Raw genomic sequence first — 115,343 nt, forward strand, 5'->3', positions numbered from 1 at the left:
CCAGAAGCAGTCATTCATTAAGAGGTCAACTCCACCAGGAAACATGCGCAATGGAAAAGTTCGGCGAACCCTCTGTTTTTGGGATTGAATGCGTTCATGAGCCCATGCCCAACCCTAGAGGATATGTTTTCGGTCGCATGTGTCTTTGGTTCGAGAGCGATGTACTTGGCGACCTTCATGAACCCGCTTGTATGCTTGACGTGACAGCCGTGCACCTAAAGGATCTCTTGGACCGAATCAATGCGCTTGAAGTACCAGAACTTATTGCCCTGACAGACAGCGCACTGTGGGAGCGGCTGGACACAGCACTGTACCGAGACGATAACCGGACTAATGTTGAAGTGGCTGCTGACGCGCGGCGATATTCGAATTTTAATTTCTTGACTAACGGCGGCGAATCATTCGATGGGTCAAAATCGTTCATAGTCGCGAGCGATACTTGCGTTCGTATCCTGTTTAAGAACGGCGGCGCGGACTGTTCGCTAGTGGGTAAGAGGGTGAACCGCTACGTTTTTGTCGAGGCACTGCAGTCGTTTCTTACGTGGCTTCAGGAAGAAGCTACACGTATGAAAAGCTGAGACGCGACGTTTGCTTTGGGTCGGTTGCTGCCCTTCGTGACAGTTTGCGATCTTCTGGCCATCGCGAGATGTCATGTTAAGCCGAACAACGGCCTTCGACCAGAAGCGCTCGTTTTGCTGCTGAGCCATACGAACAAATAACCAATTTTTTGAAGCCTGCTGCGCCCGGCGAGTGGTAGCGTTTTTCGCCTGCTATTGGTTCAGCAAAACCGTCGCACACACGGTTTCAGCCGCGCGCCACCCCGGCAGGCGCTTGCCTATAATCGGTCGCCGCGGGGCTGCCATCATCGGAAATCCAGCCCTGCACGCGATGCTCACGGGCCGGTACGCTCCATGCCGGCAAGGTTCCCACCTTCTGTTTGATCGGCACCATGCGTCCCCCCAATGCGCGTACCGATGTGGACCGTCTTGCGTCTTCCAGCGAGGGCAGCGCGCCGCGCCGCCTGCTCGGCCTGCGCCAGGCCATCGCACTCATCGTCGGCGTCGTCATCGGCGCCGGCATCTTCAAGTCGCCCTCCATCGTTGCCGGCCTGAGCGGCAGCGCGGACTGGATGTTCGCCATGTGGGTGTTGGGCGGCATCATTTCCCTCGTCGGCGCCCTGTGCTACGCCGAGCTCACGACCGCCTATCCCCACCCCGGCGGCGACTACCATTTCCTGCACCGCGCCTACGGACGCGGCACCGCCTTTCTCTTCGGCTGGGCGCGCTTCGCCGTGATCACCACCGGCTCGATCGCCCTGCTGGCCTTCGTGTTCGGCGACTACATGCAGCAGGCCGCGCCGCTCACCATGCTGCCCCCTGGCTGGGGCGCGACCGCCTATGCGGCGGCGATCATCGTGATCCTGTCCCTGCTCAACCTGCGCGGGCTGCGCACCGGGGCCGGCGCCCAGATGTGGCTGACCCTGGCCGAGATCGGCGGACTGGTATTGCTGGCGGTGGCGGCAGCCTTCTTCACCGAGCCGGCCGCCGCGCCGGCGCCAAGCGCGGCCGTCGCTCCGGTCTCCTTCGGCATGGCCATGGTCTTCGTGCTCCTGACCTATGGCGGCTGGAACGAGGCGGCCTACATCAGCGCCGAGCTGCGCGGCGGCGCGCCGAATATGGTGCGAGCGCTGACGCTGTCCATCCTGATCATCACCCTGCTCTACCTGATGGTCACCTGGGCCTGCCTGCAGACCCTCGGCATGCAGGGCATGGCGAGTTCCGAGGCGCTGGCGGCGGACGTGATGGGCCTGGCCTTCGGCGCCTCGGGCGAACGCGTGATCTCGGTGCTGGTCGCGATCTCGGCCCTGACCTCGATCAACGCCACCATGATCGTGGGCGCGCGCACCGGCTATGCGATGGGGTGCGACTGGGGACGCCTGGGCCGCCTCGGCCAGTGGGACGGCGAGCGCGGCACGCCGGCGGTGGCGATGGGCATCCAGTGCGGCGCGGCGCTGCTGCTGGTCGGGGTCGGCACGGCCTTCGGGAGCGGCTTCAAGGCGATGGTCGAGTTCACGGCGCCGGTGTTCTGGCTGTTCTTCCTGCTCAGCGGCGTCTCGCTCTTCGTGCTGCGCCGGCGCGAACCTCAGCTGCCGCGGCCTTTCCGCGTGCCCCTGTATCCGCTACTTCCCCTGCTGTTCTGCTGCAGCTGCGCCTGGATGCTGTGGTCCAGCCTGTCCTACGTCACCAGCCAGTCGCTCGGCGGACTGAACGCCGCCTGGATCGGCGTCGCCGTCCTGGCCAGCGGCTCGCTGCTGCTGCTGTTCCTGCGCCGCGAGGCCGAGGCCTGAAGCCGCGCCGATGTCTGCCATCTACCATCGAAACCACCTGAAGGAGAACGAGCATGCAAGCCGATCCACGCCGCCGTACCCTCTTGCTGTCCGCCGCCGCCACTGCCGGGCTGTCCGTGCTGCCGGTGCGGCTGCTCCAGGCCCAGGAACTGGTCGAGCCCTCGCGCCTGGACGTGCCCTATGTGCCGACGCCCCAGGAAGTCGTCGACCGGATGCTGGCGATGGGCAAGGTCGGCAAGAACGACGTGATCTACGACCTCGGCTGCGGCGACGGCCGCATCGTCGTCACCGCAGCCAAGGTGCACGGCGCGCGCGGCACCGGCATCGACCTGAATCCGGTGCGCATCGCCGAGGCGAAGGAGAACGCGAAGAAGGCCGGCGTGACGGACCGCACCACCTTCAAGGTCGGCGACCTGTTCGAGGCCGACATCTCGCAGGCCACCGTAGTAACGCTGTACCTGCTGCCGACCATCAACGTCAAGCTGCGCCCGCGGCTGTGGCAGCAACTGAAGGTGGGCACCCGGGTGGTGTCCCACGCCTTCGACATGGGGCCGGAATGGCCGCCCGAGAAGAAGGACGAGGTCGAGGGACGCACGATCTACCAGTGGACCATCACGCAGGCCAACAAGCGCGCGGTCAAGGCGTGATGTTCGCCCGGCTCAGGGCGCTGCGCCCACTTGGGCCGGCTGGGCTCCCGAGCGCCAGGTCTCGCCGATCTTGAGGACGAAGAAGTCGTCGTCCGCCACGCCCTGAGCCTGGCGGGCCAGCGCCAGGTCGCGCGGCGCCTGGTCGATGCGCTCCTGGCCCATCGGGAAGGTGCCCCAATGCATGCCGACGCTGCGGCGCACGCGCAGCTCGCGGTGGATGCGCACGGCCTCATCCGGGCTGACGTGGGAATTGCGGTACCAGACGGGCTGGTAGGCGCCGATGCCGATCGCGGCCAGGTCGAATCCTTTATCGAAACGCGCGGCGATATCCTGGATGTCCTTCGAATAGCCGAGGTCCCCGGAGAAAAAGAAATTGAAGCCTGGACGGGTCACGGCCCAGGCGCCCCACAGGGTCGCGTTGCGGTCCCAGGGCGTACGCGCCGACCAGTGGTGGACGGGCAGCAAGTGCAGCTCGAGGCCGCGCAGGCTCGCTTTCTCCCACCAGTCGAGCCGCACGATGTGTTCGCGCTTGCCGCCCGTGACGTTTTCCATCAGCCACAAGTCGATACCGAGCGGCACGTAGAAGGTCGGCGGGCCGCCCGCCTGCCGGTAGAGCGCGCGCAGGGAGTCGGCCGAGAGGTGGTCGTAGTGCGAGTGGCTGATCAGGACGGCGTCGATGCGCGGCAGCTCGGCCAGCGCCAAGCCCGGGGGCTGCTGCCGCTTGGGTCCCGCGAAAGACAGCGGCGAAGCGCGGTCCTCGAACACGGGGTCGAACAGGATGTTGACGCCGTTGCCCGCCTGGTAGAGGAAGCTCGCATGGCCGATCCAGGTGAGCGCGGGTTCGGTCTTGTTGGCGTGGATGAACGCCAAGTCCGGCTTCACGGTCGGGATCGGCGCGAGCGGCAGGCGCGCACTGCCGTCGTCGCTCCAGTTGCGGATCCGCGCCGCCCAGCTTGCGAAGAAACCTTGAGGCGGACGGGCATACGCCGGGTTCGAGGGGTAATTGTTCGCGAAACCTTCCTGCCGGTGGTGGGGCCTGGACGCGTCGTAATAAGGATTCACGTGGGAGCAGCCGGCGGCGAGCAAGGCGCAGGTCAGGACGGCGGCACGGATAGGGAGGCGCATGGCAAGCTGGGCAATTGAGGTGCGGGAAGTATAAGGGATGCGGCTCCGGCGGCGCCGGCCGGCCCGTGCAAAGGAAATTTGCATCCCGGCCGCCCCATGCAAAGATTATTTGCCTGCAGTCGCAGACCTCCGTAGGGTGGGCGGCTCCACCCGGTTTCTGGATAAACACGCACCTACCGCGCCGCCCACGCGTTCAACCAGTGCGCGCAGTGTGGAATCGACTGCAGCACCGTGAAGAGCAATCACGCGCGCCGCCAACCGGCAGGACCATGCCCCCACCAGATGGCATAAGCTCATCAATAAATTGTCATTTCCTAATAGTTGCCCAGCATGTAAGCTATGCGGCCCAGCACTGCGATCGCCCGCGCCATACCCCTCCGGGCCATTCCGACCGGCCACAAGCCGGGACGCTCCGTGCGCATCCGCTGTCGTTCTGCTACCGTATGGAACGGCGCGCCCCTCCCGCGCAGGCGACACCGCCGCCCGGGGAAGCGACACCACGGCGCAGCGCACGGCCCGTGCCGGCAGAAAAGCACTTAATTAACTAATTTGGCCAACAGACATGACTTCTTCGACAGACACTGACACCGGTCTCCCCCTCGACATGATCATCTTCGGCGGGATGGGCGACCTGGCGATGCGCAAGCTGCTCCCCGCGCTCTACATGGCTTACCTGCACGGCAACCTGCCCGCCGCCACCCGCATCATCTCGACCGGCCGCCAGGAATTCGACCGCAAGGCCTACCTCGCCCACGTCGAAGAACATTCGCGCTCCTTCATCGCCAGCGCCAACTTCAACGACAAGACCTGGGACGGCTTCCTCGCCCTGCTCGAATACGTGCGCCTGGACGTGCAGGCCGCGCCCGATTTCAGCGCCCTGGCCCAGGCCGCCCACCCGGGCGCCCAGCGCGTGTTCTACCTGTCGACCTCGCCGAGCCTGTTCACCACCATCTGCGCGAAGCTGGCGGATGCCGGCCTGGTCGACGACAATGCGCGCGTGGTGCTGGAAAAGCCGCTCGGCCACGACCTGGCCTCGGCCATCGAGATCAACGAAGCGGTCGGCAAGCACTTCGCCGAGTCGCAGATCTACCGCATCGACCACTACCTGGGCAAGGAAACCGTGCAGAACCTGATGGTGCTGCGCTTCGGGAACTCGATCCTGGAACCGCTGTGGCGCGCCCCGAACATCTCGAGCGTGCAGATCACGGTGGCCGAGGAAGTGGGTGTGGGCAGCCGCGCCGGCTTCTACGACGGCACCGGCGCCATGCGCGACATGGTGCAGAACCACTTGCTGCAGCTCCTGTGCATCGTCGCCATGGAACCGCCGACCTCGCTGTCGCCGGACGCGGTGCGCGACGAAAAGCTGAAGGTAATCCGCTCGCTGCGCCGCTTCGGCCTGGCCGACATCGCACGCGACACCGTGCGCGGCCAGTACGTGCACGGCGCCAGCGGCAACCAGGAAGTGCCCGGCTACCTCGAGGAAAGGAACGTTCCGCAGGATAGCAAGACCGAGACCTTCGTCGCCCTGCGCGCCCACATCGACACCTGGCGCTGGTCCAAGGTGCCCTTCTACCTGCGCACCGGCAAGCGCATGGCGCGCCGCTCCTCGAAGATCGTGATCGAGTTCGCCAACCCGCCCTTCCCGCTGTTCCCGGACCAGCCGGGTGGCGTCGCCAACCGCCTCGTCATCGAGCTGCAGCCGGAAGAAGCGATCAAGCTGCAGATCATGGCCAAGCAGCCGGGCAGCGGCATGCAGATGCAGCAGGTGGAGCTGAATCTCGACCTGCAGTCGGCCTTCCAGCAGCGCCGTGCGGAAGCCTACGAGCGCCTGCTGATCGACGTGGTGCGTGGGCGCCTGACCCACTTCATGCGCCGCGACGAGCTGGAAGCGGCATGGGCCTGGGCCGATCCGATCATCGACGGCTGGAGCACCCTCGGCGAGAAGCCGCATTCCTATTCGGCGGGCTCCTGGGGCCCGGCCGAGTCCTTCGCGCTGCTGGCGCGCGACGGCTTCGCCTGGGTCGAGTAGGCGCCTCGACGGCTCTGTAGGGTGGTCGGCTTTGCCGACCGCGCGTCCAGCTCCGGCCTGCGCCGCCACTGCGCATCCGTGAGTCGAACACCCTACTCATAACGGCGCCCCAGCATCCAGCCATACAGCAGCACATTCACGAGCAGCACGCCGGCCGCCAGGCCGAGCTGCAGCTCGCGCGTCAGTGCGCCCGGATAGACCAGCGCCACCACGTAGTGCTCGACGAAGCCGCCGCTATAGCCCGCGTCGCCGGCCAGCAGGCGCAGCCGGTTCTCCGCATAGGTCAGCGGACACACCGCGCCCAGCACCTCGATCCCGATGCCCCAGGCCACCGCCAGCAGGTGGACCGGCAGGAGCCTGCGCCGGCGCAGCACCAGCAAGGCGCCGAACACCACGAAGAGAATGAAGGCCAGGTGCGCGAGCAGCACGGCGTCGGCCAGCAGGCGGTAGAGCATTGCGTAAAAGGTTCCCTAAGAAATTGATCACGGCTGCGCCTTGAATCCAGCGCAAACGCAGGCCCGAATCCATCCTCGCACGTTTGGCAGCCGCGCGCAGCTGGCGTAGAGTCTCGTTTCCGATCCAGACGAGACTGCCATGAACGCGCCCGATTCCGTCCCCGCCATCGCTTCCGCCGCCAGCCCCTTCGCCGCCTTCGGCGCCACCCTCCTGAAAAACATGGACCGCTCGCGCCAGGCGCGCGGCAAGCTGCTCGAGCGCGCCGGCTTCGGCCCGCAGGAAACGCCTTCGACGGTGCTGCACGCCGAAGCGGGCGTGAGCCTGCGCAGCAACGCGCCCGAGGGCGCCGACGGCCCACCGGTGCTGCTGGTTCCCGCCCCCATCAAGCGCTCCTACATCTGGGACCTGGCGCCCGAGGTCAGCGTGGTGCGGGCCTGGCTGGCGCGCGGCTACCGCGTCTACCTGGCCGAATGGACGCCGGTGCCGGACAGCGAGGACTTCGGCCTCGACGACTATGGCGACCGCCTGCTCGCCGCCTGCCAGCACGCCATCGCCGAGGAGACCGGCCAGGAGCGGCTCATCGTCGCCGGCCACTCGCTGGGCGGCATCCTGGCGGCCATCTACAGCTGCCTGCACCCAGACCAGGTTGCCGCCACCATCCTGCTCGAATCGCCCCTGCATTTCGAAGAAAAAAGCTGCTGCTTCCGTCCGCTGGTGCAGGCCGTGCCCCACGCCAGCCAGCTCGCCGCCACCTTCCGCCAGGTGCCGGGCGTGTTCCTGAACATGATGAGCGCCCTCGCCGAACCCCAGGCCTTCCAGTGGGAACGCATGACCGACCGCTACCTCTCGCTGGGCAATCCGCAGGCGATCGCCACCCATATGCGGGTCGAACGCTGGACCCATGACGAATTCGCCCTGCCTGGCCGGCTCTTTACCGACATCGTCGAATCGCTGTACCGCCGGGACTTGTTTCTGGCCGGACGACTCGACATCCACGGCCGCCAGATCGGGCCGGCCAGCCTGCGCGCGCCCCTGGTGAGCGTGGTCGACCCGCGCAGCCGGGTGATTCCCTGGGATGCGGTGGCGCCCTTCCACGAAGCGGCCGCCAGCTGCCACAAGCTGCTGCTGCGCTATGGCGGCGATATCGGCGTCAACCTGCAGCACGTGGGCGTGCTGGTCGGCAGCAGCGCGCATGCCCGGATCTGGCCGGAAATCTTCGACTGGCTGGAGGCGATCGGCACGAACGCCGCTGGCGACAACCGAGGCAAAGGCCTATACTGACGGGTTTGGTTCGGCCGCGCAGGTCCCGCGCGGCCCATATTCATTCCCGGAGTAACTTTGTTCGCTGTCCTTTCGCTCGACATGGGCGCCGCCATGAAGACGCTCGTGCTGACGCTCGACCTGATCGGCACTTTCGTGTTCGCCCTGAGCGGCGCGGCGGCCGGCGTGCGCCGCCGGCTCGACCTGTTCGGCGTGCTGGTCCTGTCTTTTGTCGCCGCCAACTCGGGCGGCATCGTGCGCGATTTGCTGATCGGCGCCACGCCGCCGGCGGCAATCAGCGACTGGCGCTACCTGGCCGTGTCGCTCGCGGCCGGCCTGACCATCTTCTTCTGGCACCCGACGGTGCAGCGCCTGCGTACCCCGGTGCTGGTATTCGACGCGGCCGGCCTGGCGCTGTTCTGCGTGGCCGGCGCCCAGAAGGCCCTGGTCTTCGGCCTGGAGCCGGAGATGGCGGCCCTGCTCGGCATGCTGACCGGCATCGGCGGCGGCGTCGCGCGCGACGTGCTGCTGTCGGAGGTGCCGGCCGTGATGCGTTCGGACGTGTATGCGGTCGCGGCCCTGGCGGGCGCCGTCGTGGTGGTGCTGGGCGACGCGCTTGCCTTGCCGACCGCGCCCACGGCCTGCGCCGGTGCGGCGCTGTGCTTCATCCTGCGCATGGCGGCGATCCGCTATGACTGGCACTTGCCGGTGGCGCGCGGCCACGGCCCGCTCGAGGAAGAAGAGAGCGACCGGGATCGCGGGCGTTAAGCCGCGGTTGTTGTAGGGTGGAAGGGTCCCCCGTCCGCGCGTTCAAACAGTGCGTGAACAGCTCACGCCACATCCATTCATACGGGAGCTGAACGCGCGGACGGCGAAGCCGTCCACCCTACTGCACCCGGTCACTGCGGCATCCGCTCGCCTTCGCGCAGGGTCAGCACCCTGAAGCCGCTGCGGGTCACGGCCACCGTGTGCTCGAACTGCGCCGACAAGCCACCATCGACGGTCACGACCGTCCACCCATCGTCCTCGGTCCGCACCGCGTGGCGCCCCTGGTTGAGCATCGGCTCGATGGTGAAGACCATGCCTTCGCGCAGCACCAGGCCCGTGTTCGGCCGGCCGACATGCAGCACCTGGGGCGGCTCGTGCATCTCGCGGCCGATCCCGTGCCCGCAGAAATCGCGTACCACGGAATAGCCGTGGCGCCGCGCATGGCGCTCGATCGCGTGGCCGACGTCGCCCAGGCGCGCACCCGGCCGCACGGCCCGGATACCCTGCCACATGGCCTCGTAGGTGACCTGTACCAGGCGCTTCGCCGGCGCGGCCACCTCACCCACGAGATAGGTCTTGCTGGAATCCGCGATATAGCCGTTCTTTTCCAGGGTGATGTCGAAGTTGACGATGTCGCCGCGCTGCAGGATCTCGCCATCGGACGGCACGCCGTGGCAGACCACATTGTTGCGCGAAGAATTGAGCGCATAGGCATAGCCGTACTGGCCCTTGCTCGCCGGCCGGGCAGCCAGCTCATCGACGATGAAGCGCTCGACCAGGTCGTTGACCGCCATGGTCGACATGCCGGCCAGCTCCAGCTGGTCGAGCCGGGCGAAGACGCTTGCCAGCAGCCGCCCCGCCTCGGCCATCAGCGCGATTTCCTGCGGTTGCTTCGTCATGAGGGCGCCCTGACCGCCTGGGGCACGATGCCCGCCGCCCGCAGCTCGCGCGAGACGATCTCGTTGAAGCTCTGGGTCGGGTTCATCTCGCACAGCATGCCGATCTTGATCCAGAACGCCGCCTGCGCGTTGATCGAGCGGCAGGACACGATGCTTGCCTTGCGCAGCTGGTCGTGCACCTCGTCGTCGATGTTCACGATGCCCATTTCACTCTCCATATATGATCCATATACGAATCATATACGCAGTGTGCAGTAACCGCAAGCGATGCGGATCAAGGGAGCAGTTCGATCGTCCGGCGCAGGCGGATGTCGCTCGATGCGCTGCCCACCATCAGCTCGAACTTGCCAGGCTCGGCCGTCCAGGCCAGCTTGCGATCGAAGAAGGACAACGTCTCGCGGTCGATCGTGAACGTGACCTGCCGCTCCTCGCCCGGCTGCAGGCTGAGCAGCTGGAAGCCTTTCAGCTCCTTCACCGGCCGCACGACGGACGCGACCGGATCGCGCAGGTAAAGCTGCACCACTTCCGTGCCCGCCCGCTTGCCGCTATTGGCAAGCAGGAAGGACAGCGTGATCTTGCCGCCCGGCCCCATGCTTGCCTGCGACAGCGTCAGGTCCCGGTACGCGAAGCTCGTATAACTCAGGCCATGGCCGAAGGCGTAGCGCGGCGTGTTCGGCGAATCGATATAGGCCGATTTGTAGACGATGTTCCTGTCGTCGCGCACCGGCCGCCCCGTCTCGTACTGCTGGTAGCTGATGGGGATCTGGCCCATATTGCGCGGAAAGGTCATCGGCAGCCTGGCCGAGGGATTGACGTCGCCGAACAGCACGTCCGCCGTGGCGCGCCCGCCTTCGCTGCCCGGGAACCAGGCGTACAGGATGGCGCCGGCCTGCTCCGCCACGTTCTCGAAAATAAGGGGGCGCCCCGCGTTGATCACCACCACCGGCGTCTTGCCGATCGCGCACAGCGCCTCGAACAATTCGCCCTGGCGGCCCGGCAGCGTGAGGTCGGCGCGCGACTTGGCTTCGCCCGACATGTCCCAGCTCTCGCCCAGCGCCAGCACGACAACGTCGGCATCGCGCGCCGCCTGCAGCGCGGCCGCGAACCCGTCCTTGCCAAGGCAGGCCACGTCGCAGCCCGGCGCGTAGCTCACCTTCGTCGACGGCCCGGCCGCCTCGCGCACGGCGTCGACGAGGCTGGCCATCCTGTCCGCGTTCGACTTCACGATCCAGCCGCCCTCGAGGTCGCGCCGCGCATCGGCCAGCGGTCCCACGACGGCGATCGATCGCAGCCCGCGTTTCAAGGGCAGGACGCCGCCGGCGTTCTTGAGCAGCACGATGGACTTGCCGGCGATCCTGCGCGCCGCCTCGCGATGGCGCGGATCGTTCAAGGCCGCCTGTTCGCGCGCCGGGTCCGAGAAGCGGTAGGGATCGTCGAACAGGCCGAGCTCGAATTTCTTGGTCAGGACCCGGCGCACCGCATCGTCCACCTGGGCCATCGCTACCTTGCCGGCCCGTACCTGCGCCGCCAGCGAGGACGAATAGGCATTGCTTTCCATGTCCATGTCGCTGCCGGCCGCCAGGGCCTTGGCGGCGGCATCCGGCAGGTCGCCCGCATAGCCATGCACTACCATCTCGCGCACCGAGCCCCAGTCGCTGACCACGAAGCCCTTGAAGCCCCATGCGCCTTTCAGGATGTCGCGCTGCAGGCTGGCGTGCCCGGTGGCGGGAATGCCGTTCAGGGTATTGAAGGCGTTCATGAAAGTGGCGGCGCCGGCGTCGAGCGCCGCCTTGAAGGGCGGCAGATAGGTCTCGTGCAGCATCTGCTCGCTCATGTCGACCGCGTTGTAGTCGCGTCCCGCAATGGCCGCGCCATAGGCGGCGAAGTGCTTGGCGGTCGCCATCACCGATTCCACGCCGCCCAGCCGGGCGCCCTGGAAGCCGCGCACCCGGGCCTGGGCGATGCGGGAGCCCAGGTAGCTGTCCTCGCCGGCGCCCTCCATCACCCGGCCCCAGCGTGGGTCGCGTCCGATGTCGACCATGGGCGCGAAAGTCCAGTGGATGCCGGAGGCCGAGGCCTCGCGCGCGGCGATGCGCGCCGATTCCTCGATCGCCTCCAGGTCCCAGGACGCGGACTCGCCCAGCGGCACCGGAAACACGGTCTGGTAGCCATGGATGACGTCCAGGCCGAACAGCAGCGGAATCCTGAGGCGCGATTGCAGGGCCAGCGCCTGCAGCCGGCGGGTATCGGGCACGCCCTTGATGTTGAGCATGGAGCCAACCCCGCCGCTGCGGATCTCGGCCTCCATGCTGCGCACCTTCGCGGTGGCCGGCCCCGTGAATTCCTTGCCCGACAGCTGGTTGAGCTGGCCGACTTTTTCCTCCAGCGTCATCTGCCCGAGCAGCTGCTCGACCCGCTGGGCCACGCCGTCGTCGGCAGCCTGCGCGAGTCGCGCCACTAGAAAGAGCGCAAGCAGGCCCGGCCCGATACGGCCCATTCGATACCGCTTCATCCGATCTCCTCCGATGCCTCGTGGGGCGGGCAAGCCGCCAGTAAAACGTTTTATGTGATTTGACTCTTCTTCAGCGAATATACCTCTGAGTTAAACGTTTTACAAGCGGACCTCGGAGCGACCCGGAGGAAGCGGGTTCGTACATCTTCAGCAGCCGCTCGATTTGACCCGCTCGACCTCAAGACCGAACAGCGGGCGCAGGCGCGTGCCGAAGACGTTGCCGGCGAAGGCGGCCACCAGCCACAGCCAGCCGTGCAGGCTGCCCGACAGAATGCCGCTGAAATAGGCGCCGATATTGCAGCCGTAGGCCAGGCGCGCGCCATAGCCGAGCAGCAGGCCGCCCACCACCGCCGCCGCCAGCGAGCGCAGCGGCAGGCGCCACACCGGCGCGTAGCGGCCGGCCAGCGCCGCGGCCAGCATGGCGCCCAGCACGATGCCGATGTCCATCACCGAGGTGACGTCCTGCCACACCGGCGCCTGCAGGGCGGCGGCATTCGCGCCCTTCGACCAGTAGGTCCAGCTGGCGACGTCCAGGCCCATGAAGGACGCGGTCTTGGCGCCCCACAGGGCAAAGGCCGAAGTCACGCCCCAGGGACGGCCGGCCAGCGCCAGGGTCGCGAAGTTCAGCAGCACCAGCGCGATCGCGCCGGCCAGCAGCGGCCAGGGGCCGTGCAGCCAGCGCGAACCCAGCACGGGTTCGGGCGCCTTGTTGACCAGGCGGCCGTGGCGGCGCTTCTCGACCATTACGGTCATGGCCGCGATCAGCGCGAACACGGCAAGGTTAAGCACGAGCGCGGGCGCCAGGCCCAGCACCTTCACCAGCGAAGTCGGCGCGAGCTGCGGCTGCGCCGTCCAGAATGGCATGTGGGCGGTCGCGATCAGGGAGCCGGCGATGAAGAAGATCAGCGTGACGAGCATGCGCGTGCTGCCGCCGCCGACCGTGTACAGGGTGCCGGAGGCGCAGCCGCCGCCCAGTTGCATGCCGATGCCGAACATGAAGGCGCCGATGACCACCGAGGTGCCGGCGGGCGAGACCAGGCCGCTGACCGGGTTGCCGAACAGGGTGCCGCTGGCGAGCACCGGGAAGAACAGCAGCACCCCGAAGGCCAGCATCAGCATCTGGGCGCGCAGTCCGGCGCCGCGGCCGTCCGCGATGAAGACGCGCCAGGCCGAGGTGAATCCGAAGGCGGCATGGTAGAGGGCGATGCCCAGCAGCGAGCCGACGCCGAACAGGGCCGCGTGCTTGGGACCCACCGCCTGCGCCAGGAAGACGGCCCCCAGCAGGATGAGAAGGAGGGAAACGCCGAGCGGCTTCTGGTTGATGTCGACGCGCCGCAGAGAAGGCAAGGTAGCTGGATCGGACATGAGGAAGAAGGAAAAGTAGGAGGAAAGCCCGCTATTGTCGCGCGTTTGCGCGGTCCATGCAGGCGCTTCCCCTACTTTACTCCAGTGCCCGGTTGCGCGACTCCACGTCCACGAAGCGGATCGCGACCGCTCCCAGGGCCAGGAAGGTCGCCAGCATCGCCAGCGCCAGCGTGAAATGGGTCGCCATCACGGGCGCCACGATGCTGGGCGCGAACAGGCCGCCGAAGCGCGCCACCGCGCCCGCCATGCCCATGCCGCTGGCGCGCAGCTGGGTCGGATAGACCTCGGGCGTGAAGGCATACAGCGCACCCCAGGTGCCCAGCAGCGCGAAACTCATCAGGAGGGTCGAGCCGACCACGAGCGGCGTCGAGCTGCCCAGGCTATAGCACATGCAGCCCGCGGCGCTCAGCAGGAGGAAACCGACCAGGGTCGGCTTCCTGCCCCAGCGTTCCACGCCATAGGCCGAGAGCGCGAAGCCCGGCAGCTGTACCAGGGCCAGCACGATCAGGAATTCCTGGCCGCGCATGAAACCGAAACCCTGTGCGCCCAGCCGCACCGGCAGGTAGACGAAGACGCCGTAGTAGGCGATCGAGATCAGCATCCAGGCCAGGAACAGGCACACGCTCCTGCGCCGCAGGACGCCCTCGAACAGCGCGGCCAGCCGGGGTTTGGCCGCGCTCTCCGGCGCCAGCTCGGGAATCGGTTCAAGGCGTCCGTTGGTGCGCGCCACCCGTTGGAGCACCGCGCGCGCCTGCCCCCCTTTCCGATGCGGTTGAGGAACATCGGCGACTCGGGCACATACAGGCGCAGGACCACGCCGACCAGGGCCGGCAGGCTGGTCGCAAAGAAGATCGCGCGCCAGGCATCCATTCCCCAGCGCACGGCCACCAGGGCCAGCACCGCGAGCACGATGGTGCCCACCGCCCAGAAGGATTCGAGCAGCACCAGCCAGCGGCCGCGCCGGTCGCTCGGCAGGAACTCCGCCATCATGGTGTAGTCGACCGGCAGCGTGCCGCCCACCCCGACGCCGGTAAGGAAACGCAGCACCAGCAACCAGCCGAAGTCGGGCGCGAAGCTCGATGCCACGCCGAAGCAGGCGTCGAGCAGCACCGCCATCATGAGTACCGGCCGCCGCCCGATGCGGTCCGCCAGGCGCCCGAAGGCGAAGGCCCCGACCAGCATGCCGACAAAAAACCAGGTGCCGGTCTGCAGCGCCTCGGGCACGGCGATGCCGAAGGTGGCCGCGATCGAGGGCGCCGTGAAGCCGATCGACAGCACCTGCATGGCGTCGGCCATCCAGACCAGGCCGAAGATGGCGAACAGGCGGTACTGGAAGCGGCCGACGCCGGCCGTCCGGATGCCCTGCTCCACTGTCGCGGTGTTCGATGACATCGCGCCTCCTTGCAAGGTGAATTGCTTCAAGTTTCCCGGCTTTCCCAATGGCGGACGGTGCAGTGGGAAACAGAGGCGCAAAAAAAGGCTGTGTTCGCGTTAACTTTGCTTTCGCAGTTGCCTCTACTTACCTTGTCGTACCGCAGCAGATAACCACTGAGCTGGTGTATGCAACGTTTGCGCGTCCAGTAAGCGCTGCCATCCCGAGTAGTTCGCCAGGTAGCGGCTGGCCACGCCCTTGAAACGCACGAGCCAGTTCTTGAAGCGGCTGTGCCAGCCATGGACGTTCTGGATGTGGATCGCGCCGCGTGCGCGCCGGCCTGCCCTGATATTGACGGACGCATGCGTGATCCCGGCGTCGGCGGCAAAGCGGGCATAGACGGCCGCACCATCGCTGATGAGCAGCACGTCGCCGGGCAGCACCGGCTGCAGGCAGGCGCGTAGCTGCGCCGCAGTCACGGGACCACGGCCGGTATGAAAGTCCAGCGTGGCGCCACTGCGGTCGCGCGCCACCAGCAGGCAATCATGCTCGCGGTTGATGCCGCGCCGCCGGGCGACACCCCCGCGCTGTCGCGGCGGGCGCGTCAAGGTGCGCGATCCCTTCTGCGATTCCAGCCGGTAGGTTTCGTCGGCCTCGACGATCGCCGACAGGGTGGCCGGCCGGTGACGCGCGGCTGCCGGCGCGAACCGGTGGCGCCAGCGAAAGCTGGTGGTGCGATGCACGCCGGTGGCGAGCGCCGCGTCGCGCACGGTGCGCGATTCCAGCAAGCACTGGATAAAAGGCAGCCAGCACGCGCGCTTGCGCAGTCGGGCCAGCGGCGTGCCGGTCAGCGCATTGAAGGAACGGCGGCAGCCCAGGCAACGAAACCGCTGCAGGCCGCTGGCGAAGCCTGACCGGTGCAGGCGCGCGCAGGCGCAATGGGGACATGGCCGGCCTGCCGCGGCCGCTTCGATGAGCGCCAGGCACTCGGCTGGGTCGCGGATGCTGTCGATCCACGCGCGCAGCCGGGCCAGGTCGTTGCTGGACAATGGGGCCGCGGACAAGAATGCGAATAATTCGTCAAAGCTTAGGCCTTGCATCGTCACTCCAGATGAGTTAACTCGACGATGCGTAAGACTTCGACAACACGATTTGGTTCACCAAACAACCGCGAACACAGCCTAAAAAAATGCCCGCCGAGGCGGGCACGAGGCTGGTTCAGGCCGGCATCAAACGCCGACCATCGACACGGCCTTGGTATTCAGGTAGGCCTCCAGCGCCTCCGGGCCGCCTTCCGAACCGTAGCCCGAATCCTTGATGCCGCCGAAAGGCAGCTCGGCGCTCGGGGTGGCCGGCTGGTTGATCCACAGCATGCCGACCTCGACGCGGTTCATCAGCAACTGGGCGTTCTTGATCGAACGGGTGAAGGCATAACCGGCCAGGCCGTAAGGCAGGCGGTTGGCCTCGGCAATGGCTTCTTCCAGGCTGTCGAAGCCGCGGATCGCCGCGATCGGGCCGAAGGGTTCGTCGTTGAAGACGCTCGCCTCCAGCGGCACGTCCGACAGGATGGTCGGGGCGAAGAAGTTGCCGGCGTCGCCCACGCGCGCGCCGCCGGTCGCGACGACCGCGCCCTTGGCCTGGGCATCCTCGACCACCTGCTTCATGGCCGTCAGGCGGCGGGCATTGGCCAGCGGGCCGAGCGTCGTGCCTTCCTGCAGGCCGTCGCCCAGCTTCAGGCCCTCGGCGTGGGCGACCAGGGCGCGGGTGAACGCTTCCTTGATGTCCTTGTGGACCAGGAAGCGGGTCGGCGAGATGCACACCTGTCCGGCATTGCGGAATTTCGCCGCGCCGGCGGCCTTCACGGCCAGGTTGACGTCCGCATCCTCGGCGATGATGACCGGCGCGTGGCCGCCCAGCTCCATGGTGGCGCGCTTCATGTGGGCGCCGGCCAGGGCGGCCAGCTGCTTGCCGACCGGGGTCGAGCCGGTGAAGGTGACCTTGCGGATGACCGGGTGCGGGATCAGGTAGCCGGAGATCTCGGCCGGGTCGCCGAACACCAGGCCCACCACGCCGGCCGGCACGCCGGCGTCGACGAAGCACTGCAGCAGGGCGGCCGGCGACGCCGGGGTCTCTTCCGGGGCCTTGCACAGGAAGGAGCAGCCGGTCGCCAGGGCGGCCGACAGCTTGCGCACGATCTGGTTGATCGGGAAGTTCCACGGCGTAAACGCCGCGACCGGGCCGACTGGCTCCTTCAGGACCAGCTGCTGGGCTGCCGGGTTGCGCGCCGGCACGATACGGCCGTAGACGCGCATGCCTTCGGCGGCGAACCAGTCGATGATCTCGGCGCCGGCCATGGCTTCCATCTTGGCTTCGGCCAGCGGCTTGCCCTGCTCTTGGGTCAGCAGGCGAGCGATGTCGCCGGCGCGTTCGCGCAGCAGGCTGGCGGCGCGGCGCATGGTGGCGGCGCGCTCGGCGGCCGGCACGGCGCGCCAGGTCTCGAAACCTTTCTGGGCAGCGGCCAGGGCACGGTCGAGGTCGGCGATGCTGGCGTGGGCCACATTGCCGATCGCCTGGCCGGTGGCCGGGTTCAGCACGGGAATGGTCTTGCCGCCGGTCGCGTCGACCCATTCGTTGGCGATGAGCAGGCGGGTGTCGGGATAGCTGGAAGTCGTCATGGAGCGTCGTTTCCTGTTGAAAGAATCGAAAGCTCGATGATAACCGGTGTGCGCCCGCCTTGCAGGCGCATGCGCAGCCTCCGGCGCGCCGCCGCGCTGCTACGCGCCGAAAAAGTTCGCGACCGCGCGGGTGCCGAAGGTGACGGCGGCGGCGATCAGCCTGGCGCCGACCGCCGCGACGACGACGAGTAGCGCGAGCTGGACGAGGCGCAGCGCCAGTTCGTGTCCGCGCCAGCGGCGGCCGAAGCGCATGGGACCGTGGAAGCGTTCGGGCAGATGGATGGAAGCCAGCCGTGGTTTCATGATCGTCTCCAGTAGCGATATATATGTATATCTTTTGTGAGTCCAGCATACGCCTCGGCAGCGGGGCGTGCAAACGCGGGCTCATCGGATCGTGCGCGACCCTTGACGCGGTCCCGGACTTGGCCATGTGTTGCGCGCACGACGAAGAAACGTAACAGTGTTTGTTTGTCCTTGCGCAGGCCGGATATCGGCAGGATGATGAATCTGCCGGACGCGATCCACGCTGCCGGCAAAGGAGTCCCATCATGCAAAGCTTCCTCTTCGCGACCGGCATCGAAGGCAGTTATCCGGTCGTTGCGGGGCCCACGGGCGCCGGCCTGCGGGTCGACGAAATGGAGAAAACGGGCCACTACCGGCACTGGAAGCGGGACCTCTCCCTGGTGAGCGAGCTCGGCATCGACGCCCTGCGCTACGGACCGCCCTACTACCGCGTGCACATGGGGCCCGGCCGCTACGACTGGGACTTCAGCGACGAGGTCTTCGAGGAGATCCACCGGCGCGGCATCAAGCCCATCGTCGACCTGTGCCACTTCGGCCTGCCCGACTGGCTCGGCAACTTCCAGAACCCGGAATTCCCGCGCTTCTTCGCCGAGTATGCCGAGGCCTTCGCGCGCCGCTATCCCTGGGTCGACCTGTACACGCCGATCAACGAGATCTACATCACGGCCAAGTTCTCGGCCCACGAAGGCATCTGGAACGAGCGGCTGCGCTCCGAGCGGGCCTTCGTGACCGCGATCCGCAACCTCGCGCGCGCGAACATCCTCGCCACCGAGGCCATCATGAAAGTGCGGCCGGACGCGAAGTTCATCCAGAGCGAATCGTCGGAGTACTTCCACCCCTGCGGCCCGGAAGCGATGGACATCGCCCGCCACATGAACGAGCTGCGTTTCCTGGCCCTGGACCTGGCCTACAGCCACGACGTCAGCGGCCGCATGTACGAATACCTGTTCGACCACGGCATGACGCGCGAGGACTACCACTTCTTCCTCAACCACGACGTCAAGCCGGTCTGCATCATGGGCAACGACTACTACGCGACCAACGAGCACATCATCCATCCGGACGGCCACACCCATCCCTGCGAGCTGTTCGGCTACTACGTCATCACGCGCCAGTACTACGAGCGCTACCGCATCCCCGTGATGCACACGGAGACCAACAACCGCGACACCGGCGCCGGCGAAAAGGACGGGCGCGCGTGGCTGGAGAAGCAGTGGACCAACCTGCTGCGCCTGAAGGCGGACGGGGTGCCCATCCTCGGCTTCACCTGGTACAGCCTGGTCGACCAGGTCGACTGGGACAGCGCCCTGGTCGAGGATGCGGGCAACGTCAACCAGTACGGGCTGTGCGACCTGGAACGGCGGGTGCGGCCGGTCGGCGAGGCCTATCGCGACCTGATCGGGCTATGGCGGCACAGGTTCGGCAACGAGTTTGTCTGGCTGCGCTAGGGAGCCAGCAGCTCCGGCCCGATCTCGCCGACCTTCCGCACGCCGGTAAGGACCATGGTCGTGCGCAGGTCCTTTTCCATGATCGCCAGCAGGCGCTCGACCCCGGCCTGGCCGTGCACGGCCAGCGCATAGATGAAGGCGCGCCCGAGCAGCACGCCGTCCGCGCCGAGGGCCAGCATGCGGAACACGTCGAGTCCCGTGCGCACGCCGCCGTCCGCGAAGATCGTCATCTTTCCCTTCACTTCGGCGGCGATCGCCGGCAGCGCCCGCGCCGTGGAGGGCGCGCCGTCGAGCTGGCGGCCGCCATGGTTCGAGACCACGATGCCGTCGGCGCCGAAGGCCAGCGCATCGCGCGCGTCCTCAGGGTCCAGGATGCCCTTGATGACGAGCCTGCCCTTCCACTCGTCGCGGATCCATTGCAGGTCGCCCCAGCCGATGCCCGGGTCGAAGTTCGCGCCCAGCCAGCCGATGTAGTCGGCCAGGCCGGTGGCGCTGCCGAGGAAGGCCGAGATGTTGCCGAGGTCGTGGGGACGCCCCAGGAGACCGACGTCCCAGGCCCAGCGCGGATGCCGCAGCGCCTGCAGCACGCGCCGCAGCGGGCCGTTCGGACCGCTCATGCCGCTATGCAGGTCGCGGTAGCGCGCGCCGGGCACCGGCATGTCGACCGTGAACACGAGCGTGGTCGCGCCCAGCTCCCAGGCGCGCCGCATCACGTCGCGCATGAAGCCGCGGTCCTTCAGCACGTAGAGCTGGAACCAGATCGGCTTGTCGGCCTGCGCCGCCACCTCGGCCAGCGGGCAGACCGAGACGGTCGACTGGATGAAGGGGATGTTGCGGCGGCAGGCCGCGCGCACCGCCTGCACCTCGCCGCGCCGCGCATACATGCCCGCCAGGCCGACCGGCGCCAGCGCGATCGGCAGGTCGTAGTCCTGGCCGAACCAGCGCACCGACAGGTCCTGCCGTTCCGAGCCGCGCAGGACGCGCTGGCGCAGGCGCACGGTCTGCAGGTCTTCCACATTGCCGCGCAGGGTCTGTTCGGCGCCGGCCCCGCCGTCGAGGTAGTGGAAGAGGAAGGGCGGCAGGCGCCGGCGTGCGGCTTCTCGATAATCAAGGGCGGATGAAATGATCATGGTCGTGCGAGAATACCGCCGGGTTGAAAACACTTCAACATGGATCGATCGCCAATGAATGAAAGCAGGAGACGCACGATGACGCAGCTCGCCGCCGCCCTGGCGCTCGGCGCCGCCGGCCCCTTGTCCGCCAGCGCAGCGCCGGCAGGCCCGCTCGTGCTGCCATTGTGGCCGGAAGGTGTGCCCGACGCCAGGCCCGAACTGGGGCCGAACCGGATCGATGAGGATGGCCGTACCACCAATATCACCGAGCCCCGGCTCACCGTCTACCCGGCGGCGGTCGATCGGGCGACAGGCACCGCCGTCATCATCTGCCCCGGCGGCGGCTACGTGCGCCAGTCGACGCGGCGCGAAGGCGAGCAGTACGCGCACTGGCTCTCCACCCTGGGCATCGCCAGCTTCGTCCTCACCTACCGCCAGGTCGAATTCGGCCACCCCGCCCCCTTGCGCGACGTGCTGCGCGCGGTACGCCTGGTGCGCTCACAGGCGGCGCGCTTCGGCGTGCAGCCGGACCGGATCGGCGTAATGGGCAGTTCGGCGGGCGGCCACCTGGCGGCCAGCGCCGGCACCCTGTTCGACCATTCCCTGGGACGCACCGGGGCGCAGCTGGACGCGATCAGCGCCCGGCCCGACTTCCTGATGCTGATGTACCCGGTGGTCGCGATGGATGGCGCCGCGGCGCATGCGGGTTCGCGCAAGGCCCTGCTGGGCGCGGCGCCTTCGGCGGCCGAGGTGGAGCTGATGTCGGTGGAGCGCCAGGTGACGGCGCGGACGCCGCCGACGCTGCTGGTCCATACCCAGGCCGACGGGTCGGTGCCGGTCGAGAACAGCATCCTGTTCTACCAGGCGCTCACGCGTGCGAAGGTGCCGGCCGAGATGTATCTGTTCGAGCACGGGGCGCATGGCATGGGCATGCGCGACGGACTCGGAACCGCATCGGCCTGGCCACGCCGCGCCGAGGAGTGGTTGCGCGAACGTGGCCTGCTCACGCCCGCCCGGAAATGAAAAAGCCCCTGAAAAGGGGCTTTGTCGTCTGATGCGCGCTGCGGCTTACAGGTAGCGCGCGCCCTGCACCAGGAAGGAGTCGCCGGACAGTTCCATGGCGCGGCGCAGGTGGGCGCCCAGGGTCGACAACAGGTTGGCGAAGACGTTCGGAGCAGCCGGACGGGCAAATGCGATGGTAGCGGTGTTCATGCTGGTTCCTTTGGAATGTTGAAGTGCTTGGGCAATGAACACAGAATAGACCCCGACGAGAAATTAGTCCAATTGCGATTTCCCATTTCAACGATAAGTAATTCAAATATCTGAACACCCATGACCCCTGGTCCGGTATCACCAGAACGAATATCAGGGCGCTGCGAAGCCGTGGTGCGGCACTCCCCCGGGCCGCTCATTGCGTCCTTGCTGCGTTGGTGGGCGGGCGCAGGCCCGGACGCCGCAGAATGCAGCCCCGGCCCCATTCCTGTGCTCGAACAGGCGAATCATGGCCTGCGCCACGCCACTTGACGATTCCCGGTTCATGCCGGTGACCAGGCGTCCGTCGAATTGGATGATGAGGATGATGGCCGCCGGGTGTTCGCGCCGTCGTGCGGCCCTGCGAGTCGATTCAAACTTTCGATAACAAAGAAAAATTGATAAAACGCAAGTTGACGGTCCTGTCGGGCGCTCAACGGCTGGCTGCTATCGCCGCCGCGTTGCCGGCAGCGCGCCAGCGCAGCTGCAGCACGGCGCCCTCCTCGCCCTCCGCTACAAAACCCAGCGCCGCATAGAGCCGGCGTGCGTCGGCATTGTCCCGGCGGACCGCCAGCGTCAGCGCCTGTCCCTCCTGCTGCCCCTGCCGCTGCAGGCGCAGCAGGGTCTCGGTGGCTACGCCGCGCCTGCGCGCCCACGGCATGACGGCAAGGTCGACGACGCGCAGCGCCTCGTCCACGCATGCCGTGACCAGCCTTCCGGCGGGCGTGCCATCCAGCTCCAGGACCTGGTAGAGGGCGTCCGGGTAGCGCTCGCGGTAGCCGGCAAGCTGCGCCTGCCGCTGCGTCGCGACCAGCCCGTCGATGTAGCGTTTGTCGGCGAGCAGCGCGAGCAGGTCGGCGCGGGTCGACCGGTACAGCGCGGCAAAGAAATCGTCGTCGGACGCCTGGGCCGGGCGGATGTGCAGCTCTGGAAGGCGTTCAGGCATGGAGACGCTGCCGGCGCGAGACGTCGCGCAGCACCTCGCGCGCGGCATTGTGCCCGGGCGCCCCGGTGACGCCGCCGCCCGGATGGGTGCCGGCGCCGCAGGTGTACAGGCCGGCGACTGGACCGCGGTAGTCGGCATGGCCCAGCATCGGCCGCGCGGCGAACAGCTGGTCCAGTCCCAATGCGCCGTGGAAGATGTCGCCGCCCACCAGGCCGAAGGTGCGTTCGAGGTCCAGGGGGCTCATGATCTGGCGGCCGAGGACCGAGCGCCTGAAGTTCGGCGCGTAGCGGTCGACGGTCGCGATCATCAGGTCGGCCACCTCGTCGCGGTGGTCGTCCCAGCTGGCGCCATCGGGCAGCTGCGGCGCGACGTGCTGGCAGAACAGGCTGGCCACGTGCCGGCCCGGCGGCGCAAGCGTGGAGTCGAGGGTGGACGGAATCAGCATCTCGACAATCGGCTCGCGCGACCAGCCGTCCCGGCGCGCGTCCATCCAGGCGCGCTCCATGTACTGCAGGCTGGGGGCGATGATGATGCCGCTGCCATGGTGTTCGGCGGCTTCCTTCCCGGGCAGGCAGCTGAAGCTCGGGAGCTCCGACAGCGCCACGTTCATGCGGAAGGTGCCGGAACCGCAGCGCCAGCCCTGCATGCGGCGCAGGAAGTCCGCGGGCAGCGCGCCCGGGTCGACCAGGCGCGTGTAGAGCAGGCGCGGATTCAGGTTCGACACGACCACGCGCGCATCCAGGCGTTCGCCCCGCTCGGTGACGACGCCGCAGGCCCGGCCTTTCTCGAGCACGACCTCCTCGACCGCGCAGCCGGTGCGAATCTCCACACCCTGGGCTTGCGCCGCCTTCGCCATCGCCTGCGTGATGGCGCCCATGCCGCCGATGGCGTGGCCCCAGGCGCCCTTCTTGCCATTGACCTCGCCGAAGACGTGGTGCAGCAGCACGTAGGCCGAACCGGGCGCATAGGGGCTGGCGTAGTTGCCGACCACGCTGTCGAAGCCGTAGGCGGCCTTGATGGGGTCGCTCTCGAACCAGCCGTCCAGGTAATCGCCCGCCGATTTGGTGAACAGGTCCAGCAGCTCGCGCTGCATCGGCAGCGACAGCGACTGCAGGCGCTTTCCCAGCTTGCCGGCCTTGATCAGTTCCGGCAGCGCTGCAAGCCAGCCGCCCTGCACCCGGTTGGGCGGCGTCTGCAGCACCAGCTCGCGCAGCAGCCCGGCCGCGCTGTCCAGGTGGCGGGCGTAGTCCTCGAGGCGGTCGGCATCGCGCTGCGAGAATTTGGCAACCTCCTGCGCCGTCCTGCCGGCGCCGAGCTTCAGGTAGCGGCTGTCGTCCAGGGGGAGGAAGTTGGACAGCGGCCGCTCGACGACGCGCAGGCCATGGGCGGTCAATCCCATGTCCTCGATGACCCTGGGATTGAGCAGGGAGACCGTGTAGGCGGCGACCGAATTACGGAAGCCCGGATGGAATTCCTCGGTGACGGCAGCGCCGCCGACCACCTCGCGCCGCTCCAGCACGGTCACCTTCAGGCCGGCCCGGGCCAGGTAGAACGCGCATACCAGGCCGTTATGGCCGCCTCCGATGACGATCGCATCGCGCATGGATTTCCTCCGTAAGGAATGCATCATTATGACGCGCCGGGCCGCCCGGCGCACCTGCCCCGATCGACGGGGTTTGCGCGAAGTCGCGCGGCCTGCCGTGCTATGCTCTGCTTCCCTTCCTATTGTAGAGCGTGCGATGCTGGCGAAAGCGATCATGATGGTGGCCGGACTGTCGATGGCGTCCCTGGCCCTGGCCCAGGCGGCCCAGAAGGACACCGAAGTGTGGACGCCCGAGCCCGGGCGCGTGAAGCCCGGCGCGGCGCACGGCGCGCCCTCGGACGCGCTGGTGCTGTTCGGCGGGAAGGACCTGGGCGAATGGGTCTCGGCCGGCGCACCTGACAAGCCCGCGCCCTGGACGGTCGCGGACGGCGCATTCACGGTGCGCGGCGGCAGCGGCGACATCCAGACGCGCCGCAGCTTCACCGACTACCAGCTGCACATCGAGTGGCGCGTGCCGTCGACCCTGACGGGCACTGGCCAGGCGCGGGGCAACAGCGGCGTCTTCCTCGCCTCGACCGGCAACGGCAGCGGCTACGAGATCCAGATCCTCGACTGCCACGACAACAAGACCTATGTGAACGGACAGGCGGCCAGCATCTACAAGCAGCACATCCCCCTGGTGAACGCCTGCGCCGCCCCGGGCGAGTGGCAGAGCTACGACATCGTCTGGACCGCGCCGCGCTTTGCGGCGGACGGCGCGCTGGTCTCGCCCGCCTACGTGACCGCCCTGCACAACGGCGTGCTGGTGCAGAACCACGCGGCGCTGCAGGGCGAATCGGTCCATATGGGCAAGCCGGCCTACCGCAGGCATGGTCCGCTGCCGATCCGGCTGCAGGACCATGGGGATGCGGTCAGTTTCCGCAATATCTGGGTGCGGCCGCTCGCGGCCCCGCCTGTGCGCTAACCCCACAACGGAAGGCGCCATGAAATCAACGACGCCGGTCGGCGCCGCCCGCGCCGGCGCCCTGCTCCTGTCCATCCTGCTGGCAGGGGCCGCCAATGCTGGGCCGAAGGATGCGCCCTGGGTCGCCGACCTGGGCAACGGCAAGTACCAGAACCCGATCCTCAACGCCGACTACTCCGACCCGGACGCGATACGCGTCGGCGATACCTATTACATGACCGCGTCGAGCTTCAACAGCGCACCCGGCCTGCCGCTGCTGCAGTCGAAGGACCTGGTCAACTGGACGCTGGTCGGCCACGCCCTGCCGAAGCTGGTGCCGGAGCAGCACTTCGCCGTGCCGCGTACCGGCGCCGGCGTGTGGGCGCCTTCGCTGCGCCACCACGACGGCAAGTTCTGGATCTTCTACCCTGACCCGGACCACGGCGTCTACGTGATCACCGCGACCGATTTCGCCGGTCCCTGGAGCGCGCCGCACCTGCTCCTGCCCGGCAAGGGCATCATCGACCCGGCCCCGCTGTGGGACGAGGATGGCAAGGCCTGGCTGATCCACGCGTGGGCCAGGAGCCGCGCCGGTTTCAACAACGTCCTGACGCTGCGCAGCATGTCGCCGGACGGCCGGCGCCTGCTCGACAGCGAAGGCAAGGTCGTCATCGACGGCAACAGGCTGCCCGGCTACCGCACCCTGGAAGGCCCCAAGCTGTACAGGCACGATGGCTGGTACTACGTGTTCGCCCCGGCCGGCGGCGTGGAGGAAGGCTGGCAATCGGTGTTCCGCGCGCGCCGCATCGAAGGGCCCTACGAGGACCGCATCGTGATGGAACAGGGCGAAACCGCCATCAACGGGCCGCACCAGGGCGCCTGGCTGCGCGCCCTGGACGGCAAGGACTGGTTCGTCCATTTCCAGGACCGCAAGGCCTACGGCCGCGTCGCCCACCTGCAGCCCATGCGCTGGCTCGATGGCTGGCCCGTCATCGGCCAGCCCGGTCGCAAGCCCGGTGTCGGCAACCCGGTGACCGGGTGGACCAAGCCGGTGGCCGGCCAGGCTGTCGCAGTACCAGCCACCACCGACGAATTCGACGGCAAGACCCTCGGCGTGCAGTGGCAGTGGAACGCCAATCCACAAGCGGGCTGGTACGCGCTCGACGCGCGTCCCGGCTATCTGCGCCTGCCGGTGCTCGCCGCCCCGGACACGAAGGGGTATGTGCGCGCAGCTCCCAACATCCTCACGCAGAAGCTGCCCGCCAGCGTCTTCACGGCCGACACGCGCGTCGAGCTGCACCCGGCGCAGGACGGCGACCGCGCCGGCCTGATCCTGAACGGGATGAGCTATGCCGCCGTCGGCCTGCGCCGGCACGGCGGAGAGCTGCAGCTGGTCTACACCGTATGCGAACCGGTGAAGCCGCGCTGCCAGGAGAACGAGACGGTACTCCTTCCCACGGCGCCGGGCGCCGTCTTCCTGCGCTTGTCCATGTCAGAGGGCGCGCAGGCGCGCTTCTTCTACAGCGTGGACGGCAAGGACTTCAAGCCGGCCGGCGCACCCTTCGCCGCCACCAAGGGGCACTGGGTGGGCGCGCAGATGGGGCTGTACAGCGTCAGCGCCGCGGACCAACCATCGGGTGGCTGGCTGGACGCAGACTATTTCCGCGTCAGCCGCTGAACCGTCGGGGTTTGCAGGACTGCGCCTTAGCGCTTCTCCGACGCCTTTGCGCGCGCCGCGTGCAGCTTGCGGTAGCTGTCGATCAGGCGGTGGTGACGGTCCAGGCCCTCGAGCGCCATGCTGGTCGGCGTCAAGCCATGGAAACGCACGCTGCCGTCGACCGAACCCAGCACCGCATCCATGCGCGCATCGCCGAACATGCGGCGCAAGTTGGTAACGTAGTCATCCAGCTCCAGCTCATCGTCCAGCACCACGTGCAGCACCGCGTCCATCGCCTGGTAGAACAGCTTGCGCTCGACGGTGTTGTCGTTGTACTGCAGGAAGGCGCCGACCAGCTCGCGGGCGCCTTCGAGCTCGCCCAGCGCCAGGTTGATCAGGAGGCGCAGCTCGAGCACGGTGAGCTGGCCCCAGTCCGTGTTCTCGTCGAACTCGATGCCGATCAGGCTGGCGATGTCGCCGTACTCGTCCAGCTCGTTATTCTCCAGGCGGTCGAGCAGATCGTTGAGCGCGTCGTCGTCGAGGCGGTGCAGGTTCAGGATGTCTTCGCGGAACAGCAGCGACTTGTTCGTATTGTCCCAGACCAGGTCTTCCACCGGATAGACTTCCGAATAGCCCGGCACCAGGATGCGGCAGGCGGTGGCGCCCAGCTCGTCGTAGACGGCCATGTAGACTTCCTTGCCCATGTCCTCGAGGATGGCGAGCAGGGTCGCTGCTTCCTGCGCATTCGAATCTTCGCCGGCGCCGGAAAAGTCCCATTCGACGAAATCGAGATCGGTCTTCGCGCTGAAGAAGCGCCACGAGACCACGCCGCTCGAATCGATGAAGTGCTCGACGAAGTTGTAGGGCTCGGTCACGGCTTCGCTCGCGAAGGTCGGCGGCGGCAGGTCGTTCAGGCCCTCGAAGCTGCGGCCCTGCAGCAGCTCGGTCAGGCTGCGCTCCAGCGCCACCTCGAAGCTCGGGTGGGCGCCAAAGGAGGCGAACACGCCGCCCGTGCGCGGGTTCATGAGGGTCACGCACATGACCGGATACCTGCCTCCCAGCGAAGCGTCCTTGACCAGCACCGGAAAGCCCTGCTCTTCCAGGCCCTGGATGCCGGCCAGGATGCGCGGGTACTTGGTCAGTACCTCGGCCGGCACGTCCGGCAGCGCCATCTCGCCTTCGAGGATCTCGCGCTTGACGGCGCGTTCGAAGATCTCGGACAGGCACTGCACCTGGGCCTCGGCCAGGGTGTTACCGGCGCTCATGCCGTTGCTGGCATACAGGTTCTCGACCAGGTTGGACGGGAAGTACACCGTCTCGCCATCGGACAGCCGCTTGAAGGGCAGCGAGACGATGCCGCGCGCGGCGTTCCCGGAATTGGTGTCGACCAAGTGCGAGCCGCGCAGCTCGCCGTCCGGGTCGTAGACCTCGCGGGTGTACTCGTCGAGGATGGCGTCGGGCAGCGCGTCGCCCGGCCCCGCCTGGAACCAGCGCTCGTTCGGGTAGTGGACGAAGGACGCGTTGGCGATGTCCTCGCCCCAGTAGGCGCCGGCGTAGAAGTGGTTGTTGTTCAGGCGCTCGATGTATTCGCCCAGGGCCGAAGCCAGGGCGCTTTCCTTGGTCGAGCCCTTGCCGTTGGTGAAGCACATCGGCGAGTGCGCGTCGCGGATGTGCAGCGACCACACGTTCGGAACGATGTTGCGCCAGGAAGCGATCTCGATCTTGATGCCCCAGCTGGCCAGCATGCCCGACATGTTCGCGATGGTCTGCTCCAGCGGCAGGTCCTTGCCGGGGATGTAGGTCGCGGTTGCGGCGTCGGGCTGCAGGGTCAGGAGGGCCTGGGCGTCGGCATCCAGGTTCGCCACCTCCTCGATCACGAACTCGGGCCCGGCCTGCACCACCTTCTTGACGGTGCAGCGGTCGATCGAGCGCAGGATGCCCTGGCGGTCCTTTTCCGAGATGTCCGCCGGCAGCTCGACCTGGATCTTGAAGATCTGCTGGTAGCGGTTCTCCGGGTCGACGATATTGTTCTGCGAGAGGCGGATGTTCTCGGTCGGGATGTTCCGGGTGTTGCAGTAGAGCTTGACGAAATAGGCCGCGCACAGGGCCGAGGAGGCCAGGAAGTAGTCGAAGGGGCCGGGCGCCGAGCCGTCGCCCTTGTATCGGATCGGCTGGTCGGCGATCACGGTGAAGTCGTCGAACTTGGCTTCAAGACGTAGCTTGTCGAGGAAGTTGACCTTGATTTCCATATGAATTCCGGTGAATGCTTAAAAATGGCTGGCTACGTTCGAACCTTTGTCCGACGCAAAATAGCAAGCCCTGTGAGGACAGTAATGCCGTTCAGTCAAGCGAAGTGAAAGCTGTTGTAGGGTGGACGGGGTAATTGCGGGCAATGCCCGGAATTACGAACGTCCGCGCGTTCAACTCCCAGGTGAATGGATGCTCCGCATGCTGTTCATGCACTGTTTGCACGCGCGGACGGCGAAGCCGTCCACCCTACGCTACGCTAACTGAACGGCATTACTGTGAGGACAGGGCTCTGCGATGTAAAGCGGGTGATTCTACCCGATTTCAGCGCACGCCCGTGCTGCGGCAGCGTGAACGACAGCAGCTCAGAAATTGCTTTGCGGCAATTTAAATCGACATTTTCGATACATCCCGTGCAAGCGATGCGGCATGAAGTCCACGATCATTGCGCTGCCGCAATGATTGCTGTAATGTATCTTTGATCAGTTTCAAAGCACCGGACGATGAGCGCCACTACCACGATTTACGAAACGCCCCGGCTGCCGGGCCACTACGAAGTGCGCGGCTGCCTCGGTGAAGGTGGCTTCGGCCAGGTTTACGAGGCCTGGGACAGCAAGCTGCGTCGCCCGGTCGCCATCAAGTGCATCAAGCATGCCGGAGCCGCCCCCGCTGGGGCCGACCTCATGCGGGAGGCACGCCTGGGCGCCTCGCTGCATCACGCCGCGTTCGTGAAAGTGCACGCGATCGAAGACGATGGCGACACCCAGTCGATCGTCATGGAGCTGGTGCCTGGCCGCACCCTCAAGCGGGTGATCGCCGAGGGCCCGGTGGCGCCGGAAGACGCGCTCGACTGGACGCGGCAAATCGCCGAAGCCATGCGCGACGCCCACGCGTCCGGCCTCGTGCACGGCGACCTGAAGCCGTCGAACCTGATGCTGGAACCGGGCGGCAAGATTCGCATCCTCGATTTCGGCCTGGCCCACAGCGTGGACGTCCTCGCCACCACCAGCCTGCCAAGCTCCTCGCTGCAAGGCACGATCGCCTACATGGCGCCGGAACGCTTGCTGGGAGCCCCGCTGTCTGCGCAAGCCGACGTGTATGCCCTCGGCCTGATCCTGTACGAGATGATCGCTGGCGCCCGGCCCTTCGCGACGCTCGACGGCCTGGCGCTGGCGGCGGCCCAGGTGCAGGCGTCATCGGACGGCTGGAACTATCCGGTCGACGCCAGCCCGCAGCTGGTCGCCCTGATCCGCGCGATGACGGCGCGCCAGCCCGCGCAGCGCCTGGCCGGCATGGCCGAAGTGCTCGAACGCCTGGCGCAGCTGGATGCGCCGACCGAGGCGACGATCCGTCCCGCCAGGAAGCCCATGGCGCCGCGCGCGCGCAAGGCGCTGGCCGGCGCGACGCTGGCGGCGCTGCTGGGCGCGGGCGGCTGGATCGCGGCGCCCCACCTGGCGGCGCTGGGCAGCTCGCTGGCGCCCTTCTCCGAGTCGCTCGAGATGGATCAGGGCCTGGCGGCGCTGAAGGTGTTCGACCGCCCGGGAAGCCTGGACGCCGCTGAGGGACACTTCCGCCGCATCCTGGAACGCACGCCGGACAGCGCCGCGGCGGCGGCCGGCATGTCGCTGATGTACTCGATGCGCTACCAGACCGACAAGAGCGACGAGACCTGGCTGCAGCGCGCCGACGCGAGCGCCCAGCGCGCCGCCCAGCTCAACGAACAGCTGGCCCTGAGCCACATCGCGCGCGCCTGGGTGCTGTTCAACCAGGGCAAGCGCGACGAAGCGCTGGCCGCCTATGCCGAAGCGCTGCGGCTCGACCCGAACAACTTCTTCGCCTGGTACGGCCAGGGCGCCTCCCTGCGCCGCATGCACCGCTACGACGAGGCGCGCACCCAGCTCAAGGAGGCGATGGCGCGCTTCCCCGGTGAGCGCGTCTTCACCGACGAACTGGGCAGCGTGGAATACGAGCAGGCCAACTACCGCGCCGCCGAAGACCTGTTCCGGCGCAGCATCGCGCTGCAGCCGGACGCGGTCATCGCCTACGCCAACCTGAACGCGGCCCTGCTGCGCCAGAACCGCGACGAGGAAGCCCTGCGGGTGCTGCAGCAGGGCCTGCAGATCCGGCCCAGCGCCAAGCTGTACACCAACCTGGGCAACGCCCTGTTCCTGCGCCAGGACTACGTCGGCGCCGCGGCGGCTTTCGAGAACGCGGTCTCGCCCACGCGCGGTGCGCCGATGGAGTACCAGCTGTGGGCCAACCTGGCCGACACGCTCAACTGGATTCCGGGGCGCGAGGCCCAGGCCCGCGCCGCCTACGAGAAGGCGCGCGAGCTGCTGGCGCCGCGCCTGGCGCGCGCACCTGACGACGTGCTGCTCGTCTCGCGCATGGGCCTGTACGCCGCGCGCACCGGGGCACGCGCCGACGCAGCCACGCTCTTGCCGCGCGCGATCGCGCTGGCGCCCAACAGCGCCGACGTGCAGTTCCGGGCCGGTCTGGCGTATGAATTGCTGGGCCAGCGCGACGCTGCAGTCGAAGCCATCAATCACGCCCGTCGCCTGGGATATCCGGTCAAGTTCATCGATGCCGAGCCCGACCTGGTGGACTTGCGGCGCGACGAGCGTTATGTCCGGGCCAGCGCGGCCGGAACTCCCCGTGCTGGCACAGCACGTCCAACGAAGTGAACTGAAAGAGACCATGGCAACCCAATACGACATCATCATCCAATTCAATCCGGGCAACCCGATGGCGACCTGGAGCATCGACGGGAAGATCGAAGCCCTGATCACCGCGCAGGTCGGCGACACGCTCGCATTCAACTTCGAAATGCCGGACACGCCCACGCTCGAGCTGGCAAGCGCCACGCTGTTCTCCGGGCCGCGCAAGCCGTCGAGCGACATCTCGCCGTTCGACAAGACCCAGATTCCCCTGACCCAGGGCTCGAAGATCAAGGTCGAACATGACGGCTTCTGGGGCTTCTCGATCGCCTTCACCACCGTCACCAAGGATGGTGTCAGCAGCTTCTTCTTCCTGCCCGATCCGGAACTGGAAGTCGGTTCGACCTGATCGGATTTCAGTTCGGTCGCAGCAGACGCCAGCGCCGCCGCAAGGCTTCCGCCGGCGTCTTCAGGAGCGCCGCGCAGCGCTCGATATCGCCCGCCGATGCCGCCATCGCGCGGGCGATGTCGTCTTCGGCGATCGACTCGGGCCGCCGGATGTCCGGGTGGTCCTCGAGCAGCTTGTACAGGCTCGGACGCGAGATTCCCAGGGCCTGGGCGGCGGCCTGGATGTTCCAGTCATTGCCGGCCATCGCTTCCAGCACGTCAGCGTCGCTCAGCTTCGAGGGCCTGCGGCGCGATACCGCAGGCTCCTGCTCCACCACCGGTTCCGGTTCCGGCGCCTCCTCCATCTTCGCGCGCGCGCTTCCCGTCAGCTGCTCCAGCGTCGGCACACCGCCTTCGCGCAGCACCAGCGCGGCGCGCTGCAGCACGTTGGACAGCTGGCGCACATTGCCCGGCCAGTCATGGGCCGCCAGTTCCGCCACCAGCGCCGCCGGCAGGTCGGCGTCGATGCCCTGCTGTCGCAAGAGGTCGACGATCAGCACGCCCACATCCTCGCGCCGCTGGCGCAGCAGCGGCATGCGGATCACGAAGCCTTCCAGCCGGTGCAGCAAGGCCTGGTTGAAGGCGGCGGCATCGAGATCCTGGTCCGACGCCGCAATCAGGCGCGCGGACGAATGCCGGTCTTCGGAAGCGCCGATCGGCCGGTAGTGGCCGCCCTCGATCGCGCGCAGCAGCATCGGCTGCACGGCCGCCGGCGCGTTGCCGATTTCGTCGAGGAAGAGCGTCCCGCCATCGGCCTGCGCGAACAGCCCCGCGCGGGCCGCCGGCGCGCCCGGATAGGCGCCTGGCGCGGCGCCGAACAATTCGCTTGCGGCCATGGCCTCGCCCAATGCCGCCATGTTGACGGCGACCAGCGGCGCATGCCCGCGCCCACTCAGCGCGTGGATGGCGCGCGCGGCGATTTCCTTGCCGGTCCCGGTTTCCCCCACCAGCAGCACCGGCATGCCGGTGCGCGCCACCATCTGGATCTGTTCGCGCACCGCGATGCTGGCGCCGCCGACGCCGATGAAGCCCGGCACGCTGTTGGGCACGGGCAGGCGGTGCATCCAGTGCAGGCACAGGACCAGGGCGCGGCCCAGCGTCAGGATCTGGCCGTCCGCGATCTGCGCGGCGCTGAAGTGGATGGCGTCCTTGACGATGCGGCCATTGACTTCGACGGCCATGGGGCTGGCGGGCAGGGTCAACGTAACCTCGTCGTTCGCATCGCGTACGAGGCGCAGGGGCTGGCGCGAGATGCCGCCATGGCCCAGCGGCAGGCCGTCGCCACCGGGATGCATGAACAGGGGAAGGAAGCGGTTCAGTTCGACGATGCCGCCGCCGGCGCCGCCGACGAACTGCTCACCGATCCGGCTACGGTCGGGGTGCCAGACGATGGTGACGGTGAGCAGCGCTGCCGCACCGTCTTCCAGCTCGCTCAGGGGCGAGGTCAGGGTGAAATCGGAATAGGTCATGGGGCCTGACAAAAAACACTGCCGCACACGGCATGCAAGTTGTCATTCTAACCGCTCGCCGCCGGGGCGTGCCCCGAAAGCTGGGCCCCCTTCCGCCCTCTTCTCCCGCAATGGCCTAGTTCGGGCCGGCCGGCGAGGGCCTGCCGGCCGGCGCCTTGCCGACCGTGACCAGCGGGGTGCGCCGCCGCGCCCGCGGGGGCGTTACCTCCCGCATCTGGATGGCGCCGCGCGGCATGAAGACATGGGCGCGATGGCGGTCGGCGATGTTCACTCCGGCGAACTGCCTGCCTCCGGACGCCGGCTCCCCTGCGTCTGTATCCACCGCGCCACAGCCGGCCGCACCGTCCCGAAACCGGTTGCCGGCGGCATCGAAGCGCACATGGAAGTGGCGCGCCCGCGCATCGACGACGTCCAGCAGGGCGTTCGAGACATCGACCTGCACGACCATCGCCGGTGTCGGCGCCAGCACGCGCTCGCCGAGGATGCAGGCAAGCCTGGCGTGCTCGCGCTCGAGGAATGCGGAGGCTTCGACATAGGGCGTGGCATGCACGATCCGGCGCCCCGTCTCATCCGTCACCGAGTCGGCGGTGTCGAGGAAGAGCAGCTTGCCGCTCGGCCAGGCCGGCGCCGTGTACGCGAAAAAATGCGGATCGGTGAAGAACACCTGGAAAGCCATGCCGAGCGACCTGCCTGCCGCGCCGATGTGCAGCCGCAGGCGCTCGACCGCTTGATCGTCGCCATACGCGGCGATCCCGTCTTCCTGCTGGCGCAGTACCAGTCCCGCCCTGCGCAATTTATCGAAGCAGCGCGGCACCGGGACCATCCGCAGGTCGCGCAGGACGCCGTCCGCGAAAAACGCATGCCCGAAAGAGACGCGGAAGAGCATCCTGTAAGACGACGGCATTTCACTCCCCTTTCGCATAATGGCACGCATTAACTGGTTCCAAAAACAATTCGCGGCAAACGGCGATATTCGATCCGATTCCACCAATGTCGGTTGGGTATGAAGCGGCCCGCCTGTGTTCAGCCGGTTCCAGCCTGCATGAGAGGTGGTTTGGTGTCGGGTCAATCATCACTGGCCATCCGCTGCAGTAATAATCTTCATTCAATATAGACGGAGCTGTTTCTTCATTCTCCGGCTTATTAATTGGTGCATCCGGCAGACATAATATTGAATTTCCAAACCGACCGTCAACATAATAATCCAGGTATTTTTTTACATGTAAAATAACGTGTAAAGAATCATTCTTTACACGATAAAACCAATAATAATTTCCATTTAAATCGACGATTATCCCGGGCATCCCCGCGTGCCAATGGAGGCATGGTCGCAGCCCTGACGACAGGCGGTGTCGCAGCGTTACGGCGCTTGTCTCGTGAACCAATGATGGGGGTGAGGGCGGGACCGGCCGTGCTGCGGCACGGCGGGGTCTTCAAGGTGTACGGCGACGCGGGGGGACAGGCGGCGGTCGAACTGCTGCTGTCGGAACGCGCTGAGGGAGCCCTGGCCGGGCTGCCGGCCTGGGCCGCGCGCGGCTTATGCCGCGTCGGGGAATGCGGCCCCGAGCAGTTCTTCGGTATGGGCGAACAGCGCCATCTCGACAGCGTAGATCGGCAGTGGCGCGCCGGGAGCGCCGATCCGCTCGCCGGCCGCCTTGCACAGCGCCAGGTAGTGCTCGTAGAACCGTTCCTCCACGCGCGGCCAGGCATGCGCCTCGAAGTGCCGGCGCAGCAGCGTATTTCCCCGGGTGACCTTGCGGTTCTGCGACGCCAGCAGCGGAAACCGCCGCGACGCGCCGATGCGGTCGCGATGGATGATCTGCAGCGCGTTCAGGCTACTCGAAACGCGCGCATCGAAAATCGCGAATGCGAGGGGATCGCGCACGCTGAGCGCCTTGGACCAGCTGGCAATCCCCTTGTGCCCTCTGGCGATGTTGCTCCGGGCGTCGCTGCCGTGGTAAGCGGCCAGCGTCTCCGGACCGTTCCCGCGCACACCACCCCATGTGACGATGTCGTAGCGCTCCAGCTCCGCCCGCCGCTCCGGCTGCGCAAGCCATGCCGCATGCAGGCCAAGCTTGAGTGCGACGTTATGCGCATACCAGTCGCCATTGGCTGCGCCATCCGGCGTGCGATGCCGCCCAGCTCTTCGCGCAGGCTGGCCGGCTCCTCGATCACGACGCCGTCGCCGAAACCGAGCAGCCACCACAGCAGGGCGCGGGTGTTCGGCACGGTGGCGGCGAGGTGCAGGCGGCCGGCATCGTCCGCGGCCAGCACCTGGTCTTCGCTGAGCGGGGTCTCGAACAGGTGCTCGCCGGCCGCGCGCGTCGTCAAGCACCCCGTCCGCGTCGCGGGCGAATCCACTGATTTCTACTGCACCGTCGACTTCATCACCCTGCCTGCCGCCCTCACTGTCGAGAATGCCCGCAAGCGCAATGGCGGCAAGCCGCTGGCCAGTCACCTGGTGCCGTCGGCCGACCTGACGCACGAACACATGGTTCCGTGCGAAGTCGTGCTCCAGGAACTCGTACGGGCGCCGGCCGGGCAGCCGCTCGCCTACGTGCTGGAGCCACTGAGCTACCGGGCGCTGGTTTGCAAGAAAAAGGAAATACGCGCGCTGGACAGCGGCGCCATGAGAAGCGCCCTCCCGCCGGTCTCCGAGACCCGCCTGGCCATCGGCGACGCAAGTGACCCGTCAATACCGCCCGCATTCAAGGCGCTGATGCGCTACGATGCCGCCGGTCTGCTCGGCCGCCTGCTTCCCGTGACACCGCGCGCCGCCGCGCTACATCATGCATATATGAATTGGGCCGCCTGGTCGTTCTCGTTCCTGCTTCGGCTCCCATTCACGACGTGCCGCGAACCGGGCCGCCAGGCCGTCGCCACCCTGGGCGGACTCCCTAGCGCGCCTCGATGGTGGCGACCGCCCCCCTGCGGCCATTGCGATCGAATGCGGCCACACGGATCTTGCCGCGTTCGACGATCGGCCCGGTCACGATCTTGCTGGCCGCGGTCGGCTCGCTCCCATCGCTCGTATAGCGCAAGGTCATCCCTGGCAGCACGTGGTTGGCCAGCACCCTGCCCCCGTCCAGCACCAGCCCCGGTGGCGCGATGCGGTAGGCGACGTTCGAGCCGTCCAGGTCGAGGCGCGGCAGCACGCGCTGGCCCAGTGCGTTGGCGAAGCCCGTCCAGGCGCTACGGTGTAGAAACGCTGCCTTGTTCTGGTCAAGGGTCGTGGCCCAGGCCGGGTCGGCGGCCCATGCGCGCTCGGCCAGGGCCACCATGCGCGGCATGACCAGGTAGTCGAGTCGCGCCGGGTCGCGCGCCGTTTCCGCGAACAGGTTGGCCTGGATGCCGCGCACGCGGCGCTTGCCGTAGTCGGTCAGGCGGTCCTTGCCGGCCTTCGCGGCGTCGGGCGCGTCCTTCATGATGTCGAAGGGGATGAAGTCGTACACGGTGTCGAGCTCCACGTAGGCGCCCCAGTTGACGCCGTGCTCCTCGGGATTGGCGTTGTGCGCCATGTCGAAGTACATGCGCGTGACCGGCGCGAGCACGATGTCGTAGCCCGAATTCGCCAGGCGATAGGCCAGGTCTTCCAGGCCCACCGTGTTGTTCCACACGTAGGCGGTAAAGCCGTTGCGGGTGAAGCGCGGGTTCGGGATCAGCTTCGAGACGCCGTCCAGCCGCGTCTTGCGGGCTGCCAGTTCTTCCCAGCCGGAGGTGAACATGCCGTGCCTGCGCACGATGGCGTCGACCCGCTCGTAGAAATAGTCCCACAGGTCGGCGCTGCTCTCCAGGCCATGCTTGCGCTTCCACGCCTCGCTGGCGGGCGACTTTTCCCAGGCCCCGTTGGCCAGTTCGTCGCCGCCCATGTGGATGGTCTTCAGGGGCGCACCGGCCTCGCGGTGCAGCGCCGCCATCTCCCTGACCACGTGCTCGATGAAGGTGTAGCTCGATTCGAGGCCGGGATTGATCACGTTATCCTTGAAGTACTGGGCCGACAGGTAGTCGGAGCGGTCGTCCAGGTCGTTCAGCAGGTAGCGCGCGGCATCGCGGTTCCCGGCGTTTTTCAGGCGGTGGTAGCGCGACTCCATGGCCTGCACGGCGGCGCGCGCATGGCCGGGCATCTCGATCTCGGGGATCACCTCGATGTGGCGGGCCGCGGCGTAGCGCAGGATCTCCAGGTAGTCCGCACGCGTGTAGTAACCGCTGCCCGCGGGGTCGCGCGGATCGGGCCCGGAACCATAAGCCGGCTGCAGGCGCACGCCCGGCGTCGCGCTGTGGCCGCGCACGGCGCCGATCGCGGTCAGCTCCGGCAGGCCGGCGATCTCGATGCGCCAACCCTCGTCGTCGGTCAGGTGGAAGTGGAATTTGTTCAGCTTGAAGCGCGCCATCAGGTCGAGCCACTTCAGCACCGTCGCCTTGCTCTGGAAATTCCGCGCGACGTCGAGCATGAAGCCGCGGTAGCCGAAGCGCGGCGCGTCCACGATGGTCAGTTCGGGCAGGGACGGGTCCGCGGCGCCTGGCAGCGGCATCAGGTCGCGCAGCGACTGCAGCCCATGGGCGACGCCGGCCGCGCTGTTGCCGACGATGTCGATGCCGCCCGTCGCGTCGATCTCGAGGCGGTAGGCTTCGGGCGAATCCTGTCCCTCGACGGCGCCCACGCTCAGGCGCAGGGCCGGGCCGCCGCTGGCCGGCAAGGCGGCCGGGAACAGCGAGCGGGCCAAGGCAGCCTCGTTGGCCAGGGCCGCGGATGTCTTGACGACCGGCTGTCCCGCCAGCACCAGGCGGCCGGCGCCTGGCTGCAGCGCCAGCGGCGTCGGCAGGACCGGCGGGACCTTCGACGCCGGCAGCAGCTCGGCGCGGGCATTGCGCCAGTAGGTATCTTCCGGCGACACCGCCGAATGCGGACTCCCGACCTTGCCGCGCTGGGGCGGCTCCGTCAATGGCGTTACCGTGTAGGGCAGCGGCACGCCCACATCCGGCGCCGCGTCGTACACCAGGTAGGGGCCGGCCGGCGAACGCGAAGGCATGAACACCGAATCCCGGTGGCGGTAAGCGAATTCCAGTGTCTGGCCCGGAGCGAGGCCCTTGAAATCCGGACCCGGGCGCAGGCGGAACAGGCTGCCGGCGACTTCCTCCAGCACCAGTCCAGCCGACTGTGCGCCGGCCGGCATGCGGTCGATGCCCGACAGGTAGAGCGACCAGCCGGCAGCCGGCAGCGGCGCGCTGTCCCTGTTCGTCAGGATGAAGCGCGCGGGCGAGCCGCCCTGGGGCAGCTGCAGGCCGGCTGGCTGGCGCTGCATTTCCCAGCGCAGGTCCAGGCGCGCGGCATTGGCGACGTTCGCCACGGCAGTACCCTGGCCGGCCAGAACCGCCGGCGCCGACAGCGCCATCAGCGCGGCCATCAGGATGGAAGCCATCGGGCCTTTCAACATCGTCTTCTTCGTCAAGTCTCTCTCTCCAATCACACGCATCACTCGGCCGCCTTGGTCCGCGCAAACAGCCGCTCGATCTCTTCCAGCGACTTGCCCTTCGTTTCAGGCAGGAAGAAGGCCGCCGTGATGAAGTACACCGCGGTGCAGGCGGCCCAGAACAGGAACATCATGTGGTAGCCGAAGTTGCCCACGATCGGCAGGAAGGCGCCGGCGATCAGGGTGCCGGTGCCCTGGTTGATCAGGAGCGCGACGCCCATGCCCACCGAGCGGATCCGGGTCGGCATCAGTTCTGACAGGGCGAGCCACACGCATACGCCCGGGCCGATCGAGAAGGCGGCGATGAAGCCGGCGATGCAGAGCGCGGCGAGCAGGCCGCTGTTCTTGTCCGGGATCGGGCCGACGCTGGCACGCACGATCTCGAGCTGGGCGTCAGCCGCGCCGTCGGCGGGCCGGATATCGATGCGTTGGGCGACGTGGACGCGGCGGGCGGCCTCCAACGTGGCGCGCGCTTGCGCCGGCAGGCTCGCGATCAGCTGCTGTGCGCCCTCGGGCACGGCGGCGGCACGCCCGCTCCAGGCGGCGCGCGCCTGGGCCAGCACGGCGCGCTGCGCTTCCGGCAGGGTGCTCACGAGCGCCTGCTCGCGCGCGAGCACGGCCTGCGCCTCCGGCGTCGGCGTATACGCCTCCGCCACCTGCTCCTTGTCGCCGTACTGGTAGAGGATGGTCAGCTGCACGGGTCCCGATGCGGGCGGCGCCAGACGCGCGTCAGCCAGGTTCAGGTCGAGCGCATTGCCGGCCACGAGCGCCGCCACGTCGGCGCGCACGTCGACGCGCTGCGATTCGAAGCGGTGGAACAGCAGCGCGAGCAGGCACAGCGACACCATGATGCCGGCGGTGCCGATCTTGAGCAGGAACACCCTGCCCTTGCGCTCGACCAGCATGATGGCGGCCACCGTCATCACCGAATTCAGGATCTTGATGGCGGTACCGTAGCTCGACGCGCTCACCGGATCGAGGCCGGCATGCTGCAGGATGGTCGACATGAACTGCAGGATCGAATTGATGCCGGTGGCCTGGTTGCAGCCCAGGATCACGCAGGCCAGCACGAACGGCAGCACGTAGCGGCGCTGGGTCAGCATCTCGGCCAGGGCCGCGCCGCGGCCGAGCTTCGGCCGCGCCTTTTCCTCCGCGAGCGCGGCGCCGATCTCGGCCACTTCACGCTCGCACTCGTCAGCCGGGCGCAGGCGGGACAGCACGCTCGCCGCCTGCGCCGCGTGCCCACGCCGGATCAGCCAGCGCGGCGACTCGCTCACGAACAGGCAGCCGAGCAGGAACAGGGTGCCCGGGTACAGCACCGCCAGGAACATGCTGCGCCAGGCGCGGTCGGCGGCGGCAGTCGCTGCGACCGCATCGCTGCCCGCCGCCTGGATCGCCAGTTCGGCATTGCTCAGGTAATGGTTGCCGATGAAGGCGGCGAGCACGATGCCGACCGTGAGCGCAAACTGGAACAGCGCCAGCCCGCGTCCGCGCTGGTTCGCCGGCAGGCACTCGGCCAGGTAGAGCGGCACCACCACCGCGATCACCCCGCCGCTCAGGCCCTGCAGCAGGCGCCCCAGCAGCAGCGGCACGAAGGATTGCGAGAGATAGATGACGGTGACGCTGCCGACGAAGAGCAGCGCGCTGACCACCATCATCGGGCGGCGGCCCAGCCAGTCGGCGAGCATGCCGGCGACCACCGAACCGAGGATCGAACCGCCCATCACGGCTGCGACGACCAGCGAGAGCTGGCCTTCGGTGAGGCTGGTGGCCCGGTGCAGGTAGGGCAAGGCGGGATCGATGATGCCGATGTCGATGCCGTAGAGGAGTCCGCCCAGGCCGCAGATCGCGGTCAGGAACAGGAGGTGCATGCGTTGCTGATTGTGAGTCGACATGGCTGGCCTTGGTAGCGCTTGTTGCCACGTATCATAATCGTAATAGCTGCCAAGAAAGCCGGATGGGCTCTGTCACTCGTCAATTTCGTGGGAAGCGCGCAAAACGGGCGAGGCCGGGAGGCCAGCCCGGGGCTGCAAGACGCCGGCTTGCGAGGATCTACGGCAATAAGGACGACGGCGCCATCGGCGACAACTGGGAGCCCCACCTGGCCCGGATGGTCGATTTCTGGTCGGCTTCGACAAGAGCGTCGTCGACATGTACATCGTGATCGTCGGTTTCCAGGCAGTGTTCGACCACGCGAACGTGCACCTTCCGTGGGGCCCGCTGAGATACCTGATCGTGACGCCCGATTTCCATCACTGGCACCACGGCAGCGAGCGAGTCGCCATCGACAAGAACTATGCGGCCCACTTCGCCTTCATCGACTACCTCTTCGGCACCGCCGTGAAGACGGACCGGCAATTCCCTGAAAAATACGGAGCCGTCGGCAGCAGGTTACCGGATGGTTATTTGAAGCAGCAGGTCGATCCATTCGCGAGGAAATGAAGCGCCGCTCCCTGATCGCCCCTTGACGCGCCCGACCTGACGTAAGCTGGCCGCGCGACCTTGGCCGCGCAACGCGCGTGGTCAGGCCCTGCCGCTGGAAGCCTTGGTAGTTTTGAGTTGGCTTTACCGTAGTCCGTGGCGTTTGGAATTGATGGCGGGGTAGAATCTCTAGTTGGTTAGTTACATTTTCTGACGTCGCAGGGGTGCATCGTCGGCGGGAAGCACTTCCCCGCTGAGGCCTCTATCGGTCCTTCAGGAACGTCAGGGCCGGCGCGCCCTCGGCCGGGCATCCGCATATGCCAGCGCCGCCTTGATCTCGACGCACCACGTCGTACCCGCGCCGGGCGCGGTGCGCAACCGTACGTCGGCATGGATGAGGGCGGCGCGCTCCCGGATGCCGTGCAGGCCCTGGTGAACGGGCTTCTCCCCTTCGCCCGCCGCGATGCCGCGATGGCGCGAACGGCGTCGTGCACGCTGAGCGCCAGGGCGCCGGCGCCATACCTTGTTCATCCTGTTTAGTGCTTCATTACGAAATTTCCGAGAGTCTATAGAAAAGTAATAGGACGAAAAGACGGCGGCCCAGCATACCTAGCGCAGCAAGCCGTTCTGGCGCGCCTGCCTTACCCAGTCCGGATATTCCGTCATCAAGAAGTCATACAAGGCCGAGTCCGTGTGCTCGTCCGGACTCGCCACCGAGAAGAAATCCGCGTTGTCGATCAGCCGACCACCCAGGTCGTCGAGCTTTTCCAGGAAGGGAAAGTCGGAGTCGGCGAAGTCCGCCAGCCGCCTGGCCTTGGACTTCTTCCCTTTTCCGATTCCCATGAACTGCCAGAATATCGGCTCCCGGCTCGACCAGCGCAGCTGGCGCTCGGTCATCGGCTGGTCCGAGGTGGTGCCATCGGTCACGAACATCACGTAGACCGGCAGTGGCGCGGGGTGCGGCGCGCTGCGTTCGCCCCCGCCGGCATCCGGAAAGTAGTGGCGGCGCACGGCAGCCATGGCGGCGCCGTAGCGGGTGTCGCCCTCGAGCGGGTGGCGGTCGATCGCCTTCTCGATGTAAGCGCTCCAGTTGGACAGTCCCATCGGCTCGGGCTGGTGGACGTTGCGTCCGAACAGGAACACGTCGATGTCGCCGTCGTTGTCGAAGCGGCATCCCAGCGCCAGGATGCGCTCGGCGAAACGCTGCACCAGGCCCTTGCGGTACAGCGCGCTCATCGAGCCGGAGATGTCGAGCACGAGGCAGACCCTGGCGCGGTGCGCCTCCAGTCCGACCTTGGCCAGCGAGACGCCCGCCGATTTCACCAGGCTGACCAGTTGCGGCGCCTTCGCCTCGACGCGCTTCTCCAGGCTGATGCTCGGCGATGCGGCCGCTGGCTGCGCCGGCGCGGCGTCCTGCGCGACGTCGGCGCCGAAATGCCGCACCAGGGCGGACAAGCCGCCGTTGAATCCCTGGCCGACCGCCATGAAGCGCCAGCCGCCGTCCCTGCGATACAGTTCGCCGAGCATGACGGCCTGTTCCTGGGCGAAGTCTGCGCCCGTGAAGGCGAAGCGTGCGAACTCGGCGCCCGCGCCATGCAGCGCCACGTGGCCATGCGCGAGTTGCGACATGACGCCGCCCCCATCGATACTGGCGGTGACGACGAGGCGCTCGACCTGCGCCGGCAGCCTGGCGAGGCGGAAACCAAAACCATCGACCTCGTTCCCACGGCGATTGAGCACGACGCCGCCGCAAGGCGTGGCCGGCTGGTTGAAGAAGGTCATGTAGCTGTCATCGACCAGTTTGCCGGCTGCGTCGATGGCGAAGCAGGCGAAGTCGAGTGGCAGCCCCTGCCCTCCCAGCGTGAGCTGCAGCTCGCCCTCCAATACGTCGGCGGCGAGCGCCACGCGTGCCCCTTTCGACAGTTCTTGCATACCGTTTCTCTCCTGTTTGAATTGCGGTCGTCCCGCGTTCTTAGCGCCGCCGGCCGCGGAATGTCGCTGCAGCGCCCTGGCCTCGCGTCAGGACACGCTGCCGAATTCGCTCTTCGCAGCCAGCACGCGCGCCAGCGCCGTCTCCGGGTCGAGTCCGGCCATCATCTGGTTGATGATCTCTTGCTTGTCCTCCGGCGTGAGCTTCTCGCAGGCCGCCCGATGCGAACAGAAATAGGCGTACCAGGCCACGTCCGCCGGCCGTTCCTTGCGGGGCTTGCAGCGTGCCGGCACCCTGGCGCGCATCGCTTCCACGTACGCCGGAAGCAGCGCATCGGCGGCGCTCCAGTCGAAGCCGGCGACGGCGCGCTTGTCGGCTTCCCAGTCGCCCTGGTATGCAGGGCCCGGCCGCAAGGTTTCCCTGTTCACCGCGAGGCATGCCAGGTTGGGAAAGCCGTGCGCCGCGCAAAAGGCTTCCACGAACTGGAGCTTGGGCTTGATCCCGACCGGTACCGCCCGGCCGAGCACCTCGTCCTTCGGATGCAGGGAACGCGCCAGCGTCAGCAGGTCGCCGTAGGTGATCGGCATGCCGCGCAGGGATGCGGCCTGGCGTGCGAGGGCTTCGAACAGGCGGGCGCCTGTCTCGATGTCGTTGAAGGTGAATGGAATCATTGCTGGTCGTGCGGCGGATCGGACGTCCATGATAACGCGCGCCTGCCGCTGACGCGCTTGTCTGCCGTTCACAAGGCATCCACGGCGCGCGCGAACAGTTTCGCCGGCGGCCAGGCTTTTTCCTGGATGCCCTGTCAAGGCCTTGCCGGCGGTGGCGTTCCCGCGGACGTCGCGGAGTGACCGGGGATTGAAAGGGAAATGTGGGTTAGTTACATTTTTCTGCAGCGACCGGCAGCCGGCTGAGTCGCTTGGCCTTCATCGGCGGGGCTGCAGGAATAAGGACCTATCCCGGTCCGCCCTCCCGATCGGGCGATCCTGCCGCCCCATGCGCCGGCGGCAGGATCCTGACGAGGATCTGGTCGATCCGGTAGTGGTCCACATCGAGCACCTCGAACTTGACCCCCTGGTATTCGACGCTATCGGTTCGCTTGGGCACCTTGCGCAGCATGTACATCATGAAACCGGCAGCGGTCTCGTAGTTCTCCTCGTCCGGCAGGCTCTCGAGCCCGACGGTACGCTTGACGTCGCCGACCGGCGTGCTGCCGTCGATGAGCCAGGAGCCGTCCTCGCGCTGCATGACCTGGTCATCCTTGTCCAGCGGACTGCCCCAGCTGCCCATGACGGTCAGCATGACGTCGCTCAGGGTGATCACCCCCATCACCAGGGCGTACTCGTTGATCACCACGGCGAAGGTTTCCTTGGTGGCGCGGAACCGGTCGAGCAGTTCGGACAGGGTCAGCGTGTCCGGGATGATCAGGACCGTGCGCACGCTCGATTCGTTCAGCTGGAACACCGACTGCTTGTTCAGCAGCCGCACCAGGATGTCGCGCGTATCCACGTAGCCGATCACGCGGTCGATGCTGCCGTCGCAGACCGGGAATTTCGAGTGCCCGGCCACCTTCTGGCGAATGCTCGCTTCGTTCTCGGTCAGGGTGAAATACACCACGTTGTCGCGGTTCGTCATGGCCGAGGCCACCGAGCGCGACTCCAGCTCGAACACGTTCTCGATGAAATGCTGCTCCTGCTTTTGCAGCACGCCGGCCTGGGCGCCGGCTTCCACCGCGGCGGAAATCTCGTCGAAGGTGATGCTGTCTTCGCGCGTGGTATCGATCTTGAAGATCCGGAAGATCAGGTTGGCGACCAGGTTCAGCGCCCAGGCCAGCGGCTTGCAGATCCGGATATACAGCTGCACCGGCCGGATCACCGCGACGGCGATGCGTTCCGGCGCGATCATCGCCAGCCGTTTCGGCATCAGGTCGGCGAACAGGATGAACAGGCAGGTGACGAACAGGAAGGACAGGGCGAAGCCGATATTGTCCAGCGCCGGTCCCCGGTACACATTGGACACCCAGTCGATGAAGAAGGGGCGCAAGGCCCCCTCCCCCAGGATGCCGCCGAGGATGGCGATCGCATTCAGGCCGATCTGGGATGCAGCAAAGAACTCGGCCGATTGCACCTGCAGCGCCATGACCTTCAAGGCGCGCTCGTCGCCCGCCTCGGCCAGCAGCTTCAGCTTGATCTTGCGCGCCCCGGCGAAGGCGATCTCCGTGAGCGAGAGGAAGCCGGCGGCCAGCACCAGCAGGATCATCAGGGAGATATGTTGGAACAAGCTCAAGTAGCACCCGGTTGGAAGTCGCGCGGAACACCGCCATGGCGTCCAGTATACGTTTGACAATTACTTGTGGCAACGAGACGCTGGGTCCACGACTTCCGCCGCATTCACTCGAGCAGGCGCTCGCGGATCGCCCGCAATGCCTCGCGCTGGCGGGCATCCGCCCTGGGATACCTGAGCTTCAGCGCGCACAGCGTGTCGAGCACGATCCGGGAGACGATCAGCCGGGCGTTCTTCTTGTCATCGGCGGGGACCACGTACCAGGGCGCCGCGGGCGTACTGGTGCGCTTGATGCATTCCTCGTAAGCGCGCATGTAGTCGTCCCAGAATGCCCGCTCCTGGACATCGGCCAGGCTGAACTTCCAGTTCTTGCGCGGATCGTCGATGCGCTTGAGCAGCCGCTTTCTCTGCTCGTCGCGCGAGATGTGCAGGAAGATCTTGATGATGCGGGTGCCGTTGGCGCACAAATGCCGTTCCAGGTTCCTGATCGAACGGTAGCGCTCGCGCCAGACCGCCGCGTCGTCGGCCGGTCCGGGCACGCCCTCGCTGCGCAGGATCTCCGGATGCACGCGGGCGATCAGGACTTCTTCGTAGTACGAGCGGTTGAAGATGCCGATCCGGCCCCGTTCCGGGAGGTCGAGCGTGGTCCGCCAGAGAAAATCGTGCCGCAGTTCCACCGGCGCCGGATGCTGGTAGCTGTGTACCTGGCAGCCCTGGGGATTTACGCCCGACATCACGTGCCGGATCGCGCCGTCCTTTCCGGCCGCATCCATCGCCTGGAAAATCAGCAGGACCGCATGGCTGTTCGACGCGAACAGGACCTGCTGCCGTTCGCTGAGGCGGGCAACGTGCCGGTCGAGGATGTCGCGGTAATCCTGCTTCGAACGGTAGACGGGGTCGACTTCGGTGGGCAGCCGGTCCAGGCTGATCCTGCCGTCTCCATTGAAGCAGAAACGCTGTGCGTCGATGTCCATTCGGCTCCTGCGCAGGTTCGAGGTGGCATGCAAGTCCTCAGCTTATCCAGGCAAGGCCGGGCGGTCTGTTCGGCCGCTCACCGATGCGCGCGCCATGCCGGGCGCGGAATAGCGACGCAAGTGCTGGCCAGTTCGTTTCTTTTCGGAAGCAAACATGGTCGAGCATGCAATAGGCCACGTACATACCCGTCACCATTGTTTCGTGTCGTGCGCACGAATTTTTACAATTGCTTGCTTTTGAAACGATTACACGCTTTCGCGTGCGCGCGCTTGCCTTTAGTCTAATGGGCTCGGCAGTGGCCGGTAATTTGCTTACGACGCTGGCAGTCACCTTTTCACACGGAGTATTTTCTTGTCCGAATCAAACTTCCCCCAACCGCAAACGGTCATCAAGGTGATCGGTATCGGCGGCGCAGGCGGCAATGCCGTCAGCCACATGGCATCGCTCGGCCTGAGCGCCTTCGAGTTCATCTGCGCGAACACGGACGCGCAGGCACTGTCGGCTACCCAGGCCGAGAAGCGGATCCAGCTCGGCGAAGGCGGCCTCGGCGCCGGCAGCGACCCGGTGGTCGGACGCGAAAGCGCGGTGCGCGAACGCGCCGCCATCGCCGACGCGCTCAAGGGCGCCGACATGGTCTTCCTCACCGCCGGCATGGGCGGAGGCACCGGCACCGGCGCTGCGCCCGTGGTCGCCGAAGTGGCGCGCGAGCTCGGCATCCTGACGGTGGGCGTCGTATCCAAGCCCTTCGAGTTCGAAGGGCCGCGGCGCATGCGCGTAGCCGAGGAAGGCATCGCGGCCCTGGCGCGCTGCGTCGATTCGCTGGTCATCGTCCTCAACAGCCGACTCGAGGAAGTGCTGGGCGAGGACATCACGCAAAGGCGCGCCTTCGCCGCCGCCGACGAGGTCTTGAGCAAGGCCGTCACCGGCATCGCGGAAATCATCACGGTGCCCGGCATGGTGAACGTCGATTTCGAGGACGTACGCACCGTGATGCGCCAGACCGGCATGGCGATGATGGGCTCGGCCCAGCATGCCGGCGAAGACCGCGCCGTCAAGGCGGCCGAGGACGCGATCGCCTGTCCGCTGCTCGATGGCGCCAGCCTGCGCGCCGCGCGCGGCGTGCTGGTCAACATCGCCGCATCGGAAGAGACCTTGCGGCTGCGCGAGACCAAGCTGGTGATGAACGCGATCTGCGCACAGACCAGCGACGACGCCATCATCAAGTTCGGGGCGGTGTTCGACGACAGCCTGGGCGACGCCATGCGCGTGACGGTGGTGGCCACGGGGCTGAACCGGCCCACCGATTTTGCCGTGGGACGGCGCACGCCGGGCACGCGGGCGGCGGCGGTGGCGCCGATCCTGCGCCAGGGCGGCGCGGGTATCCGGCCGGCCGTGGTGCAGCCAGATCCACAGTCCGGTGCGGGCTTGCGGCAATCGGCATCATCGTGACGGGCAGGCCGGCAGCGCACTTGGGTTGAGGGTGGATGGGGCGAGGTCCAGGCGGCTCGTCCGCCAACACCTGATGTGTGTGCACGCGAACAGACGCCCGTGCCGCCGGACGCGCACGATGCGGTCATGCTGCCACCTTACCGACGCCACCCTCACGAGGCGTGCGCTTGAGCACCCTGCCCAGTGACTGCGACCGCGCGCTCGCCGCCGGCGCCGCTCCGGCCCGTGCCCAGGCCGCGCTGCATCCGAACCTGGTGCTGTGCACCTCGATCCTGGCAAGCAGCCTGGCGTTCATCGACGGCTCGGTCGTCAACGTCGGCCTGGCGGCGATCAAGCGGGATCTCGACGGTGGGGGCGCCGATCTGTCATGGGTCGTCAACGGCTACCTGCTGCCGCTCAGTTCGCTCCTGCTGCTGGGCGGCGCGCTGGGCGACCACTACGGGCGCAAACGTGTCCTGCTGGGCGGCATCCTGGTGTTCGCGCTGGCCTCCCTCTTCTGCGCGCTCGCGCCGACGCTGGGGCTGCTGGTCGCAGGCAGGCTGTTGCAGGGCCTGGGCGCAGCCATGCTGCTGCCGAACAGCCTGGCAATCCTGAGCGCGACCTTCACAGGCAAGCAGCGCGGGCGGGCGGTCGGCATCTGGGCTGCCGCCGGCGCCGCCGCCGGGGCGGTCGGGCCATTGCTGGGCGGCTGGCTGATCGACACCATGGGATGGCGCGCGGTCTTCTATATCAATTTGCCGATCGCAGCGCTGGCGATCTTCATGGGCTGGCGTTTCGTGCAGGTGAGCACCTGCGACAAGCCGGTCGCGCTCGATCCGCTCGGGGCGGTATCCGCCAGTCTGGGGCTTGCTTGCATCACCTGGGGCCTGGCGGAGGCGTCGGCCGAAAAGCAGCTGACCATGTGGGGCGCAATCGCGCTGGTGGCCGGCATCGCGATCCTGCTGGCCTTCCTGTGGATCGAGCGCCGCGCCGGCGAGCGGGCCATGCTGCCCCTGAAACTGTTCGGCTCGAGCGCGTTTTCCGGCTTGAACCTGATGACCTTCCTGCTGTACGGCGCGCTCGGCGCATTGATGCTGCTGTTACCGTTCGTGCTGATCCAGTCACTGGGCTACTCGGCCAAGCAGGCGGGTGCGGCGCTGCTGCCGTTTCCGATCGTACTGGCGATCGCCTCGCCGCTGATGGGGCGCGTTGCGGCCAGCCATGGCTCGCGCCTGCCACTTTCGATCGGCTCGCTGATCGTTGCCGGGGGCTTTCTGCTGGCGCTGCGCATCGGCCCTGGCAGTTATGCGGCGACGGTCCTGCCGGCAATGCTGACGATCGCCCTGGGCATGGCGTGCGTAGCGGCGCCGCTGACCACGGCGGTGTTGTCGTCGGTGGATGGACGCCATACCGGGATCGCATCCGGCTTCAACAGCGCGGTGGCGCGTGGCGGAGGCTTGATCGCAACGGCACTGCTGGGCGTGATGCTCACCGCGCAGGGTCGCGCCTTGCTGGCGCCATTCCACGTGGCGATGGCGGTGTGCGCCGCCAGTGCTGCGGCTGCGGCGGTCTGCGCCTTTGTCTGGGTTCGCTCCAGCAATACACCGCCGAAATAATCGGGTAAGGTCAAGCCGGAAGCCCGCTTTGATCGGTAAGGCCCGTAAAAAAGCTCGCCGAAGCGAGCTCTCTTACATTACAGAAGCAGAGTCACGAGGGAAGCTTACTCCCACTCGATGGTCAATGGCTGAGGTAAGCCTATGAATTGCTTAGCAATTTAATGGCACTCCTGACCCAGTACCATTCACGATACCATGCCAAGGTCTTCGATCCTTGACCCGGCAACAACGGGCATTACCTCGATTTTCCCCTCCCGCGACCACCGGCCTCCGCCGTAGATCCTACGTTCATGGTACCGCAAACGGTCTAGGGCCGGCCGGATTCAAACAAACCAGCCTCTGCAAAAACCTGGGCAGCTCAATCAAGACTCCCAGCACGGCTCGGCCCGTCAGGGCGTAGCGTCCGCCTCGATCGCCATCAAGCCGCGACGATGATCGCGGTGTCCAATGCGTGAGTCGATCTAGCGCGCTACGCGAGTGGTGCTGATGCCTTCGCTCTGTGCCTCCGCTAGCATCGCCCCGGTTGGGGCAATGCTCCAGTCGCCGAGAGACGCGGTCGGTGAAGTGGGCGCCCGGAATTGTCGAGGTCCGGTTCGCGATGCGCCGGTCTCGACGGGCAGACTCATCCACCGGTAAAGCGCAGCTGGCGCAGTAGTTTCGATTCCTGCCTTCCACCAGATCTGATCCATAGTCGTCAGCCCGAGCGCCCGCTCCGCGCCCAGCAAAATACATAGTACTCAGACATATAATGCCTTGCGATCTGGGCACTTTTACGAACACTATCTTCCCTTGTACATCAAGGCCTGACCTGTATGAACCATTCGCCATCGAACAAGGTAATTTTTTGGGGGGCCGGGGCGACAGCCGCGCTCGGGATCAGAGTGACGGCCAGGCAGGGCCGTTTCATTCAGAGTATTGCTGGGACTTATGCGGAGCTAATACCGCCCATCGAAGACCGCGTCGCACGCGCGCTCGACTCCCATGACATTACGGTATCGCTACGTTCCGCCTTGTGCGACCTGATCACGATCCTTGGTGACAGACCTGAGAACTACAAAAATATCGACGCAATAAATGACGACGAGTGTGCGGCCATGCGTCGGAGCTGGAAGGGCGACGATGCCGAAATCAAGAGCAGAATCGTGAATCTTCGCTTGTTCTACGATTGGCCGGCTCTGAAATCCCTTGTCGGTATCTGTCCAGGCAGCGCTGGCGAGTCATTTAAATTGAACGACTTGTTCAATGTGTTGGATATGCACGGGCCTTCTGGGTTTGGCGTGCGCGCGCAAACCCGGCATATGGCGGCCGAACAGTTTTTCGACGCCCGCCGACTCGCCGGCGCGGCAAACGCACTCAAGATGCTACTGGGAGCATTGTTTTACATTGATTATCAGGTTTGCATACGGAAAAAGCCCCACGTTCTCGAGCAATATCAAGACTTCGCAACGCTTCTCGGGCGACGCGTGCTTCGACAAGGGGAGGCGCTGGCGTGCGCGCGAACGAAACTGGATACGCCAGAGTTTTATCAAGCCGATGTCGCTTTCGTGAGCTTGAACTATGATCCGATTGCGCTTTGGGTTCAGTTCCTGGCCAACCGCGCTCTGAACAAGAAAGGCGAGACGCGTGTTGGTGGAGACGACACTCCCCTCGAGCTGTTCCATGATTCCGGACATTTGATTCCCTCGCGACGCATCGTAGGACCGGCTGCAGATTGGCCATGGTATCCGATGAATGAAGCAACTGCCCAGCGGTTGAACGAACTAGGTTCCGGTTCCCCGAAAGTACGGTTGACCAAATTCCTTTTTCCACATGGCTGTCTTTGCTGGCGCGAATGCCCCGATTGCGGAAAACTGTCGTCCTACTATGGAGATGAGTGGAGTCTCCAGTCTACCGGGCTGTTTCTTCCTCCTCCTCTGAAGGCTTTTGAATCCGAGCCCTGTCCTGATCGAATCAGCGGACCAGAGCGAAAGCAACGTGAAGGCGGCGCAATCGATGCAAGAGCATGTTTGCATTGCGGGACATTGACGTTTGCGCATCACACTCAGATGGTGATGCAAAGTTCCTTCAAAGCTCAGCCGCCCTCCTTTATCGAGGAGATCCAACGTGACTTGAGAGCCGTCGCAATGAAAGCGGACCATGTCATCTTCATGGGCTATTCCTTACCTCTGGACGACGTCACTTACCGCGCGTTCTTTTCTGCGAGATGCCAGCGCCAAAAGTTTGGAGGTGCCCCAGTCTATTGCACGGTCGTCGGGAAGAGCGATCGATATCCCGACTGGTACGAACCGGCCAGCATCAGCTCAGAATTAGTGGAAGACAACAGCACCGTAAGAGCAGCGATCGACATCTTCGGACGCGACAACGTGCGATTCTTTGGAGGTGGAGTTCCCGATGTGTTCCTGGAGGCGGACGGGGTCAGCGAGGCAGCGATCGAACGTCTATTGAATTGGCCGAGCGCTACCAGACCAGAATGTCCACCATGAAAGTGCACCTAAACGACCGCAAAGGAAACCCGCGAGCCTAATGGAAGCGAATCGCCGAGGCAACACCTACGGCATGGTGGTTCGGGGGTGCGCAGGCTCTGTTGCATAAATAAGGTAAAGGCGAATTTGCCTTTCCGTGGACGGACTTATGGTATAGGACCGATTGGTGTCATGCTAAGCGGCACCCAACAACTGAACAACTGGCCCGCGTCTTCACAAGGCGTCTTGGATCGAAAATCGGACCAAAACCAAAAAACATAGATCCAATGGGGCTGTTCGCACGAACTCCCTAATCCACTAGACATTCCCGAAGCGGCATTGAACTTCCCCACTCTGCTAGACATTCTGGCCTATGACTCAAGACGACCTTACGCGAATCGCTTAAGCTCATAAAAAAGCTCGCTGAAGCGAGCTTTTTATACCTCATCAGCAGGGCTTCCCAAAGGAAACCTAACTCCCACTCGATCACCAATGGCTGAGTTAAGAGGCTGAATGATCAAACATTTCTTGCCTTGCACCTCATCAATGCCATCCAAAGTACTATGCACTGATGAGTCCAATGTCCACCGACACTCTAGAAGGAGCGGTTCCAACGTATTATGGCAGCGGCTTGCACCTGTCCAGTAATCTTTAGCAGAAATATCGTACTGAATCCCCTCAGTTAATCTTCAAAACGCCTTTGATATCGATTTGCCTTAGTACATCCCTTTTAAATTTCGCTGTGGGATGCCGAAGGATATTTTTGCGATCCTGCGGTATATCTCCAAGAAGCAATTCAACAAACATCGGCTCCTCAGCAGTACCGATATAGCTTTTGTATTTTATAAATCGATTTACAAGAGACTTAACGTCGGGCAGAATGTGATTATATTTGGCCAATAAATTGAAGTCCCTCACCGTCTGATCGCTTGCACGGCTTTTGATAGAATCAATAAATACTTCATCATTTACACCACCAAGAAGCGCAATCAGCGACACACGAAAACGAAAGTAATCGTCGAAAGAGTTGAAGTAGGGATGAATTTGCGAATCGATCGAAAAGACCTTCGCGCCCTTATCTGTCGAATTGCAAGAATGACAACTTGGAACCAGGTTAAAAAAAGAAACAGCAAAGAACGGATTACGCACTTTCGAAAAAAAGTGGTCCATATCTAAATAAGCAGTTGTATCATCTGACACGTTTTTCGACCCCAGATTCGGAACAACGTCTAACTTATTATAATTGCAATATGGACAGGTTACCGATCCAAATCCAATTGCTTTGAGCAATTGTACGCAAGACTGAGAATTTCTAAAAGTCTTATAAGAAAAAATTTTGCTGCTTAATAATTGGCCAAAAGGAGTCTGACTTTCACTGCCGTCCTGAATTAAATAGAGGTCATCGTCTTCTAGCACACCCATTATCTCTTCACGAAGCAATGTAAGCTCATCAGGCTTCGAAGTGATGATTTGCTCAAGACACAGATTATCGTATTCGAGCAACGTATTAAAAAAGTTTTGCTGCCTCGTCAATTTTTCCGAATTACGCTCAGCATACGTGACGAAGTAATCCAAGTGTTCGGATAGCTCAAGATATTTATTCACTTTGGCAATCAACGAATTACTTTTATACGTGCCATCCATACGAACACCGTTTAGCTTGTTCCAATGTTGACGAGCGAGTCCAATCAGGTAGGTGTCCGCATCTGGACGGTCAAGGTGATCGCAGATTGATATCATTTTCCGAGCATCTCACGAAGACGAAATTGAATGATATCGTCGCCAAAGATAGATATGTTCTTTTTAACATTATCTCGCTCGGCTTTCGATAGATTTCCAGACTCGACTTTCTCGACAACTTCTTTGATCTTTCGATACGCAAAATCGCTAGTTTTCTTATCGCCCAAGAAAAAGGGCTCAGCATATAAATCGTAAAGATTACCACCGAAGGTATTGGACAATAAATCTACGCCATTCATCGTGCCCCCAGAAAGCTCGGGATCTAAAATCGTTATATTTTGGCGAGGTAGGTCGGAGAGTAAAAATGGTGAGTGTGACGTCAAAACCAGGTGCGCCTTACCAGCGAATAGATTTGGAATAGTACTAATTAACTTGTCGAAAAACTCTACCTGCCACTTTGGGTGCAAGTACAAATCACCCTCATCTATGCATAGCACTAGTGTGTCTTGCCGCGTAGCTTTCAACTCTTGATATAGTGATGCAAAAATGTTTAGATATGCTTTATGCCCAGAACTGATCCCCACCCAGTCGACATCAAATAATTCGGCCTTCCCAAACAGTTCAGTGTATTCGGATATGAACCTTCTCGCACCCTTCGATCGGTAGTCAAACGTAAAATATTCAATATTCTTGGCGCGTAGGCCTTCAGAATAATATTCGAGTTGCAGCTCTGAGATAGATTCCTTTAGGCGTCTAATAAATTTAATTTGCTCCTCAAATGCGACCAATCCAATTTGACCCTCACGATATCTCATCGCCGCGGTCTTATCAGATACTTGGAACTCCGCAGGTTGAAATGTCTGTATCAAATAATCAATCAGTCTTTCGCTTATTTCTTCTGTTGAACGAATTTTTTCCAACTCAAGAAAGAGATTTTGCAGACCTTTCAAAAATTTTGATGCTTTCTGCCCTTTGGACCGGCTAATTCTTTCGTAATATATATACATTTCAAAAAAATAGCCAAATTTAAACATCGCCACAAATTTATTACCAACAGTAATGTCGCGAACACGCTCTCTAAAGCTTGAACGGAATAGTTTTATTTCGCGCGACATATCCGTGTATGAGTTCTCGACTCGGAATATTGTGCGTGGCGACCAAAGCTTGCTCAACAACTGCACCTTTTTAGGGAGATCAATCTCCAAGTTTTTAAACACTCTGGAATTAACTAAGCGAATTTGCTTCTCAAAACTTGTTATCTGAGCTCTGCTTGAAAACGACCGCTTAACTGAAGCGTTCAATGAAATATCCGCAATATCATTGTGGAAAGTAGTCCGCCGCTCGTCATACACATTCGAGAAGTAAATCACTTTAGACGAACAAAATTTCGGGTCATAGACACGAAGTTCAATATCGGAAGGAATTTCCGGCGGGAGATCAGATGCAAATGAATAATGACAAACGTACTTTCCATCTTCCAATGTAAGGATAAGAAAATCGTCACTGATTGACGTCTTCCCTCCTTTTGTTGCATGGCAGATCAATTCCAGAGCGTTACTTTTCCCAGCCCCGTTTTTGCCCACAATTCCAGTTACCTCAGAAATTTCGTGACCAAAAAAGCCGTCTGGAAGCGGTGATAACTTTGCGACAGTTAACTGCCCGTGTTCATATCGAAACTTTTCTGTGCTAGATAAATTTAATCCAAAATTTTCGAAATTTCGGAAACGCCGAACCCAAAGAAAGCAAATCTTCACGACATCCCTTTAGAACAGTTAATGATACGAGCCAACAATTAATAATCGTTTCATTTTGATAAACCTACAACGAATATAAGTTCGATGTTTCTGAAACTTATACCATCTCACAAAACCTCCAGAGTGGCACTGCGTCGGCCTGACGTTTTGAAGGTACTGTGACACTCAGCAACCTCAAGGGAGAAGGACTTACCCAGCGACCGTCGCGTCCGCGTTGAAACGACCTGCCTGCTTGGCCGTCTCCCTCTAACACTGATCACATTGCGCCGTCTAGTTAGCGGTCGGCGCAGCCCTTGTTAGCTGTCGATTGCCTGCCTAAAGGGCTAGATCCGTTTCCTCGACGAGGATCGCCCGTCCTCGGCTCCCTCTCTCCTCTGACATCGAATGACCATAGCCGATGTCTCCTTCCTCCAGCCTAAAGGAGACGATGAACTCGCTGGCGATGACACCGAACCTGTCCGGATCGCCGAAGTTGATGTCGCGCAGACAGTGAATCTCGTCCGTCGCAGTAACCAGGAAAAGCTCGTACGTGGCCCGATTGGCGGCAGCGAACCTGTACTCGTTCCTGCTGAGATGAATACAGTTCTGCGTGTACCGCTTCACCTCTACATGCCGCCAGGTCACCCCCTGATCAGCGGAATAGCGGATGTCGTAGCCTGCCCCGTCACGCTGGTGCGCCACATGCACGACATTCTTTTCGCCGTGGACAGCAATCAGGCTCGCGATGACGAGCTTTTCAGCACTCTCGCCGCTAGCGCGCTTCTTTGTATCCTGATCAGGGCTATGCTTGTGTGAACCGCCCGGCTTTGTGCTCAGATCGAATGTCGAGTGAACCGCAATCGGAATCGAACTCTGGGCAGGCAGTGTCTTGGCTGGTGTTGGATCGTCCCGCTGCGACGCTGCTGCAGGGTTTTCCTGGGCAGCCTGTTCCTGCACGCGGTCGAGTCCGCCTTCGAAATACAAAAAGCTCCGTGCTTCCGCTGAGAGCGACGCCAATTCATCCGTAGAAAATGCTCGGCTCTGCTGCCTGTAGAACACCTCATGGTCCTGCGAGGGAGAAAGCACCATATCGTCAAAGCGCGAGTGGATGCGCTCATGGATCATCCCATCGTAGTCGAGCTCAGGTTGCTCGCGATGTCGCCTCGCCACATCGTCAATCCACCCGGGATGTTCATAGTCGGCCACCAGCGCCAGGAACCGGCCGCGCGCGGACCAGTCCTCGCGCTCGAGGCGTTTCCATAAAGCGTACCTGAAGGCGCCAAAGTACTGGTACAGCCTGTCCAGGAGCGTTTTTCGATGTTGGTCTCCTAGGTCCATCTTATAAAATGCCAGCCTGTTGAAAGCTTCCACCTGGACGTCGACGGCTTTCAGGATCGCGATGACCCGGGCTAGGGTTTCTGGTGCAGAAATCTGTTCGAAGTCGAGGCCAACCGCATCGATGCCAAATTGCCGAAGCCGACCGCGCAGGAGATCGATGTGGTCAGGCCGTACGTTTTCGGGTGCGGTGTCATGGGATGCTGCCCAAAGCGCTGTCCAAAAAGCCGTTTCCGGGTCTGCCATCCCGAGGAGCTGGCGGGCCTCGCGCACGGTTTGTTCCCCGAGCTCGTTATAGGCCAAATGCTCGACCTCGATTAAAGGGTCTTTGAACACGCCCCTGATTTCGGCGCGAAATTCGTTGACGGTGAAGACAGAGGCGATGATGTCGGCGAAGGTATCGCAGAACAGCGGGTCGCGCGTGAGGTCATCCAGTGTAGACGCGGGGGCCACCTTGATGAGGTAGGTGGTATCCTCTTTCACGTAATCGTTGACGGCGAGCGGAAAGGACTCTCCGCCCACCTCGCACGTAATGTCCGTGCACAGCACAATGGCCAGCTTTGCCAGACGTACAGCCTCGGCTTTCCTGTTGTTCTGTAGACCGTGGATACGGTATGCCAACACGAAGGGTAGCTTTGCCTTGAGCATCGACGCCAACGCCTCTGTGAGCGCAGGTACAGGTACGCGTGCGTGCACATGAATGGGAATCTGGTTGAGGCTATTTACGCCAAAAAACGCCGCTACCTTGTCCCCACCGCCACGCCGCGAGAAATCGAAAACCGGATATTGGTTCACAATCTTGCGCGGCAGGCGGATATTATCGCTGTAGTACACCTTGTTTTGTGGATAGTACCTGCCTTCCTGTCCCATGTAAGCGAACAGCGGTACGTCTCGAGGCAGGGCTTGTTTGCGAGCGTCAAAGTGCGTCAATGCCAGACGGTAGATTCGCTGGGTGAGCTTGCCTTGGGGATCGGACTCTGGCAGCCTGCGCAGTACCCCTGCCACGGCCTCTAATGGCAGTTGGTCGAACCGGTCTTTCGCGCCGAGGCGCGACATCACGGTTTCGATTTCGCGGCGCTCCACACCACTTCCCGTCAGCCCTGATACGGCAAAATCGAACGTGAACGGGTTGACGAGTTCGGCCGCTGGTACGTCCCGGTCCAGCAAAAATCCGTCGAAAAGCGCTGCCTTACGTAGTTGGAAATGCAGGTACGATGGCTTGGGTGCCAGCCGGTGATTGTAAGTGTCCTTATTTTCGTTCACCCTTGAATAGTCAAAGACGTCGGGATTGTCCGGCTCCAGACGCTTACGGGCATCGGGGTCACGGATGAGCCATTCCACCAGCTCTTCCCTCTTCATAGCCCCACCAAGCATGGTCGCGAGGACTGACTCGTCGATCGCGAGACATGTAACGCTCGCTTCACGATAGGAAGTAGGCTTGTCTACGACGCTAAAGATATGATCTACATATTCCTGGCGTGGACTCGACTTGATTGGCACATAGCGGACGAAACGGTTGACGCCAAGCCACAGGAACAGGCGTTCCAGAAGCGCAGGATCGGCGTCGGCCACCTTGCTGCCAAACGCGGATGGCGCTGCCAGAAACTGGCCGGACTGGTAGATCTGCGCGAAGAGCCGCTCGGTATGCACCCCAGTCGGATAACTACGCGATAGGAACAGCTCGCGTGCGTCCGCAACCTCAAGATTGGCATTCAGGAGCCTAACGCCGACATCTTGCAGTGCGGCCGGCGCACCAAGCGCTGAAAAATTCGTGAGTAGCGCCGAAACCATCTCTCCGATGATCTGCTGTGCATTCGCGCTCTGTCTTCCCTGTGCGGTCGTGGCACCCCTAATGATCGAGCGGATGACCTGCGCCGGCTCGTAGCTGTGAATGGTGGTGACCGACTTGAGCTTGCGCTGGATATCGCGCGCTTTTTCACCCGCGTCGGCACCGAGGCGAGCGACCAACTGCTCAAACAGCCCGTGGCTCATGAAATCAATGTTCACGAAGCCGGGAATGACGAACGAGTTCAGGCCTGCGGTCAGCGGCGTGTAGGCATCGGTGGCGGCATCGATCAGCTCATTGTTATCGTTCACCAGAAGTGAATAACTGCCCGCGAGTTCTTTTTCGCTGCAGAGAATGCTGATCAACGTGACGCGATGTGTCAGGTCATGCTTTAGAAGGTGTGCGCTGAGCAGATTCACTGCCTCGGTGAATCCTGCAACTTCGCGAGCCCGCCGGTACTTGTCACTGTGAAGTAGGTTTTCTTGCCCCGGATAAACAAGTCCCGGAAATTCCGCGCCGCATCCAGCCAGAAGTACTAGCTCAGAGAACGCGTCACCGATGTAATACACCTCGGCAGCACGCCTGTAACGACCGTCGACGCACGGGAAAATCTCGAGCTCGCGGACGCTCCGCTCGATGTATTGGTAAAAACCCAGTTCCTTAAGTACTGGATTGTTGTCCCTGTAGCGCAATGTACGAACCTGTATCCATGGATCGCTTCCATCCTCGCGTAAGGACTGGGCAGTGTCGACGATCAGCTTGACCAGTTCCGTGAGCAAGAACCGGTTGCGCGATGAATCGATGAGTTGATTGCGCGAACTGTCGAGGTCGAACGTGCCGTGGATGACCATTGGCAGATCAATATTCACCTTCGTCGGGAAAAAGGTGTACAGGGTCTTCGCCCCCTTTGTCAGGCCGGGTGATAAAGCCAGTTTCAGGCTGTACCACTCCTGCTCGGCCTTGTCGGCGTTTTGATACTGCTCGGGCAGCGGAGCGCTATTCGACTTGATCGTCCACGTTTCCCCGTCAATGTTCACCATGCCCTCACCCACCCTCCTCTGCAAGCGCGTTTCTTCGCCCTGACGCACAATGACAATGTCGTTGATATGGTTGAGGAACAGCAGGCATTTCGCTTCCACATTCGCAAGCTGTTCCTTGATTCCGACCAAGAACTCCGGGCGGTAATGAATCGAAATCTCGGTCGTCCAGCCACTGCGCGTACGATCGGCGAACTCGGGGACTGCAAGGAAGGCGACAGGAACTGCCTGCGCGCTCAAGTTTCTGCTCTGCAAGATCTGGGCGCGCTGGCCTTCGTCGAACAGCTGTTCGAATGTCTGACGGGCGATTGCTTCTGAAAAGGTGACGCTAACTGTGTCGCTGTCGATGGTGATCTGGTGGGCCCAGTTGATAATTGAGCGAAAGCCCAGTCCTTTATTGCCGATGTATTTGAGCTTGGTCTTCGTGCTCAGATTCGCGAGCATCAAAGATTCGAAGCCGTCGACCGTAAATGGATTGCCCTTGTTGGCGATCGTCAGTATGCCGTTTTCCACGTCAAGCCTGATGAGTACCGCGTCTGCCCCCTCATCGTCGGCGTTCTGGAGCATTTCCAGAATTTGCCGGCCGTTGTACTCGCCAATCAGCTGACGTTCCCGGTTGTAGTCGCTCACCATGCGCGAGGGTTGCTCGCTGTAATTCCTACGTTGCGTTGCGACCAGCTTGGCCAGTTCGTCTTTCATGTTTACCTGTCATTCGTGGTTCTGGACCAGTTCAAGACGAAACGTCCGGAAGCCGTTGCCCTTATTCCTAATCACGTGGATTCGGCTCCCACCTTCAGCGCGACTTCATCTAACGGTTTTGCCTACTTTCAAGTTTTTTGCTGCTACTCATTTCGTCACTATGTTGAGCTTTTACCTTGTTGATCATGCCAAACCGAACCACTTGCTACGCCAGCAGATATGACGGTAGCGACTAGCCGAGCATCCAAACAAGACGGATTGAGATACCAATGGGTGGCAATGCTGAGCCAACTATGGAATCACCAAGTCGATGACCTTCCATCCCTGCTCAGTAGCGGGCCCGATAATAGGTGCCGCTTCAGATTTACGGAGCGCCAGTCCGAGCAGTTCGCGTGGCCTTGTCACGCCCACGAAAACATTCGTGGCCGCCGTGATCCCGATACCACTGAACGCTTCGTCTGTGACGCCAAATGCGCGCGGAAGAACCTTGCCGAGGTCGAAGCATTTCTCGTCCGCCCCGGGCCCTTTCCAGATCTCGCTCTCGACTACGAGGATGCCGTCCACGCTCTTGCCTTTGACCGAATGGATCGATCCCAGCTTGAGTGTCAAATCGGCGAAGCGTATCTTCTTTGTCGGGCGGTGCTGCGGATCGGCGGCATTCGCCTGCTCCTCAGCGACGAAGCCGCAAAAGTGCTCGATCTCATCGTTGCGCCCTTCGTCCGGCGCGCCGAAGAGTGTCTGCAGTGCTTCCACGAAGGCCAACCAGTGATCCTCCTTCCACACGGCCTCACCGCAAAGCACATGTTCTCGTAGCAGCAGTCTGACTGCACGTGGCAAGCCGGAATCTCGAGCAGACAGGGTCGACCATAGGTTGTGCACGGTAATGGGACGGCCGTTGGCAGCTGTCCAGCCGTACGCCAGCGCCAGCCCGGCGATACCGGCAGCGAGCATTCCGCCCACTTCCGCAGGTGAGCGTCGCGCAGCATGATGCACTGCCGCCTTCTGCAGTTGCCGGCACAGGACATTGGCCTTTGCGCTCGTCCCACTCTCGCAGCGGTATGCCGGGTGATAATCTACAAGGCTCTTCGGCTTCCATGCGCCCTTGTTACGAGCCAGATTGTGGCGGGAAGCGACTGCCCACACATCCCGTTCACTAGAATTCCGTCCCCAGAACGCACGAGCTTCTCCAGCGAAGGCACCAAGCACGCCACCAATGGTGGCCTCATCGAACAGGAACATGACCCGCGACACCGGTTTGGTCCCAAGCCCGACGATCGCTTGCGGCTTACGAGAAGTCAGCCTGCTGGCGAATGTCGCGATATGCTCTCCAAAGCGTCGACTGTCATCGAGCGGAATGCACTCAGGTCCCGGCGTCCAGTAGGCCGGCTTGGCTCCGCGATCCTCGTACAGTGTCTGATTGCTGTCCCCGAGCCGCTGGAACGCGGTATCGTCATGTTTAAAGATATGCTCCAGCAGCTGGAGCTGTTCCCCGTTCGTGTCCTGCGCCTCGTCTAGAATAACGAGGGGGAAACGCTGGCGAAGCCGTTCGGCCAGCGCCGGAGTTTCGCGGATGGCACGCCGTGCAAGCGCGGTCATGTCCGCGTACCGGTAAAATCCGCTCTTTACCATCGATGCCTTTAGCGACTCGAGCGCCTTTCCGCAATCGGTGTGGGCGCCATACTGGCGCGGCCTCCTTCGTACCATCAGGGACCTAGGGTCCTTACCGGTAAACGTGAATTCCGGGTCCAGTTCAAGATGCTCGATCCACTCCTCGAGGCTGCGCTTCAGGTTGCGTTTCTTGTCCTTGGAGAGACTGTCCAGCGCGCGCCAGCGTGGATACCGTCGCAATGCCTCGGCTGCAAAAGCATCGTCGTCGATCAGCCGCACACTCCAGCCAAGTCCACGGAGATACGGGAAAGCGATGAACTGATTAATGAATGCTGTGACCGTTCCCGTGAAGTGCGGATAAGTCATGAGCCGCGCCGCCAAAGGATGGCGGGCAATCAGTTCTTCGACCTCGGTCCGCGCAGCATTCGTATGCGATATGACGCATACGCCCTGCTTGCGGGTAGACCAATTACGTGAAAGTAGCGCGAGCTTGGCCGCCAGCAGCGTCGTTTTTCCATTGCCGGGCGCCGCCTGGACATCGCATGCGCTCATCTTTGCCAGGAAATCAGTCTGGCTCGGATGGGTGAAATCGCAACCGCCCAGTTCGTCGCCAAGTTCGGCAAGCAGTTCAGGTGTAAGAGGCAGGATTTCGAACATGATCTACCCTTGAATGGCCGTAGTCGATTTAGGCGGCACTCCTGCGGGGTCATGGTCGTCGGCCTCGGGGTCAGGGGCGGTCGGAGGCGCTCCTGGCACATAACCACCGGTCACATAGTCGATTGCCCGCACCAGGTAGGGCGGAAGGCGTTCACGCATCTGCTCCGGCGTATCGCTCCGTTCGCGCAGGATCGCAGCGAGCTGCTCGGCGACCTCGGCTTTCGAGGCCAGTTTCTCATGGACGGGGCGGTAGATCCTGACCGCGATCTCGGTCGCAGAGAGGCGTTCATCTTTCCACTCCTTGTAGGTTTCGCCGGCGCTTTTTCTGATCCGGGCCAGCCGCTCGGGTTTTCGACTACTGGTCTTTGCAAGCTGAACCGCCAGATGCACACTCTCCGCGAGCTCGGGCTGAAGAGCTAGATCGAACTCGAGGGTCCAGCTGTCAGCGATAAACGCGTCGACGGGATCACCGACATCACGTACGAGCGTTCTCAGGAGCGCGTCGATTTCGTCCTGGCTCAGCTCGTCCTCGGTCTTGCGGTCGCCGACAAGCGCCTTCGCCTCGCGGGGCGGAATGTCCCTATCAGGTATTAAGGCCACTGGCACAGGGACTGCGCTTCCTTCCTTGCGTTGCATGATGCGGCTATACCTGAACAGGCCACGGTGGCCCACGTTCACAATCGATACACCATGGCGGCTGAGGGGGCGGCCAAGTTTCTCGGCAATCGCTGGCAGAAGGAGGTGCTCGCCATCGCCCTCGACCACCATCAACGCACGGGCAAAGAACAGATTGGCTTTCGTCGCATCAAGGAAGCGGCGAAGAAACTCGTAGTCATCAGGTTCGAGGCGCGTATGGGCTGCGCCCAGTGGGTAAGCATGGTGATCGACGACCATGGTTATCGTCTCCAGTTCGGCACCTGCGGCGAGCTGTGGACTGTGCGTCGTGAGCAGAACCTGAACCTGCTGGTGCGTCTCGCCTTTCGCGAGGTCCCGTGCAGCAGCGCGCGCTGCGAGCACTTCCATAAACAGGGTCTGTTGCTGTGGATGGAGATGCGCCTCTGGCTCTTCGATTAGCAAGAAAGGCACTTGGTCAGGATGGGACTGCAACAGCAACAGCTCGGCGGCCATGAATAGCAGGTTGTTATAACCCAGTCCACGCTGGACTCGTTCCGTCCCTATTTTTGCATTCAGATACAGCTCGAAACGTTCAAGAATCTGATCGAACGAGCCCCCAGTGCCGAGATCGAGCGTTGCGGAGAGGCGGTCATCCACAAAGGACAGCTTGTCAAGAAAATTGACATTCACGCTGTTTGCAAGGCCACCGACTGCTGCGTTGTTCCGCACCGCAGCATCGGCGGCTGCCAACGTATCATGAAGAGTTGGGTCTCCCCCTTCTTCTGCCGGCTTGCTTTGAGGCTCCATCGAAGGCATCGCGCCCAAGATCCGTGACAAACGCGAGCGCCGGCCTGCACGCATTTCGCGCTCCGCGTCGCGAAGCGGCTTAAGATAAGTCGCCTTAAGGTATTCACGCAGCTCACCATCAAGCGGCAATCCATCCGCTTCGCAGCCGGCACGATGCTGGCTTGCGATGATGCTGCCGCCGCCAGACGACACCCGGCGTGTGCCCCGCATGCATACATGGAGCCTCAGCTTCCCCTGCTCGTTGGTGCACCACTCGAGGAAACGGGCTTCCTCGTCTGCGCTCAAATCGTCGAACGTGCAGCGGACAATGAAATCACAGCCACGCATGCCGTTCTGATCGATAAAGAAGTCCTGCTCGTCGGGTCGAATAAAGTCGTCGCCGCGTGTCCAGAGGACGTAGCGGGCAGCGTCGACAATCGCGCTCTTCCCGGCGTCATTCGGTCCTACAAGGATATTCAGTCCGCGCGATAGATTCAGGTGTAGCGGGGCAGCTGGATCGAAACAGCGAAAGCCGCTTGCGTAGATCTCTGATATGTACACGGTGGTTTCTTCGCTTCTTCTTAGTATTTAGCGCAATTGATTCAGCCAACTGTAAAGATTCTCGATACAAGGCTGCGCGGAGCTAAAGTATCTAGATTCAAGTATAGAGGCGAAAGTGTCTACGAAACAACTTGCGTTGCATAACCACTAAATAAGTGAGTGGTAGCAAAATACTCAACCTTCATCTCTTTCGTTTCCTCGACCGGCTGACGCTCGGCCATTCGAAGCAACCACGGTCTTGACCCGGTACGCTCTTGCCAAATGGAAGTCATTCTGGTGGAGGGCACTCCGCTGTCGACCGCCCGTTCCAAGTCGAAGGGGGAGTCTCGAACAACCTGCTCAGCACTGGGCGACAAACAGAGGTAAACCCAATGTCCCAACCTTCCCTATGAGAATCTGCCGCCATACGACGGTGATTCATAAATTTTGGGGTAAATGACACTTTTTCGGAACCTACTCTCGCCCATCCGTTCCAGCCGATCAAGGTGTTTGACGAGATACCCTCTTGCGAGAAGAAGCCGTTCAGGCGACGGAACTCCGCTGTCGATCGCGCCCCATTCGAACGCCATAGCGGTGTCGGACAACCGGCTCAAACAACTGAGGTGAGAAACAGAGGTGTACGCGACCCACCTGCGCTCCCTATGTAGAACTGCACCCACGAGGCCATGAGTCAATAATTCGGGGGTAAATGAGACCCTTTCGGAACATGGAAGGGGCAGTTGACAGGACACCACGGCTTTGCGAAGCTTGATGGCAAAGAGGACCACACCTCGCGACACTAGTCGAAAGTGGCGGAGCGACCGATACCCGCACGCATCCTTGGGCGTTTCATCGCCTTTCAATCCAGCCCTGCCTGACAGGGCGCTGCCTGCGCAAGCAGGCGACATCAGTAGCGGCCACCTACCCCAACGGGGCATGGTGCCGCTGGCCGGCCTGCCTGACGGGCAGCCCTGCAGTGTGTCTGCACTGCAGACACTTCACGATCCAGCTGCAAGCAACTTGAGAAGCTGTGCACGGCCCGACCGTCGCAGCAATGACATTGCATCGGTCAGCGGCAAGTCCGCCCCGGTCAAGTGAACGATTGCGCCGGGCCCGACCTGATGCCTGCCGGCCTGACTGGCAGCCAGCGAGCAGTTCCATGCAGATCCACGTTCAACGCGTTGCGTCACTGCCCATGGGCGGTGCGTCGTGCATCCCGACTCCCTGAGGGCCGGCACACGACGGCAGCTGCGCGTATCGCCGACGGCCTGGTGGGAGGGCCGAACGGATAGCGGCGAGAACGTGCAGACGATGTTGAGAAGGGCCTCCTGCATCACCGGAGCCCGACGCGGCGCATTGGCGCCGCGTGCCCGCGCAAGCGGGAGGTAGCGCTGACCGGAGAAATCCGGCGCACTGCCAGTAGCACATTTTGAAGACTCCCAGGCCTTCGGGCCAAACCTCTATCCATCTGCGCACAATAGGCCGATGTGCGCGGTGCAGCTACAGGCCATCTCCGTGACCTTTGTCGCTTGGCAGGGGTAGAGGTCACGGTCCCTGGTAATGCCACAGCCGTCCGCGCTGTCTTGGCGCTCGGTAAAGCACACCTGCATAGTTCGTCGGTTGCGTGCGGGCAGTAGCCCCACATTCCGGCCAGCAGCCGTTTCGCTTCGGTGCAGCCTCCCCGAGCTCAGACGGCCTTGGCGCTAGAAGCATCCCGGAATCGGGGTGCTTCTCTTCTTCCGCATTGCGACTCGATCAGGGAGACTATGGTCTCCACCTTCGGGCTCGAATATCGCTTGGAGAACTGCTAATTTGGACGTAAAGGCGTTTAGAAATGTCGGATGAACATGTGCAGCCAAAAACTCCTTTGACACCGGCCCCGGGGCGAGTCGTCATCAACCGCAAGCAGCTCCTGCAGAAGGTACCCCTGTCGAAGCGCGCCATTCTGGATATGGAAAAGCGCGGCGAATTCCCAAGGCGCTTCTCGATTTCCGCGCGCGTCGTTGTGTGGGACGTTGAAGAGGTAGACGCCTGGATTGCAAGGCAGCAGGCAGCAGCAGTCCAGCCGCAGCCTCCTGGCACTAAGCAGCTTGGGTAATGAACTGGTTGACCATGTTTGCCCATGACTGCATCATGTGGCGCCGCTGATCGGCATACTCAGCCTTGTTATAAACGGCACGGACACCACGCTGTTCGTGCGCCAGGCACTTCTCGATCCAGTCCGACTGAAACCCGGCCTCATGCAGCATCGTCGACGCTGTTCGACGGAAGTCATGTGGCGTGAAGTTTGCGAACGGCACCCGGTCAGCGTGCGCCATTTCCAGAACTGCCGCCGTCACACGGTTCATGGTCGCCTTGCTCATCGGTTCATCGCCGTCGTACCGTGAAGGGAAGATAAAGCGAGAGCTTCCTGCGCACGTCTTGAGCGTCACCAGAATATCCAGGGCCTGGTCCGAGAGGTACACGTTATGTGGATTTCTGCGCTTCATGCGGGCAGCCGGGATGACCCAGACGCGCTTGGTGAAATTGACTTCGTCCCAAGTGCCCTCACCCATCTCCGACTTCCTCAACATCGTGAGCAGCAGCAGCTTCACACCAAGGCGGATCGTCGGACCAGTCGGTACCTTTTCAAGGTACTTGAACAGAAGCCCGATTTCCTCTTCGCTCAACGCACGGTCGCGTGGTTGAAACCTGGCGATACTGCACGGGCGGACCTCTTCGGCCGGATTTGGCAACTTTACGCCCCGGTCATGCGCATACCGGAACACGAGCATGACGATATCACGCGCGTGGACCGCGGTCGCCGGTGCGCCTCTTGCAACAATCCGGTCGCAGAGCCCGCGCAACTCCTCCGCTGTAATCTCCCCGAGCTTCAGCCTGCCGAACGGTTTCGCGAGGTCGCGCTCGTAGACTGATCTCCGCATGTCGCGCGTCGACTCCGCCATCGTGTACTTAACGAGCCATTCCTCTGCCCATTGGCCGAACGATTCAGCATCGCGGCGCCGCGCTGCATTGGCGCTCTTCTGGCGGGCGGGGGAGCGTCCTGCAGCAAGCGAGGACTTCGCCTCCATCAGGAGCTCCCGGGCCTCGCTGAGCTTGATGCCGCCGGGCCCATAGCGGCCAAGAACAAGCGTCTCCTGCCTGCCATTGATCGCGTAGTTGAAGCGGAACGAGATCGTCCCGGACGGGGTGACGTACGCGTAGAGGCCGTCGCGGTCGGCCTTCTTGTAGGGTTTGTCTTGGGGCTTCAAGGCGCGCAGCCCGGCATCTGTCAGCATAGGAGCCTCCCGTACCATGATTGAAGACACCCGTTATCTCGCCGTTTTCCTCATTAAAATCAGTAACTTGGCTACCGGCGATACCATGTTCGAAGATCGACGGCAACATGGTATGGGCACATTCAAATGGTATGGCAGTTCACGCGATCCCATGGTCGATACCATCAAACTTTCTTGCTCTAACCTGCCCGACATTGCCAAGCTCTGCCAATAAAAAAGCCCCTGAAATCAGGGGCTTAAGCTTACTTCTTGAAATCTACCGCTGAGCTGCGAATTATTCCCACTCGATGGTCGCCGGCGGCTTGCCCGAAATGTCATACACCACCCGGTTCAGTCCGCGCACTTCATTGATGATGCGGTTCGACACCTTCCCCAGCAGCGAGTGCGGCAGATGCGCCCACTGCGCCGTCATGAAGTCCAGGGTCTGCACCGCGCGCAGCGCCACCACGTACTCATAGGTACGGCCGTCACCCATCACTCCCACCGACTTCACCGGCAGGAACACGGCAAACGCCTGGCTGGTCGCCTCATACCAGTTCACCGGCGCCTTGCCCGGATCGATGCCGGCAACGGCCGGCAGTTCGAACGGCGTATTGCGCAGCTCTTCGATGAAAATCGCATCCGCTTCGCGCAGCAGGTCGGCGTACTCCTTCTTCACCTCGCCCAGGATACGCACACCCAGGCCCGGACCCGGGAAGGGGTGACGATAGACCATGTCATGCGGCAGGCCGAGGGCCACGCCGAGTTTACGCACCTCGTCCTTGAACAGCTCGCGCAGCGGCTCGAGCAATTTGAGGTTTAGGGTCTCCGGCAGGCCGCCCACATTGTGGTGGCTCTTGATGGTCTGGCCCTTCTTGCCCTTGCCGGCCGATTCGATTACGTCCGGATAGATGGTGCCCTGCGCCAGCCACTTCGCATTGGTCAGCTTGCCGGCCTCCTGCTGGAACACCTCGACGAACTCGCGGCCGATGATCTTGCGCTTCTGTTCCGGATCGGTCACCCCGGCCAGATGACCCATGAACTGGTCTTCGGCGTCGATGCGCAGCACCTTCACGCCGAGGTTCTTCGAGAACATGTCCATGACCATCTTGCCCTCATCCTTGCGGAGCAGGCCGTGGTCGACGAACACGCAGGTCAGCTGGTCGCCGATGGCGCGGTGGATCAGGGCTGCGGCCACGCTCGAGTCGACGCCGCCCGACAGGCCGAGGATGACTTCATCCGTACCCACCTGCTCGCGGATCTTCTGCACCGCTTCGCCGATGTAGTCCGGCATGTTCCAGTCCGACTTGCAGCCGCAGATCTCGTGCACGAAGCGGCCGATGATGGCCTCGCCCTGCGTGGTGTGGGTCACTTCCGGGTGGAACTGCAGTGCGTAGAAGCGGCGGTCTTCGTCGGCCATTGCAGCGATCGGGCAGCTGTCGGTCGAACCCATCAGCTTGAAGCCCGGCGGCATGTCCAGCACCTTGTCGCCGTGGCTCATCCACACGCGCAGCATGCCGTGGCCTTCATCGGTCACGAAGTCGTTGATGCCGTTCAGCAGGGCCGTGTGGCCGCGGGCGCGCACTTCGGCGTAGCCGAACTCGCGCACCTTGCCGTTCTCGACCTTGCCGCCGAGCTGGGCGGCCATGGTCTGCATGCCGTAGCAGATGCCCAGCACCGGCACGCCGGCTTCGAACGCGGCTTGCGGGGCGCGCGGCGAATCGCCTTCGAGGGTCGAGTTGTGGCTGCCCGAGAGGATGATGCCCGAGGCGCCGTAGTTGCGGACGAACTCGTCGCTGACGTCGTAGGGATAGACCTCGGAGAACACGCCGGCATCGCGCACGCGGCGCGCGATCAGCTGGGTAACCTGGGAACCGAAGTCGAGAATGAGGATTTTGGAGTGCATGTAGAAGGCAACGATAGGAAATGAATCGGGTCATGCAAAAACGCGGCCACTGTCGGCCGCGTTTCATGGAATGAGCTTACTCGGAGCGGTAGTTCGGCGCTTCCTTGGTGATCTGGACGTCGTGCACGTGGGATTCGCGCATGCCGGCCGACGTGATCTCGACGAACTCGGCTTTCTCGCGCAGTTCTTCGATGGTGGCGCAGCCGCAGTAACCCATCGACTGGCGCACGCCGCCGACCAGCTGGAAGATGATCGCCAGCACGCTGCCTTTGTAGGCGACGCGGCCTTCGATGCCTTCCGGGACGAATTTGTCGGCCTTGGCGGAGGCTTCCTGGAAGTAGCGGTCGGCCGAACCTTCGGCCATCGCACCCAGGCTGCCCATGCCGCGGTAGGACTTGTAGCTGCGGCCCTGATACAGGATGGTCTCGCCCGGCGCTTCATCGGTGCCGGCGAACATGCTGCCCATCATGACGGTGTGCGCGCCTGCCGCCAGTGCTTTCGAGATGTCGCCCGAGAAGCGGATGCCGCCGTCGGCGATGCAGGGCACGCCGGTGCCTTCCAGGGCCTTGGCCACGTTCGAGATCGCGGTGATCTGCGGCACGCCGACGCCGGCGACGATACGGGTGGTGCAGATCGAGCCGGGGCCGATGCCGACCTTGACCGCGTCCGCGCCGTGCTCGACCAGCGCCTTGGCGGCCGCTGCGGTAGCGATATTGCCGCCGATGACGTCCACGTGCGGGTAACGTTCCTTGATCCACTTCACGCGGTCCAGGATGCCTTGCGAGTGGCCGTGGGCGGTGTCGACCACCAGCACGTCCACGCCGGCCGCGACCAGCAGCTCGATGCGCTCTTCGTCGCGTGCGCCCACGCCGACGGCCGCGCCGACCAGCAGCTTGCCTTGCGAATCTTTCGATGCCAGCGGGTGCTCGTGCGACTTCTGGATGTCCTTGACGGTGATGAGGCCGCGCAGTTCGAAGTCGTCATTGACGACCAGCACGCGCTCCAGGCGGTGCTTGTTCATCAGGCGCTTGGCCTCGTCGGTATTCGCGTCTTCCTTCACGTACACCAGCTTCTCGCGCGGGGTCATCTTGGCGCGCGCTTCCGCATCCAGGTCTTCCTCGAAACGCAGGTCGCGGTTGGTGATGATGCCGACCACCTGCTTGCCCTCGACCACCGGGAAGCCGCTGATGCCGTGCTGTTGCGACAGCGCCAGCACTTCGCGGATCTTCATGGTGGGAGGAATGGTGATCGGGTCGCGCAGCACGCCGGATTCGTAGCGCTTGACGCGGGCGACTTCGCGCGCCTGGTCTGCCGGGCGCAGGTTCTTGTGGATGATGCCGATGCCCCCCTCCTGCGCCATCGCGATCGCGAGACGCGCTTCGGTCACGGTATCCATCGCAGCCGACAGCAGCGGAATGTTCAGCGTGATATTCCGGGTCAGTTTGGTGCGAAGGGAAGTTTCGGCCGGAAGAACGTTGGAGTAGGCCGGGACGAGCAGCACATCATCGAAGGTGAGTGCTTTCTGGAGGAGACGCATAGTATTTTCCTATAGGCGCAAAAGTGAATTATACAGAAAGTACAAAAGACTGTCGCAGCCATGCCTAAAAATCGCTGCCAAAGTGCATCCCTCATTGACAGCCGGGCGCCGGCGTGGCGAAATCCGCTTGTTACCTGAGGAAAACTTTATGCCACGCTCCACCACTCCCTTTCGCCTGTTCGCCGCCTGCGCCCTGCTCCTTGGCAGCGGCCAGGCCCAGGCACAGTATTCCTGGATTGGCGAAAACGGCGTGCGCCATTTCTCCGACCGCCCTCCTCCGCCCTCGACCCCGGCGCACAAGATCCTGAAGACGCCTGGCCGCATGGCCGCCGCCCCGCAGGCGCCGGCTCCCGAAGCGCCCGCCGAAGCGCCTGCCGCGCCCAAGGCCGCGCCGACCCTGGCCGAGCGCGAAGCCGACTACAAGGAGCGCATGAAGAAGCGCGAGGAACAGGAAAAGAAGGACGCCCAGCAGGCCGAGCGCCAGCGGGATTTCGCGCAACGCTGCGCGATGGCCCGCAGTGCCAGGGCCCAGGTCGAATCCGGCGTACGCATCAGGGATGTCGACGCGGCGGGCCAGTCGCGCATCATGACGGACGAAGAGCGCGCCGCGCAGTTCGCGCAGGCCAATAAGATCCTGGCCGAGTGCCGCTGAGCGCGCCTCAGGCGCGTCCGGCTGCCTTGACGCCCTGGCGCGGCAGCGCCTGCGCGCGCATCACCCGGTTGCGTCCGGCTTCCTTGGCGGCATACAGGGCCGCGTCCGCCCTTTGCATCAGGCTGTCGAATTCCTCGCCCGGTTCCAGCATGGCCAGTCCGATGCTGACGGTATAGGGTGCGCCGGCGCCGGGCGCCTGCGCCGAACGGTCGAGCGCGGCGCGCAGGCGCTCGGCGGCGACCAGCGCGGTCTCCATGCTGGTATCCGGCAGCAGCACCGCGAATTCCTCGCCGCCCAGGCGGGCGCAGAAATCGTTCTTGCGGATCACGCCCATGATGCGTTGGACCAGGTCGCGCAGCACCTGGTCGCCCACCCCATGTCCATAGGTATCGTTGATGCGCTTGAAGTGGTCGGCGTCGACCAGCAGCAGGCCGACGCTGCCCGCCTGCCGCCGCGCGCGGGCCAGCTCCCGGCCCGCGACCTCGAAGAAGGCGCGGCGCGTGGGGGCGCCGGTCAGGTGGTCGTGGTCGGCCGCGTAGGCGGTCTCGGACAGCACGCGTGCATTGGCCATCATCACGGCGCCCAGGGTCAGGCCCGGCATGAACAGGGTGCCGATCGCGAAGAAGGCCAGGTTGATGGCGGCCGGGTCCAGCAGCGACACCGGCTCATACGCGTCGACGATGTAGAACAGGCCGCGGAAGGTATGGCCCACGCCGAGGGACAGCGCCGCGATGCGGGTGAAGGAGAAGGAATAGCGCAGGCGCCGCTCCGGGGTCGGGGGCACGCTGGCGAAGATCGCGAAGCAGACCGCCGCATGGTAGACCGAGACCGAGCTGATCCGCATCGACAGCGACTCGGGCCCGAAGTGGAAGAACACGACGCCCGCCAGCGCGGCGGTGCCGCCCGCCCACAGCAGCCGGAACGGGACCGGCAGGCCCAGGTGGCGCCGGAAGCCCACGTACATCAGGGCCACCGTGGCGAGATAGAGCGCATTGGCCAGCTCGATGGACAGCACTTCGGGCAATACACCGCGCGAAGCGAAGAACAGCAGCCCGAGGATGGCCAGGGCATTGGCCTGCCCCCATTCGCGGATCCCTGCGACCTTGCTGCCGGACAGCGACGACAGGACCAGCAGCATGACCACCGACAGCGCGGTGGTGACCAACAGGAGGCTCAGGGTACTCAGCATGGATGGAAGCGACAGCGGACGGTATGACGGCAATGCCGCGACCCGGTGTCAATCCGGGCCGGCCGCGCTGCAAAAATCGAGCCCTGGGCCGGGCCGTCCGTTGCGGGCCGCAGACTCATCCGTATGATACCGCGAACCGGGCCCCTATATCTTCCTTAGATGCAATTGATTATGCTGATGTGCAAGGCAATATTGTCAGGCCGGCACGCAAGCAAAACTAGGCGGCGCCTTCGCGCTTGGCCGCGCGCTTGCGGCGCGATTCCTTCGGATCCGCCACCAGGGGGCGGTAGATCTCGATGCGGTCGCGTTCGCGCAGCACCGTGTCGAGGGTTTTCTTTTTCGCGTAAATACCGACCGGCTGGGTGCTCAGGTTGATGTCCGGATGGGCCTGCAGTACGCCGCTCAGCTCGATCGCCTCACCGATGGTCGTGCCGGAGCGCACCTGCATGGGGTGCAGGAATTCGAAGCCGGCGCTGGCGTAGCAGACCGTGACCTGCAGCATGTCAGCCATAGACCGCCTCGGCGCGCTTGCAGAAGGAGTCGACCATGCTGTTGGCGATCATGCCGAACACGGGGCCGATGATCTGTTCCAGGATGATGCTCGAGAATTCGTACTGCAGGTCGAAGTCGATCTTGCAGGCGTCTTCGCGCAGGGCCTTGAAGCTCCACGTGCCTTCCATCATCTTGAAGGGGCCGTCGACGAGGTGCATCTTCATCTGCGTCGGGCGGTTGTTGTGGTTGGAGGTGGTGAAGCTCTGCTTGACGCCGTGGAAGTTAATCTGCAGGCAGGCGACCAGCTTGTCCTCGCTGCGTTCCAATACTTTCACGCCGCCGCACCAGGGGAGGAATTTCGGATAATCTTCGACCTTGGCGACCAGGTCGAACATCTGCTCCGTGCTATAGCCGAGAAAAACTGATTTGTGTACTACTGCCATTGGTCAACCGTTTGTTATGATGTTGGACGAGTTGCATTTTGCGCCACGCAGTTTGTACCGCCGGCGCCACAGCAGTAGTTTAACCGAGACGCGGATTTTCGCTATTTCATGAGTATTGTTGACAATAAAAAAGCTTTTTTCGACTACTTCATCGAGGACCGGTATGAGGCCGGCATCGTGCTGGAGGGGTGGGAAGTCAAGGCCATCCGCGAAGGCAAGGTTCAGATCAAGGAAGCCTATGTCGTCGTGCGTAACGGCGAACTGTTCCTGTTCGGCGCCCACGTCAGCGCGCTGACGACGGCGTCCGCATTCAGCCACCCGGAGGCGCTGCGCACGCGCAAGCTGCTCCTGCACCGCGCCGAGCTGGACAAGCTGGTCGGCAAGGTCGAGCGCGCCGGCTATACCCTGGTCCCGCTCAACCTGCACTTCAAGGGCGGCCGCGTGAAGTGCGAGATCGGCCTGGCCAAGGGCAAGAAGCAGCACGACAAGCGCGCCACCGAGAAGGACCGCGACGCCAAGCGTGAAGTCGCCTCGGCGATGAAACAGCACCGCCGCTGATCACCCCGGCAGGGCGAAGACCCGGGCGTCCGACTGCGCGACCGCCTCCTGGTCGTGCGTCGAGAAGAAGAACAGGCGCGCCTCCCTGCCTTCCCGCAGTCGCTCCATCATGCAGGCCTTCGCATCCGCATCGATGCCATTGGTCGGTTCATCCATCAGCACCACGGCCGCATCGCTCGCCAGGCCGCTGGCCAGCATGAACTTCTTGCGGGTCCCGAGCGACATCTGGCCGAAACGCTTGCCACGATGGGCGCTCAAGCCGAAGCCATCGAGCAATCCGGGCAGCGCCGGCGCCTCGCCCTGGGCGCGCAGGGCCAGCACCATGCGCAGGAACTCATCGCCCGTCATGAACTCATAGGCCACCGACTCGTCGGGCACCCAGGCCAGCTGGCGCCGCGCCTCCCGCGGCAACGCCGCCATGTCATGTCCCTTGACGGCGATCCTGCCCTCCTGCAGCGGCTGCACGCCCGCGAGCAGCGACAGCAGGGTCGATTTGCCGGCGCCGTTCTCGCCCATCAGGGCGACGACACCGGGGCCATACGAGAAGGACAGGCCGCTGAACAGCGCCAGTCCCGAGAATTGCACAGCAAGGCCTTCGGCTTCGAGCAGGGTCATCACGGGTTCACAGTAGCAGGAAGCTCGCGACCAGGATCGCGACCTTGATCAGGACGCCATCCTGGTGGCGCTGGAGGAAGGGAAGCCCCAGCAGGGGCAGCACGGCGAGGGCCGCCGCGCCGTGGCGCAGGAGCTGCGCGGCGACCTGCGCGCCGTGATCCGGCTGCAGCAGGCAGGCCGCCCAGGCGCCGGCGAACAGCAGGCCGCTCGCGCCCAGCACCACCAGATGCTCGCTCAGCGCCATGCGCATGGCGCCGCGCGGCAGGCTGGCCAGGAAGGGCTGGAGCGGCTGGCGCGTGGTCCAGAACAGGTAGTAGAAGCCGGACATCACGGCGATCGCGAGCCAGCAGCCGACCTTCACGAACGCGCCCGATTCGGCGAGCTTGCCGGCACCGAAGACCATCCACAGGCTGGCGGCCATGATCCCGGCGGCCAGCGCCAGGCGCGGCAAGGTCGCGTGAAGGTGGCGGCGCGCCAGCACGATGCACTGTAGCCGCAGCAGGAAGAGCGCGCTCGCGCCGTCCGGGCTGCGGCCGGCCGCACGTGGCCTGCCGACGCGGAGCACTGTGCCCGCGCGCACCGCCATCCTCGCCACCGCTGCGCCAATTACCAGCGCCGCTAGCGAGACGCCCACCGGCTCGGCCAGGCCGCACAGCGCTGCGAAGCCGAGGACATGCAGCGCCCAGGCCAGGCGCCCTGCTCCACCCATCGCGAGCCTGGCCACGCCAAGCGTGAGCACCGCCAGCAGCAGCGCCTGTGCAGCAAACAGGGCGCCGCTTCCGCCGCCGCGCGCGACGGTCCACGCGGCCAGCCCGGCCGGCACCAGGAAGACCTGCAGGCTCACGAGCAGCATCGCCGCATCGACAAAGGGCCCGGCGCGCACGGCGCCCGGCAGGGAACGGACAAAGCCCGCCAGCGCCCCACCCGCGATGAAGGGCCGGTGCACGCGCACCCACACGAACACGCAGGCCAGCCAGCCGAACGCCCAGCCGGCACTGGCAAGCGGGTCGCCTGGCGCGCGCCAGAAATGCAGGATCGGTGCGGCCAGCACTTCGGGGCGCTCGGCCAGCGCGGGGCCGCTCAAGGCCAGCACGACCGCCAGCACGTGCGCATAGCGCAGGTAAAGCGCAAAGGACTGCCGGCGATACCATGCGCGCCGGCTGCGCAGCAGCAGGAAGAAAGGATGCTCAGGCGCCAAGCGCGCCTCCAGCGTGGCGGGCCACGCCTACGCGCCGGGCGCCGCGAAGCGCCGGGAAAGGCGCCACATCAGGAAGCTCAGCAGCACGCCGATGGCCGCACCGCTGGCCAGCTTCAATGCGCTGCCGAACAGCAGCGGCGCCACCAGGCCCGAGACCAGGGCGAAGGACATCATCTGGATGAAGCCGACCATCGACGCCGCCAGGCCGCGGTTGTTCGGGAACAGGCCCATGGCCGCGAGCTGGATGCCCGGCATGGCCACCGCGAGGCCGAACGTGAACACCGCCAGCGGCAGCACCGCCCAGGGAATCGTGGCCGGGAACAGCAGGTTGTAGCCGACGTTCAGCACCGAGCCCGCGGCCATGACGGCGTAGCCGATCCACAGCAGGCGCCCCGGCGGCGCTTTCGCCGCGCGCTTGCCGCCCCAGCCGGATCCCAGCACCATGCCGCCGATCAGCGGGATGAACATCCAGGCGAAGGCCGTCTCCGGCAGGCCCAGGATCTCCATGACGAAGTTGGCGGCCGAACCGATGTAGAGCGACAGGCCGCCGAACACCAGCCCGAGCGAGAGCGCGAGCATCACGAACTGCGGATTCTTCAGCACCATCAGGTAGTTGCGGGCGATCGTCACCGGGTGGAAGACCTGCCGTTTTTCTACCGGCAGGCTCTCCGGCAGCATGCGCGTCACCAGCAGCATCATGGCGACGCCGAACAGGGCAAGGAAGAGGAAGGTCGCGCGCCAGCCGAAGGTCACGTGCAGCCAGCCGCCCAGCACCGGCGCGATGGCGGGCGCCAGGCCGAACACCATGATGATGTGCGACATGATCTTCTGCGCCTCCGCGCCGCTGAAGCGGTCCTGCACGATGGCCTGGCCGATCACCGAGCCGGCGCCCGCCGACAGGCCCTGCAGCGCGCGGAACACCAGCAGCCAGCCGAGCGTCGGCGCCCAGGCCGCGCCCAGCGAGGACAGCGTGTAGAGCGCCAGGGCGCCCAGGATCACGGGGCGGCGGCCGAAGGAATCCGACAGCGTCCCGTAGAACAGCATCATGAGCGCGAAGGTGAACAGGAAGATGCTGAGGGTCTGCTGCACCGCCACCGGCCCCACCCCGAACTCGACCCCGATGGCCGGCATGGACGGCAGGTAGGCGTCGATGGCGAGGGCCCCGGTCATGCCGAGGCAGGCGAGGATGGTCGTGAGAAGTCGTTGCATGGCAGTGCCTTGGATAGTCACACGACACCGCGAGGGCGCGGTGTCGAAAAATCGTAACCGGCACTGCAAACAGCAGGATCCCGGGGGACGGGATTGTACTGGATTTCATGCGGACCTTCCCGAGCACCCCTTCAAACGGCAGAGCTCAACGCAGCGAGCTGCCGAAGCGGTCGAAGCGCGGCATCCAGTTGCCCTGGTAGTCGGCCGAGACCAGGATGCGCTCGGCGCGTCCGATCAGGAGGTGGCGCGGCACGAAGCCGATGTAGCGCGAGTCCGCGCTGTTATCGCGGCTGTCGCCCAGCATCAGGTAGGCATCCGCCGGCACGGTCACGGGGCCGAAGTTGCGCGGCACGTCGCGCTGCGGCATCAGCTGGATGCGGTGCTGGCGGCCGTCGACCACCTCGACGAAGCGCACGGCTTCGAGCTCGCCTTCCGGCGCGATCTCGGTCGCGGTCTCCTGCGGCGTGTAGTCGGACAGGACACCATTGATGACCAGGCGCTCGTTGCGCATCTCGACCCGGTCACCCGGCAGCGCCAGCACGCGCTTGATCAGGCGGGTGCCGTCCGCGGGCGAGGTGAAGGTAACGACGTCGCCGCGTTGCGGCTCGCCGGTGCGCGCCAGCACCACGTCGGTAAGCGGCAGCTTGACGTTGTAGGCCAGGCGGTTCACGAAGACCACGTCGCCTTCCAGCAGGTTGGGCCGCATCGAGCTCGATGGAATCGGGTTCCAGTCCGCCACGGCAGTGCGGAACACGCCGAACAGCAGCAGGAACGCCAGGAAACCTTTATTGGCACGCAGGAACGCTTTCATCGCACAACCCTCCTCTTGTTATGATGAGAACGTTATACGCGGCCATCCTTTAGCAATGCTTAAATGTTAATCACGGGTGGCGTGTAACAACGTTGTCATATTCTCCAACTACACTGCCTGCGCCGCCACTACGACTCAGACCCATGGATATGAAACAAAAGGCTTTGGAGATCGAGGCCAGGCCCGTTCCCGACGGAGGCGCTTTCCTGAACCGGGAGTTGTCGCTGCTCGAATTCAACCGGCGGGTGCTGGCCCAGGCCGAGGACCCGTCCATTCCCCTGCTCGAGCGCCTGCGCTTCCTGACCATCGTGTCGGGCAACCTGGACGAGTTCTTCGAGGTGCGCGTGGCGAGCCTGCTGGCCCAGCACCAGATGGAGGCCGGCCACAACGGCATCCCGCACGCCCTGCACCAGACATTGGCCCGCGCCAGCACCGAGTGCCGCCACCTGATCGACCGCCAGTACAAGCTGTTCAACCAGGAGATCCTCCCGCTTCTGTCCCAGAACGGCATCCACATGCTGCGCCGGAGCGAACGCAATGCGGCCCAGCGCGCCTGGGTCAAGGCCTTCTTCGACAAGGAAGTGCGCCCGCTCCTGACGCCGATCGGGCTCGATCCGGCCCACCCCTTCCCGCGCGTGGTCAACAAGAGCCTGAACTTCATCGTCGAGCTGGCGGGCAAGGACGCCTTCGGGCGCGGCACGGGGATCGCCATCATGAAGGCGCCGCGCGTGCTGCCGCGCGTGATCCGGCTGCCCAGCGAACTGTCGGACAAGAAGGGCGAGTCCTACTGCCTGCTCTCCTCCGTCATCCAGGCCCACATGGCCGACCTCTTCACCGGCCGCGAAGTGGTGTCCTACTCGCAGTTCCGCGTCACCCGCAACAGCGACCTGTGGGTGGACGAGGACGAGGTCAAGAACCTGCGCCAGGCCCTGCAGAGCGAACTCCATAGCCGCAACTACGGCTTCGCGGTGCGCCTCGAAGTGGGCCATGCCTGTCCGCCGCACCTGTCGAACTTCCTGCTCGACCAGTTCCAGATCGACCGCTCGCGCCTGTTCGCCGTGGACGGTCCCGTCAACCTGGGCCGCATGCTGGAAATCGCCAATACCCCGGACAAGTCGGAGCTGAAGTTCGCGCCCTTCACGCCGGGTTTCCCGCCCAAGCTCGGCGGCCCGGACATCTTCGCCACCCTGCGCCGCCAGGACGCGCTGCTGCACCACCCCTTCGAGTCCTTCCAGCCGGTGATCGACTTCATCATGCAGGCCGCGAGCGACCCCTGCGTGGCCGCGATCAAGCAGACCATCTACCGCGCCGGCATGAATTCCGACCTGATGGAAGCGCTGATCGCCGCCGCGCGGCGCGGCAAGGAAGTCACCGTCATCGTCGAACTGATGGCGCGCTTCGACGAGGAAGCCAACATCAACTGGGCCGAGCGCCTCGAGCAGGCCGGCGCCCAGGTGGTGTACGGCGTGGTGGGCCTGAAGACCCATGCCAAGCTCGCGCTCGTGCTGCGCCGCGAAGAGAACGGCTTGCGCCGCTACGCCCACCTCGGCACCGGCAACTACAATTCGACCACCGCCAAGTTCTATACCGACTTCGGCCTGCTCACCTGCGACGACGAGATCACGGCGGACGTCAACGAGGTCTTCATCCACCTCACCAGCCTGACCCGCCCGAAGGCCATTACCAGCCTGTGGCTGGCGCCCTTCTCGCTGCAGAAGGAAGTCGTGCGGGCGATCCGCGAAGAGGCCGCGATCGCGAAGGCGGGCCGCCCGGCGCGCATCATCGCGAAGATGAATTCGCTCACCGACGATTCGGTCATCAAGGCGCTGTACGAGGCTTCGCAGGCCGGCGTGCGCATCGACCTGATCGTGCGCGGCGCCTGCTCGCTGCGCCCCGGGGTGGCCGGCCTGTCCGAGAACATCAAGGTGCGCTCGATCGTCGGGCGCTTCCTCGAGCACTCGCGGATCTATTACTTCCGCAACGGCCTGAAGCACGACATCTACCTGTCGAGCGCGGACTGGATGAACCGCAACCTGTTCCGCCGCGTCGAAGTCGCCTTCCCGATCCGCTCGCCGGCACTCAAGCGCCGCGTGCTGCGCGAAGGCCTGCATCCCTACCTGAAGGACAACGTCAATGCCTGGGAACTGGGCAGCGACGGACGTTACCGCCGCAAGAAGACGCGCGGCAGCCAGAAAGCCTTCAGCGCCCAACAAACCCTGATGGAGACGCTCGGCGCGGGCGTCCACTCGAACAAGGAGAACGAGCATGGACCTGATCCTGTGGCGCCACGCCGAGGCTGAGCCCCACGTCGCGGAAGGCGACGAGACAGGCGACCTGAAACGCGCGCTCACTCCCAAGGGCAAGCGCCACGCCGCCCGCGTCGGCGCCTGGCTGCACCGCCAGCTGCCGGACGACGTGCGGGTACTGAGCAGCCCCGCCAGGCGCTGCGTGCAGACGGTCGAGGCACTGGGCCGCAACTACAAGCTGGTGGAAGCGCTGGCGCCGTATTCGTCGGCGGAAGCCATCCTCGATGCCTGCGGCTGGCCGGACCACCGCCAACCGGTGCTCATCGTGGGCCACCAGCCCCTGCTGGGCGAAGTGGCGTCGCTGGTGCTCGCCGGCAGCAAGATGGATTGGCGCATCCGCAAGGCGGGGGTGTTCTGGATCAGCCAGAAGGCCGGCAGCGACAAGGACGAGGGCAATGCGCCCTATGTGAAGCTGGTCGTCGGGCCGGACTTCGTCGGCCAGCTGCGCTAGGCTGCCACCGGCGGCTGGACTGCCACCCAACGTAGGGTGGGCGATCCTTCGCCCACGCGTTCAGGCAATGCGAAAGCGGACGAGACGCCTCAGCTCACCGTGGCGTTGAACGCGTGGGCGGAGACCGCCACCCTAGCGAAAGGCGCTCACACTTCGCGGGCCTGGAACGCGATCCCGATCTCGCTCCAGGCTTCTTCTTCCTTCATCAGCCACGGCCATAAGGTCGGGTGCTTGCCCAGCAACTGGGCCGGCAGATCGAGCTCGATCCGCGTCGCCTTCATGCGCGCCTTCAATCCCGCCAGGTCCTCATCCGCGCGGGCATGCATGAACACCACCGCCATGCGCAGCGCCAGCACGGCCTTGGCGAGATCCAGGTCGAACAGGGCGTCGCGAATCTTGCGCAGATTGCCCTTCTGGCCCAGCAACAGGGTGCCCATCAGGCGCTGCTCGCGCGTGGTGAACCCGGCCAGATCGGCGTTTTCGACGATGTAGGCGCCGTGCTTGTGCGCACCCGTCATCGAAATCGCCAGGCCGACTTCGTGCAGCATCGCACTCCAGCACAGGTAGGGGCGGCGGGAGTCGAGCGGTTCCAGCTGCTCGTAGACTTTGGAGGCGATGCCGGCCGTGCGCATGGCGCGCTGGCCGTCCACGCCGAAGCGGCGCATGCAGGCGCGGATCGCGGCGTCGCGCCGGTCGCGGCTGTTCGCGCGCAGTTCGAGGTCGGACAGCACGCCCAGGCGCAGGCCGGCATTGATGGCGGTGAGGCGCTCGATGCCGAGTTCCTGCATCACGCCGATCAGGACCGTCAGCCCCCCCACCATCACAGGCACCCGCTCCTTCTTGATGCCCGGCATGCTGAACGCGTCGACGTGGCCGAGTTCGAGCAGGATGTCGCGCAGCGCATGCAGGCTGGCCTGCGACATGCTGCCGTCGCCGATGCTGTTCTTCGCGATCACTTCCGCGATGGCGCGCATGGTGCCGGACGAGCCATAGGCCGCGTCCCAGCCCTGGGCCTTGTACAGGTCCGCGGCGTCCTCGAAGCGGGCGCGCGCCTCGGTGACGGCGGCGTCGAAGCGGCCCGCCGTGATGCGGCCGTCGGCGAAGTAGGCGGCGGTTTGCGGATGGGTGCCGATGCCGAAGGATTCGACCAGGGTGATTTCCGGCCCGATGGCGGCGATGACCTCGGTGGAGCCGCCGCCGATGTCGACCACGATGCGGCGCTCGTCCGGCTTGTCGATGGCGCGCGCCACGCCCATGTAGATCAGCCGGCCCTCTTCCTCGCCCGAGATGACTTCGATGGGATGGCCGATCGCCGCCTCCAGCTGAGGCAGCAGCTGGTCGGCATTGCGCGCCACGCGCAGGGTGTTGGTGGCCACCACGCGCACGGCGTCGAGCGTGTATTCGTCGAGGATGGCGCGGAAGTCCTGCAGCGTGCGCACGGCCGTGCGCATGGCGGCGTCGCTCAGCAGATTGTCCTTGTCGAGGCCTGCCGCGAGGCGGATCGGATCGCGCGCGGTGCGCACGATGTGCATGCGGCCGCCCGCCGGCTCGCCGATGTGAAGCCGGAAGCTGTTGGACCCGAGGTCCACTGCTGCGAACATATGCGCTCTCGTCTGGTGGTGTCGTCGGGAGCAGTATACAAGGTCGGGACGCCCTTTTGCAGGGGCGCGCGCACCTTATCGCTTCGCTTGCGGGCGGCGCAGGCCGTACCAGGCGCCCACCAGCACCGGAGCGCCGAGTGTCAGGGCGGAGACGAGATCCCAGACGCCGTCGCCCAGCAGGGCGGCGATGAGGCCGATGGTGGTGAGCACGCCCAGCAGGATGGGGGCGCCCCAGATTTGGGAACGTGTGCGGATCATGATGCCTTGTTGGATGCGGCCAGCGCCGGCGTCTCGTGCGCCGTGCCCTGCCCTTGCTTGACGGGCTTCGGAGCGCGGTTGCGCTTGAGCCAGAGATACAGGCCGCTGCCCAGGATGATGATGGTGCCGATGTCGAGCAGCGCCCACAGGAGCTTCATGGGCTGGCCGCCGTAGTCGCCGAAGTGCAGCGGCTGCGACAGCAGCAGCGCGGTCAGGTACCAGGGCAGCTCGCGCTGGTCGGTGATCTTGCCGGTGGCGGCGTCGATCAGCACGGGCTTGTACAGGCGCGAGCTGAAGGCTTCCTCGCCGCGCATGAAGACGCCGTAGTGGTGCGGGCTGGAGAACGGGGTGCCGGGGAAGGCCACGAAGCCGACCCGCATGCCCGGTTCGGCGGCTTCGGCGCGCACGATGGCATCGTGCAGCGACGACATCCTGGTGACCTGCGGCTGGCCCTCGTAGGGCTTGAGCATGACGGCGAGCTCGTTGTTCTGCCAGTACTTGAGCAGCAGGTCGGCCCAGGTGTTGATCATGCCGGTCGCTCCGACCACGAAGACCCAGACCAGGGTGACGATGCCGAGCAGGTTGTGCAGGTCGAGCCACTTGATGACGCGGCTGCGCTCGTGGCGCACGGCGCCGAAGTCGAGCTTGCGCATGAAGGGGGCATAGAGCACGGCCCCGCTGACCACGGCCACGAGCAGCAGCAGCCCCATGAAGCCGAGGAACAGCATGCCCGGCAGGCCGGCGAACATGTCCACGTGCAGGCGCAGCATGGTCGACATGAAGACGCCGCCCTCGAAGGCCGGCTCGGTGATGACCTTGGTGGTGCGGGAATCGACGGCGATCGGCTTGTAGTGCTCGTCGTTCGGATGGTCGCCCAGGGTCACGTTCCAGATCGCCGGCTCGTCGATTTCCATCGAGATGTACATCGGGATCTTGGACGGATACAGGGCCTGGGCCGAGGCCAGCACGGCGTCGATGTTGCCGCGCGGGGGATGCGCGCCCATCTCGGCCGGCAGGCTCGGGGCCTCGACGTCGGTGCCGAGCAGGTGGCCGATTTCATGGTGGTAGATCAGCGGCAGGCCGGTCAGGCACAGCAGCAGCATGAAGACGGTGCAGACCAGGCTGCTCCACTTGTGGATCCAGCTCCAGCGCCGGAGTTTCGAGGGGGACATGAGGCGACGAGATTGCTTGAACAGGGGAATAATAATGGTTCTCATTTACAGAGGCAAGCCGAAACCGGTAAAATGACAATCATTCTCAATAAGAACCCACCGTACTCTGATGAAACTGCTTCGCCTCTCCCCGATCGCCCTCGCCATTGCCACCTTCGCCGCTTCAGCCCAGGAAACGCCCACCGAGCCCGTCGCCACCGTCGTCGTCAGCGCCTCGGCCGACGCCTCGGCCCAGGGCCTGCCCTCCGCCTACGCCGGCGGCCAGGTCGCCCGCGGCGGCCGCCTCGGCCTGCTGGGCAATGTGGACATCATGGACACGCCCTTCAACACTACCAACTACACCCTCGGCATCATCCAGGACCAGCAGGCGCGCAGCGTCGGCGACGTGGTCGCGAACGACCCGGCGGTGCGCTCGGCGCGCGGCTTCGGCAACTACCAAGAGCTGTACATGATCCGCGGCTTCCCGGTCTATTCGGACGACATGGCCTACAACGGCCTGTACGGCCTGCTGCCGCGCCAGTTCGTGGCCTCGGAGCTGCTGGAACGCGTCGAGGTGCTGCGCGGCGCGAACAGCTTCGTCACCGGCGCCCCCCCGGGCAGCGGCGGCATCGGCGGCTCGATCAACCTGCTCCCGAAGCGTGCGGCCAACAAGCCGCTCACGCAGGTGACAGCCGGCGTGGAAACGGGCGGCCAGGGCTACCTCGCCACGGACGTCTCGCGCCGCTTCGGTGAAGAGAACCGCCTCGGCGTGCGCGTGAACGCCGTGCGCCGCGACGGCGACACCGCAGTGGACCGCGAAAGCCGCGAGCTGAGCGTGTACGCGGTCGGCATGGACTACCGCGGCCGCGGCTACCGCCTGTCGGCCGACCTCGGCCACCAGGACCACCAGCTGCGCGGCGCCCGCCCGAGCGTCACCGTGAATGACGCGCTGCCGATCCCGGCTGCGCCCGACAGCGACAGCAACTATGCCCAGCCCTGGACCTTCTCAGGCGAACGCGACACCTTCGGCACGCTGCGCGCGGAAGCCGACCTGCCGGGCGGCGCCACCGCCTGGGCGGCGCTGGGCATGCGCAAGGGTATTGAATCCAACATCATCTCCTCGCCGACCGTCACGGCCGTGAACGGCGCCACCACCATGACCCGCTTCGACAACGTGCGCGAAGACGACGTGCGCACCGGCGAAGCCGGTGTGCGCACTGAACTGAAAACCGGCGCGGTCTCGCACAAGCTGAGCGCCTCGGCATCGACCTTCCACGCCGAGTCGAAGAATGCCTATGCGATGAGCGACTTCGCCGGCTTCCCGTCGAACCTGTATCGTCCGGTCGACGCTCCGGCGCCGTCCAGCAGCTTCTTCACTGGCGGCAAGATGAACGATCCGCTGCTGACCCAGAAAACCATCGCCTCGAGCCTGGCGATCGCCGACACCCTCGGCTTCCTCGACGAGCGCGTGCTGGTCACGGTGGGCGCGCGCTACCAGAAGCTCAAGGACTACGGCTACGACTACGGCACCGGCGCACCGAACGCCGCCTATGAAGAAGGCGAACTGACGCCGGTGGCCGGCATCGTCTACAAGCCCGCCAAGGGCGTGTCCGTGTACGCCAACTATGCGGAAGCACTGCAGAAAGGTCCGGTCGCTTCGGGCGTCAACATCGTCAACCAGGGCGAAGTCTTCGCACCCTACGTCTCGCGCCAGAAGGAAGTGGGCGTCAAGGTCGACAGCGGCAAGCTGGGCATGAGCGCGGCCCTGTTCACCACCTCGCGCCCGAGCGGCGCGGTGGTCGACAACCGCTTCGGCATCTACGGCGCCCAGCGCAACCGCGGCGTGGAGATGAACGTGTTCGGCATGCCGATGCAGGGCCTGCGCCTGCTGGGCGGCCTGACCCTGCTGGACGCCGAACAGGAAAGCAGCGGCAAGGACGTGATCGGCGTGCCGAAGACCCAGCTGAACCTGGGCGCCGACTGGGATGTCCCTGGCGTGCAGGGCCTGGCGCTGAACGCGCGCGTGCTGTACACCAGCAAGCAATACGCCAACGACGCGAATACCCAGCAGCTGCCATCGTGGACCCGCCTGGACATCGGCGCGAACTACCTGCTGCGCTTCATGGACCGCGACGTGACGCTGCGCGCACGCATCGACAACGTCACCGACAGGCGCTACTGGGCATCAAGCGGCGGCTATCCGGGCTACGGCTATCTGGTGCAGGGCAACCCGCGCAGCGTCGTGGTCTCGGCGACCGTCGACTTCTGATGCAGCGCGCTCCCGCGCAGGCGGGAGCTTAATGCGGGCGCACGTCCTGCTTCAGCGCCGCCAGGGCCATCTTCTCGACCAGCCCTGGCGCCAGCAGTTTCAGGAAGCGCCCCACCTTGCCCTTGGCCGTCATCACCACCTCGCGCTTGCGCCCGTCCATCCCGGCGACGATCAGGCGCGCGCACTCTTCCACGCTCATGGCGCCCTCTTCCTTCAGGGCGCTCGATCCCATCGTCTCCCCCTGTGCATTGAAACCGCGGTAGCGGATCTGCGTGGCCACCACGCCCGGGTAGGCGGTGGTGACGCTGACGCCATAGCCCTTCATTTCGGCACGCAGGGCTTCGAAGAAGCCCGTCATCGCGAACTTGCTGGCGCTGTAGGCGGTGCGGCCAGGCACGCCGACCAGGCCGGCCAGCGAGGACACGGCGACGATCTTGCCCTTTGAGGCCTTCAGGGCCGGCAGCGCGGCCTGGGTGCACCAGACGCTGCCCCACAGGTTCACCCGCATCAGTTCCTCGTACCAGGACAGGTCCTCGACCTCCTCGAACAGCGCATGCGCCGAGCGGCCGGCATTGTTGACCAGGACGTCGATGCGGCCGAAGCCCTCGATTGCGCTCACGACCAGGCGCCGGCACTGGATCTGGATGCCGACGTCGGTCGGAACGGCGAGCGTCTGCGCGCCAAGGGCAGCGCACTCGCCGGCCACTGCTTCGAGCTGCGCCGCGTTGCGTGCGGCCAGCACCAGGGCGATGCCGGCGCCCTCTTTTGAAGCCAGCTGGCGCGCCATCTCGGCGCCGATGCCATCCGAGGCGCCGGTGATGACGACGACACGGCTCATTTTTGCGCCTTCACGATCTGCATGGCGCTGGCGATCACGCTGCTCATGTCGCCCATATTTGCCGGGACGATCAGCGAGTTGTTGGTCTTGGCCAGCTTTTCGAAGGCGTCGACGTAGTGTTCGGCCACGCGCAGGTTGACGGCGTCCATGCCGCCCGGCTCGCGAATCGCCGCGCCCACCTGGCGCAGCGCGGCGGCGCTCGCATCGGCCAGCGCGACAATGGCGCTGGCTTCGCCCTGGGCGCGGTTGATGGCGGCCTGGCGCTCGCCTTCCGAGCGCAGGGTCGCGGCTTCGCGTTCGCCGCTGGCGATGTTGATCTGTTCCTGGCGGCGGCCTTCCGAGGCAGCGATCAGGGCGCGCTTCTCGCGCTCGGCCGTGATCTGGCGCTGCATCGCATGCAGGATCTCGCTGGGGGGCGTCAGGTCCTTGATCTCGTAGCGCAGCACCTTCACGCCCCAGTTGGCGGCCGATTCGTCGATGGCGTTGACGATGGTGGTGTTGATGTGGTCGCGCTCTTCGAAGGTTTTATCGAGCTCCATCTTGCCGATCACCGAACGCAGCGTGGTCTGGGCCAGCTGGGTGATGGCCTGGATGTAGTTCGAGGAACCGTAGGAAGCACGCATGGCGTCGGTCACCTGGAAGTAGAGGATGCCGTCGACCTGCAGCTGGGTGTTGTCCTTGGTGATGCAGACCTGGGGCGGCACGTCCAGCGGGATCTCCTTCAGGCTGTGCTTGTAGGCGATGCGGTCGACGAAGGGCACGACGATGTTCAGGCCCGGGGCCAGCACGGCGTGGAACTTGCCGAGGCGTTCGACGACCCAGGCGTGCTGCTGGGGCACGACGTTGATCGTCTTGAAAATGAAGACCAGCGCGATGATGAAGAAAACCAGGGCGACGGTACCGAAGGTGAATTCCATGAGCATCCCTTATAAATGTTAGTCAACTATTCGTTGATCTTATGAATTGGCGACGATGAGGCGGTTGCCGAGTACTTCGACGATGCGGAAGTTGCCCGCTTCCGGCAGCGCTCCGGGGCCGAGCTCGACGTCCCAGAGGGCGCCGCGGTACATGACGCGCGCGCGGCCATCGTTCCAGGCATCGACCAGCACGCGCTGGCCGATGTCGAGGTTGACGTTGCTGTCGCGCGTGGCGTCCCGGCGCGCCGGGCGGCCGAAGCGGCTGCGGTGCAGGATGGCGGTGGCCACCAGGCCCACGGCGGCCGCGGCGAAGGTCTGCAGCGGCCCGCTCAGACCGAGCCAGGCGGCGAGCGCGCCGGCCAGCAGGCCGATCGCGATCATCAGGAGATAGAAGGTGCCGGTGAACAGTTCGGCGATCACGAGGATGCCGGCCGCTACCAGCCAGCTCATCAAATCGGTCATCGGTTTGTCTCCTTTCGTAAGGTTTGAGAAAGTAAAAAACCCCCGCGGCCTGCAAGAGGCGGCGAGGGTTCCATGGTGTCGGTGCGCTCGATTATTGTGTGCTTTCTGGCAGAGAGTTGTCTATGTCAGTGTAGCAGGTGTAGGTAGGAATGGAAGGGTTCCGGCCCTGGATTATTGGTGGCGCATAGCATTGCTGTTGAAGCGGCTCGGCGTCTGCTTGAACGCGTGGGCGTTCGTACTTCAGGCCACTGACCTGAAGTACCCCGCCCACCCTGCATTACTTCGCTGCCAGCCTGTTCCAGGTATCGATCACCGAATCGGGATTGAGCGACATCGACTCGATGCCCTCACCCACCAGCCACTCGGCGAAGTCCGGATTGTCCGACGGCCCCTGGCCGCAGATGCCGATGTACTTGCCCTGGGCGCGGCAGGCCTTGATCGCCAGCGAGAGCATGGCTTTCACGGCCGGGTCGCGCTCGTCGAAGTCCTTGGCCAGCAGCTCCATGCCGGAGTCGCGGTCCAGGCCCAGGGTCAGCTGGGTCAGGTCGTTCGAGCCGATCGAGAAGCCGTCGAAGTACTCCAGGAACTGCTCGGCCAGGATGGCGTTGGACGGTACCTCGCACATCATGATGACGCGCAGGCCGTTCTCGCCGCGCTTGAGGCCATACTTGGCCAGCAGGCCGATGACCTTCTCGGCCTGGCCCAGGGTACGCACGAACGGAATCATGATCTCGACGTTGGTGAGACCCATCTCTTCGCGCACGCGCTTCATGGCCATGCATTCCATCTCGAAGGCCTCGGCGAAGTCCTCGGCCAGGTAGCGGGCGGCGCCGCGGAAGCCCAGCATCGGGTTTTCTTCGTCCGGCTCGTAGCGCGAGCCGCCGATCAGCTTCTTGTACTCGTTCGACTTGAAGTCGGACAGGCGCACGATGACGGGCTTCGGCCAGAAGGCCGCGGCAATGGTGGCGACGCCTTCGGCCAGCTTGTCGACGTAGAAGGCGCGCGGCGACGCATGGCCGCGGGCGACCGATTCGACCGCCTTCTTGAGGTCCGCATCGATGTTCGGGTACTCGAGGATGGCCTTCGGGTGCACGCCGATGTTGTTGTTGATGATGAACTCGAGACGCGCCAGGCCGACGCCGCCGTTCGGCACCGACTGGAAGTCGAAGGCCAGCTGCGGGTTGCCGACGTTGAGCATGATCTTGGTCGGGATCGGCGGCAGTTCGCCGCGCGAGACTTCGGTGATCTCGGTTTCCAGCAGGCCGTCGTAGATCTTGCCTTCGTCGCCTTCGGCGCAGGAGACGGTGACGAACGTGCCGTCCTTCAGGGTCTCGGTCGCGTCGCCGCAGCCGACCACCGCCGGCACGCCCAGTTCACGGGCGATGATCGCCGCGTGGCAGGTACGCCCGCCGCGGTTGGTGACGATGGCCGAGGCGCGCTTCATGACCGGCTCCCAGTTCGGGTCGGTCATGTCGGCGACCAGCACGTCGCCCGGCTGCACGCGCTCCATCTCGCTCGGGTCGTGGATCACGCGCACGGGGCCGGCGCCGATCTTCTGGCCGATGGCGCGGCCCGAGGTGAGCACCGTGCCCGAACCCTTGAGGCTGAAGCGCTGCTGCGAGTCGGTGGCCTTCTGCTGCGACTTCACGGTTTCAGGACGCGCCTGCAGGATGTAGAGCTTGCCGTCGCGGCCATCCTTGCCCCACTCGATGTCCATCGGACGGCCGTAGTGGTTCTCGATGATGACGGCGTACTTGGCCAGTTCGACGACTTCGGCGTCGGTGAGCGAATAGCGGTTGCGCAGCTCGATCGGCACGTCGACGGTCTTCACCGAACGGCCGGCCTTGGCTTCGCTGGTGAACTCCATCTTGATGAGTTTGGAGCCGATGTTGCGGCGGATGACCGGCGACTTGCCCTGCGCGAGCATCGGCTTGTGGACGTAGAACTCGTCCGGGTTCACGGCGCCCTGCACCACGGTCTCGCCCAGGCCGTAGCTCGAGGTGATGAACACCACGTCCTTGAAGCCCGATTCGGTATCGATGGTGAACATCACACCCGCCGCGCCGGTGTCCGATCGCACCATGCGCTGCACGCCGGCCGACAGCGCAACCTCGGCGTGGGTGAAGCCTTTGTGCACGCGGTAGGAGATCGCGCGGTCGTTGTAGAGCGAGGCGAAGACGTGCTTCATCGCTTCCAGCACGTTGTCGATGCCGACCACGTTCAGGAAGGTTTCCTGCTGGCCTGCGAAGGATGCGTCGGGCAGGTCTTCGGCGGTGGCCGAGGAGCGCACGGCAAAGGAGACTTCGGTACTGGAGTCGGCCACGAGGCGCTCGTAGAAGTCGCGGATCTCGGCTTCCAGGCGCGGCTGGAAGGGCGTGTCCACGATCCACTGGCGGATCTCGGCGCCGGCGGCAGCCAGCGAACGGACATCGTCGATGTCCAGGTTTTCCAGGCGCGTGGCGATGCGCTGGGCCAGCGATGGGCCGCCAACGCTGTGCTCGAGGAAGTCGCGGAAGGCGTCGGCCGTGGTGGCGAAACCGGTTGGGACGCGTACGCCGGCGGTGGCCAGCTGCGAGATCATCTCGCCGAGCGAAGCGTTCTTGCCGCCGACGGATTCGACGTCGCTCATGCGCAGGTTTTCGAACGACGCCACGTAGGTACGTGTCGCCTGGTCAGGCTCCTTCAATGCCGCTACAGACAGGTTAGTCATGGTGATACACCCTTACTTGAGATAGAAACCTTTTGGCCGTAGTTGATCATGAGCTGGGCGACGGAGTGTTCTTGTTATTCTGGCCGTCGTGCAGCACAATGCAGACCCGTTGCCGAGCATTTTAACCCGTGCGCGGGCGATGCACACCGCACAATGCTGCAACTTTGTCACGACGACTTAGCAAGACGACACCATGACCATCGAAGCAACCGTCCCACCAGCCCCCGGTTTGACGCCCAGCGCGCGCACCGTCTTCTTCGTCTCCGACGGCACCGGCATCACCGCGGAGACCTTCGGCCATGCGGTGCTGAGCCAGTTCGAGATGCGCTTCCGCCAGATCCGCCTGCCTTTCATCGACTCGATCGACAAGGCGCACGACGCGGCCCGGCGCATCAACGACAGCTTCGCGCGCGACGGCCAGCGGCCGATCGTGTTCTCGACCCTGGTCAAGCACGACCTGTCGAGCGTGATCCGGGCGGCCAACGGCATGCACATGGACCTGTTCCAGACCTTCGTGGCGCCGCTCGAGCAGGAACTGGACATCAAGTCGACGCACACCATCGGACGCATCCACAATGCGGTGGATACCGAGGAGTACAAGAACCGCATCGAGGCGATCAACTTCTCGCTGGCGCACGACGACGGGCAGTCGCACAAGAACCTGGCCGAGGCCGACGTGATCCTGGTCGGCGTGTCGCGCTCGGGCAAGACCCCGACCAGCCTCTACCTGGCGATGCAGTACGGCCTGAAGGCCGCCAACTACCCCCTGATTCCCGACGACTTCGAACGCGGCAAGCTGCCCTCTTCGCTGCCGCCCTTCAAATCCAAGCTGTTTGGCCTGACCATCACGCCCGAGCGCCTGTCCCAGATCCGGAACGAACGCCGCGCCGGCAGCAAGTATGCGTCGATCGAGAATTGCCGCTATGAGGTGAACGAGGCGGAAGCGATGATGAAGCGCGAAGGCATCCGCTGGCTCTCGTCGACGACCAAGTCCATCGAAGAAATCGCCACCACCATCCTGCAAGAAATCAAGCCGGACCGCCGCGAATATTAACCGCGGGGTCAGAGTTGAATTGTTGGGAAACTTTTGAAAATTTCCCGTATTTCGACTCTGACCCTCATTCGTGTTCTTCTCGAGCTATTTCCCAACAATTGGGGTCAGAGTCGAATTCTTTGATAACTTTTCGAGTTTTCCAATAAATCGACCCTGACCCTCGACGGTTTGGCGCCTGAAATAAGCGAATACCAGTTAGCCCAGCAATTCATTCACTCGGACAATTGATCCGGCAAAGTTTTCGATTGCGAGCAGCAAGAATTGCTGGCAAACGAATGAGGGTCAGAGTCGAATTATCGAGCAATTCCAAGTAATTGCCCAACAATTTGACTCTGACCCTATTTCATTTTTTGGGCAAAATGCTTGTAGCAATGAGGGTCGGAGTCGAATTGCGGGCAATTCTGGGGAATTGCTCAACAATTTGACTCTGACCCCGCGGTTCCCCCGCGGTTCGGGCTAGAAGAAGTGGCGCCAGTCTTCGAGCCAGCCGGGGAAGGCGGCGGCCTCCATGGGGTTGGCGATGTGGTAGCCCTGGGCGTAGGTGCAGCCGAGGTTTTGCAGGAAGTCCCAGTCCTGGCGGGTTTCCACGCCGACTGCCACCGACATGCGCTCTAAGCTGTGGGCCAGGCCGAGGCAGGAGCGCAGGACCGTGCCGAGCGGGCGGCGCTTGGAGGCGCCGTCGACGAAGCTGCGGTCGATCTTGAGTTCGGTGAAGGGAATCCGCGCCAGCAGCTGCAGGTTCGAGCGGCCGGTACCGTAGTCGTCGATGGCCAGGCCGAAGCCCATCATGCGCAGGCGGACCAGGCGTTCGATGAAGTTCGGATCCGTGTTCAGGACCGAGGATTCCGGCATCTCGAAGGTCAGGTATTCCGGCATGATGCCGTGGCGCCCGATGCAGGCGGTGATCTGGCGGACGAAAGCCGGGTGCGCCAGGGTTTCGGGCGCCAGGTTCAGCGAGATCGGAACGGGAATGCCCTGGTCCTGGAGCCAGCGGCAGCGCTCGGCCGACAGTTCGATCATGCTCCAGTCGAGGAAATCGACCCGGTTGTTCTGTTCGAGCGCGTCGATGAAGGACGCGGGGCCGAGCACGCCGTGTTCCGGATGGCGCCAGCGGGCGAAGGCTTCCAGGCCTTTCACCTGGCCGGTGGCAAGCTCGATCTTGGGCTGGAAGAAGGGTTCGAACTGGCGCTTCTGCAGGCCGATGCCGATGTCCTGGAAGCTGAAACGCGGAGCCGCGGGGCGGTCCTCGAGCCGCACCGCCGGGGTGTAGTTGTCCAGCAGGGGCTTGAGCTTGATGGCGGTGACCGGCTTGGCAATGGTGCCCAGCAGGTCGACGCCGAATGCCAGCGCCAGGGTCTCGACCGAGAACAGCAGGTTGGCCGGCTGGGCGCCGGTGACGATCAGGCGCGGGCCGCTCGGCAAGCCGCCCAGGTTGCGCAGCAGTTCCAGGCCGTCCATGCCGGGCAGCGCGAGGTCGACGATCGCGACGTCGACCCTGGGGCCGATGCCCGCTTCCAGGCGCTGCAGGGCCAGGTGCCCGTCGGGTACGTCGGTGACCCGGCTGGCGCCCAACTGGCCGAGCAGCTCCACCAGCGCTCTGCGCTGGGCCGCGTCGGCTTCCGCCACCAGGAAATGCAAATGCGCGATGTCCATCTCTACTCCACTCTGCCAGGCCCTAGATTACCTTGAGCCCGGCCTGGCGTCTATCCCGCACTTAGTTGCCTGATCTCTGCTGCTGGCGCAGCTGTTCGAAAAAGCACACCGCGGCGCAGGCGGCCACGTTCAGGGATTCCACCTTGCCCGCATGCGGGACCGCGACCCGGTGCGTCGCCAGCTCCAGCAGTTCGCGCGAGATGCCCTGCCCTTCGTGGCCCAGCACCCAGGCGACCGGGGCGCGCAGGTCCAAGGTATAGAGCTGCTCGCTGGCGTAGCCACTGGTGGCCAGTACCGGCACCTTCGCCTCACGCACCAGGGGCCCCAGCTCGACGTTCTCGAAGATGTCGAGGACGAAATGGGCGCCCATCGCGGCGCGCAGCACCTTGGGCGACCAGCAGAACGCCGTGCCAGGACTGCAGTAGACCTGCTTGATGCCGCTCGCCGCCGCGCTGCGCAGGATCGAGCCGACGTTGCCGGGATCCTGCACGCCGTCGAGCAGGACGGCCGACTCGATCAGTCCCGCAGGTTTGGACGGCTTGGGCGACTCGACGACGAAGACGATGTTCACGCCGTTCTCGACCTGGCTGATGGCGCCGAACAGCGCGTCCGGCAGCGCCGTCACCTGCGCGTGCCGGCCTTCGCACTCGGCCACGATGGTGGCCACCTCCGGATTGCCCAGTGCGCCGTCCGACACCACACAGTGCAGCGGTGCGCCGCGCAGATCCAGCCAGGACTGGCACAGGTGCACGCCGTCCAGCAGGCTCTGGCCGGCCTTGCGGCGCGCCTGCGAACTGGTGGCGAGCGCTTTCAGCTCTTTATAGAACGCGTTGTCGCGCGAGGTAATACTCTTCATGCCGCGAACAGGTCGGTCTGCAGCAGATCCCGCACCGGCCCGAACGAGCGGCGGTGCACCGGCGACGGGCCGTGCAGGCGCAGGCGTTCCAGGTGCAGCGCGGTCGAGTAGCCCTTGTGCTGGTCGAAGCAGTATTGCGGATACTGGGCGTGCAGCTGGACCAGCGCGGCGTCGCGCGCGGTCTTGGCCAGGATCGAGGCGGCCGAGATGGCGTGCACCTTGTCGTCGCCCTCGACCACTGCGTGGGCCTTGACCTCCATGGGCGGGCAGCGGTTGCCGTCGATCAGGGCGATGGTCGGCAGCAGCGAGAGCGCTTCCACCGCGCGGCGCATCGCCAGCATGGTCGCGTGCAGGATGTTCAGGGTGTCGATCTCTTCGCAGGTGCACTCGGCGATGGCCCAGGCCAGCGCGTGTTCCTTGATTTGGGGCGCCAGCTCGTCGCGGCGTGCTTCGGTCAGCTTCTTCGAGTCGCGCAGGCCTTCGATCGGCTTCTTCGGGTCGAGGATGACGGCGGCGGCGAACACCGGACCCGCCAGCGGACCACGGCCCGCCTCGTCCACGCCGCAGACGATGTCGAGGTCGGTGAAGGGCCGCAGCCGGGGCGGCAGGCCGGGGTAAAAATTGAACTTCTTCTTGCTCATTTCCGCTTGTTTCCGCTTGTTTCCGCTTGTTTCCGCTTGTTTCCGCTTGTTTCCGCTTGTTTCCGCTTATTTCCGTTTCCCGATCACGCGGAGCACCGCGTCCGCGCTCGCCTCGGCGCTGTTGCGCAGCAGGCTGTGATGCATGTCCGTGAAGCGCCGCGCCAGAAGCTCGCTGCCCGCCGGGTCGTTCAGCTGGCGCCACACCGCATCGGCCAGCGCCTGCGGGGTGGCCGCATGCTGAAGATACTCCGGAACGACGAACTCGCGCGCCAGGATGTTCGGCAGGCCGATCCATGGCTGGTAACCCATGTGGCGCATGATCTGCCAGGAGGCCTCCATCACCTTGTAGGCGATCACCATCGGCTTCTTGAACAGCGCCACTTCCAGCGTCGCCGTGCCCGATGCCACCAGCACCGCATCGGCCGCCGCGATGCACGCGTGCGATTGCCCGTCGAGCAGGCGTACGGGCACGTCCGCCAGGCCCGCCTTTTCCACGATCTGCGTATAGAAGCCACGCTGGCGCTCGCCCGCCATCGGCGCGATGAACACCAGCTTCGGGTCGCGCTGCGCCAGCAGCTTCACGGCGCGCACGAAGGGTTCGACCAGGTACTTCAGCTCGCCCATGCGGCTGCCCGGCATGATGGTCACCACGCGCGCATCCGGCGCAATGCCGAGCGAAGCGCGCGCAGCCGCCACATCGGGCGCCAGCGGAATCATCTCGGCCAGCGGATGGCCGATATACGTCACCGGCACGCCGGCCGCGCGGTAGATCGCTTCCTCGAAGGGGAAGATGACCAGCATGTGCGACACGGCGCGCTTGATCTTCTTGATGCGCCCGCCGCGCCAGGCCCAGATCTGCGGGCTGACGAAGTGCACGGTCGGGATCCCCTCGGCGCGCAGCTGCTCTTCGAGTCCCAGGTTGAAACCCGGGTAGTCGGCGCCGATGAAGGCGCTTGGTCGTTCGGCGAGCAGGCGGTCGCGCAAGGCGTTCTGGATGCCCTTGATTTCCCGGTAGCGCGGGATGATCTCGAACAGGCCGCGCACGGTCAGCGTCTCGATGGGCACATCGGAGACCATGCCCTGCTCGATCATGCGCTCACCGCCGATGCCGTGGAAGCGCACGTTCGGGAGGTGCGGCTTCAATCCCGCCATGAGGCGCGCGGCGAGCATGTCGCCGGACACCTCGCCGGCGACCATGGCCAGGCTCACGCCCGGGCGCTGCGGGTCGAAGGACGAATTAGCGGACGATGCCACGGGTCGCCGTGTCGAGGAAGTCGCGCATCGCGCGGATGTCGCCGGCGGCTGCCTGCGAGCGGCCTTCTTCTTCGATGAGCGCGGCCTTCGCCTCTTCCAGGGTCAGGCCGGAGCGGTACAGCAGCTTGTAGGCGGCGCGGATGCCGTCGATCTGCTCGCGCGTGAAGCCGCGGCGGCGCAGGCCTTCGATATTGACGCCGCGCTGGCCCGCCGGGTTGCCCGACACCAGCACGAAGGGCGGCACGTCCTGGGTCAGGCTGGTGTACATGCCGATGAAGGCATGGGCGCCGATCTTGCAGAACTGGTGCACGCCGCAGTAGCCGGACAGGATGGCGTGGTCGCCCACGTGCACGTGGCCGGCCAGCTGGGCATTGTTCGAGAAGATGGTGTGGCTGCCCACACGGCAGTCGTGCGCCAGGTGGACGTAGGCCGAGATCCAGTTGTCGTCGCCCAGGCGGGTCACGCCTTCGTCCTGGGCGGTGCCCAGGTTCATGGTGACGAACTCGCGGATGGTGTTGCCGTCGCCGATCTCGAGGCGGGTCGGCTCGCCGGCCCACTTCTTGTCCTGCGGCGCGCCGCCGATCGAGCAGAACTGGAAAAACTTGTTGTCCTTGCCGATCGTCGTGTGGCCCTCGATGACCACATGCGGGCCCACCACGGTGCCCGCGCCGATGCGCACGTTCGGACCGATGACGGAATACGGGCCGACCTCGACCGAGCTGTCCAGCTCCGCCCTGGGGTCGACGATCGCGCTAGGATGGATGTTGCTCATTTTAGCTACCCGCTGCTTCGTTCGCGCGGATGGTGCACATCAGCTCACCCTCGACCGCCACCTTGCCGTCCACGCTGGCGACGGCCTTGTACTTCCAGATGCCGCGCGAGACGCGCAGGATCTCGATGTCCATCTTGAGCTGGTCGCCCGGCTCGACCGGACGCTTGAAGCGCACATTGTCGATGCCCACAAAATAGACCACCGAGTTCTCGTCCGGCTTCACGTTCATGGTCATGAAGGACAGGATGGCGGCGGTCTGCGCCATCGCTTCGATCATCAGCACGCCCGGCATCACCGGCTTGTGCGGGAAGTGGCCGTTGAAGAATTCTTCGTTGACGGTCACGTTCTTGATGGCGGTGATGCGCTTGCCGAGTTCGACGTCCAGCACGCGGTCGACCAGCAGCAGCGGGTAGCGGTGCGGCAGGTATTCCTTGATCGCGTTGATGTCGAGGGTCTTCACTTCATTCATGGTCTGAGCTTCGGTGGTCATTTTTCTTCTGTAATCGTTCGAATGGTTTTTTCAAGGGAGCGGATCTTCTCGCGCATCGAGGCCAGGTTGCGCACGATGGCGGCGCTGCGCTCCCACTCGGCGTTCTTGGCCAGCGGGTAGAAGCCGGTGTACTGGCCCGGTTCGAGGACCGAGCGCGACACCATGCTGCCGGAAGAGATATGGACGTTGTCGGCGATCTCAAGGTGGCCCAGCACCATGGCCGCGCCCCCGAAGGTGCAATGCTTGCCGATCTTCGCGCTGCCGGCCACGCCGACGCAGCCGGCCATGGCCGTGTGCGCGCCGATGTGGCAGTTGTGGCCGATCTGGATCTGGTTGTCGAGCTTCACGCCGTCTTCGATGACGGTATCGGCCAGGGCGCCGCGGTCGATGCAGGTGTTGGCGCCGATGTCGACGTCGTCGCCGATCACCACGCCGCCGGTCTGCGGAATCTTGATGTACTTGCCCGCCTCCACCGCGAAGCCGAAGCCGTCGGTGCCGATCACGGCGCCCGAGTGGATGATGCCGCGCGCGCCGATGCGGCAGCCGGCGTGGAAGGTCACGTTGGCGAACAGGTGGCTGCCTTCGCCGATGCGCGCGTCGCGGCCGATGAAGCAGCCGGCGTCGATCACGACGTGCGCGCCGATCACGGCGCCCGCTTCGATGGTCACGTTCGGGCCGACGTGGGCGCTCGGGTCGACCAGCGCATCCTTGTCGACCACCGCGCTCGGGTGGATGCCCGGCTGGGCGGGAATCTCGTCCAGCGAGACGAAGTACTGGGCGGTGCGGGCGAAGTAGGCGTAGGGGTTGGTGGTGACGATGCGCGCGCCCTCGTAGGTCGCGCTGACCGTCGGGTCGTCCAGCGGCGACAGGATCAGGGCCGCGGCCTGGCTTTGCGCGGCGAGCGCGCGCAGCTTGCTGTTGCTGAGGAAGCTGATGTGCGTGCTGCCTGCGCTGTCGAGCGGCGCAATCGCGGCAACCGTGAGCTCGGGGTCGCCCACCAGCTGTCCGCCGAAGCGCTCGACCAGGTCGGCCAGGCGAACGCCGGGCTGGGTGTGTCGGGTGTCAGTCAATGTCGTGAATCCAGGTGGCTGCAAGCCGCCGGGGGCAGTCCGGGAACGAGGCCCAGGGAACTACTTGTCCAGCAGCTTCAGGATCTTGTCGGTGATGTCGATGCGCGGGCTGAACCACGCGGCTTCGGCCAGCACGGCGTCGAGCTTTTCCTGCTCGGCGACCTGCTCGATGATCTTGTAGGCGCGGGTCGCGATGGCGGCGCGCTCCTCGTTCTTGCGCTGCATGAGGTCTTCCTGGAACTCGCGCTGCATGCGCTGGACGTCCTTGTCCATGTTGAACAGCTCGCGCGTGCGGCGGGTGCGCTCGACGTCGGTCAGGCCGGCCGCCTCGCTGTCGAACTTCTCCGACATCTGCTTGAGCTTCGCGACCGTCTCCTCGACCACCTTCTGGCGTTTCGAGAACTCGGCCTGGATGCGGGCGTCCGCCGTCTTGGCCATCTTCGATTCGGTCATCAGGCGTTCGGTGGCGACGAAGCCGATCCGGCTCGGTCCGGCCTGGCCCTGGGCCTGCGCCTGGCCGAGCGGCGCCAGGCACAGCGCAGCCAGCAGCAGAGTCCGGGGCAACGAGGCAATCAGCTTATTCAAGGTCATTCTCCGCAATTCAGGTAGGCCGTATACGGCCCGATCAGAAGCCGGTACCCATCTGGAACTGGAAGCGTTCGAGCTGGTCGCCCGGCTTGGCGTTCAGGGGCTTAGCATAACTCAACTTCAGCGGGCCCACCGGGGAAATCCACTGCAGGCCGAGACCGGCCGAGTAGCGCATCCGGTCGAGCAGGATCTTCTCCTTCTCCTGGTAGACCTGGCCGCCGTCGACGAAAGCGAACCAGCGCAGGCTGCGGTCCTTGCCGCCGCCCGGGAAGGGGAACTGCAGCTCGGCGTTGCCGATGATGCGCTTGGCGCCGCCGATCGCGTAGCCGTAGTTCTGGTCGACCACGCCCAGGGTCGAGCTTTCGTAGCCGCGCACCGAGCCGATGCCGCCGGCGTAGAAGTTCTTGAAGACCGGGTAGGCATTGCCGCCGAAGCCCTTGCCGTAGTCGAATTCGCCGCGCAGGGCCAGCGTCATCCAGGAGGTCAGCGGACGGTACCACTGCTGCTCGTAGACGACGCGGGCGTACTTGACGTCGCCGATCGCGTCGACCTCGAGGTTGGCGCGCTGGAAGCGGCCGCGGGTCGGGGTCACCGCGCTGTCGCGGGTGTCGCGGCCCCAGGCCGCGGTCAGCGGGATCGCGGTGGTGCTGGCGCGGCCGATGCCGCTCGGGTCGCCGCCGTTGTCCCTCACGAACTGCAGGTAGAGGAAAGGGCTGTTCGCATCGGTCTCGATCTCGGTGCGTTCCAGGCCGGCGCCGAAGAACACGGTATCGCTTTCCGAGAACGGCACGCCGAAGGTCAGGTTGCCGCCGGTCTGGCGCGTCGAGTAGGTGCCGTAGCCGTACAGCGGACGCGAATTGCGGTGGTAGAGCTGGAACGAGCGCGAGATGCCGTCGTCCGTGAAGTACGGGTTGGTCTGCGACACCGCGACCGTGCGGTTGTACTTGCTGGTGTTGACTTCGATGCCGACGGTGTTGCCGCTGCCCGCGAAGTTCGCCTGCGAGATCGAGGCCGTGAAGGTGAACTTCTCGGCCTGCGAGAAGGCGCCGCCGATCATGAAGTTACCGGTCGGTTTTTCTTCGACGATCACGTTGACGTCGACCTGGTCCGAGGTGCCCGGGGATTCCGGGGTCTCGATCTTGACGTCCTTGAAGTAGCCGAGGCGGTCGACGCGGTCGCGCGAGAGCTTGACGCGGTTGGCGTCGTACCACGAGCTTTCGAACTGGCGGAACTCGCGGCGGATGACTTCGTCGCGGGTCACGGTGTTGCCCTGGATGTTCATGTGGCGCACGTAGGCGCGCTTGCCCGGGTCGACGAAGAAGGTGAAGGCGACTTCGCGCTTCTCGCGGTTGATCTCCGGGTTGGCGGTCACGTTGGCGAAGGCATAGCCGAAGGTGCCGAGGCGGTCGGCGATCAGCTTGTTGGTCGCTTCCTGCAGGTCGCCCGAATAGGTCTTGCCCGGCTTCAGGAGGATCAGGCGGCTCAGCTCTTCCTCGCGGCCGAAGGTCTCGCCTTCCAGCTTCACGCTCGAGACGGTGTACTTCTCGCCTTCGGTGATGTTGATGGTGAGGTAGATGTCCTTCTTGTCCGGGGTGATCGACACTTGGGTCGATTCGACGTTGGCTTCCAGGTAGCCGTTGGCCAGGTACCAGGACTTGATCGCTTCCAGGTCGCCGGTGATCTTCTGCTTGGAATACTGGTCGGCCTTCGAATACCAGGTGAACCAGCCGGAATTCCTCAGCTCCATCTGCTGGCGCAGTTCCTTGTCGCTGAAGGCCTTGTTGCCCACGAAGGTGATCTGGCGGATCTTCGCGATGTCGCCTTCGTCGACGTTGAACATGATCGTCACGCGGTTGCGCTCGATCGGCGTGACGGTGGTCGTGATCTTCACGCCGTACAGGCCATGCGACAGGTACTGGCGCTTGAGTTCCTGCTCGGCGCGGTCGACCGCCGCCTTGTCGAAGATCTTGGTCTCGCCCACGCCGATTTCACGCAGGGCCTTGACCAGGTTGTCCTTCTCGAATTCCTTGGTGCCGGTGAAGTCCACCGAGGAGATCGCCGGGCGTTCCTCGACCAGCACGACCAGCACGCCGTTTTCTTCTTCCAGGCGGATGTCCTTGAAGAAGCCGGTGGCGAACAGCGCCTTGATCGCGGCGGTCGCCTTGTCGTCGTCGAAGGTCTCGCCCACACGCACCGGCAGATAGCTGAACACGGTGCCCGCTTCCGTACGCTGGATGCCTTCGACCCGGATGTCCTTGACCACGAACGGATTGACGGCGAGTGCATTGCCGGCGCACAGGGCCAGGACGGCTGCGCCAATCATGCTGCGACGGATGAACGGCAGGGCAAAACGATTCGGTTGTGAATTCATTGGCTGGATTTCTGGGTCAGTCATTGGACAACATACATATTCTCTTGCCGGTGCGCGGGCCTCTGTGGGCAACCGCTAGAGCAACCGCACCAGGTCATTGAAGACGGCGAGCGCCATCAGCATGAACAGCAGGCCGACCCCGAAGCGCTGTGCGTATTCTCCAACGCGCGCAGGCAGGGGACGCCCGGTCAAAACTTCCAGCGAATAATACAGTAAATGGCCACCATCCAGAACCGGAATTGGTAACAAATTCATTACGCCTAAGCTAATACTAATAAATGCGATGAACTGCAAATAGGTGGCCAGCCCGACCCGCGCGCTTTGTCCCGCATAATCGGCGATGGTGATCGGGCCAGTCACATTCTTCCAGGATGCTTCCCCGGTGATCATCTTCCCGATCATCTTCAAGGTCATCACGCTGGTTTCCCAGGTGCGCTCCGCCCCCTTCACCAGGGCGTCGATCGGGCCGGAACTCACGGTGACCATCTCGACCGGCTGGGCCAGCATGACCTTGGCGACGCCGCGGCCGTTCGCGTCGCGCTCGGGCTCGACGACGATCGGCAGGGTTCGGCCGCCGCGCTGGATCTCGAGCTGGACCGGACGACCGGCTGAGGCCCGCATGGTCTCGGTGAAGCTCAGGCCATCGTCGACCGTCTTGCCGTCGGCGAGCAGGACCGTGTCGCCCGCCTGCAGGCCGGCGCGCTCCCCTGCCCCGCCCGGCAGCACCTTTTCGATGCGGGCCGGCTTGCGCCACAGGTCCAGGCCCAGCACCTTCATCACGTCGCCATCCACGTCCAGCCTGGCGACTGCCGCCGCCGGGATCACGGCGTCGTAGCCGCCGCCATGCTGGCCGCGCAGCGACAGGCGCGCTTCGGTCTTGTCGACGGCCGCGTGCAGGATCTGCCAGCGCAGCTCGGACCAGGACTGGACCGGGTTGCCGTTCACGGCGACGACGGTATCGCCGCCCCGCACGCCGGCCAGCTGCGCCACGGAGCCCGCGGGCACCGCGCGCAGGCGTGCCGAGGGTTCGTCGACGCCATGCATGAAGAGCACGGCCATCAGGCCGATCGCGACCAGGAAGTTGGCGATCGGGCCGGCAGCCACGATGGCGATGCGGCGCCACACGCTCTGGCGCGTGAACTCGCGGGCGAACTCGGATTCGTCTTTTGGGGCGGTCTCGGGGTCGCGGCTGTCGAGCATCTTGACGTAGCCGCCCAGCGGCAGCGCCGAGATGGCCCATTCGGTCTGGTCCTTGCCGAAACGGCGCGACCACACCACGCGGCCCATGCCGACCGAGAAGCGCAGCACCTTCACGCCGCAGGCGCGCGCCACCAGGTAGTGGCCCAGTTCGTGCAGGACGATCAGGGGGCCGAGCGCCAGCAGGAAGGCGAGGATCGTGTACAGCAGGCTCATGGGCTTAGGCTCGCAGGGCGGAGATCGCGGAACGCGCGGCTTCGCGGGCGCGCGCATCCTGCTCCAGCACCGCTTCGATCGAGGGGGCCGGGCCGTGCGGCACGCCATCCATCACGTTTGCGATCACGCGGTCGATGTCGCGGAAGCCGATCTCGCGGTCGAGGAAGGACTGGACCGCGATCTCGTTGGCCGCGTTCAGCAGGGCTGGCGCGGTGCCGCCCGCGCGCAAGGCGTCGAAGGCCAGCGCCAGGCAGGGGAAGCGGGCGAAGTCCGGCTTATGAAACTGCAGCGCGGCCATCCCGGTCAGGTCGAGCTGGGCGACGCCCGACGCGATCCGCTCGGGATAGGCCAGTGCGTGGGCGATCGGGGTGCGCATGTCCGGGTTGCCGAGTTGGGCGAGCACCGAGCCGTCCACATACGACACCATCGAGTGGATCACGCTCTGCGGGTGGATCACCACCTCGATTTGCTCCGCCGGGGCGCCGAACAGCCAGTGGGCCTCGATCACCTCCAGGCCCTTGTTCATCATGGTGGCGGAATCGACCGAGATCTTGCGGCCCATGACCCAGTTCGGGTGCTTGCAGGCTTCGTCGGGGGTCACGTCGCCGAGGGTCTCGACGGCGCGGTTCAGGAAAGGTCCGCCCGATGCCGTCAGCAGGATCTTGGCCACGCCCGCGGCATCGGGATTGCGCGCATACGCCCCCGGCAGCGACTGGAAGATCGCATTGTGCTCGCTGTCGATCGGCAGCAGGGTCGCCTTGTGCTCGCGCACCGCGTCCATGAAGAGCTGGCCGGACATCACCAGCGCTTCTTTATTGGCCAGCAGGACCTTCTTGCCGGCGCGCGCGGCGGCCAGGGTCGGCGCCAGGCCGGCTGCGCCGACGATGGCGGCCATCACGGTGTCGGTGTCCGCATGCGAGGCCACATCGCAGAGGGCCTGCTCGCCGTGCTCCACGCTGATACCGAGGCCGTCGAGCAGCGCTTCAAGGCGCGCCGCCGCTTCCGCCGTACCCACTACTGCACGTTGCGGACGGTGGCGGCGGCAAGCCTCGGCCAGTTCCTCCACGCGGCCGTGGGCCGTCAGCGCGTACACGCTGTACTGGTCGGGATGGCGGGCGAGCACGTCGAGGGTCGAGGCGCCGATCGAGCCGGTGGCGCCCAGGATGGTGATGCGCTGCATTGTGGTGTTCCTTAGATTGATACGGGGGTAGCGCTACAGCCAGGCGCCGATCAGGGCTGCCAAGGGCAGGACCGGGACGAGCGCGTCCACGCGGTCCAGCACCCCGCCGTGGCCAGGCAGCAGCTTGCTGCTGTCCTTGAAGCCGGCGCGGCGCTTGAGCTGGGATTCGAACAGGTCGCCGACCACGCTGGCCGCGACGATGAGGACCAGGACCGCATACAGGGCGGCCCAGCCGAGGCTGGCCTGCACGCGCACCGGGAAGGTATCGGCAAGCACGTCACCCCACAGCACGACGGTGATCGTGGCGATCACGAGCACCGCGATGCAGCCGCCGATCGCGCCTTCCCAGGATTTGCCCGGCGAGATCGAGGGCGCCAGCTTGCGCTTGCCGAAGGCCTTGCCCGAGAAGTAGGCGAAGATGTCGGCGGCCCAGACGATGGCCATCACCGACAGCAGGTAGAGCGACGAATGCGAGAACAGCGTGACGATGGCGGCGAAGCAGCCGACCACGGCGATCGCATAGACCAGGCTCAGGAAAGTGTTGCCGCTGCTGGCCAGCGGCGGCAGGCCGAGCTTGAGCGAAGGCGCGAAGCGCAGCGCCCACAGCAGCACGCTGATCGCGAACCAGAAGGTCGGGGCGCCGCCCGGCCTGACGAAGAAGGCCCAGACGAAGGCGGCGGTCCAGAAGGCGGCGATCAGGGCCGCGCGGTTGCTGTCCGGGTTGAACAGACGGAAGCACTCCCAGATCGCGGCGCCGAAGAACACGGAAGCCACCACCGCGAACGCCATATAGTTGTTGAAATACAGGATGGGCAGCAGGACTGCCAGCAGGACGAGCGCGGTAATGATCCGGGTCTTGAGCATACGTTGTCTTTGCCTTGGACTACTGGGACTTCTGGGCCACCTGGTCGCCGGTCTGGCCGAAGCGGCGCTCGCGCTCCTGGTAGGAGGTGATCGCTTCGTCGAGCGAGGCCTTGGAGAAGTCCGGCCAGAAGGTCTTGGTGAAGTACAGCTCCGAATACGCCAGCTGCCACAGCAGGAAATTCGAGATGCGCTCTTCGCCACCGGTCCGGATGAACAGGTCGGGCTCGGGCGCATAGGCCATGGCCAGGTGCGGCGCCAGCATCTCTTCCGTGTAGTCGGTGACGCCCGGGTTCGCCGCCACCATCTTGCTGCTTGCCTGCATGATATCCCAGCGGCCGCCATAGTTGGCGCACACGGTGACCGTCAGGCGGCTGTTGTTGGCGGTGCGCCGCTCGGCCGCGTTGATCATTTCCTGCAGCTTCGGGTCGAAGCGGCTCAGGTCGCCGACGACCTTCAGGCGGATGTTATTCGCATGCATCTTCGACACTTCGCGCTCGAGGGCGGTGACGAAGAGCTTCATCAGGAGCGAGACTTCCTCGGCCGGGCGGCGCCAGTTCTCCGAGGAAAAGGCGAACAGGGTCAGGTATTCCACGCCGCGTTCGACGCAGTGCTCGACGACGCCGCGCACCGCCTCCACGCCCTTGACGTGGCCGGCCACGCGCGGCAGCAGGCGTTTGGTCGCCCAGCGGCCGTTGCCGTCCATGATGATGGCGATGTGGCGCGGTACGGCGAGCGTCTCAGGGATGGCAGTGGTCGAACTTTTGAACATCGTTGCTTCCAGCAGGGCTGCCGGCGACTTACCCCTTGGGGCGGCCGCGACAGCCGTTCTTAAAGGGAATCGGACCGGCCGCGGCTGCACGCCGGGGCCGGTCCGCCTGGGCCGTTGCCGGCCCGGACATCATCCGCCTCAGACGGTCATGATGTCCTTTTCTTTTTCGGCCAGCAGCTTGTCGATCTCGGCGACGAACTTGTCGGTCAGCTTCTGGATCTCGTCGTTCGAACGGCGCTCTTCGTCTTCCGAGGCGGTCTTGTCCTTGACCATTTTCTTGGCCGCTTCGTTGGCATCGCGGCGGATGTTGCGCACGGCGATCTTGGCGTCTTCGCCTTCCGACTTGGTCAGCTTGACCATTTCCTTGCGGCGCTCTTCGGTCAGCGGCGGGGTCGGCACGCGGATCATGTCGCCCTGGGCCGACGGGTTCAGGCCCAGGTCGGAGTCGCGGATCGCCTTTTCGATGGTCGCGCCCATTTTCTTCTCGAACGGGGCCACGCCGATGGTGCGGGCGTCGATCAGGGTCAGGTTCGCCACCTGCGACAGCGGGACCGGCGAACCGTAGTACTCGACCATCACGGAGTCGAGGATGCCGGCGTGGGCGCGGCCGGTGCGGACCTTCGCCAGGTTGGCCCTCAGGGTCTCGATGGACTTGGTCATCCGATCCTGGGCGTTCTTTTTCACATCAGCTAAGGACATGCTGCTCTCCTGTTTTTCTTGGTTCAATGTTCAACAAACTGCGATTCTAAAGCTTAGACGTGCACCAGTGTACCTTCGTCTTCGCCCATGATCACGGCTTTCATGGCGCCCGGCTTGACGATCGAGAAGACCTTGATCGGCAGGCGCTGGTCGCGGCACAGGGCGAAAGCGGTGGCGTCCATCACCTGCAGGTTCTTGGCGATCGCCTCGTCGAAGGAAATCGACTCGTAGCGGGTGGCGTTCGGGTCTTTCTTGGGGTCGGCGGTATACACGCCGTCGACCTTGGTGGCCTTCAGCACGATCTCGGCCGAGATCTCGGCGCCGCGCAGGGCGGCCGCGGTATCGGTGGTGAAGAAGGGGTTGCCGGTGCCGGCGGCGAACACGACGACCTTGCCCTCTTCCAGGTACTGGAGGGCCTTCGGGCGCACGTAGGGCTCGACCACCTGCTCGATGGCGATCGCCGACATCACGCGCGCGGTGATGCCCACGTGGCGCATCGCGTCGGCCAGGGCCAGCGCGTTCATGACGGTGGCGAGCATGCCCATGTAGTCCGCGGTGGCGCGGTCCATGCCCTGGGCGCCCGGGGCCACGCCGCGGAAGATGTTGCCGCCGCCGATCACGACCGCCACCTGCACCCCCAGCTTCGCCACTTCCGCCACGTCGGCCACCATGCGCTCGATGGTCGCGCGGTTGATGCCAAAGTTATCGTCACCCATCAGCGCTTCGCCAGACAGTTTGAGGAGGACTCGTTGGTAGGCTGGTTTTGTCATGATGAAGCGGCTCCTATGTTGTGTTTCGAATTCGGGTCTGACCGGCGCTTTCAGCGGCGGTCTCATCTGCAAGGAACAGATGGGGACGAAGGTGGCGCGGGCCGCGGGTGCGATCGCACTGCGCCACCTTACAAAAACGGGCCTTACGGCCCGCTTTCAAATTACTGCTTGTTGGCAGCCATCTGGGCTGCGACTTCTGCTGCGAAGTCGTCCACCTTCTTCTCGATGCCTTCGCCGACGACGAACATCGTGAATGCCTTCACGGTGGCGCCCGAGGCCTTCAGGTACTGCTCGATCGACTGCTTGTCGTTCTTCACGAATGCCTGGTTCAGCAGCGAGACTTCCTTCAGGTACTTCTGCACCGAACCGTCGATACGCTTGGCGACGATCTCGGCCGATTGCGGCTGCTTGCCTTCGGCGACGGCCTTGTCGGCGTCTTCCTTGGCCTTCAGTTCTGCAACCGAACGCTCTTTCTCGATCATTTCGGCCGGGACCGATTCAGCCGACAGGGCGACCGGCTTCATCGCGGCGATGTGCATCGCGACGTCCTTGCCGACCTGCTCGTCCGCGCCTTCGAACTCGACCATCACGCCGATACGGGCGCCGTGCAGGTAGGAAGCCAGCTTGCCGGTGGTTTCGAAACGCTGGAAGCGGCGAACGGTCATATTCTCGCCGATTTTACCGATCAGTGCCGTACGCACGTCGTCGAAGGTCTTGCCGTCGTGCGGCAGGGCTGCCAGGGCGGCGACGTCGGCCGGATTGTTTTCGGCGATCAGCTTGGCTGCCAGGTTGGCCATGGCCAGGAAGTCGTCGTTCTTGGCGACGAAGTCGGTTTCGCTGTTGATTTCAACCAGCGCGCCGATGTTGCCGGAGATGTAAGCGGCGACCACGCCTTCGGCGGTGATACGCGATGCTGCCTTCGATGCCTTGCCGCCCAGCTTGACGCGCAGGATCTCTTCGGCACGACCCATATCGCCTTCGGCTTCGGTCAGTGCTTTCTTGCATTCCATCATCGGCGCGTCGGTCTTCGCGCGCAGTTCACCCACCATCGCTGCGGTAATAGCTGCCATGTTGTTTTCTCCCAATGTTGATTTAGAGAGTGCGAATGTTCGTCGAACACCCACACGATAATTTATTGCTAAGCTCGATGCTTAAAAAAAGGGGGGCTCGTGCCACGGCTCGGCGCCCCCTTCTGATGCTCAGGCAGGTCGTCCCTGCCCTGTATTATGCCTGCTCGGAAACTTCGACGAAGTCGTCGCCGCCGGCCTTGACCATCTCAACGACTTCGTTGGTGGCGTTGGCGCGGCCTTCCAGGATCGCATCGGCGACGCCGCGTGCGTACAGGGTGATGGCCTTCGACGAGTCGTCGTTACCCGGGATCACGTGGGTAACGCCTTCCGGCGAGTGGTTGGTATCGACCACGCCGATGACCGGGATGCCCAGCTTGCCGGCTTCGGTGATGGCGCCCTTGTGGTAGCCGACGTCGACGACGAAGATCGCGTCAGGGATGCCGCCCAGGTCCTTGATGCCGCCGATCGACTTCTGCAGCTTTTCCATTTCGCGCGAGAACATCAGCGCTTCTTTCTTCGACAGCTTCTCGACCGAACCGTCTTCCACTTGCGCTTCCATGTCCTTCAGGCGCTTGATCGAGGTCTTGATGGTCTTGAAGTTGGTCAGCATGCCGCCCAGCCAGCGCTGGTCGACGTACGGGACGCCAGCGCGCTGTGCTTCAGCGGCGATGATGTCGCGAGCCTGGCGCTTGGTGCCGACCATCAGGATCGTGCCGCGGTTGGCGGAGATCTGCTTGATGGTCTTCATTGCGTCCTGGTACATGGCCAGGGTCTTTTCCAGGTTGATGATGTGGATCTTGTTGCGGTGACCGAAGATGAACGGGGCCATTTTCGGGTTCCAGAAACGGGTCTGGTGGCCGAAGTGGATACCGGCTTCCAGCATTTCGCGCATAGTAACGGACATGTAATTCTCCAGGGTTGGGTCTTGAACGTAGCCAGTCACCTTGACGGCACCCTTTGGCGGCCACGTTCGCGATTTCATTTAAAAAGTCGTTTTTTACAACATTGCTCGATGCGAATACGAGCAACCCGAGATTCTAGCGGGATTTAACGTTCTTTTCAAGAGTTCCGTCTACCCGGCGGCTCCGCTCACGGGCGCGGCGGACCGGACGATAACGATCACCGCGTGGGCGGGAGGACCCGCCCACCCTACGAAACCCTTATAATCACGCAATATCGTTTATTCGCAGGACAAGCATTTTATGACCTCCATCCCGAAAACACCCGAAGAAATCGACGGCATGCGCGTGGCCTGCCGGCTCGGCTCGGAAGTGCTCGACTACATCACGCCTTTCGTGAAGCCGGGCGTGACCACCGGGGAACTCGACCGCCTGGCGCATGACTATATGGTCAAGGTACAGGGCACCGTCCCGGCGACGCTGAACTATGCGCCGCCCGGCTACCCGCCCTTCCCCGGCTCGATCTGCGCCTCGATCAACGACGTGATCTGCCACGGCATTCCGGGCGACAAGGTACTGAAGAGTGGCGACGCGCTGAACATCGACATCACCCCGATCACGCCGGAGGGTTTCCACGGCGACAATAGCCGCATGTTCCTGGTCGGCGAGCCCAAGCTCCTGGCCAAGCGCCTGTCGGAAGTGACGTTCGAGTGCATGTGGCTGGGCATCGCCAAGGTCAAGCCGGGCAACCGCCTGGGCGACATCGGCCACGCGATCCAGCAGCACGCCGAAAAGCACGGCTACAGCGTGGTGCGCGAGTTCTGCGGCCACGGCGTGGGCCGCAAGTTCCACGAAGAGCCGCAGGTGCTGCACTACGGCCGTCCGGGCACCGGCGAAGAGCTGGTCCCCGGCATGATCTTCACCATCGAGCCGATGATCAACGCGGGCCGCCGCGAGATCAAGGAAATGCCGGACGGCTGGACCATCAAGACCAAGGACCGCAGCCTGTCGGCGCAGTGGGAACACACCGTGCTCGTCACCGAGACCGGCGTCGAGGTGCTGACGATGTCGGCCGGCAGCCCGCCGCCGCCCGCCATCGTGCTGCCGCTGCTCCCGCAGTACGCCCCGGCCGAAGCGTAAGGACACCATCATGGGCCAGCCGGCGCTCCTCGACAGCTCACGCACGGAACTGCGCCAGCGGCTCAAGACCGAGCGCCAGGCCCTGATCGACGCCTTCCACCAGGACGGCAAGCCGGAAAAGCTGCTGCGCGGCCTGCGCACCTGCGTCGACGGCATCCTCAGCGACGCCTGGCGCGCCGCCGGCCTGCCGGCCAACACGGCCCTGGTGGGCGTGGGCGGCTACGGGCGCGGCGAACTCTTCCCCTATTCCGACGTCGACCTCCTGATCCTGCTCGGCCAGCCGGCCGACGCCATCACCCAGGCGCGCCTGGAGTCCCTGGTCCAGCTGTTCTGGGACCTGGGCCTCGAGATCGGCCACAGCATCCGCACCGTGGACGAATGCCTGGTCGAGTCCAGCGCCGACATCACGGTGCAAACCAGCCTGCTCGAAGCGCGCCTGGTGGCGGGCGACGGGCCGCTCTTCGACGAGTTGCGGCGCCGCTACCGCGCGGCCCTCGATCCGCAGGCCTTCTTCCAGGCCAAGACGGCCGAGATGCGCCTGCGCCATGCCAAGTACGAGTACACCGCCTTCGCCCTCGAACCCAACGTCAAGGAAAGCCCGGGCGCGCTGCGCGACCTGCAGGTGATCATGTGGGTGGCCAAGGCGGCGGGCCTGGCCCAGTCCTGGAGCCAGCTGGCGCGCGCCAAGCTGATCACGCGCACCGAGGCGCGCCAGCTGATGGAGAAGGAATACGCCTTCAAGGACATCCGCGTGCGCCTGCACCTGCAGACCAGGCGCCGCGAAGACCGCCTGGTGTTCGACGTGCAGACCGCGATCGCCAAGACCTTCGGCCTGGAAAACGCGGACGGGCGCCGCGCCAGCGAATTCCTGATGCAGCGCTACTACTGGGCGGCCAAGGTGGTCACGCAGCTCAACACCATCATGCTGCAGAATATCGAGGCCCAGCTCTTCCCGCGCCAGGCGGCCTGCGTGCCGATCGGCGGCGACTTCAACGAACACTTCAACGAAGTCAACGGCTTCATCGACATCGCCGCGGACGACACCTTCGAGCGCTTCCCCTCGACCGTGCTCGGCGTCTTCGTCGCCATGACCGAGCGCCCCGACATCAAGGGCATGACCGCCCGCACCATGCGCGCGCTGTGGCATGCGCGGAACCTGATCGACGAGGACTTCCGCGCCAACCCGGCCAACAAGGCCCTGTTCTTGCGCGTGTTGAAGGCGCCGGTGGGCCTGCTGCACGCGCTGCGCCGCATGAACGACATGGGCGTGCTGGGCCGCTACCTGCCGGCCTTCCGCAGCATCACCGGCCAGATGCAGCACGACCTCTTCCACGTCTACACGGTGGACCAGCACATCATGATGGTGGTGCGTAACCTGCGCCGCTTCACGATGCCGGAGCACGCCCACGAATACCCCTTCTGCAGCCAGTTGATCGCCAACTTCCGCGACCGCTGGCTGCTGTATGTCGCCGCCCTGTTCCACGACATCGCCAAGGGACGCGGCGGCGACCATTCCGAACTCGGGATGCAGGATGCGGAGGACTTCTGCCGCGGCCACGGACTATCCGAGCAGGATACCGAGCTGGTCGTCTTCCTGGTCCAGCAGCACCTCGCGATGTCCACCGTCGCCCAGAAGCAGGACATGTCGGACCCCGACGTGATCTCCGCCTTTGCCGCCCTGGTCAAGGACGAGCGCCACCTGACCGCCCTCTACCTGCTGACGGTCGCCGACATCCGCGGCACCAGCCCCAAGGTGTGGAACGCCTGGAAGGCCAAGCTGCTGGAGGACCTCTACAAGGTGACCCTGCGCGTGCTGGGCGGCGAGCCGCACAGCGCCGACCGCGAGCTGCGCGCCCGCCAGCGCGAAGCTTTGGCCACCCTGCGCCTGTTCGGCCTTGGCGCCGACGACCACGAGGCGCTGTGGAAGCAGCTCGACGTGGCCTATTTCCTGCGCCACGACGCCTCCGACATCGCCTGGCAGACCCGCGCGCTGTACGAGAAGGTCGACAGCTGCAAACCGGTGGTGAAGGCGCGCCTGGCGCCGATCGGCGAAGGCCTGCAGGTGGCCGTCTACATCAAGGACCAGCCGGACCTGTTCGCGCGCATCTGCAGCTACTTCGACCGCAAGAACTTCAGCATCCTGGACGCGAAGATCCACACCACGCGCCACGGCTATGCGCTGGACAGCTTCCTCGTCACCGACGAGAACTTCGCCGGCAGCTACCGCGACATCATCAGCCTGATCGAGCACGAGCTGTGCGCGCAGCTGGTGTCCCAGGAGCCGCTGGCGCCGCCCTCGCGCGGACGCCTGTCGCGCCTGTCGCGCACCTTCCCGATCCAGCCGACCGTCGACCTGCGTCCGGACGAACGCGGCCAGTTCCACGTGCTGTCGGTGGCCGCCAACGACCGCCCCGGCCTGCTGTACGCGATCGCCAACGTGCTCACGCGCTACCGCATCAACCTGCACACCGCCAAGATCATGACCCTGGGCGAGCGCGTCGAGGACGTCTTCCTGATCGACGGCGCCGCCCTGAACAACCCGCGCGTGCAGGTGCAGCTCGAGACCGACCTGCTCGACGCCCTCAAGATTTGATCCATTTTTTGTATTTTCCAGATGACTGAACCGATCCGCCTTTCCAAACGCATGTCCGAACTCGGCCTCTCCTCGCGCCGCGAAGCCGATGAATGGATCGCCAAAGGCTGGGTGCGGGTGGACGGCAAGGTGGTGTCGGAACTGGGCAGCAAGGTGCTGCCGCACCAGAAGATCACCGTCGAACGCCAGGCCGCCGCCGAGCAGTCCAAGCGCGTCACGGTCCTGATCAACAAGCCGGTCGGCTACGTCAGCGGCCAAGCCGAGGATGGCTACAAGCCGGCCGTCACCCTGATCAAGCCCGAGAACCGCTGGGCGGACGATCCGTCGGGCGAGCAGTTCCACCCCACCCAGCTGCGCAGCCTGGTGCCGGCCGGGCGCCTCGACATCGACTCGGTGGGCCTGCTCGTGCTGACCCAGGACGGCCGCATCGCCAAGCAGCTCATCGGCGAGACCACCGACATCGAGAAAGAATATCTCGTGCGCGTGCAGTACACCAAGCCGGGCAAGCTGCCGGATGCGGACCTCAGGAAGCTGAACCACGGCCTGTGGATGGACGGGAAGCCCCTGCTGCCGGCCAAGGTGCGCTGGCAGAACGATGACCAGTTGAGCTTTACGCTGAAGGAAGGCCGCAAGCGCCAGATCCGCCGCATGTGCGACATGGTGGGCCTGAAGGTGATCGGTCTGAAGCGGGTCAGGATCGGCAAGGTCAAGCTGGGCGAGCTGCCGCCGGGGCAGTGGCGCTACCTGCTCCCGGAAGAGAAGTTCTGATGTCGCTCTGAAGCGCGCCGCTCAGTGCGAGCGGCCGTCGTAGTGGTGCACCGGGACGCTGTCCAGGTCGACGTTCTCCACACAGCGCAGGTTGATCGCCGCCATGGCGTTACCCTTCGGGTCGACACCCTCCCCATAGGGATGGATGCCGCAGGTCGGGCAGAAGCGGTGCTTGATGACGTGCTTGTTGAAGGTGTAGGAACTGGCCGCTTGCTCGGGAGTCTTCAAGCGCAGCTTGTCGCGCGGGATGAACCACAACAGGGAACCTTTGCGCCGGCAGATCGAGCAGTTGCAGGCCAGCGCGCTGTCGATCTCTCCCTCCGCTTCGAACGCCACCGCGCCGCAGTGGCAGCTACCTTCATAGATCATTCCTGTCTCCTTGTCGTTTGCTGTAAAACGTCTTCCAGCTAGTAGAGCGTGTCGCGCTGGCGTTGCGGCAAGGCGCTGTCGTACGCATCGCCGTCCATGCCGCCTTGCGTGAGCGCGGCCAGCATCGTTCCAGGCGTCGGTACACCCGAGGTATCGTGTTCCTCGCGGCGCCACAGGCGCGAGCGCAGGATCGAACGTGCGCACTGGAAGAACACCTTCTCGACCGCGATGCGCAGCACGCAGTGCGGCGGCTTGCCGTCGACCGCGAACGATGCCAGCAGCGCCGGGTCGATATCGATCTGCGCCCTACCCCGCACCCGCACCGTTTCTCCGACGCCCGGAATCATGAAGATCAGCGCCACGCGCGGGTCGTGGATCAGGTTGCGCAGGCTGTCGATGCGGTTGTTCCCGCGCCGCTCGGGCAGCAGCAGCGTCCGGGCGTCAATGATGCGCACCAGCGGGCCGGCGTCGCCGCGCGGCGAGACGTCGACGCCATCCGGACCGGCCGTCGCCAGCAGCGCAAAGCGCGCGCTCTCGATCCAGCGTGCGTAAACTGGGTGGAGATGATCGGTTTCCTTGGCGATGGAGGGCGCTGCGACTTTTCCAAACAGGGCCTCGAGCGAGGCGAGATCGGTGATGAGATGCTGTGGCATGTGCGTCGGGAAAGCAAGAATCGTCGATTCCCGTACG

At 64.5% G+C, this 115,343-nt stretch carries 91 protein-coding genes and 2 pseudogenes; 27 read left to right on the top strand and 66 right to left on the bottom strand.

The features are described 5' to 3' along the window. The 3 genes from ACQ7JA_RS18660 to ACQ7JA_RS18670 form a co-directional block, all read left to right on the top strand. Window positions 1-578 (top strand): Imm42 family immunity protein (locus ACQ7JA_RS18660; protein WP_430900442.1); only part of this gene is annotated, 578 nt, incomplete at its 5' end. 371 nt (window positions 579-949) lie between these two features. Further along, on the top strand, window positions 950-2,347 hold the full coding sequence (locus ACQ7JA_RS18665) for an APC family permease (RefSeq protein WP_430900444.1): 1,398 nt from the start codon (window positions 950-952) through the stop codon (window positions 2,345-2,347). 53 nt (window positions 2,348-2,400) lie between these two features. Next, a complete protein-coding gene (locus ACQ7JA_RS18670; protein WP_430900446.1) occupies window positions 2,401-2,994 on the top strand; it encodes an SAM-dependent methyltransferase in 594 nt (197 codons plus the stop codon). Window positions 2,995-3,006: 12 nt separating this feature from the next. On the opposite strand, the gene ACQ7JA_RS18675 is transcribed toward ACQ7JA_RS18670, so the two are convergent. Then, window positions 3,007-4,119, bottom strand: a complete 1,113-nt coding sequence (locus ACQ7JA_RS18675) for an MBL fold metallo-hydrolase (RefSeq protein ID WP_430900448.1) — start codon at window positions 4,117-4,119, stop codon at window positions 3,007-3,009. A gap of 562 nt (window positions 4,120-4,681) precedes the next feature. Between ACQ7JA_RS18675 and zwf the strand changes: the two genes are divergently transcribed. Next, complete coding sequence (zwf, locus tag ACQ7JA_RS18680; protein WP_430900450.1) at window positions 4,682-6,148, top strand: glucose-6-phosphate dehydrogenase; 1,467 nt, start codon at window positions 4,682-4,684, stop codon at window positions 6,146-6,148. A 92-nt stretch (window positions 6,149-6,240) separates the two neighbouring features. Here zwf and ACQ7JA_RS18685 read toward each other — a convergent pair whose 3' ends face one another. After that, complete coding sequence (locus ACQ7JA_RS18685) at window positions 6,241-6,603, bottom strand: DUF2784 domain-containing protein (RefSeq protein ID WP_430900452.1); 363 nt, start codon at window positions 6,601-6,603, stop codon at window positions 6,241-6,243. Window positions 6,604-6,742: 139 nt separating this feature from the next. On the opposite strand from ACQ7JA_RS18685, the gene ACQ7JA_RS18690 reads away from it, so the two are divergent. Together ACQ7JA_RS18690 and ACQ7JA_RS18695 are read left to right on the top strand one after the other, a co-directional pair. Further along, window positions 6,743-7,885 carry an alpha/beta fold hydrolase gene (locus tag ACQ7JA_RS18690; RefSeq protein WP_430900454.1) on the top strand — a complete coding sequence of 381 codons (1,143 nt, stop codon included), beginning with the start codon at window positions 6,743-6,745 and terminating at the stop codon, window positions 7,883-7,885. 57 nt (window positions 7,886-7,942) lie between these two features. Next, window positions 7,943-8,632, top strand: a complete 690-nt coding sequence (locus tag ACQ7JA_RS18695; protein ID WP_430900456.1) for a trimeric intracellular cation channel family protein — start codon at window positions 7,943-7,945, stop codon at window positions 8,630-8,632. 131 nt (window positions 8,633-8,763) lie between these two features. Here ACQ7JA_RS18695 and map (ACQ7JA_RS18700) read toward each other — a convergent pair whose 3' ends face one another. The 8 genes and pseudogenes from map (ACQ7JA_RS18700) to ACQ7JA_RS18735 all read right to left on the bottom strand — a co-directional run bounded on the left by map (ACQ7JA_RS18700) (window position 8,764) and on the right by ACQ7JA_RS18735 (window position 17,758). After that, window positions 8,764-9,531, bottom strand: a complete 768-nt coding sequence (map, locus tag ACQ7JA_RS18700) for a type I methionyl aminopeptidase (protein ID WP_430900458.1) — start codon at window positions 9,529-9,531, stop codon at window positions 8,764-8,766. Further along, window positions 9,528-9,737, bottom strand: coding sequence for a ParD-like family protein (locus ACQ7JA_RS18705; RefSeq protein WP_231060314.1), 210 nt, complete (start codon window positions 9,735-9,737; stop codon window positions 9,528-9,530). The genes map (ACQ7JA_RS18700) and ACQ7JA_RS18705 overlap by 4 nt, the downstream gene beginning before the upstream one ends. Before the next feature lie 68 nt (window positions 9,738-9,805). Beyond that, a complete protein-coding gene (locus ACQ7JA_RS18710) occupies window positions 9,806-12,043 on the bottom strand; it encodes a glycoside hydrolase family 3 N-terminal domain-containing protein (RefSeq protein WP_430900461.1) in 2,238 nt (745 codons plus the stop codon). A 147-nt stretch (window positions 12,044-12,190) separates the two neighbouring features. Beyond that, entirely contained in the window at window positions 12,191-13,408 is a 1,218-nt protein-coding gene (locus tag ACQ7JA_RS18715; RefSeq protein ID WP_430900463.1) for a YeeE/YedE family protein, read from the bottom strand. A gap of 76 nt (window positions 13,409-13,484) precedes the next feature. Beyond that, a pseudogene (locus ACQ7JA_RS18720) lies at window positions 13,485-14,800 on the bottom strand (MFS transporter). Between the two features lie 123 nt (window positions 14,801-14,923). Beyond that, complete coding sequence (locus tag ACQ7JA_RS18725; RefSeq protein ID WP_430900465.1) at window positions 14,924-15,880, bottom strand: IS1595 family transposase; 957 nt, start codon at window positions 15,878-15,880, stop codon at window positions 14,924-14,926. A 129-nt stretch (window positions 15,881-16,009) separates the two neighbouring features. Further along, the gene (locus ACQ7JA_RS18730) at window positions 16,010-17,455 is read right to left on the bottom strand and encodes an NAD-dependent succinate-semialdehyde dehydrogenase (protein ID WP_430900467.1); all 1,446 of its coding nucleotides are present in this window, start codon (window positions 17,453-17,455) and stop codon (window positions 16,010-16,012) included. 99 nt (window positions 17,456-17,554) lie between these two features. After that, complete coding sequence (locus ACQ7JA_RS18735) at window positions 17,555-17,758, bottom strand: hypothetical protein (protein ID WP_430900469.1); 204 nt, start codon at window positions 17,756-17,758, stop codon at window positions 17,555-17,557. 245 nt (window positions 17,759-18,003) lie between these two features. Between ACQ7JA_RS18735 and ACQ7JA_RS18740 the strand changes: the two genes are divergently transcribed. Further along, entirely contained in the window at window positions 18,004-19,206 is a 1,203-nt protein-coding gene (locus tag ACQ7JA_RS18740; protein ID WP_430900471.1) for a family 1 glycosylhydrolase, read from the top strand. Here ACQ7JA_RS18740 and lldD read toward each other — a convergent pair. Further along, window positions 19,203-20,336: an FMN-dependent L-lactate dehydrogenase LldD gene (gene lldD / locus ACQ7JA_RS18745; protein WP_430900473.1), complete on the bottom strand. Its 1,134-nt coding sequence runs from the start codon at window positions 20,334-20,336 to the stop codon at window positions 19,203-19,205. The two genes, ACQ7JA_RS18740 and lldD, sit on opposite strands and share 4 nt — an antisense overlap. Before the next feature lie 78 nt (window positions 20,337-20,414). On the opposite strand from lldD, the gene ACQ7JA_RS18750 reads away from it, so the two are divergent. Then, a complete protein-coding gene (locus ACQ7JA_RS18750; protein ID WP_430900475.1) occupies window positions 20,415-21,341 on the top strand; it encodes an alpha/beta hydrolase in 927 nt (308 codons plus the stop codon). A 45-nt stretch (window positions 21,342-21,386) separates the two neighbouring features. On the opposite strand, the gene ACQ7JA_RS18755 is transcribed toward ACQ7JA_RS18750, so the two are convergent. The 3 genes from ACQ7JA_RS18755 to ACQ7JA_RS18765 form a co-directional block, all read right to left on the bottom strand. Further along, entirely contained in the window at window positions 21,387-21,530 is a 144-nt protein-coding gene (locus ACQ7JA_RS18755; protein ID WP_258830073.1) for a hypothetical protein, read from the bottom strand. A gap of 472 nt (window positions 21,531-22,002) precedes the next feature. Beyond that, on the bottom strand, window positions 22,003-22,515 hold the full coding sequence (locus ACQ7JA_RS18760) for a GNAT family N-acetyltransferase (RefSeq protein WP_430900478.1): 513 nt from the start codon (window positions 22,513-22,515) through the stop codon (window positions 22,003-22,005). Next, entirely contained in the window at window positions 22,508-24,274 is a 1,767-nt protein-coding gene (locus ACQ7JA_RS18765) for a phytoene desaturase family protein (RefSeq protein ID WP_430900480.1), read from the bottom strand. Before ACQ7JA_RS18765 ends, ACQ7JA_RS18760 begins: the two co-directional genes overlap by 8 nt. On the opposite strand from ACQ7JA_RS18765, the gene ACQ7JA_RS18770 reads away from it, so the two are divergent. Together ACQ7JA_RS18770 and ACQ7JA_RS18775 are read left to right on the top strand one after the other, a co-directional pair. After that, on the top strand, window positions 24,255-25,022 hold the full coding sequence (locus tag ACQ7JA_RS18770) for a 3-keto-disaccharide hydrolase (protein WP_430900482.1): 768 nt from the start codon (window positions 24,255-24,257) through the stop codon (window positions 25,020-25,022). The genes ACQ7JA_RS18765 and ACQ7JA_RS18770 overlap by 20 nt on opposite strands. Window positions 25,023-25,041: 19 nt before the next feature. Continuing rightward, window positions 25,042-26,679 (top strand): glycoside hydrolase family 43 protein, encoded by a 1,638-nt coding sequence (locus ACQ7JA_RS18775; RefSeq protein ID WP_430900484.1) that lies wholly within the window; start codon window positions 25,042-25,044, stop codon window positions 26,677-26,679. A 26-nt stretch (window positions 26,680-26,705) separates the two neighbouring features. Here ACQ7JA_RS18775 and ACQ7JA_RS18780 read toward each other — a convergent pair whose 3' ends face one another. Next, window positions 26,706-28,907 carry an OsmC domain/YcaO domain-containing protein gene (locus ACQ7JA_RS18780; RefSeq protein ID WP_430900486.1) on the bottom strand — a complete coding sequence of 734 codons (2,202 nt, stop codon included), beginning with the start codon at window positions 28,905-28,907 and terminating at the stop codon, window positions 26,706-26,708. Window positions 28,908-29,408: 501 nt separating this feature from the next. Here ACQ7JA_RS18780 and ACQ7JA_RS18785 point away from each other — a divergent pair. Together ACQ7JA_RS18785 and ACQ7JA_RS18790 are read left to right on the top strand one after the other, a co-directional pair. Further along, window positions 29,409-31,589, top strand: coding sequence for a protein kinase domain-containing protein (locus ACQ7JA_RS18785; RefSeq protein WP_430900488.1), 2,181 nt, complete (start codon window positions 29,409-29,411; stop codon window positions 31,587-31,589). Between the two features lie 13 nt (window positions 31,590-31,602). Continuing rightward, entirely contained in the window at window positions 31,603-31,971 is a 369-nt protein-coding gene (locus ACQ7JA_RS18790; RefSeq protein ID WP_430900490.1) for a hypothetical protein, read from the top strand. A 7-nt stretch (window positions 31,972-31,978) separates the two neighbouring features. Here ACQ7JA_RS18790 and ACQ7JA_RS18795 read toward each other — a convergent pair whose 3' ends face one another. The 6 genes from ACQ7JA_RS18795 to ACQ7JA_RS18820 form a co-directional block, all read right to left on the bottom strand. Beyond that, window positions 31,979-33,478, bottom strand: coding sequence for a sigma 54-interacting transcriptional regulator (locus tag ACQ7JA_RS18795; protein ID WP_430900492.1), 1,500 nt, complete (start codon window positions 33,476-33,478; stop codon window positions 31,979-31,981). A gap of 115 nt (window positions 33,479-33,593) precedes the next feature. Beyond that, window positions 33,594-34,382 carry a hypothetical protein gene (locus ACQ7JA_RS18800; protein ID WP_430900494.1) on the bottom strand — a complete coding sequence of 263 codons (789 nt, stop codon included), beginning with the start codon at window positions 34,380-34,382 and terminating at the stop codon, window positions 33,594-33,596. 633 nt (window positions 34,383-35,015) lie between these two features. Beyond that, a complete protein-coding gene (locus tag ACQ7JA_RS18805) occupies window positions 35,016-35,363 on the bottom strand; it encodes a hypothetical protein (protein ID WP_430900496.1) in 348 nt (115 codons plus the stop codon). Further along, window positions 35,309-35,839: a WYL domain-containing protein gene (locus tag ACQ7JA_RS18810; RefSeq protein ID WP_430900498.1), complete on the bottom strand. Its 531-nt coding sequence runs from the start codon at window positions 35,837-35,839 to the stop codon at window positions 35,309-35,311. Before ACQ7JA_RS18810 ends, ACQ7JA_RS18805 begins: the two co-directional genes overlap by 55 nt. A 536-nt stretch (window positions 35,840-36,375) precedes the next feature. Then, entirely contained in the window at window positions 36,376-38,928 is a 2,553-nt protein-coding gene (locus ACQ7JA_RS18815) for a family 20 glycosylhydrolase (protein WP_430900500.1), read from the bottom strand. 23 nt (window positions 38,929-38,951) lie between these two features. After that, window positions 38,952-40,844 carry an MFS transporter gene (locus ACQ7JA_RS18820; RefSeq protein WP_430900502.1) on the bottom strand — a complete coding sequence of 631 codons (1,893 nt, stop codon included), beginning with the start codon at window positions 40,842-40,844 and terminating at the stop codon, window positions 38,952-38,954. 223 nt (window positions 40,845-41,067) lie between these two features. Here ACQ7JA_RS18820 and ACQ7JA_RS18825 point away from each other — a divergent pair. Further along, window positions 41,068-41,391 (top strand): annotated as a pseudogene (locus ACQ7JA_RS18825) (sterol desaturase family protein); the annotation flags it as partial. Window positions 41,392-41,979: 588 nt separating this feature from the next. Here ACQ7JA_RS18825 and ACQ7JA_RS18830 read toward each other — a convergent pair. The 4 genes from ACQ7JA_RS18830 to ACQ7JA_RS18845 form a co-directional block, all read right to left on the bottom strand. After that, window positions 41,980-43,302, bottom strand: coding sequence for a VWA domain-containing protein (locus ACQ7JA_RS18830; protein ID WP_430900504.1), 1,323 nt, complete (start codon window positions 43,300-43,302; stop codon window positions 41,980-41,982). Window positions 43,303-43,389: 87 nt separating this feature from the next. After that, window positions 43,390-43,971 (bottom strand): hypothetical protein, encoded by a 582-nt coding sequence (locus ACQ7JA_RS18835; RefSeq protein WP_430900506.1) that lies wholly within the window; start codon window positions 43,969-43,971, stop codon window positions 43,390-43,392. 283 nt (window positions 43,972-44,254) lie between these two features. Next, window positions 44,255-45,586 (bottom strand): hemolysin family protein, encoded by a 1,332-nt coding sequence (locus ACQ7JA_RS18840; protein WP_430900508.1) that lies wholly within the window; start codon window positions 45,584-45,586, stop codon window positions 44,255-44,257. 104 nt (window positions 45,587-45,690) lie between these two features. Then, a complete protein-coding gene (locus ACQ7JA_RS18845) occupies window positions 45,691-46,557 on the bottom strand; it encodes an ADP-polyphosphate phosphotransferase (RefSeq protein ID WP_430900510.1) in 867 nt (288 codons plus the stop codon). 352 nt (window positions 46,558-46,909) lie between these two features. Here ACQ7JA_RS18845 and ftsZ point away from each other — a divergent pair, with 352 nt between their 5' ends. The 3 genes from ftsZ (at window position 46,910) to ACQ7JA_RS18860 (ending at window position 52,085) form a co-directional block, all read left to right on the top strand. Further along, window positions 46,910-48,007 carry a cell division protein FtsZ gene (gene ftsZ, locus ACQ7JA_RS18850; protein WP_430900512.1) on the top strand — a complete coding sequence of 366 codons (1,098 nt, stop codon included), beginning with the start codon at window positions 46,910-46,912 and terminating at the stop codon, window positions 48,005-48,007. 167 nt (window positions 48,008-48,174) lie between these two features. After that, window positions 48,175-49,602: an MFS transporter gene (locus ACQ7JA_RS18855; protein WP_430900514.1), complete on the top strand. Its 1,428-nt coding sequence runs from the start codon at window positions 48,175-48,177 to the stop codon at window positions 49,600-49,602. Window positions 49,603-50,414: 812 nt separating this feature from the next. Next, a complete protein-coding gene (locus tag ACQ7JA_RS18860) occupies window positions 50,415-52,085 on the top strand; it encodes a hypothetical protein (protein WP_430900516.1) in 1,671 nt (556 codons plus the stop codon). 657 nt (window positions 52,086-52,742) lie between these two features. Here ACQ7JA_RS18860 and ACQ7JA_RS18865 read toward each other — a convergent pair. The 5 genes from ACQ7JA_RS18865 to ACQ7JA_RS18885 all read right to left on the bottom strand — a co-directional run bounded on the left by ACQ7JA_RS18865 (window position 52,743) and on the right by ACQ7JA_RS18885 (window position 64,561). Beyond that, window positions 52,743-53,804: a hypothetical protein gene (locus tag ACQ7JA_RS18865; RefSeq protein WP_430900518.1), complete on the bottom strand. Its 1,062-nt coding sequence runs from the start codon at window positions 53,802-53,804 to the stop codon at window positions 52,743-52,745. Beyond that, complete coding sequence (locus tag ACQ7JA_RS18870; RefSeq protein WP_430900520.1) at window positions 53,801-55,498, bottom strand: AAA family ATPase; 1,698 nt, start codon at window positions 55,496-55,498, stop codon at window positions 53,801-53,803. Before ACQ7JA_RS18870 ends, ACQ7JA_RS18865 begins: the two co-directional genes overlap by 4 nt. Before the next feature lie 315 nt (window positions 55,499-55,813). Next, the gene (locus ACQ7JA_RS18875) at window positions 55,814-60,334 is read right to left on the bottom strand and encodes a DUF3883 domain-containing protein (RefSeq protein WP_430900522.1); all 4,521 of its coding nucleotides are present in this window, start codon (window positions 60,332-60,334) and stop codon (window positions 55,814-55,816) included. A gap of 291 nt (window positions 60,335-60,625) precedes the next feature. Continuing rightward, window positions 60,626-62,599 (bottom strand): UvrD-helicase domain-containing protein, encoded by a 1,974-nt coding sequence (locus ACQ7JA_RS18880; RefSeq protein ID WP_430900524.1) that lies wholly within the window; start codon window positions 62,597-62,599, stop codon window positions 60,626-60,628. A 3-nt stretch (window positions 62,600-62,602) separates the two neighbouring features. Beyond that, on the bottom strand, window positions 62,603-64,561 hold the full coding sequence (locus tag ACQ7JA_RS18885; RefSeq protein WP_430900526.1) for an ATP-dependent nuclease: 1,959 nt from the start codon (window positions 64,559-64,561) through the stop codon (window positions 62,603-62,605). Window positions 64,562-66,374: 1,813 nt separating this feature from the next. Between ACQ7JA_RS18885 and ACQ7JA_RS18890 the strand changes: the two genes are divergently transcribed. Next, window positions 66,375-66,638 carry a helix-turn-helix transcriptional regulator gene (locus tag ACQ7JA_RS18890; protein WP_430900528.1) on the top strand — a complete coding sequence of 88 codons (264 nt, stop codon included), beginning with the start codon at window positions 66,375-66,377 and terminating at the stop codon, window positions 66,636-66,638. Here the strand turns inward: ACQ7JA_RS18890 and ACQ7JA_RS18895 are convergent. After that, a complete protein-coding gene (locus ACQ7JA_RS18895; protein WP_430900530.1) occupies window positions 66,622-67,818 on the bottom strand; it encodes a tyrosine-type recombinase/integrase in 1,197 nt (398 codons plus the stop codon). The genes ACQ7JA_RS18890 and ACQ7JA_RS18895 overlap by 17 nt on opposite strands. Before the next feature lie 16 nt (window positions 67,819-67,834). Between ACQ7JA_RS18895 and ACQ7JA_RS18900 the strand changes: the two genes are divergently transcribed. After that, a complete protein-coding gene (locus tag ACQ7JA_RS18900; RefSeq protein WP_430900532.1) occupies window positions 67,835-68,032 on the top strand; it encodes a hypothetical protein in 198 nt (65 codons plus the stop codon). Between the two features lie 60 nt (window positions 68,033-68,092). Here the strand turns inward: ACQ7JA_RS18900 and guaA are convergent, their stop codons facing one another. Together guaA and guaB are read right to left on the bottom strand one after the other, a co-directional pair. Further along, a complete protein-coding gene (gene guaA / locus ACQ7JA_RS18905) occupies window positions 68,093-69,703 on the bottom strand; it encodes a glutamine-hydrolyzing GMP synthase (RefSeq protein ID WP_430900534.1) in 1,611 nt (536 codons plus the stop codon). Window positions 69,704-69,779: 76 nt separating this feature from the next. Then, window positions 69,780-71,240, bottom strand: a complete 1,461-nt coding sequence (gene guaB / locus ACQ7JA_RS18910) for an IMP dehydrogenase (RefSeq protein WP_430900536.1) — start codon at window positions 71,238-71,240, stop codon at window positions 69,780-69,782. A gap of 148 nt (window positions 71,241-71,388) precedes the next feature. Between guaB and ACQ7JA_RS18915 the strand changes: the two genes are divergently transcribed. Beyond that, window positions 71,389-71,892, top strand: a complete 504-nt coding sequence (locus tag ACQ7JA_RS18915; protein ID WP_430900538.1) for a DUF4124 domain-containing protein — start codon at window positions 71,389-71,391, stop codon at window positions 71,890-71,892. A gap of 7 nt (window positions 71,893-71,899) precedes the next feature. On the opposite strand, the gene ACQ7JA_RS18920 is transcribed toward ACQ7JA_RS18915, so the two are convergent. The 3 genes from ACQ7JA_RS18920 to ACQ7JA_RS18930 form a co-directional block, all read right to left on the bottom strand. Continuing rightward, window positions 71,900-73,081 carry a diguanylate cyclase domain-containing protein gene (locus tag ACQ7JA_RS18920; protein WP_430900540.1) on the bottom strand — a complete coding sequence of 394 codons (1,182 nt, stop codon included), beginning with the start codon at window positions 73,079-73,081 and terminating at the stop codon, window positions 71,900-71,902. Between the two features lie 217 nt (window positions 73,082-73,298). Continuing rightward, window positions 73,299-73,592 carry an RnfH family protein gene (locus ACQ7JA_RS18925; protein ID WP_430900542.1) on the bottom strand — a complete coding sequence of 98 codons (294 nt, stop codon included), beginning with the start codon at window positions 73,590-73,592 and terminating at the stop codon, window positions 73,299-73,301. Continuing rightward, complete coding sequence (locus ACQ7JA_RS18930; RefSeq protein WP_430900544.1) at window positions 73,585-74,016, bottom strand: type II toxin-antitoxin system RatA family toxin; 432 nt, start codon at window positions 74,014-74,016, stop codon at window positions 73,585-73,587. Before ACQ7JA_RS18930 ends, ACQ7JA_RS18925 begins: the two co-directional genes overlap by 8 nt. Window positions 74,017-74,124: 108 nt before the next feature. On the opposite strand from ACQ7JA_RS18930, the gene smpB reads away from it, so the two are divergent. After that, the gene (gene smpB, locus ACQ7JA_RS18935; RefSeq protein WP_258828828.1) at window positions 74,125-74,574 is read left to right on the top strand and encodes an SsrA-binding protein SmpB; all 450 of its coding nucleotides are present in this window, start codon (window positions 74,125-74,127) and stop codon (window positions 74,572-74,574) included. On the opposite strand, the gene ACQ7JA_RS18940 is transcribed toward smpB, so the two are convergent. The 4 genes from ACQ7JA_RS18940 to lepB all read right to left on the bottom strand — a co-directional run bounded on the left by ACQ7JA_RS18940 (window position 74,575) and on the right by lepB (window position 78,407). After that, a complete protein-coding gene (locus ACQ7JA_RS18940) occupies window positions 74,575-75,189 on the bottom strand; it encodes an ATP-binding cassette domain-containing protein (protein WP_430900547.1) in 615 nt (204 codons plus the stop codon). 7 nt (window positions 75,190-75,196) lie between these two features. Then, on the bottom strand, window positions 75,197-76,387 hold the full coding sequence (locus ACQ7JA_RS18945) for a hypothetical protein (protein ID WP_430900549.1): 1,191 nt from the start codon (window positions 76,385-76,387) through the stop codon (window positions 75,197-75,199). Window positions 76,388-76,414: 27 nt separating this feature from the next. Further along, the gene (locus ACQ7JA_RS18950) at window positions 76,415-77,596 is read right to left on the bottom strand and encodes a multidrug effflux MFS transporter (protein WP_430900551.1); all 1,182 of its coding nucleotides are present in this window, start codon (window positions 77,594-77,596) and stop codon (window positions 76,415-76,417) included. Between the two features lie 145 nt (window positions 77,597-77,741). After that, the gene (gene lepB, locus ACQ7JA_RS18955) at window positions 77,742-78,407 is read right to left on the bottom strand and encodes a signal peptidase I (protein WP_430900553.1); all 666 of its coding nucleotides are present in this window, start codon (window positions 78,405-78,407) and stop codon (window positions 77,742-77,744) included. A 143-nt stretch (window positions 78,408-78,550) separates the two neighbouring features. Between lepB and ppk1 the strand changes: the two genes are divergently transcribed. Beyond that, window positions 78,551-80,707 (top strand): polyphosphate kinase 1, encoded by a 2,157-nt coding sequence (gene ppk1 / locus ACQ7JA_RS18960; RefSeq protein ID WP_430900555.1) that lies wholly within the window; start codon window positions 78,551-78,553, stop codon window positions 80,705-80,707. Beyond that, on the top strand, window positions 80,673-81,164 hold the full coding sequence (locus ACQ7JA_RS18965; RefSeq protein WP_430900557.1) for a SixA phosphatase family protein: 492 nt from the start codon (window positions 80,673-80,675) through the stop codon (window positions 81,162-81,164). The genes ppk1 and ACQ7JA_RS18965 overlap by 35 nt, the downstream gene beginning before the upstream one ends. Before the next feature lie 146 nt (window positions 81,165-81,310). On the opposite strand, the gene ACQ7JA_RS18970 is transcribed toward ACQ7JA_RS18965, so the two are convergent. The 3 genes from ACQ7JA_RS18970 to ACQ7JA_RS18980 form a co-directional block, all read right to left on the bottom strand. After that, window positions 81,311-82,765, bottom strand: coding sequence for a Ppx/GppA phosphatase family protein (locus ACQ7JA_RS18970; RefSeq protein WP_430900559.1), 1,455 nt, complete (start codon window positions 82,763-82,765; stop codon window positions 81,311-81,313). A gap of 75 nt (window positions 82,766-82,840) precedes the next feature. Beyond that, window positions 82,841-83,023 (bottom strand): hypothetical protein, encoded by a 183-nt coding sequence (locus tag ACQ7JA_RS18975; protein WP_430900561.1) that lies wholly within the window; start codon window positions 83,021-83,023, stop codon window positions 82,841-82,843. Continuing rightward, window positions 83,020-84,195, bottom strand: a complete 1,176-nt coding sequence (locus ACQ7JA_RS18980) for a PepSY-associated TM helix domain-containing protein (RefSeq protein ID WP_430900563.1) — start codon at window positions 84,193-84,195, stop codon at window positions 83,020-83,022. Before ACQ7JA_RS18980 ends, ACQ7JA_RS18975 begins: the two co-directional genes overlap by 4 nt. Before the next feature lie 109 nt (window positions 84,196-84,304). Here ACQ7JA_RS18980 and ACQ7JA_RS18985 point away from each other — a divergent pair, with 109 nt between their 5' ends. Further along, complete coding sequence (locus ACQ7JA_RS18985) at window positions 84,305-86,443, top strand: TonB-dependent receptor (protein ID WP_430900565.1); 2,139 nt, start codon at window positions 84,305-84,307, stop codon at window positions 86,441-86,443. A 28-nt stretch (window positions 86,444-86,471) separates the two neighbouring features. On the opposite strand, the gene ACQ7JA_RS18990 is transcribed toward ACQ7JA_RS18985, so the two are convergent. From ACQ7JA_RS18990 to ppsA, 4 genes are all read right to left on the bottom strand, one after another. Beyond that, window positions 86,472-87,281 carry an SDR family oxidoreductase gene (locus ACQ7JA_RS18990; protein ID WP_430900567.1) on the bottom strand — a complete coding sequence of 270 codons (810 nt, stop codon included), beginning with the start codon at window positions 87,279-87,281 and terminating at the stop codon, window positions 86,472-86,474. After that, the gene (locus ACQ7JA_RS18995; protein ID WP_430900569.1) at window positions 87,278-88,198 is read right to left on the bottom strand and encodes an SPFH domain-containing protein; all 921 of its coding nucleotides are present in this window, start codon (window positions 88,196-88,198) and stop codon (window positions 87,278-87,280) included. The genes ACQ7JA_RS18990 and ACQ7JA_RS18995 overlap by 4 nt, the downstream gene beginning before the upstream one ends. Window positions 88,199-88,237: 39 nt before the next feature. Next, window positions 88,238-88,660, bottom strand: coding sequence for an NfeD family protein (locus ACQ7JA_RS19000; RefSeq protein ID WP_430900571.1), 423 nt, complete (start codon window positions 88,658-88,660; stop codon window positions 88,238-88,240). Window positions 88,661-88,937: 277 nt separating this feature from the next. Continuing rightward, complete coding sequence (ppsA, locus tag ACQ7JA_RS19005) at window positions 88,938-91,370, bottom strand: phosphoenolpyruvate synthase (RefSeq protein ID WP_430900573.1); 2,433 nt, start codon at window positions 91,368-91,370, stop codon at window positions 88,938-88,940. Between the two features lie 193 nt (window positions 91,371-91,563). Between ppsA and ppsR the strand changes: the two genes are divergently transcribed. Continuing rightward, the gene (gene ppsR / locus ACQ7JA_RS19010) at window positions 91,564-92,424 is read left to right on the top strand and encodes a posphoenolpyruvate synthetase regulatory kinase/phosphorylase PpsR (protein WP_430900575.1); all 861 of its coding nucleotides are present in this window, start codon (window positions 91,564-91,566) and stop codon (window positions 92,422-92,424) included. Between the two features lie 456 nt (window positions 92,425-92,880). Here ppsR and ACQ7JA_RS19015 read toward each other — a convergent pair whose 3' ends face one another. The 17 genes from ACQ7JA_RS19015 to rpsB all read right to left on the bottom strand — a co-directional run bounded on the left by ACQ7JA_RS19015 (window position 92,881) and on the right by rpsB (window position 109,788). Then, window positions 92,881-94,077 (bottom strand): EAL domain-containing response regulator, encoded by a 1,197-nt coding sequence (locus ACQ7JA_RS19015; RefSeq protein ID WP_430900577.1) that lies wholly within the window; start codon window positions 94,075-94,077, stop codon window positions 92,881-92,883. Between the two features lie 61 nt (window positions 94,078-94,138). Beyond that, window positions 94,139-94,933, bottom strand: a complete 795-nt coding sequence (locus ACQ7JA_RS19020) for a TrmH family RNA methyltransferase (protein WP_430900579.1) — start codon at window positions 94,931-94,933, stop codon at window positions 94,139-94,141. Further along, window positions 94,930-95,574 carry a ribonuclease HII gene (rnhB, locus tag ACQ7JA_RS19025; protein ID WP_430900581.1) on the bottom strand — a complete coding sequence of 215 codons (645 nt, stop codon included), beginning with the start codon at window positions 95,572-95,574 and terminating at the stop codon, window positions 94,930-94,932. Before rnhB ends, ACQ7JA_RS19020 begins: the two co-directional genes overlap by 4 nt. Before the next feature lie 66 nt (window positions 95,575-95,640). Beyond that, the gene (gene lpxB / locus ACQ7JA_RS19030) at window positions 95,641-96,771 is read right to left on the bottom strand and encodes a lipid-A-disaccharide synthase (RefSeq protein ID WP_430900732.1); all 1,131 of its coding nucleotides are present in this window, start codon (window positions 96,769-96,771) and stop codon (window positions 95,641-95,643) included. A gap of 40 nt (window positions 96,772-96,811) precedes the next feature. Further along, entirely contained in the window at window positions 96,812-97,600 is a 789-nt protein-coding gene (gene lpxA / locus ACQ7JA_RS19035; RefSeq protein ID WP_430900583.1) for an acyl-ACP--UDP-N-acetylglucosamine O-acyltransferase, read from the bottom strand. 1 nt (window position 97,601) lies between these two features. Then, the gene (fabZ, locus tag ACQ7JA_RS19040; RefSeq protein ID WP_430900585.1) at window positions 97,602-98,090 is read right to left on the bottom strand and encodes a 3-hydroxyacyl-ACP dehydratase FabZ; all 489 of its coding nucleotides are present in this window, start codon (window positions 98,088-98,090) and stop codon (window positions 97,602-97,604) included. Beyond that, window positions 98,087-99,160, bottom strand: coding sequence for a UDP-3-O-(3-hydroxymyristoyl)glucosamine N-acyltransferase (lpxD, locus tag ACQ7JA_RS19045; protein WP_430900587.1), 1,074 nt, complete (start codon window positions 99,158-99,160; stop codon window positions 98,087-98,089). The genes fabZ and lpxD overlap by 4 nt, the downstream gene beginning before the upstream one ends. A 60-nt stretch (window positions 99,161-99,220) precedes the next feature. Continuing rightward, window positions 99,221-99,751 carry an OmpH family outer membrane protein gene (locus ACQ7JA_RS19050; protein ID WP_430900589.1) on the bottom strand — a complete coding sequence of 177 codons (531 nt, stop codon included), beginning with the start codon at window positions 99,749-99,751 and terminating at the stop codon, window positions 99,221-99,223. Between the two features lie 34 nt (window positions 99,752-99,785). Next, a complete protein-coding gene (bamA, locus tag ACQ7JA_RS19055) occupies window positions 99,786-102,119 on the bottom strand; it encodes an outer membrane protein assembly factor BamA (protein WP_430900591.1) in 2,334 nt (777 codons plus the stop codon). Window positions 102,120-102,194: 75 nt separating this feature from the next. Next, the gene (gene rseP, locus ACQ7JA_RS19060; protein ID WP_430900593.1) at window positions 102,195-103,532 is read right to left on the bottom strand and encodes an RIP metalloprotease RseP; all 1,338 of its coding nucleotides are present in this window, start codon (window positions 103,530-103,532) and stop codon (window positions 102,195-102,197) included. A 4-nt stretch (window positions 103,533-103,536) separates the two neighbouring features. Further along, entirely contained in the window at window positions 103,537-104,712 is a 1,176-nt protein-coding gene (ispC, locus tag ACQ7JA_RS19065) for a 1-deoxy-D-xylulose-5-phosphate reductoisomerase (protein ID WP_430900595.1), read from the bottom strand. A 33-nt stretch (window positions 104,713-104,745) separates the two neighbouring features. Continuing rightward, complete coding sequence (locus tag ACQ7JA_RS19070) at window positions 104,746-105,576, bottom strand: phosphatidate cytidylyltransferase (RefSeq protein ID WP_430900597.1); 831 nt, start codon at window positions 105,574-105,576, stop codon at window positions 104,746-104,748. Between the two features lie 19 nt (window positions 105,577-105,595). Continuing rightward, window positions 105,596-106,345: a polyprenyl diphosphate synthase gene (uppS, locus tag ACQ7JA_RS19075; protein ID WP_430900599.1), complete on the bottom strand. Its 750-nt coding sequence runs from the start codon at window positions 106,343-106,345 to the stop codon at window positions 105,596-105,598. A 138-nt stretch (window positions 106,346-106,483) separates the two neighbouring features. Continuing rightward, entirely contained in the window at window positions 106,484-107,044 is a 561-nt protein-coding gene (frr, locus tag ACQ7JA_RS19080; protein ID WP_430900603.1) for a ribosome recycling factor, read from the bottom strand. Between the two features lie 53 nt (window positions 107,045-107,097). After that, window positions 107,098-107,814 carry a UMP kinase gene (pyrH, locus tag ACQ7JA_RS19085; protein WP_258828857.1) on the bottom strand — a complete coding sequence of 239 codons (717 nt, stop codon included), beginning with the start codon at window positions 107,812-107,814 and terminating at the stop codon, window positions 107,098-107,100. Between the two features lie 161 nt (window positions 107,815-107,975). Further along, on the bottom strand, window positions 107,976-108,884 hold the full coding sequence (gene tsf / locus ACQ7JA_RS19090) for a translation elongation factor Ts (protein WP_430900605.1): 909 nt from the start codon (window positions 108,882-108,884) through the stop codon (window positions 107,976-107,978). Between the two features lie 154 nt (window positions 108,885-109,038). After that, window positions 109,039-109,788: a 30S ribosomal protein S2 gene (rpsB, locus tag ACQ7JA_RS19095; RefSeq protein ID WP_231060715.1), complete on the bottom strand. Its 750-nt coding sequence runs from the start codon at window positions 109,786-109,788 to the stop codon at window positions 109,039-109,041. Between the two features lie 298 nt (window positions 109,789-110,086). Here rpsB and map (ACQ7JA_RS19100) point away from each other — a divergent pair, with 298 nt between their 5' ends. From map (ACQ7JA_RS19100) to ACQ7JA_RS19110, 3 genes are read left to right on the top strand one after another with little or no spacing between them, the layout of a single operon-like run. Continuing rightward, on the top strand, window positions 110,087-110,923 hold the full coding sequence (gene map / locus ACQ7JA_RS19100; RefSeq protein WP_430900607.1) for a type I methionyl aminopeptidase: 837 nt from the start codon (window positions 110,087-110,089) through the stop codon (window positions 110,921-110,923). Window positions 110,924-110,933: 10 nt separating this feature from the next. Further along, window positions 110,934-113,516 carry a [protein-PII] uridylyltransferase gene (locus tag ACQ7JA_RS19105; RefSeq protein ID WP_430900609.1) on the top strand — a complete coding sequence of 861 codons (2,583 nt, stop codon included), beginning with the start codon at window positions 110,934-110,936 and terminating at the stop codon, window positions 113,514-113,516. A gap of 21 nt (window positions 113,517-113,537) precedes the next feature. Then, the gene (locus tag ACQ7JA_RS19110; protein ID WP_430900611.1) at window positions 113,538-114,284 is read left to right on the top strand and encodes a pseudouridine synthase; all 747 of its coding nucleotides are present in this window, start codon (window positions 113,538-113,540) and stop codon (window positions 114,282-114,284) included. Window positions 114,285-114,305: 21 nt separating this feature from the next. Here the strand turns inward: ACQ7JA_RS19110 and ACQ7JA_RS19115 are convergent, their stop codons facing one another. Then, complete coding sequence (locus tag ACQ7JA_RS19115; protein WP_430900613.1) at window positions 114,306-114,653, bottom strand: GFA family protein; 348 nt, start codon at window positions 114,651-114,653, stop codon at window positions 114,306-114,308. A gap of 38 nt (window positions 114,654-114,691) precedes the next feature. Further along, entirely contained in the window at window positions 114,692-115,306 is a 615-nt protein-coding gene (locus tag ACQ7JA_RS19120; RefSeq protein WP_430900615.1) for a pyridoxamine 5'-phosphate oxidase family protein, read from the bottom strand. Between the last annotated feature and the right edge of the window lie 37 nt (window positions 115,307-115,343).

The sequence above is a fragment of the Massilia sp. BKSP1R2A-1 genome, from assembly GCF_050586525.1.
Lineage (GTDB): Bacteria > Pseudomonadota > Gammaproteobacteria > Burkholderiales > Burkholderiaceae_D > Telluria.

Bases quoted from the DNA above. Each gene is read 5' to 3' on its own strand.
- ACQ7JA_RS18950 (WP_430900551.1), bottom strand. From the start codon at position 77,596: ATGCAACGACTTCTCACGACCATCCTCGCCTGCCTCGGCATGACCGGG.
- ACQ7JA_RS18975 (WP_430900561.1), bottom strand. From the start codon at position 83,023: ATGATCCGCACACGTTCCCAAATCTGGGGCGCCCCCATCCTGCTGGGC.
- lpxB (WP_430900732.1), bottom strand. From the start codon at position 96,771: ATGGTCGCCGGCGAGGTGTCCGGCGACATGCTCGCCGCGCGCCTCATG.
- ACQ7JA_RS18710 (WP_430900461.1), bottom strand. From the start codon at position 12,043: ATGAAGCGGTATCGAATGGGCCGTATCGGGCCGGGCCTGCTTGCGCTC.
- ACQ7JA_RS18900 (WP_430900532.1), top strand. From the start codon at position 67,835: ATGATTGAAGACACCCGTTATCTCGCCGTTTTCCTCATTAAAATCAGT.
- ACQ7JA_RS18715 (WP_430900463.1), bottom strand. From the start codon at position 13,408: ATGTCCGATCCAGCTACCTTGCCTTCTCTGCGGCGCGTCGACATCAAC.
- ACQ7JA_RS18675 (WP_430900448.1), bottom strand. From the start codon at position 4,119: ATGCGCCTCCCTATCCGTGCCGCCGTCCTGACCTGCGCCTTGCTCGCC.
- fabZ (WP_430900585.1), bottom strand. From the start codon at position 98,090: ATGACCACCGAAGCTCAGACCATGAATGAAGTGAAGACCCTCGACATC.
- uppS (WP_430900599.1), bottom strand. From the start codon at position 106,345: ATGTTCAAAAGTTCGACCACTGCCATCCCTGAGACGCTCGCCGTACCG.
- rseP (WP_430900593.1), bottom strand. From the start codon at position 103,532: ATGAGCCTGCTGTACACGATCCTCGCCTTCCTGCTGGCGCTCGGCCCC.
- ACQ7JA_RS19110 (WP_430900611.1), top strand. From the start codon at position 113,538: ATGACTGAACCGATCCGCCTTTCCAAACGCATGTCCGAACTCGGCCTC.
- ACQ7JA_RS18985 (WP_430900565.1), top strand. From the start codon at position 84,305: ATGAAACTGCTTCGCCTCTCCCCGATCGCCCTCGCCATTGCCACCTTC.
- ACQ7JA_RS18775 (WP_430900484.1), top strand. From the start codon at position 25,042: ATGAAATCAACGACGCCGGTCGGCGCCGCCCGCGCCGGCGCCCTGCTC.
- ACQ7JA_RS18705 (WP_231060314.1), bottom strand. From the start codon at position 9,737: ATGGGCATCGTGAACATCGACGACGAGGTGCACGACCAGCTGCGCAAG.
- map (WP_430900607.1), top strand. From the start codon at position 110,087: ATGACCTCCATCCCGAAAACACCCGAAGAAATCGACGGCATGCGCGTG.
- ACQ7JA_RS18770 (WP_430900482.1), top strand. From the start codon at position 24,255: ATGCTGGCGAAAGCGATCATGATGGTGGCCGGACTGTCGATGGCGTCC.
- bamA (WP_430900591.1), bottom strand. From the start codon at position 102,119: ATGAATTCACAACCGAATCGTTTTGCCCTGCCGTTCATCCGTCGCAGC.
- ACQ7JA_RS18755 (WP_258830073.1), bottom strand. From the start codon at position 21,530: ATGAACACCGCTACCATCGCATTTGCCCGTCCGGCTGCTCCGAACGTC.
- ACQ7JA_RS18735 (WP_430900469.1), bottom strand. From the start codon at position 17,758: ATGAAACCACGGCTGGCTTCCATCCATCTGCCCGAACGCTTCCACGGT.
- ACQ7JA_RS18750 (WP_430900475.1), top strand. From the start codon at position 20,415: ATGACGCAGCTCGCCGCCGCCCTGGCGCTCGGCGCCGCCGGCCCCTTG.
- ACQ7JA_RS18820 (WP_430900502.1), bottom strand. From the start codon at position 40,844: ATGTCGACTCACAATCAGCAACGCATGCACCTCCTGTTCCTGACCGCG.
- ACQ7JA_RS19120 (WP_430900615.1), bottom strand. From the start codon at position 115,306: ATGCCACAGCATCTCATCACCGATCTCGCCTCGCTCGAGGCCCTGTTT.
- map (WP_430900458.1), bottom strand. From the start codon at position 9,531: ATGACGAAGCAACCGCAGGAAATCGCGCTGATGGCCGAGGCGGGGCGG.
- frr (WP_430900603.1), bottom strand. From the start codon at position 107,044: ATGTCCTTAGCTGATGTGAAAAAGAACGCCCAGGATCGGATGACCAAG.
- rnhB (WP_430900581.1), bottom strand. From the start codon at position 95,574: ATGAGCAAGAAGAAGTTCAATTTTTACCCCGGCCTGCCGCCCCGGCTG.
- tsf (WP_430900605.1), bottom strand. From the start codon at position 108,884: ATGGCAGCTATTACCGCAGCGATGGTGGGTGAACTGCGCGCGAAGACC.
- ACQ7JA_RS18780 (WP_430900486.1), bottom strand. From the start codon at position 28,907: ATGGAAATCAAGGTCAACTTCCTCGACAAGCTACGTCTTGAAGCCAAG.
- ACQ7JA_RS18865 (WP_430900518.1), bottom strand. From the start codon at position 53,804: ATGATATCAATCTGCGATCACCTTGACCGTCCAGATGCGGACACCTAC.
- ACQ7JA_RS18790 (WP_430900490.1), top strand. From the start codon at position 31,603: ATGGCAACCCAATACGACATCATCATCCAATTCAATCCGGGCAACCCG.
- ACQ7JA_RS19050 (WP_430900589.1), bottom strand. From the start codon at position 99,751: ATGACCTTGAATAAGCTGATTGCCTCGTTGCCCCGGACTCTGCTGCTG.
- lepB (WP_430900553.1), bottom strand. From the start codon at position 78,407: ATGAAAGCGTTCCTGCGTGCCAATAAAGGTTTCCTGGCGTTCCTGCTG.
- ACQ7JA_RS18990 (WP_430900567.1), bottom strand. From the start codon at position 87,281: ATGAGCCGTGTCGTCGTCATCACCGGCGCCTCGGATGGCATCGGCGCC.
- ACQ7JA_RS18800 (WP_430900494.1), bottom strand. From the start codon at position 34,382: ATGCCGTCGTCTTACAGGATGCTCTTCCGCGTCTCTTTCGGGCATGCG.
- ACQ7JA_RS18765 (WP_430900480.1), bottom strand. From the start codon at position 24,274: ATGATCGCTTTCGCCAGCATCGCACGCTCTACAATAGGAAGGGAAGCA.
- ACQ7JA_RS19105 (WP_430900609.1), top strand. From the start codon at position 110,934: ATGGGCCAGCCGGCGCTCCTCGACAGCTCACGCACGGAACTGCGCCAG.
- ispC (WP_430900595.1), bottom strand. From the start codon at position 104,712: ATGCAGCGCATCACCATCCTGGGCGCCACCGGCTCGATCGGCGCCTCG.
- ppsR (WP_430900575.1), top strand. From the start codon at position 91,564: ATGACCATCGAAGCAACCGTCCCACCAGCCCCCGGTTTGACGCCCAGC.
- ppsA (WP_430900573.1), bottom strand. From the start codon at position 91,370: ATGACTAACCTGTCTGTAGCGGCATTGAAGGAGCCTGACCAGGCGACA.
- ACQ7JA_RS18890 (WP_430900528.1), top strand. From the start codon at position 66,375: ATGTCGGATGAACATGTGCAGCCAAAAACTCCTTTGACACCGGCCCCG.
- lldD (WP_430900473.1), bottom strand. From the start codon at position 20,336: ATGATCATTTCATCCGCCCTTGATTATCGAGAAGCCGCACGCCGGCGC.
- ACQ7JA_RS18690 (WP_430900454.1), top strand. From the start codon at position 6,743: ATGAACGCGCCCGATTCCGTCCCCGCCATCGCTTCCGCCGCCAGCCCC.
- ACQ7JA_RS18970 (WP_430900559.1), bottom strand. From the start codon at position 82,765: ATGTTCGCAGCAGTGGACCTCGGGTCCAACAGCTTCCGGCTTCACATC.
- ACQ7JA_RS18835 (WP_430900506.1), bottom strand. From the start codon at position 43,971: ATGATTCCATTCACCTTCAACGACATCGAGACAGGCGCCCGCCTGTTC.
- ACQ7JA_RS19000 (WP_430900571.1), bottom strand. From the start codon at position 88,660: ATGACCGATTTGATGAGCTGGCTGGTAGCGGCCGGCATCCTCGTGATC.
- ACQ7JA_RS19115 (WP_430900613.1), bottom strand. From the start codon at position 114,653: ATGATCTATGAAGGTAGCTGCCACTGCGGCGCGGTGGCGTTCGAAGCG.
- ACQ7JA_RS18670 (WP_430900446.1), top strand. From the start codon at position 2,401: ATGCAAGCCGATCCACGCCGCCGTACCCTCTTGCTGTCCGCCGCCGCC.
- ACQ7JA_RS18980 (WP_430900563.1), bottom strand. From the start codon at position 84,195: ATGTCCCCCTCGAAACTCCGGCGCTGGAGCTGGATCCACAAGTGGAGC.
- ACQ7JA_RS18845 (WP_430900510.1), bottom strand. From the start codon at position 46,557: ATGGACATCGACGCACAGCGTTTCTGCTTCAATGGAGACGGCAGGATC.
- ACQ7JA_RS18760 (WP_430900478.1), bottom strand. From the start codon at position 22,515: ATGCCTGAACGCCTTCCAGAGCTGCACATCCGCCCGGCCCAGGCGTCC.
- ACQ7JA_RS18725 (WP_430900465.1), bottom strand. From the start codon at position 15,880: ATGCAAGGCCTAAGCTTTGACGAATTATTCGCATTCTTGTCCGCGGCC.
- ACQ7JA_RS19020 (WP_430900579.1), bottom strand. From the start codon at position 94,933: ATGAAGAGTATTACCTCGCGCGACAACGCGTTCTATAAAGAGCTGAAA.
- ACQ7JA_RS18665 (WP_430900444.1), top strand. From the start codon at position 950: ATGCGTCCCCCCAATGCGCGTACCGATGTGGACCGTCTTGCGTCTTCC.
- rpsB (WP_231060715.1), bottom strand. From the start codon at position 109,788: ATGTCCGTTACTATGCGCGAAATGCTGGAAGCCGGTATCCACTTCGGC.
- ACQ7JA_RS18920 (WP_430900540.1), bottom strand. From the start codon at position 73,081: ATGCTGAGTACCCTGAGCCTCCTGTTGGTCACCACCGCGCTGTCGGTG.
- ACQ7JA_RS18895 (WP_430900530.1), bottom strand. From the start codon at position 67,818: ATGCTGACAGATGCCGGGCTGCGCGCCTTGAAGCCCCAAGACAAACCC.
- ACQ7JA_RS18930 (WP_430900544.1), bottom strand. From the start codon at position 74,016: ATGGCAGTAGTACACAAATCAGTTTTTCTCGGCTATAGCACGGAGCAG.
- ACQ7JA_RS18875 (WP_430900522.1), bottom strand. From the start codon at position 60,334: ATGAAAGACGAACTGGCCAAGCTGGTCGCAACGCAACGTAGGAATTAC.
- pyrH (WP_258828857.1), bottom strand. From the start codon at position 107,814: ATGACAAAACCAGCCTACCAACGAGTCCTCCTCAAACTGTCTGGCGAA.
- ACQ7JA_RS18965 (WP_430900557.1), top strand. From the start codon at position 80,673: ATGGACCTGATCCTGTGGCGCCACGCCGAGGCTGAGCCCCACGTCGCG.
- ACQ7JA_RS18925 (WP_430900542.1), bottom strand. From the start codon at position 73,592: ATGGCTGACATGCTGCAGGTCACGGTCTGCTACGCCAGCGCCGGCTTC.
- smpB (WP_258828828.1), top strand. From the start codon at position 74,125: ATGAGTATTGTTGACAATAAAAAAGCTTTTTTCGACTACTTCATCGAG.
- ACQ7JA_RS19015 (WP_430900577.1), bottom strand. From the start codon at position 94,077: ATGGACATCGCGCATTTGCATTTCCTGGTGGCGGAAGCCGACGCGGCC.
- ACQ7JA_RS18880 (WP_430900524.1), bottom strand. From the start codon at position 62,599: ATGTTCGAAATCCTGCCTCTTACACCTGAACTGCTTGCCGAACTTGGC.
- guaB (WP_430900536.1), bottom strand. From the start codon at position 71,240: ATGCGTCTCCTCCAGAAAGCACTCACCTTCGATGATGTGCTGCTCGTC.
- guaA (WP_430900534.1), bottom strand. From the start codon at position 69,703: ATGCACTCCAAAATCCTCATTCTCGACTTCGGTTCCCAGGTTACCCAG.
- ACQ7JA_RS18915 (WP_430900538.1), top strand. From the start codon at position 71,389: ATGCCACGCTCCACCACTCCCTTTCGCCTGTTCGCCGCCTGCGCCCTG.
- zwf (WP_430900450.1), top strand. From the start codon at position 4,682: ATGACTTCTTCGACAGACACTGACACCGGTCTCCCCCTCGACATGATC.
- ACQ7JA_RS18730 (WP_430900467.1), bottom strand. From the start codon at position 17,455: ATGACGACTTCCAGCTATCCCGACACCCGCCTGCTCATCGCCAACGAA.
- ACQ7JA_RS18830 (WP_430900504.1), bottom strand. From the start codon at position 43,302: ATGCAAGAACTGTCGAAAGGGGCACGCGTGGCGCTCGCCGCCGACGTA.
- ACQ7JA_RS19070 (WP_430900597.1), bottom strand. From the start codon at position 105,576: ATGCTCAAGACCCGGATCATTACCGCGCTCGTCCTGCTGGCAGTCCTG.
- ACQ7JA_RS18785 (WP_430900488.1), top strand. From the start codon at position 29,409: ATGAGCGCCACTACCACGATTTACGAAACGCCCCGGCTGCCGGGCCAC.
- ACQ7JA_RS18685 (WP_430900452.1), bottom strand. From the start codon at position 6,603: ATGCTCTACCGCCTGCTGGCCGACGCCGTGCTGCTCGCGCACCTGGCC.
- ACQ7JA_RS18995 (WP_430900569.1), bottom strand. From the start codon at position 88,198: ATGGAATTCACCTTCGGTACCGTCGCCCTGGTTTTCTTCATCATCGCG.
- lpxA (WP_430900583.1), bottom strand. From the start codon at position 97,600: ATGAGCAACATCCATCCTAGCGCGATCGTCGACCCCAGGGCGGAGCTG.
- ACQ7JA_RS18795 (WP_430900492.1), bottom strand. From the start codon at position 33,478: ATGACCTATTCCGATTTCACCCTGACCTCGCCCCTGAGCGAGCTGGAA.
- ACQ7JA_RS18740 (WP_430900471.1), top strand. From the start codon at position 18,004: ATGCAAAGCTTCCTCTTCGCGACCGGCATCGAAGGCAGTTATCCGGTC.
- ACQ7JA_RS18940 (WP_430900547.1), bottom strand. From the start codon at position 75,189: ATGACCCTGCTCGAAGCCGAAGGCCTTGCTGTGCAATTCTCGGGACTG.
- ppk1 (WP_430900555.1), top strand. From the start codon at position 78,551: ATGGATATGAAACAAAAGGCTTTGGAGATCGAGGCCAGGCCCGTTCCC.
- ACQ7JA_RS18860 (WP_430900516.1), top strand. From the start codon at position 50,415: ATGAACCATTCGCCATCGAACAAGGTAATTTTTTGGGGGGCCGGGGCG.